97 protein-coding genes, 2 tRNA genes and 3 pseudogenes (1 of these 102 running past the window's edge) are annotated in these 115,343 nt (G+C 46.0%); 58 read left to right on the top strand and 44 right to left on the bottom strand.

The window, feature by feature from the left end; all coding sequences use genetic code 11:
• Window positions 1–154 precede the first annotated feature (154 nt).
• Window positions 155–1,666 (top strand): tetratricopeptide repeat-containing serine protease family protein, encoded by a 1,512-nt coding sequence (locus H6F74_RS22545; protein ID WP_242022312.1) that lies wholly within the window; start codon window positions 155–157, stop codon window positions 1,664–1,666.
• Window positions 1,667–1,789: 123 nt separating this feature from the next.
• Here the strand turns inward: H6F74_RS22545 and H6F74_RS22550 are convergent, their stop codons facing one another.
• Window positions 1,790–2,386 carry a COP23 domain-containing protein gene (locus H6F74_RS22550; protein ID WP_190444399.1) on the bottom strand — a complete coding sequence of 199 codons (597 nt, stop codon included), beginning with the start codon at window positions 2,384–2,386 and terminating at the stop codon, window positions 1,790–1,792.
• Window positions 2,387–2,821: 435 nt separating this feature from the next.
• On the opposite strand from H6F74_RS22550, the gene H6F74_RS22555 reads away from it, so the two are divergent.
• Both H6F74_RS22555 and H6F74_RS22560 read left to right on the top strand, forming a co-directional pair.
• Window positions 2,822–3,040, top strand: coding sequence for a hypothetical protein (locus tag H6F74_RS22555; RefSeq protein ID WP_190444400.1), 219 nt, complete (start codon window positions 2,822–2,824; stop codon window positions 3,038–3,040).
• A complete protein-coding gene (locus H6F74_RS22560) occupies window positions 3,037–3,306 on the top strand; it encodes a hypothetical protein (RefSeq protein WP_190444401.1) in 270 nt (89 codons plus the stop codon). Before H6F74_RS22555 ends, H6F74_RS22560 begins: the two co-directional genes overlap by 4 nt.
• 229 nt (window positions 3,307–3,535) lie before the next feature.
• Here the strand turns inward: H6F74_RS22560 and H6F74_RS22565 are convergent, their stop codons facing one another.
• Complete coding sequence (locus H6F74_RS22565; RefSeq protein ID WP_190444402.1) at window positions 3,536–3,748, bottom strand: helix-turn-helix transcriptional regulator; 213 nt, start codon at window positions 3,746–3,748, stop codon at window positions 3,536–3,538.
• A gap of 127 nt (window positions 3,749–3,875) precedes the next feature.
• On the opposite strand from H6F74_RS22565, the gene H6F74_RS22570 reads away from it, so the two are divergent.
• Window positions 3,876–4,085, top strand: a complete 210-nt coding sequence (locus H6F74_RS22570; RefSeq protein WP_190444403.1) for a hypothetical protein — start codon at window positions 3,876–3,878, stop codon at window positions 4,083–4,085.
• A 197-nt stretch (window positions 4,086–4,282) separates the two neighbouring features.
• Here the strand turns inward: H6F74_RS22570 and H6F74_RS22575 are convergent, their stop codons facing one another.
• The 4 genes from H6F74_RS22575 to H6F74_RS22590 all read right to left on the bottom strand — a co-directional run bounded on the left by H6F74_RS22575 (window position 4,283) and on the right by H6F74_RS22590 (window position 7,632).
• A complete protein-coding gene (locus tag H6F74_RS22575; RefSeq protein WP_190444404.1) occupies window positions 4,283–4,843 on the bottom strand; it encodes a Uma2 family endonuclease in 561 nt (186 codons plus the stop codon).
• A gap of 336 nt (window positions 4,844–5,179) precedes the next feature.
• A complete protein-coding gene (locus tag H6F74_RS22580; protein WP_190419624.1) occupies window positions 5,180–5,533 on the bottom strand; it encodes a DUF1257 domain-containing protein in 354 nt (117 codons plus the stop codon).
• Between the two features lie 144 nt (window positions 5,534–5,677).
• The gene (locus tag H6F74_RS22585) at window positions 5,678–7,189 is read right to left on the bottom strand and encodes an AAA family ATPase (RefSeq protein ID WP_190419621.1); all 1,512 of its coding nucleotides are present in this window, start codon (window positions 7,187–7,189) and stop codon (window positions 5,678–5,680) included.
• Between the two features lie 95 nt (window positions 7,190–7,284).
• Window positions 7,285–7,632 carry a hypothetical protein gene (locus tag H6F74_RS22590; RefSeq protein WP_190444405.1) on the bottom strand — a complete coding sequence of 116 codons (348 nt, stop codon included), beginning with the start codon at window positions 7,630–7,632 and terminating at the stop codon, window positions 7,285–7,287.
• A 186-nt stretch (window positions 7,633–7,818) separates the two neighbouring features.
• Here H6F74_RS22590 and H6F74_RS22595 point away from each other — a divergent pair, with 186 nt between their 5' ends.
• Both H6F74_RS22595 and H6F74_RS22600 read left to right on the top strand, forming a co-directional pair.
• Entirely contained in the window at window positions 7,819–8,367 is a 549-nt protein-coding gene (locus H6F74_RS22595) for a hypothetical protein (protein WP_190444406.1), read from the top strand.
• A gap of 243 nt (window positions 8,368–8,610) precedes the next feature.
• Complete coding sequence (locus H6F74_RS22600) at window positions 8,611–9,288, top strand: response regulator transcription factor (protein ID WP_190444407.1); 678 nt, start codon at window positions 8,611–8,613, stop codon at window positions 9,286–9,288.
• A 27-nt stretch (window positions 9,289–9,315) separates the two neighbouring features.
• Here H6F74_RS22600 and H6F74_RS22605 read toward each other — a convergent pair whose 3' ends face one another.
• Entirely contained in the window at window positions 9,316–9,519 is a 204-nt protein-coding gene (locus H6F74_RS22605; RefSeq protein WP_190444408.1) for a hypothetical protein, read from the bottom strand.
• Window positions 9,520–9,979: 460 nt separating this feature from the next.
• Between H6F74_RS22605 and H6F74_RS22610 the strand changes: the two genes are divergently transcribed.
• Window positions 9,980–10,459 (top strand): peptidoglycan-binding protein, encoded by a 480-nt coding sequence (locus tag H6F74_RS22610; RefSeq protein WP_190444409.1) that lies wholly within the window; start codon window positions 9,980–9,982, stop codon window positions 10,457–10,459.
• Window positions 10,460–10,728: 269 nt separating this feature from the next.
• On the opposite strand, the gene H6F74_RS22615 is transcribed toward H6F74_RS22610, so the two are convergent.
• A complete protein-coding gene (locus H6F74_RS22615; RefSeq protein WP_190444410.1) occupies window positions 10,729–12,894 on the bottom strand; it encodes a PAS domain-containing protein in 2,166 nt (721 codons plus the stop codon).
• Window positions 12,895–13,364: 470 nt separating this feature from the next.
• Entirely contained in the window at window positions 13,365–15,887 is a 2,523-nt protein-coding gene (locus H6F74_RS22620; protein ID WP_190444411.1) for a PAS domain S-box protein, read from the bottom strand.
• A gap of 283 nt (window positions 15,888–16,170) precedes the next feature.
• On the opposite strand from H6F74_RS22620, the gene H6F74_RS22625 reads away from it, so the two are divergent.
• Window positions 16,171–16,677 (top strand): hypothetical protein, encoded by a 507-nt coding sequence (locus H6F74_RS22625; RefSeq protein WP_190444412.1) that lies wholly within the window; start codon window positions 16,171–16,173, stop codon window positions 16,675–16,677.
• A gap of 132 nt (window positions 16,678–16,809) precedes the next feature.
• On the opposite strand, the gene H6F74_RS22630 is transcribed toward H6F74_RS22625, so the two are convergent.
• A complete protein-coding gene (locus tag H6F74_RS22630) occupies window positions 16,810–17,325 on the bottom strand; it encodes a dihydrofolate reductase family protein (protein WP_190444413.1) in 516 nt (171 codons plus the stop codon).
• A gap of 154 nt (window positions 17,326–17,479) precedes the next feature.
• The gene (cpdA, locus tag H6F74_RS22635; RefSeq protein WP_190444414.1) at window positions 17,480–18,277 is read right to left on the bottom strand and encodes a 3',5'-cyclic-AMP phosphodiesterase; all 798 of its coding nucleotides are present in this window, start codon (window positions 18,275–18,277) and stop codon (window positions 17,480–17,482) included.
• A gap of 467 nt (window positions 18,278–18,744) precedes the next feature.
• On the opposite strand from cpdA, the gene H6F74_RS22640 reads away from it, so the two are divergent.
• Window positions 18,745–19,893, top strand: a complete 1,149-nt coding sequence (locus H6F74_RS22640) for a tyrosine-type recombinase/integrase (protein WP_190444415.1) — start codon at window positions 18,745–18,747, stop codon at window positions 19,891–19,893.
• Window positions 19,894–19,944: 51 nt separating this feature from the next.
• On the opposite strand, the gene H6F74_RS22645 is transcribed toward H6F74_RS22640, so the two are convergent.
• The 5 genes from H6F74_RS22645 to H6F74_RS22665 all read right to left on the bottom strand — a co-directional run bounded on the left by H6F74_RS22645 (window position 19,945) and on the right by H6F74_RS22665 (window position 23,484).
• The gene (locus tag H6F74_RS22645; protein ID WP_190444416.1) at window positions 19,945–20,370 is read right to left on the bottom strand and encodes a hypothetical protein; all 426 of its coding nucleotides are present in this window, start codon (window positions 20,368–20,370) and stop codon (window positions 19,945–19,947) included.
• A gap of 20 nt (window positions 20,371–20,390) precedes the next feature.
• On the bottom strand, window positions 20,391–20,846 hold the full coding sequence (locus H6F74_RS22650) for a hypothetical protein (RefSeq protein ID WP_190444417.1): 456 nt from the start codon (window positions 20,844–20,846) through the stop codon (window positions 20,391–20,393).
• A 280-nt stretch (window positions 20,847–21,126) separates the two neighbouring features.
• Window positions 21,127–22,122 (bottom strand): hypothetical protein, encoded by a 996-nt coding sequence (locus H6F74_RS22655; RefSeq protein ID WP_190444418.1) that lies wholly within the window; start codon window positions 22,120–22,122, stop codon window positions 21,127–21,129.
• 299 nt (window positions 22,123–22,421) lie between these two features.
• Window positions 22,422–23,036 (bottom strand): hypothetical protein, encoded by a 615-nt coding sequence (locus H6F74_RS22660; protein WP_190444419.1) that lies wholly within the window; start codon window positions 23,034–23,036, stop codon window positions 22,422–22,424.
• Window positions 23,037–23,157: 121 nt separating this feature from the next.
• A complete protein-coding gene (locus H6F74_RS22665) occupies window positions 23,158–23,484 on the bottom strand; it encodes a hypothetical protein (protein ID WP_190444420.1) in 327 nt (108 codons plus the stop codon).
• Window positions 23,485–23,785: 301 nt separating this feature from the next.
• Between H6F74_RS22665 and H6F74_RS22670 the strand changes: the two genes are divergently transcribed.
• Complete coding sequence (locus H6F74_RS22670; RefSeq protein WP_190444421.1) at window positions 23,786–23,983, top strand: hypothetical protein; 198 nt, start codon at window positions 23,786–23,788, stop codon at window positions 23,981–23,983.
• A gap of 525 nt (window positions 23,984–24,508) precedes the next feature.
• Window positions 24,509–24,579 (top strand) — tRNA-Cys (locus H6F74_RS22675).
• Window positions 24,580–24,676: 97 nt separating this feature from the next.
• Here H6F74_RS22675 and purM read toward each other — a convergent pair.
• Window positions 24,677–25,702: a phosphoribosylformylglycinamidine cyclo-ligase gene (gene purM, locus H6F74_RS22680; RefSeq protein WP_190444422.1), complete on the bottom strand. Its 1,026-nt coding sequence runs from the start codon at window positions 25,700–25,702 to the stop codon at window positions 24,677–24,679.
• 500 nt (window positions 25,703–26,202) lie between these two features.
• On the opposite strand from purM, the gene H6F74_RS22685 reads away from it, so the two are divergent.
• From H6F74_RS22685 to H6F74_RS22695, 3 genes are all read left to right on the top strand, one after another.
• A complete protein-coding gene (locus H6F74_RS22685) occupies window positions 26,203–27,360 on the top strand; it encodes a septal ring lytic transglycosylase RlpA family protein (RefSeq protein ID WP_190444423.1) in 1,158 nt (385 codons plus the stop codon).
• A gap of 118 nt (window positions 27,361–27,478) precedes the next feature.
• Entirely contained in the window at window positions 27,479–29,074 is a 1,596-nt protein-coding gene (locus H6F74_RS22690; protein ID WP_190444424.1) for a bifunctional pantoate--beta-alanine ligase/(d)CMP kinase, read from the top strand.
• Window positions 29,075–29,505: 431 nt separating this feature from the next.
• Window positions 29,506–30,447, top strand: coding sequence for a polysaccharide deacetylase family protein (locus H6F74_RS22695; RefSeq protein WP_199301535.1), 942 nt, complete (start codon window positions 29,506–29,508; stop codon window positions 30,445–30,447).
• A gap of 49 nt (window positions 30,448–30,496) precedes the next feature.
• Here the strand turns inward: H6F74_RS22695 and H6F74_RS22700 are convergent, their stop codons facing one another.
• Complete coding sequence (locus H6F74_RS22700) at window positions 30,497–35,140, bottom strand: glutamate synthase-related protein (RefSeq protein ID WP_190444557.1); 4,644 nt, start codon at window positions 35,138–35,140, stop codon at window positions 30,497–30,499.
• A 228-nt stretch (window positions 35,141–35,368) separates the two neighbouring features.
• Between H6F74_RS22700 and H6F74_RS29705 the strand changes: the two genes are divergently transcribed.
• The 5 genes from H6F74_RS29705 to H6F74_RS22720 all read left to right on the top strand — a co-directional run bounded on the left by H6F74_RS29705 (window position 35,369) and on the right by H6F74_RS22720 (window position 43,069).
• Window positions 35,369–35,512 (top strand): hypothetical protein, encoded by a 144-nt coding sequence (locus H6F74_RS29705; protein WP_206756344.1) that lies wholly within the window; start codon window positions 35,369–35,371, stop codon window positions 35,510–35,512.
• Window positions 35,513–35,973: 461 nt separating this feature from the next.
• Window positions 35,974–38,052, top strand: coding sequence for a phosphodiester glycosidase family protein (locus H6F74_RS30670; protein ID WP_190444425.1), 2,079 nt, complete (start codon window positions 35,974–35,976; stop codon window positions 38,050–38,052).
• 221 nt (window positions 38,053–38,273) lie between these two features.
• Window positions 38,274–38,702, top strand: coding sequence for a phosphomannose isomerase type II C-terminal cupin domain (locus H6F74_RS22710; protein WP_190444426.1), 429 nt, complete (start codon window positions 38,274–38,276; stop codon window positions 38,700–38,702).
• 373 nt (window positions 38,703–39,075) lie between these two features.
• Window positions 39,076–41,127: a serine/threonine-protein kinase gene (locus H6F74_RS22715; protein WP_190444427.1), complete on the top strand. Its 2,052-nt coding sequence runs from the start codon at window positions 39,076–39,078 to the stop codon at window positions 41,125–41,127.
• Window positions 41,128–41,272: 145 nt separating this feature from the next.
• Window positions 41,273–43,069 carry a serine/threonine-protein kinase gene (locus tag H6F74_RS22720; protein ID WP_190444428.1) on the top strand — a complete coding sequence of 599 codons (1,797 nt, stop codon included), beginning with the start codon at window positions 41,273–41,275 and terminating at the stop codon, window positions 43,067–43,069.
• Between the two features lie 98 nt (window positions 43,070–43,167).
• Here H6F74_RS22720 and H6F74_RS29495 read toward each other — a convergent pair.
• A pseudogene (locus H6F74_RS29495) lies at window positions 43,168–43,512 on the bottom strand (Uma2 family endonuclease); the annotation flags it as partial.
• A gap of 305 nt (window positions 43,513–43,817) precedes the next feature.
• Between H6F74_RS29495 and H6F74_RS22730 the strand changes: the two are divergent.
• The 4 genes from H6F74_RS22730 to H6F74_RS22745 all read left to right on the top strand — a co-directional run bounded on the left by H6F74_RS22730 (window position 43,818) and on the right by H6F74_RS22745 (window position 48,604).
• A complete protein-coding gene (locus H6F74_RS22730; protein WP_190444558.1) occupies window positions 43,818–44,978 on the top strand; it encodes an IscS subfamily cysteine desulfurase in 1,161 nt (386 codons plus the stop codon).
• 196 nt (window positions 44,979–45,174) lie between these two features.
• Window positions 45,175–45,576 (top strand): hypothetical protein, encoded by a 402-nt coding sequence (locus H6F74_RS22735; protein WP_190444429.1) that lies wholly within the window; start codon window positions 45,175–45,177, stop codon window positions 45,574–45,576.
• 9 nt (window positions 45,577–45,585) lie between these two features.
• The gene (locus tag H6F74_RS22740) at window positions 45,586–47,763 is read left to right on the top strand and encodes an Rne/Rng family ribonuclease (protein WP_190444430.1); all 2,178 of its coding nucleotides are present in this window, start codon (window positions 45,586–45,588) and stop codon (window positions 47,761–47,763) included.
• 238 nt (window positions 47,764–48,001) lie between these two features.
• Window positions 48,002–48,604: a ribonuclease HII gene (locus H6F74_RS22745; protein WP_199301555.1), complete on the top strand. Its 603-nt coding sequence runs from the start codon at window positions 48,002–48,004 to the stop codon at window positions 48,602–48,604.
• Window positions 48,605–48,700: 96 nt separating this feature from the next.
• Here H6F74_RS22745 and H6F74_RS22750 read toward each other — a convergent pair whose 3' ends face one another.
• Window positions 48,701–49,288, bottom strand: a complete 588-nt coding sequence (locus H6F74_RS22750) for a DUF1997 domain-containing protein (RefSeq protein WP_190444431.1) — start codon at window positions 49,286–49,288, stop codon at window positions 48,701–48,703.
• A gap of 334 nt (window positions 49,289–49,622) precedes the next feature.
• On the opposite strand from H6F74_RS22750, the gene pheA reads away from it, so the two are divergent.
• Together pheA and H6F74_RS22760 are read left to right on the top strand one after the other, a co-directional pair.
• Entirely contained in the window at window positions 49,623–50,468 is an 846-nt protein-coding gene (gene pheA / locus H6F74_RS22755) for a prephenate dehydratase (RefSeq protein ID WP_190444432.1), read from the top strand.
• Between the two features lie 68 nt (window positions 50,469–50,536).
• Complete coding sequence (locus H6F74_RS22760) at window positions 50,537–51,940, top strand: hypothetical protein (protein ID WP_190444433.1); 1,404 nt, start codon at window positions 50,537–50,539, stop codon at window positions 51,938–51,940.
• Between the two features lie 58 nt (window positions 51,941–51,998).
• Here H6F74_RS22760 and H6F74_RS22765 read toward each other — a convergent pair whose 3' ends face one another.
• The 7 genes from H6F74_RS22765 to H6F74_RS22795 all read right to left on the bottom strand — a co-directional run bounded on the left by H6F74_RS22765 (window position 51,999) and on the right by H6F74_RS22795 (window position 58,726).
• On the bottom strand, window positions 51,999–52,640 hold the full coding sequence (locus tag H6F74_RS22765) for an LON peptidase substrate-binding domain-containing protein (RefSeq protein ID WP_190419780.1): 642 nt from the start codon (window positions 52,638–52,640) through the stop codon (window positions 51,999–52,001).
• A gap of 268 nt (window positions 52,641–52,908) precedes the next feature.
• Window positions 52,909–53,226, bottom strand: a complete 318-nt coding sequence (gene rpsJ / locus H6F74_RS22770) for a 30S ribosomal protein S10 (RefSeq protein ID WP_190415403.1) — start codon at window positions 53,224–53,226, stop codon at window positions 52,909–52,911.
• A 170-nt stretch (window positions 53,227–53,396) separates the two neighbouring features.
• On the bottom strand, window positions 53,397–54,626 hold the full coding sequence (tuf, locus tag H6F74_RS22775) for an elongation factor Tu (RefSeq protein WP_190444434.1): 1,230 nt from the start codon (window positions 54,624–54,626) through the stop codon (window positions 53,397–53,399).
• Window positions 54,627–54,741: 115 nt separating this feature from the next.
• Complete coding sequence (gene fusA / locus H6F74_RS22780; RefSeq protein ID WP_190444435.1) at window positions 54,742–56,817, bottom strand: elongation factor G; 2,076 nt, start codon at window positions 56,815–56,817, stop codon at window positions 54,742–54,744.
• Window positions 56,818–56,922: 105 nt separating this feature from the next.
• Window positions 56,923–57,393, bottom strand: coding sequence for a 30S ribosomal protein S7 (gene rpsG / locus H6F74_RS22785; protein WP_190419786.1), 471 nt, complete (start codon window positions 57,391–57,393; stop codon window positions 56,923–56,925).
• A 492-nt stretch (window positions 57,394–57,885) separates the two neighbouring features.
• The gene (gene rpsL / locus H6F74_RS22790; RefSeq protein ID WP_190444436.1) at window positions 57,886–58,275 is read right to left on the bottom strand and encodes a 30S ribosomal protein S12; all 390 of its coding nucleotides are present in this window, start codon (window positions 58,273–58,275) and stop codon (window positions 57,886–57,888) included.
• A gap of 100 nt (window positions 58,276–58,375) precedes the next feature.
• On the bottom strand, window positions 58,376–58,726 hold the full coding sequence (locus tag H6F74_RS22795) for an iron-sulfur cluster assembly accessory protein (protein WP_190444437.1): 351 nt from the start codon (window positions 58,724–58,726) through the stop codon (window positions 58,376–58,378).
• A gap of 269 nt (window positions 58,727–58,995) precedes the next feature.
• On the opposite strand from H6F74_RS22795, the gene H6F74_RS22800 reads away from it, so the two are divergent.
• From H6F74_RS22800 to nblS, 9 genes and pseudogenes are all read left to right on the top strand, one after another.
• A complete protein-coding gene (locus H6F74_RS22800; RefSeq protein WP_190444438.1) occupies window positions 58,996–59,442 on the top strand; it encodes a CAAD domain-containing protein in 447 nt (148 codons plus the stop codon).
• A 97-nt stretch (window positions 59,443–59,539) separates the two neighbouring features.
• On the top strand, window positions 59,540–60,031 hold the full coding sequence (gene folK / locus H6F74_RS22805) for a 2-amino-4-hydroxy-6-hydroxymethyldihydropteridine diphosphokinase (protein WP_190444439.1): 492 nt from the start codon (window positions 59,540–59,542) through the stop codon (window positions 60,029–60,031).
• A 6-nt stretch (window positions 60,032–60,037) separates the two neighbouring features.
• Window positions 60,038–60,586, top strand: a complete 549-nt coding sequence (locus tag H6F74_RS22810) for an NUDIX hydrolase (RefSeq protein WP_190444440.1) — start codon at window positions 60,038–60,040, stop codon at window positions 60,584–60,586.
• An 89-nt stretch (window positions 60,587–60,675) separates the two neighbouring features.
• Window positions 60,676–61,293, top strand: a pseudogene (locus tag H6F74_RS22815) (hypothetical protein).
• 240 nt (window positions 61,294–61,533) lie between these two features.
• Window positions 61,534–62,985 carry a deoxyribodipyrimidine photo-lyase gene (locus H6F74_RS22820; protein WP_190444441.1) on the top strand — a complete coding sequence of 484 codons (1,452 nt, stop codon included), beginning with the start codon at window positions 61,534–61,536 and terminating at the stop codon, window positions 62,983–62,985.
• 324 nt (window positions 62,986–63,309) lie between these two features.
• Complete coding sequence (locus H6F74_RS22825) at window positions 63,310–63,714, top strand: hypothetical protein (RefSeq protein WP_199301537.1); 405 nt, start codon at window positions 63,310–63,312, stop codon at window positions 63,712–63,714.
• A 274-nt stretch (window positions 63,715–63,988) separates the two neighbouring features.
• On the top strand, window positions 63,989–67,951 hold the full coding sequence (locus H6F74_RS22830; protein ID WP_190444442.1) for a DUF2157 domain-containing protein: 3,963 nt from the start codon (window positions 63,989–63,991) through the stop codon (window positions 67,949–67,951).
• A gap of 407 nt (window positions 67,952–68,358) precedes the next feature.
• A complete protein-coding gene (purD, locus tag H6F74_RS22835; RefSeq protein ID WP_190444443.1) occupies window positions 68,359–69,639 on the top strand; it encodes a phosphoribosylamine--glycine ligase in 1,281 nt (426 codons plus the stop codon).
• Between the two features lie 199 nt (window positions 69,640–69,838).
• The gene (nblS, locus tag H6F74_RS22840; RefSeq protein ID WP_190444444.1) at window positions 69,839–71,830 is read left to right on the top strand and encodes a two-component system sensor histidine kinase NblS; all 1,992 of its coding nucleotides are present in this window, start codon (window positions 69,839–69,841) and stop codon (window positions 71,828–71,830) included.
• Here the strand turns inward: nblS and H6F74_RS22845 are convergent.
• Both H6F74_RS22845 and H6F74_RS22850 read right to left on the bottom strand, forming a co-directional pair.
• Window positions 71,827–72,201, bottom strand: a complete 375-nt coding sequence (locus H6F74_RS22845; protein WP_190444445.1) for a zinc ribbon domain-containing protein — start codon at window positions 72,199–72,201, stop codon at window positions 71,827–71,829. The two genes, nblS and H6F74_RS22845, sit on opposite strands and share 4 nt — an antisense overlap.
• Before the next feature lie 150 nt (window positions 72,202–72,351).
• Window positions 72,352–72,660 carry a TIGR03792 family protein gene (locus H6F74_RS22850; protein WP_190444446.1) on the bottom strand — a complete coding sequence of 103 codons (309 nt, stop codon included), beginning with the start codon at window positions 72,658–72,660 and terminating at the stop codon, window positions 72,352–72,354.
• Window positions 72,661–72,864: 204 nt separating this feature from the next.
• Here H6F74_RS22850 and H6F74_RS22855 point away from each other — a divergent pair, with 204 nt between their 5' ends.
• Both H6F74_RS22855 and H6F74_RS22860 read left to right on the top strand, forming a co-directional pair.
• Window positions 72,865–73,188 carry a phasin family protein gene (locus H6F74_RS22855; RefSeq protein WP_190419814.1) on the top strand — a complete coding sequence of 108 codons (324 nt, stop codon included), beginning with the start codon at window positions 72,865–72,867 and terminating at the stop codon, window positions 73,186–73,188.
• Window positions 73,189–73,362: 174 nt separating this feature from the next.
• Window positions 73,363–73,908 carry an FKBP-type peptidyl-prolyl cis-trans isomerase gene (locus H6F74_RS22860; RefSeq protein ID WP_190444447.1) on the top strand — a complete coding sequence of 182 codons (546 nt, stop codon included), beginning with the start codon at window positions 73,363–73,365 and terminating at the stop codon, window positions 73,906–73,908.
• A gap of 67 nt (window positions 73,909–73,975) precedes the next feature.
• On the opposite strand, the gene H6F74_RS22865 is transcribed toward H6F74_RS22860, so the two are convergent.
• The 3 genes from H6F74_RS22865 to gloB form a co-directional block, all read right to left on the bottom strand.
• Entirely contained in the window at window positions 73,976–76,615 is a 2,640-nt protein-coding gene (locus H6F74_RS22865) for a replicative DNA helicase (RefSeq protein ID WP_190444448.1), read from the bottom strand.
• A 168-nt stretch (window positions 76,616–76,783) separates the two neighbouring features.
• Complete coding sequence (gene rplI / locus H6F74_RS22870) at window positions 76,784–77,242, bottom strand: 50S ribosomal protein L9 (RefSeq protein WP_190444449.1); 459 nt, start codon at window positions 77,240–77,242, stop codon at window positions 76,784–76,786.
• Window positions 77,243–77,335: 93 nt separating this feature from the next.
• Window positions 77,336–78,109 carry a hydroxyacylglutathione hydrolase gene (gene gloB, locus H6F74_RS22875; RefSeq protein ID WP_190444450.1) on the bottom strand — a complete coding sequence of 258 codons (774 nt, stop codon included), beginning with the start codon at window positions 78,107–78,109 and terminating at the stop codon, window positions 77,336–77,338.
• 168 nt (window positions 78,110–78,277) lie between these two features.
• Between gloB and H6F74_RS22880 the strand changes: the two genes are divergently transcribed.
• From H6F74_RS22880 to H6F74_RS22920, 9 genes and pseudogenes are all read left to right on the top strand, one after another.
• Complete coding sequence (locus H6F74_RS22880) at window positions 78,278–78,484, top strand: hypothetical protein (protein WP_190444451.1); 207 nt, start codon at window positions 78,278–78,280, stop codon at window positions 78,482–78,484.
• Between the two features lie 242 nt (window positions 78,485–78,726).
• On the top strand, window positions 78,727–79,938 hold the full coding sequence (locus H6F74_RS31160; protein ID WP_190444452.1) for a glycosyltransferase: 1,212 nt from the start codon (window positions 78,727–78,729) through the stop codon (window positions 79,936–79,938).
• A gap of 115 nt (window positions 79,939–80,053) precedes the next feature.
• Window positions 80,054–80,390 (top strand): annotated as a pseudogene (locus H6F74_RS22890) (glycosyltransferase); the annotation flags it as partial.
• Between the two features lie 140 nt (window positions 80,391–80,530).
• Window positions 80,531–82,543, top strand: a complete 2,013-nt coding sequence (locus H6F74_RS22895) for an ABC transporter ATP-binding protein (protein WP_190444453.1) — start codon at window positions 80,531–80,533, stop codon at window positions 82,541–82,543.
• 44 nt (window positions 82,544–82,587) lie between these two features.
• Complete coding sequence (locus tag H6F74_RS22900) at window positions 82,588–83,787, top strand: glycosyltransferase (RefSeq protein ID WP_190444454.1); 1,200 nt, start codon at window positions 82,588–82,590, stop codon at window positions 83,785–83,787.
• 16 nt (window positions 83,788–83,803) lie between these two features.
• Window positions 83,804–84,772: a glycosyltransferase family 10 gene (locus tag H6F74_RS22905; RefSeq protein ID WP_190444455.1), complete on the top strand. Its 969-nt coding sequence runs from the start codon at window positions 83,804–83,806 to the stop codon at window positions 84,770–84,772.
• Between the two features lie 16 nt (window positions 84,773–84,788).
• Window positions 84,789–85,760, top strand: a complete 972-nt coding sequence (locus H6F74_RS22910; RefSeq protein ID WP_190444456.1) for an Npun_R2821/Npun_R2822 family protein — start codon at window positions 84,789–84,791, stop codon at window positions 85,758–85,760.
• A 9-nt stretch (window positions 85,761–85,769) separates the two neighbouring features.
• Window positions 85,770–86,660: an Npun_R2821/Npun_R2822 family protein gene (locus H6F74_RS22915; RefSeq protein WP_190444457.1), complete on the top strand. Its 891-nt coding sequence runs from the start codon at window positions 85,770–85,772 to the stop codon at window positions 86,658–86,660.
• Window positions 86,661–86,676: 16 nt separating this feature from the next.
• Window positions 86,677–87,684 carry an Npun_R2821/Npun_R2822 family protein gene (locus tag H6F74_RS22920; RefSeq protein WP_190444458.1) on the top strand — a complete coding sequence of 336 codons (1,008 nt, stop codon included), beginning with the start codon at window positions 86,677–86,679 and terminating at the stop codon, window positions 87,682–87,684.
• A gap of 161 nt (window positions 87,685–87,845) precedes the next feature.
• On the opposite strand, the gene H6F74_RS22925 is transcribed toward H6F74_RS22920, so the two are convergent.
• From H6F74_RS22925 to H6F74_RS22940, 4 genes are all read right to left on the bottom strand, one after another.
• Complete coding sequence (locus H6F74_RS22925; RefSeq protein WP_190444459.1) at window positions 87,846–88,472, bottom strand: TenA family protein; 627 nt, start codon at window positions 88,470–88,472, stop codon at window positions 87,846–87,848.
• A 54-nt stretch (window positions 88,473–88,526) separates the two neighbouring features.
• Window positions 88,527–89,291, bottom strand: a complete 765-nt coding sequence (locus H6F74_RS30675; protein WP_190444460.1) for a pentapeptide repeat-containing protein — start codon at window positions 89,289–89,291, stop codon at window positions 88,527–88,529.
• A gap of 63 nt (window positions 89,292–89,354) precedes the next feature.
• Window positions 89,355–89,549 (bottom strand): hypothetical protein, encoded by a 195-nt coding sequence (locus H6F74_RS22935; protein ID WP_190444461.1) that lies wholly within the window; start codon window positions 89,547–89,549, stop codon window positions 89,355–89,357.
• A gap of 246 nt (window positions 89,550–89,795) precedes the next feature.
• Complete coding sequence (locus tag H6F74_RS22940) at window positions 89,796–90,911, bottom strand: PEP-CTERM sorting domain-containing protein (protein WP_190444462.1); 1,116 nt, start codon at window positions 90,909–90,911, stop codon at window positions 89,796–89,798.
• 217 nt (window positions 90,912–91,128) lie between these two features.
• Here H6F74_RS22940 and H6F74_RS22945 point away from each other — a divergent pair, with 217 nt between their 5' ends.
• From H6F74_RS22945 to H6F74_RS22970, 6 genes are all read left to right on the top strand, one after another.
• Window positions 91,129–91,563 (top strand): lysozyme inhibitor LprI family protein, encoded by a 435-nt coding sequence (locus H6F74_RS22945; protein WP_190444463.1) that lies wholly within the window; start codon window positions 91,129–91,131, stop codon window positions 91,561–91,563.
• A gap of 276 nt (window positions 91,564–91,839) precedes the next feature.
• Window positions 91,840–95,325 (top strand): tetratricopeptide repeat protein, encoded by a 3,486-nt coding sequence (locus H6F74_RS22950; protein WP_190444464.1) that lies wholly within the window; start codon window positions 91,840–91,842, stop codon window positions 95,323–95,325.
• Window positions 95,326–95,545: 220 nt separating this feature from the next.
• A complete protein-coding gene (gene hemC, locus H6F74_RS22955) occupies window positions 95,546–96,517 on the top strand; it encodes a hydroxymethylbilane synthase (RefSeq protein WP_190444465.1) in 972 nt (323 codons plus the stop codon).
• A 91-nt stretch (window positions 96,518–96,608) separates the two neighbouring features.
• Window positions 96,609–98,030 (top strand): glycogen synthase GlgA, encoded by a 1,422-nt coding sequence (glgA, locus tag H6F74_RS22960; RefSeq protein ID WP_190444466.1) that lies wholly within the window; start codon window positions 96,609–96,611, stop codon window positions 98,028–98,030.
• Between the two features lie 562 nt (window positions 98,031–98,592).
• Window positions 98,593–99,966 (top strand): right-handed parallel beta-helix repeat-containing protein, encoded by a 1,374-nt coding sequence (locus H6F74_RS22965; RefSeq protein ID WP_190444467.1) that lies wholly within the window; start codon window positions 98,593–98,595, stop codon window positions 99,964–99,966.
• A gap of 635 nt (window positions 99,967–100,601) precedes the next feature.
• Window positions 100,602–101,396, top strand: coding sequence for a glycoside hydrolase family 16 protein (locus H6F74_RS22970; protein ID WP_190444468.1), 795 nt, complete (start codon window positions 100,602–100,604; stop codon window positions 101,394–101,396).
• A gap of 73 nt (window positions 101,397–101,469) precedes the next feature.
• Here H6F74_RS22970 and H6F74_RS22975 read toward each other — a convergent pair whose 3' ends face one another.
• Window positions 101,470–102,372, bottom strand: a complete 903-nt coding sequence (locus H6F74_RS22975; RefSeq protein ID WP_242022320.1) for a M23 family metallopeptidase — start codon at window positions 102,370–102,372, stop codon at window positions 101,470–101,472.
• Window positions 102,373–102,452: 80 nt separating this feature from the next.
• A complete protein-coding gene (locus H6F74_RS22980) occupies window positions 102,453–103,757 on the bottom strand; it encodes a homoserine dehydrogenase (protein ID WP_190444469.1) in 1,305 nt (434 codons plus the stop codon).
• Between the two features lie 243 nt (window positions 103,758–104,000).
• Here H6F74_RS22980 and H6F74_RS22985 point away from each other — a divergent pair, with 243 nt between their 5' ends.
• Complete coding sequence (locus tag H6F74_RS22985; protein WP_190444470.1) at window positions 104,001–104,150, top strand: hypothetical protein; 150 nt, start codon at window positions 104,001–104,003, stop codon at window positions 104,148–104,150.
• Here the strand turns inward: H6F74_RS22985 and H6F74_RS22990 are convergent, their stop codons facing one another.
• The 5 genes from H6F74_RS22990 to H6F74_RS23010 form a co-directional block, all read right to left on the bottom strand.
• Entirely contained in the window at window positions 104,151–104,747 is a 597-nt protein-coding gene (locus tag H6F74_RS22990; protein ID WP_242019681.1) for a hypothetical protein, read from the bottom strand. It abuts the gene before it with no gap.
• 143 nt (window positions 104,748–104,890) lie between these two features.
• Window positions 104,891–106,330: a glutamate--tRNA ligase gene (gene gltX, locus H6F74_RS22995; RefSeq protein WP_190444471.1), complete on the bottom strand. Its 1,440-nt coding sequence runs from the start codon at window positions 106,328–106,330 to the stop codon at window positions 104,891–104,893.
• An 86-nt stretch (window positions 106,331–106,416) separates the two neighbouring features.
• Window positions 106,417–106,490, bottom strand: a tRNA-Asp gene (locus H6F74_RS23000).
• Between the two features lie 177 nt (window positions 106,491–106,667).
• Window positions 106,668–107,894 carry an esterase-like activity of phytase family protein gene (locus H6F74_RS23005; protein ID WP_190444472.1) on the bottom strand — a complete coding sequence of 409 codons (1,227 nt, stop codon included), beginning with the start codon at window positions 107,892–107,894 and terminating at the stop codon, window positions 106,668–106,670.
• A gap of 153 nt (window positions 107,895–108,047) precedes the next feature.
• A complete protein-coding gene (locus H6F74_RS23010) occupies window positions 108,048–109,547 on the bottom strand; it encodes a TM0106 family RecB-like putative nuclease (protein ID WP_190444473.1) in 1,500 nt (499 codons plus the stop codon).
• A 246-nt stretch (window positions 109,548–109,793) separates the two neighbouring features.
• Here H6F74_RS23010 and H6F74_RS23015 point away from each other — a divergent pair, with 246 nt between their 5' ends.
• The 3 genes from H6F74_RS23015 (at window position 109,794) to H6F74_RS23025 (ending at window position 112,667) form a co-directional block, all read left to right on the top strand.
• On the top strand, window positions 109,794–110,984 hold the full coding sequence (locus H6F74_RS23015) for an aminotransferase class V-fold PLP-dependent enzyme (protein WP_190444474.1): 1,191 nt from the start codon (window positions 109,794–109,796) through the stop codon (window positions 110,982–110,984).
• Between the two features lie 169 nt (window positions 110,985–111,153).
• Window positions 111,154–112,236 carry a glycosyl transferase gene (locus H6F74_RS23020; protein WP_190444475.1) on the top strand — a complete coding sequence of 361 codons (1,083 nt, stop codon included), beginning with the start codon at window positions 111,154–111,156 and terminating at the stop codon, window positions 112,234–112,236.
• Between the two features lie 14 nt (window positions 112,237–112,250).
• Window positions 112,251–112,667, top strand: a complete 417-nt coding sequence (locus H6F74_RS23025; RefSeq protein ID WP_190444476.1) for a secondary thiamine-phosphate synthase enzyme YjbQ — start codon at window positions 112,251–112,253, stop codon at window positions 112,665–112,667.
• Between the two features lie 8 nt (window positions 112,668–112,675).
• Here the strand turns inward: H6F74_RS23025 and H6F74_RS23030 are convergent, their stop codons facing one another.
• Window positions 112,676–113,572: a WecB/TagA/CpsF family glycosyltransferase gene (locus tag H6F74_RS23030; RefSeq protein ID WP_242022322.1), complete on the bottom strand. Its 897-nt coding sequence runs from the start codon at window positions 113,570–113,572 to the stop codon at window positions 112,676–112,678.
• Window positions 113,573–113,916: 344 nt separating this feature from the next.
• Between H6F74_RS23030 and H6F74_RS23035 the strand changes: the two genes are divergently transcribed.
• From H6F74_RS23035 to H6F74_RS23045, 3 genes are all read left to right on the top strand, one after another.
• Complete coding sequence (locus H6F74_RS23035; RefSeq protein ID WP_190444477.1) at window positions 113,917–114,141, top strand: hypothetical protein; 225 nt, start codon at window positions 113,917–113,919, stop codon at window positions 114,139–114,141.
• Between the two features lie 247 nt (window positions 114,142–114,388).
• Entirely contained in the window at window positions 114,389–114,763 is a 375-nt protein-coding gene (locus H6F74_RS23040) for a Mo-dependent nitrogenase C-terminal domain-containing protein (protein WP_190444478.1), read from the top strand.
• Window positions 114,764–114,820: 57 nt separating this feature from the next.
• A protein-coding gene (locus H6F74_RS23045; RefSeq protein WP_190444479.1) for a hypothetical protein crosses the window boundary here: on the top strand, window positions 114,821–115,343 show its 5' portion. 248 nt of this gene lie beyond the right edge of the window; only the first 523 of its 771 coding nucleotides appear in the window; its start codon is at window positions 114,821–114,823; the stop codon falls past the right edge of the window.

Raw genomic sequence — 115,343 nt, forward strand, 5'->3', positions numbered from 1 at the left:
CCGGAGTCTAAGCCTGATGCCATGAGATAGCCCCTTCTCTCAGATTAATAGCCGTTTTCATTAGCTTAATACTTAGTACATTTCACACTCATATTTAGATGCGCTTACCCTGACATCTGGAGAGATTGCCAAACAAGCCGAAAATAGCATTGTTTTGATTACCTACGCAGACGCATCGGGAAATGGCAGCGGCTTTTTTGTGTGGGGAGAAAACAAAGTCTGCACCGTACTCACGGCGCGTCATGTGGTAGCACCCAGTAGTAAATTGAAGCTGCAAACCAACGATGGAAAATTTTGGAACTCTGCGACTATTCAAAAGTTCCCCAACCAAGATTTAGCACTCATCACCTTCAATCCAGGTAGCGAAAATTGCCCCTATAAAGCTCTTGAATTAGGCGACTCGGATACAGTGAATGTGGGAGACGGCATTTACATCACTGGTTTCCCAGGCGGTTCCTCTGTACCGCAGTTTGTACCGGGTACGATATCAGCGCTTGGCAAACTATCTGATGGCTATGGAATTTCCTACCCTGTTATAACCGCTAGGGGAATGAGTGGGGGGCCAGTGCTAAATACAGCAGGGAAGATAATTGCAGTTCATGGGCGCAGCGAGAGAGAACTTGTTAAAAAGGCAGAACTCACAGGCGGAAATCTGCCGCCAGAACAGCAGTCTGCACAAAGTATAAATTCAGATGATGGGGACGCACAGAATACTTTTAAATGGGACATTCCTAGCAATACCTATAAGGTAAATCTTTCCAAGATGCTTGCCGAAGCGGCGGCGACAACAAATGCAGAAGAGTTGTTGAATAGCGGCAATGATTTGTTAGTCTCCGAACGCTACAAAGAAGCTGTTATTGACTATGACAAAGCGATTCAAATCAAGCCTGACTTCCATGAAGCTTGGTATAACCGAGGCATTGCGCTAGGGAAGTTGAAACAGTACCAAGAGGCGATCGCATCCTATGATAAAGCCATTCAATTCAAGCCTGACCTCTATCAAGCTTGGAATAACCGAGCCCTTGCGCTATCGGATTTGCAACAGTACGAAAAGGCGATCGCCTCCTATGATAAAGCCATTCAATTCAAGCCTGACATCTATCAAGCTTGGAATAACCGAGCCGTTGCGCTATCGGATTTGCAACAGTACCAAGAGGCGATCGCCTCCTTTGATAAAGCCATTCAATTCAAGCCTGACTTCCATGACAGTTGGCATAACCGAGGCGTGGCGCTAGCGAGGTTGAAACAGTACCAAGAGGCGATCGCATCCTATGACAAAGCCATTCAATTCAAGCCTGACTTCCATGAAGCTTGGAATAACCGAGGCGTGGCGCTAGCGAGGTTGAAACAGTACCAAGAGGCGATCGCATCCTATGACAAAGCCATTCAATTCAAGCCTGACAAGTATGGAGCTTGGAATAACCGAGGCCTTGCGCTAATGAACTTGAAACAGTACCAAGAGGCGATCGCATCCTATGACAAAGCAATTCAAATCAAGCCTGACGTTCATCAAGCTTGGAATGGTCGAGGCGAGGCGCTATGGAACTTGAAACAGTACGAAAAGGCAATCGAATCCTATGACAAAGCAATTCAAATCAAGCCTGACTACCAAACAGCAATAGATAATCGCAAGAATTTACTAACTCAGTTGGGACGCTCAAAATAGCGGAGATTTATTAGGACAACATCGCCAAACTTATAACTTGTCATAGACAGGAGCTTCGGATTTTCTCAATTAGCACCTATGCACAATAGTTATAGGTGTCTATGTTATCCCAGTCACAGCAGATTATTTTTTAGCAGTTTCTCTAGCTTTCAGATCCTCATCTGCCAAAAAGTTTCCCAAATGAACAGATGGCGAAGCTGGAGACAAAAGAGGAGCAGATGACTCACCGTTACTGTTTTGATCCACAGTATTCTTATTCTCTAGAGCCTCAATCATCTTGCTGAGAGACAGGTAGGGATCAACACCGACATCCAGCGTCACCAATAGGGGACAATTGTCGCCACTCAGTTTAGTTTTGGCACAGATAACAGATTGGCTGGGAGTTGTGGGATCAGCGCGATAATCAAATGCAATCAGACCATCTTTGCGATAATTTTCCAAACGGTTTTCAATCTCGCCACAACGTTTTAGAGTATTCCAGTCATCACCAAAAGTGTTTACCATTCTTAGCCAAGGTTGCGCCTCTTTGTCGTTATGATAAACCACCGTCCAAATCTCACCTTCGTTGGGGTAGTGTTGCTGTTCGCAAGTAAAGCGGTCATTTTTTCCGCTGAATAGTAACGGCGGCTTCTTGCCATTAATAAAATCGTTTGCCAAGGCAGCAGCACTAATCATAACCCCGATAATGGCTACCACGAAACCTGCTTTTACTAAAGACATATAACTTGCCCCAAAACCCCGTAGAGATGTTGATGTTTCTAAGATAACTTATCTACACAGCTATCTAAAGGAGGGTTTATGAAGAGATTGCAAAACTTGGCGGTTATAAACCACGTTTATACAGACAAAACCCACTAGCGCGGGTTCATTCGTCAAGCGATCAACTTTTCGAGAATGCGCTCAAATTCCATATTTGTAGGGGCTTTTGCATTCGGGTGAATAAATCAGGCAAGTAACAAACAATTGATCTACCCGAAAGCTTCGCCCTGCCTCACAGATAACCTATATGTACAATCAAATGCGATCGCGCTTTTTTTCTAAACTTCTGCTACCAGTGCGATCGCCTCTTACTTACTCTACTAACTGAGAGGCGATCGCACTCTTTGTGTGGATGTGATAATTAAATAATATTTTGTAAATTAGATAGCCAGATATATGACTGAGTTGCTCGAACAAGCAATTGCCCGCTTGAAAACTCTACCTGCTAGCGAACAGGATGCGATCGCGGCGATGATTCTAGAAGAACTTGAAGACGAAATCCGTTGGGATGAAGCATTTAAGCGTTCTAAAGATGTCCTGGCTTTTCTTGCAGGCGAGGCGATGGCTGAATATCGTGCGGGTAAAACTCAAGAATTAGACCCAGAAACAATGTGAAATCGCGTACAACTAACCAATTTCGTAGAGCCTTTGCCGATTTACCAAAGCAAGTTCAACAACAGACACGCGAGGCATATTGCCAATTTAAACAAGATCCCAGTCATCCCAGTCTTCGCTTCAAAAAAATCCATCCAGAATTCCCAATCTATTCTGCTCGAATCAGCAAGAGTTATCGAGCCGTTGGACAGTTAGACGAAGATACCGTTATTTGGTTTTGGGTCGGCTCGCACGCAGAGTATGATAAGTTACTCTCTCAGTTGTAGCCTTAGTAAGCTAACACTGCGTTGGAGCGGACGGGACAGAAGTTGTCTAACGAGTAATGCTCACCTGATTTATGGATTGATCGCACTTTGTCACCTATTAATCTCCTCACCAGATAACAGGTGATGAGGGTGGTAGATGCGATCGCTCTTTACTTTTTTATAGATAGGCGATCGCGTTTTTGACGAATTTTTATAGAATGCGATCGCGCATCCTCAAGCAAGCAATCTCTTACTCTTCCAAAACTTCCACCAAGTCTTCTATCATCACGTCAAATACACGGGCTAATTTTAGTAAAGCCGTATAGTCTACAGTTGCCAGCTTCGGAGAATGGGCATAGCTTCTGACTGTACCGTAAGGAATTCCCGTTCTATCGGAGACTTCTTTTAGTGTCCAACCCTTCTCTGTAGCTAGTTCCCGTACTCGTAACCTAATTAACCCCATTCTACACTTGACAACTGCTGCGTTCGCAGCGTTTAATAATATTATCCAAATAAGCGATCGCCCTCCGACCTGAGAAATCAAGGGCGATCGCTCCTAACACAACCCACATTGTGGGAAGGATAGCTCTATGATACCAACATCGCCGACCTACCGAGACAGACTTCATCCTTGGTGCGTGATTCGTCATCTGCCAAACTTACAGTCATCGATTGTAGCTCGATTTCGTTGTCGCAATGATGCGATCGCGCATCTTCAGTTACTCCAGCAATTGATACCCGCCGCTAGCCTTGCAGTTATTTTTGAGACAAATGTAAACGATCGAGACGAAGAAAGTTGACAATACAGGAACTATAGTGATCCTATTTGATTCGTGAACGCCAAGAAACCGGGTTTCTTAGATAGCATCTTTACAACTCAAATAGTATTGGTATATAAGAACCGATATGCTAAGAGCATTCGCAACACTGACGTGTTTGAAAACAGAATGCGATCGCTATGGTTTCAATATTTCGTTTTCCTGTGGTTGTGGGTTCATTAACCCAGTACCTCATCTAGGGTAATTTCAACATCAGGAAACGCTTGGATAGATACAGTTTGTCCCCGATAAAACTTCTGCATTTCCTTGTATCCATCAGCACAAGGTTGTCGGTAAACTTCCAAACATTGCTGATTAATATCTATCAGCCAAACTTCAGTAATACCATCTCTAGCGTAAAGAGGAATTTTCACATTTCGGTCACTTTCAACTGTCGTATCAGCAACTTCAACTAACAAGAAAATATCCTCTGGCTTAGGATGTCCCGACTCATAAAAATCTGGACGGGGTTGCAGCAACACCACATCAGGTTGAGGTTGGGAGCTATCATCCAATTCCACTGGATTTTGAGTATCGACTAGGGCGCGTCTGCCTAATTTTTCAGATAATAAAGTATTTAAGCGCCTGACATGAGCCGCGTGTCTTCTGCCAATTGGGGACATTTGAATAATTTCTCCGCGAATCAATTCCACCCTGTCATCTTCTGTGAGAATACCCGCCTCAACCATACGATTGTATTCTTTTACAGTAAATAATCTTTTGAGTAGTCCAGTTGCCATAATCCACTCTTATTATTATCAAATGAGGTTCTATTTTAGTTTAGTTGCAGATAAATTTGAGAGTGATCGCTATTTATGAAAAGCGCCTTATATCCCCTACCTAAAAGCAAGAGGTTTTACAGCGTTGATAATATGCACCAGCTTGTCCATAATCATATCCCTTGAGGCAAATGGGCTGACGATGGTGTTTGTCTGGGTTATAGGTTATTTTGCTGCCTCAACGCGATCGCGCCATTCCAAAATAAAAATTAACCCAGCTCTCAAAGAGCTGGGTTATAGGAAAAACGGGCTAATCTATAGTTGATTAACCCGATATCTTGGGAACGCGCACAATAATTACTTTTGCACAACCAACTTGACGTTGGCGTTGGCAAGACCGCGTTGCTTGACTTCTGCCAAGGTCTTGTTAACGGCATACTTCTGATTAATCGAGTTAATCAGTTCGGTTTGGTTGTGCTTCTTGGCAACGCCCCACAGGTCAGCGATCAGGTCGAAAGAACCATCGCTATTGCGAGACCAGCCCAGGTCATATTCGCCTTCCAAAACTGCAACGATGTCGGAACGAACGCGCTGACCGTTGTAACCACGAACATCAGCTTCGGACTTAACGCTGATACCCAGGTCACGGAGAGAAGCCTTCAGGATTTCGGCATCGGTGATTTTGGTACGCAGGGTGCTAAAGTGAGACATTGGGATTTCCTCCAGTAGAGAGTTAAGAGAAACGACAACTTTTTTGTTTCGAGACTACCGCCTTGGGAAATTACTTGGCGGCTTTTTTATCAAACTACTAGCAATTTGCTAGTCTTTCCTCCTGTTGGGAGCAGGAGAAAGCTTTTAGAACTCCATTCGCTGATACTCAGCGACGGAGGATGCAGCAGGTCGCGCTCGCTGTCTTGCCCAGTCCCTCAGGGCCGTAACCTGCTCGTTCATTGTCCGGGAAAGCGGCAGTGTGGCTTTAATTGCCGCAATAATATCAAGCTGGGTAAATTCGCGCTCTTGGGCAAATGCTTCGTACATTGCCGCAATCAATCCCTGCTCGATTTCTGCCCCGGAAAATCCATCAGAAACCTTAGCCAGCTGGTCTAGGTCAAAGCGAGAAAGGTCGCGCTTCCGCTTGGCAAGGTGAATCTGGAAAATGTCCTTACGTTCTTCCGCGTTAGGAAGATCGACGAAGAAAAGCTCGTCAAAACGTCCTTTGCGGAGAAATTCACCTGGTAAACGTTCAACCCGGTTGGCAGTTGCCATCACGAACACCGGAGAAGTCTTTTCTTGCATCCAGGTGAGGAAGGAACCAAAAATTCGGCTGGATGTACCGCCATCTGAGTCAGCGGATCCCGAAGTACCAGCAAAGGCTTTGTCTAGTTCGTCGATGAAGAGAATCGTCGGAGAAATTGACTCTGCTGTTTTCAGGGCGTTCCGCAAGTTAGCTTCTGACCGACCTACCATTGAGCCGTCATACACTCGGCCCATATCCAGGCGCAGAAGTGGCAAACTCCAGAGGCGGGAAGTTGTTTTGGCAATTAAGGATTTACCGCAGCCAGGAACGCCTAGAATTAACATTCCCTTCGGTTGAGGCAAGCCGTACTCTCTCGCCTTTTCTGTGAAAGCGTTAGATCGCTGTCTCAGCCAGCGCTTCAACTCTTCTAAACCGCCAACTGCATCAATAGTTTCGTCTTCTTCAATGAATTCTAATATGCCGTTGCGACGGATTAATTGCTTTTTTTCAGAAAGAATAATATCTACTTCTGATTCAGTTAGGCGACCTGTTTTAACGTATGCCTTACGATAAACTTTTTCAGCTTCGTCCCGGGTCAAACCCAAGGCGGCTTTTAACATTTTTTCCCGCGCTTCTGTCGTTGTACGACGGTTGCGAGTTTGCTCTAGCTGACTGGTCAATACTTGGTTGAGTTCTGCCAGGTCTGGCAGGGGGTAATCTAAAACTACTACTTCTTTTTCCAGCTCGATTGGGATCTGTTGGAAGGGTGACATGAGGATAATGGTTTTTTGCGTGCCTTTGAAGCTGGCGATCGCATCCCTCAGCCACCGAGTTGTTGCTGGTGATTCAATAAACGGGTGTAAATCTTTGAATATAAAGATACCTGGTTCTCTTTGGCGTACTACCCATTCAATCGCTGCCTCTGGAGAAACAGTATTATGTTGGGTAATATTGCGAGGTTGGCCGTACTCGACTATGCCGTGGGTGACTGTCCATATGAACACACGCCGCTGCTGGGATCTTGTTTGAGCAATTGTTGCAATTGTTCGCTCAGCCCTTTCTTCCTCGGATGTCACCAGGTAGATTAGGGGATATTGAGCTTGAACCAGAATATCTAGCTCTTCTTTCATAATCTATCGACCCATTAGAGACGGCACAACCATTAGCCAACATTCGCACTGCTTGCCTTGATTCGAGCAAGGCACCCGCTCATAGAGGAGGAACCTTAGCAGGGAACCAACTCCTGTTCTCCTTGGGAATCAGTACCAACTTCACTTCTGGTACCTTCAAGGGTGGTTAGCTCCTCAGCCATTACACCAGGCTGATCACCAAGGGCAACCATTTCTCCATCTCGCACTACCACGGAACTAGAACACTCCGGACAAGAATATACCCGATGCGTCCCCCCGTGATTTGCCTCTACCTCATCCACCACTTCCGGGTTTGTCAGGTAGAAAACAATCGCTCTTTCGACCATTGATGACATCGGTTCCGAGTCAACAGCAGATCGAATTTTGAGCTGACGATGAAGACCTGGAGGAAGATATAACGTAACCTTTTGCTTATCTTGCATATAACTTTATCGGTCGTCCTACCCGGGTATATTTCACAGGTTATCGGTCTTATTCCGGGCTGTCAAGACGTTAAGCCAGCATGACGGCAATATTGTTACATTGCTTAATATTTCTCCCGATTGTCCGGCAGAGGATGGGGGACTGGCGAATGAATAAAAGCAGCCAGAACGGAGATATTGGCGTAGGTGTACAAATATTCCAGCCGAGTCGGGAGTCAGAGTTGGCAAGCCAATTGTGGCAACACGAGAGCGATCGCAATATATGCGATCGCCCTCATGATGATGCTGTGGGGTTGTCGGGCCACCGATAACCAGTCAGCAACCTGGAAAATATATAACAACCCGCGCTATGACTTCGAGTTTCCTTATCCCAGTAACTGGATTGCCGCCCCGATGCCAGACAATAGAGATGGGCGGGCGTTTAGAGATCCGCAGAACTTAGAGGTAGAAATACTGGGAGTAGCGGGTGCTAGTTTGCCAGAAATTGAACTGATACCATCGGGACAAAAGCACCCTCATACATCCATGCAGCAGAACTTTACCACCCAACAGGGGATAACCGGGAAGCTGCAAGTGGAACTGCGTTCTGATATCAGTTTGATGAGACTGACCTTAATTCAGGGAAGGATACGTTACTACTGGCAAGGGCGATCGCCCTCCGGACAATTTGACGATTATTATCGCTTCTTCTATTACGTTGCTGGTCAATACCGCATTCCTGAAATAAAAAATTAAAAATGGGAATTATGCAAGTTTTAACAGAGGCTGAGCCTCCTAACCTTCGTTCCCAGCATCTGACTGGGCATGAGAAGTTAAAAACTTAAAATCGGAATTCGGCAATTTTTAATTTTTAATTTTGCTTTTTTAATTCCCCTAGCGCTTAAAATCAGTCTCAGGGATGAGGCTTTATTTCATTAAACTGCCCAAACCGTGTATTTTTGTCGTAGATAAAACCAATAAAACAACTTCATTAATTCCATGCCTCCGGAAACAGAATCACCATTGAATACACCCACTGAATCTCACCCATTGCGGGTTTTGATTGTGGAAGACGACCCGATGATGCAGCTGGGTTTGGAGCAGTCATTAGCCGCTCACCCCCAGTTCACCATCGTTGGACAAGCTGAAGATGGATATCTAGGCGTAGAAGCTGCTCTGAGACTGAAACCGGATCTGGTTGTGATGGATATTGGTCTGCCGCGACTCGATGGAATTGCTGCCACCCAGCAAATTAAGGCAGCACTTCCTAATGTCCGGGTGGTTGTCCTAACATCCCACACCACAGAAACAGAAATCATTGCTGCCCTCTCTAGCGGTGCCGATGCCTACTGCATCAAGGGTGCTAGTGTAGAGCGATTGTTAGCAGCAATCACTGCTGCCCAAGAAGGTGCCACCTACCTCGATCCGCAAATTGCGCGTCGAGTAATTGACCATCTTAAACCGCCTTCGACGAGCAGCGCTGTCTCAAATTTATCCCAACGGGAATTAGAAGTATTGAAACTGATGGTAGAGGGCAAAAGTAATCCGGAGATTGCTGCTGCCCTCTACCTAAGTCCAAATACTGTGAAAACTCACGTCCGAGGGATTATGAATAAATTGTCTGTCGATGACCGGGTGCAAGCAGCTGTTGTTGCCCTTCGTTCGGGGCTGGTGTAGCCTAAAGACACTTTTAGGAAACCTTTTCTACAAAAAAGTCCGGCGATCCAAGTGATAGATTTGGGTGATTCGCTCAATATCCTGTGTCAATTTTGCCCGGTGTCGGTGATTAGAAACTTCCGCTTCTGGTCGGTTGGAAAATTTTCTGCTGGTGAGAGGATGATTTGTAATCGCCTTTGGCTGAATTAAAACAATACCAAGGCGTTGTGCGTAAAAGTAGAATAACCCCATGACTAGGCACCATTCAATTCAGCGTCTGATTTAAAGTACGACGGGTAAGAGCGATCGCACTTCATGCCGTTGTCTCACCTGGTTGGGTGAAAACAAACTATTTCTTCGTCTTCGCTTTAGTCCGCCAGAGACTTAAGTCTCTGGCTTATAGCTAACGTGGATTAAAAAAACTGAACTTTGTTATTGTTAGTCGGTTAAAACCGACTTTAGTTATACGCCTGGGGTTTAAACTTCAGGCGAAATTAATTCATACTATTGATTCACCTGATTGGATGAGGTGGGAAAAATGGGGGAAATATAGGGATGAATTGAAATAGTTTTTAAGAATATAAAGTTAATGGATATCATCCTTTTGTATGAGATGGTTGGGTGAAGTCGGAGCTGGGAAATAACAAGTACCTTAGAAAGTGTAAGGAACACAACACAAATTCAAAAAACACAAATTAAAGGAACCAAAACCATGACAGCTCCAACTAATACTTTCAACGCTCAAGCTAATGCCCAAATCAACAAACCTGTACTCAAGCGCGGTTCCACAGGAGCAGGGGTTCAGGAACTGCAAAGACTGTTAAATCGCTGGGAAACTTACTTTGGCGATATTGACGGTATCTTCGATATAGTGGTAGAAAATGGCGTAAGAGCCTACCAGCATCGGGTCTTTTTGAAAGAGGATGGCGTTGTGGGAAACGTGACATGGCAAGCTCTTTATTCTGGTGCGCCAGTCAATATGCCTGTACTCAAAAAAGGTAGCCAAGGTGAAATAGTGGTAATGCTTCAGCGTCTTTTACAGACAACGGGCGATTTTAATACTGAGACTAGCCCGAATTTCGGCCCGCGCACAGATGCAGCGGTGAGATCCTTCCAAAAGCGGTTTAATTTGGTTGTGGATGGCATTGTGGGCGATCGCACTTGGCACGCTCTGAGCAAAGTTCCTCACTAGAAACAGTTAAGAGTGTTGAATTAATAACTTATAATTCAACACTCTTAACTCAAAAAAATGATGATTTATGAGTCAATTCCAGCCTTGCAAACTCTCTTGTGTTAGGGTTAGCGTCAATTCGCTGTTGGTGCGTGAGAATACCCAGTTGGAAACTTGAAATTGTAAATATTTTTATTTGTCATTATTGTGATCTCACTTTAAATAATTAAAAATATTAGTTTATTTTTAATTATAGTTAGAAAATTTATTGAGTTTTTAATTTTGCTTTTCTAGTTTTTAACTGGTAATGTGAACCAAAAAGTTGAGCCGTGATTGAGGTTACTAATCGCGCCAATTTCGCCGCCGTGGGCTGCGATCGCTTGCCGACAGAGATACAATTTTAGCCCAATACCTGTCGTGCAGCTGTCTCTAGCATCGCGGACGTGGAGATCGAATAAGCGATCGCATTCTGATTGGCTCATCCCTGCACCGTTATCCTGAATCGTACAGCGCAGCATCCCTGCCTCAATTGTGGCGCTCAAAGTTAAACTAATTCCAGGGGGATTATGTTTCAAAATATGAGTAAATAAATCTTGCAACGCTCGCTGCAACTTAGCCGCATCAACCATTACCAATGGTAAATTTTCTGAAATCAGATTCGTTACATTCGCTTGATTTCCCTTGAGTATTGGCTGCAAATCTTTGAGCATTGGTGTTAAAAGTGTATTTAGTTGCAGCGGCTCAGGATGCAAAACGATTCCTTGCTCTTGGGAAATTTCTAGTAATAAATTAATCATACCGAGTTGGCGATCGCTACCCTGAATCATCCGCTCTAAAATATGGCGAGAGATCGGTATCGTATCTTGTGGGCTTTTAAGAAAATTATTTAGCAACAATAAATTACCCAAAACGGGGGTGCGTAGTTCGTGGTAAACAGTATTTAAAACTACGTCTTTAAGGCGGTTCAACTCTTGGGATTTTGTAATAGCCTGTTGTAATTCGGCTGTGCGTTCCAAGACTTGAGTTTCCAAACTGTCATTAAGCTCTGATAATTGCTCATAAAGTTGTGCTTGCTGGATAGCGATCGCTACCTGCGTCGCCAGTGAAGAAAGCAAGTCAATTTCAAATTGCTGCCAGTGACGCGGTGCGCTACATTGATTGGCGATTAGCATCCCAAAAAACTGGTCGCCAACCATAATAGGGACACACAAACTGGCTCTGATTTGATATTTTGTATAGTATGCAGCATGAAATCGAGATTTTGCTACCGCTTGTGTATCATCAATTGCTCTAACCTGACCTTGTTTAAAAAGTGATTTTATTTCTTTTAAGTGGCGGTCATTCGTGACCCATCCACGGATTGAGCGCCAATTTGGGGCAACAGATTCTGCTAAAACTTTTCCTTGACAATTGTCATTAAGATGTCCGATAAAAACCCGATCTGTTTGCAGAAATTGCCGGACTTCCTCAACTGTAGTGTTAAGAATTTGATCGAGATCGAGCGATCGCCTAATTCTCAGGGCAATTTCTCCCAGTAAGCGATCGCGTTCAGCAGCAACTCCTAGTTGCGCTTCCGCAGCTTTGCGTTCAGTGACATCTAAAACATATCCGTCATAGTGTATAATTTCCCCAGTTTCATTGCGGACGATAGTGGTAAAGTCATAGACCCAACGCACAGAGCCATCTGAACGCATCAGGCGATAATCTTGTTCGTAAGAACTAACACTTTTCTCGGCGCTATAAGCTTGGATCTCAGCATCAACTCTAGCCAAGTCATCGGGATGAACAATGCTGGCATAAGGCACTCTACCAGTTAAAAAATCTTCTGGTTGATAGCCGAACTGAGCCACATTAGGCGAGACGTATTCTACAGGCCAATTTTCTTGTGCAAGCCAACGGAAAACTGTCACTGGCCCACCGATGAAAAGTCGCCGTTCTCTCTCCAGCGCTTCTTGGGCAGCTTTGCTTTGCGTGACTTCCATCATTAAGCCATCCCAGAGAATATCGCCATTACGCTGCTTTTCTGGACGAGAAGCGCATTGTATCCACTTTATTTTTCCAGTAGGCGTAATAATGCGACCTTCCCAAGCCCAAGGTTGCAAAGTGGCGGCAGAAATATCTCCAGATTCTTCATAAGTTTTTAAATCATCGGGATGAATTAACTCTTTGAGCAGTTGAAAATTAGCCTCCATGTTTTCTGGTTCTAACTCGAACAATTCTCGATAGCCAGAAGTAGCACATACCAGCGACTCGCGACCATCGTGAGTCCGCAGGTATTGGTAAATCATACCTGGTAAGTTGTCAGCCATTGTTGGGAATTTAAACTCGCTATGTTGTAGCTTGTCTTGAGTTTCCTCAACGTTTGGAATGCCAGTGCCAGCCAAGATTTGTTGGAGCCTTTCAAAAGCTGCTTCATCCCGACAACATTCTCTTATCGCTTGTAGATATTCAGGCATTAGAAATCACATCTCTTTGTTTTAACTCAATAAATTTTCAATAGTTGCACCAGGTTGGCACGTTAAAAAGTATGAATTATTAAGGATAAAATTTTGGCTTTTGGCGGGAATAAAAAGAGCAATTTAAGCCTTTTTTTCCAGGCTGGGCATGGGAATGCGATTCTTGAGGATCTACCTCTTTCGGAAGACATAAATTACAAAGGTAGTGTAAGGCTCTGCCTCACAAATATACATTCCCAAGCTCAGCTTGGGAACTAGAAATTTATTCGTGAGGTCTTAAGAGTCCCCAGCCAAGAGTCCCCAATCCCCAGTCCCTCCTTCACACTTCATCCTTCTTTTAGTGTTCCCTAAAACCGTAGAGAAATGCAGTCGGGATTCTTAAATCTCATCTTTTTAATTTACAGTAGGCGATCGCTTGTTCACATCCTTCCGGCGATTCACCCGATTGGGTGATTGTGGAAAAAGCTCATTTAATATCCACAATCAAAAGACTCATCCAAAGGTAAAGTAAACCAGAAAGTTGCACCGTCTCCAGGTGAACTAATAACACCAATTTCGCCGCCGTGAGCAATGATGATTTGCTGACAAAGATATAATCCTAAACCGATGCCAGTTGAGCGTCTAGCTTGGGAACCACGGGCATAAAGTTCAAAGGCGCGATCGCAAGTTTCTTGATTCATCCCCACGCCGTCATCTTCAATAGTGCAGCGCATCATCTGATTCTTAACTGTCGCCTTGATGGTCATTTTCAGTCCGGGTGGATTGTGGTTCAAGGCGTTGGTGAGCAGATTTTCAAACACGCGCCGCAGCTGAAGCGGATCTGCATTGACGCTAGGCAATTCGCCCTCGACTTGATTTGTCAAGAAAGCATGGTTTTTAGCGCATAGCGGCTCAAAGTCTTCGACAATGGCTTGTACTAGAGAGCCAATTTGGGTTGGTTCGCGGTGGAGGACAACGCCTCGCACGTCGCTAGTATGAACTTCTAGCAGGGAATTTATCAGACGGAGTTGGCGATCGCTACTTTGAATCATTCGCTCTAAAATTGAGCGAGGAACGGGAATTGTGTTTTGTTGATGGCTAATGGCTAATTGTTCATTGCGATTAGCCATCAACAAATTCTGCAACACGAGTAACCCGCCGACGATTGGCGTTCGCAGATCGTGGGAAACTGCGTGTAGGAAAATATCTTTAAGCTGATAGAGTTCTTGAACTTCCTCTATTTTTTGCTCTAATTGGGCGGTGCGTTCTTGGACTTGGCATTCCAAGTTGGCATTGAGTGCTTGTACCTGGTTGAATAGAGAGGCTTGTTGGATTGCGATCGCTACTTGGGTTCCCAACTGTTCGAGTAAGTCGATTTCCATTGGTTCCCAGCGTCTCGAACCGCTGCATTGATTGACAATCAACGCCCCTAACAGACCTTGACCGTGTACGCTAATTGGTACAGCCAAGACTGATTTAACTTGATAATCGTTGTGGTAAGATGCGATCGCTTCTGGTACTTGTACCTTACTTGTGTCCTCAACCATTCGGACGCAATTTTCCTCAAACATCGTTCTCAAGTCGGCGAGAGAACTTTCATCATCAAGTACCCAACCCAAAATTGACGGATAATTTGAGTTTACCGATTCTACAATCACCTTTCCTTTACCGTTACCATCTGTATGACCGATGAAAACGCGGTCAGCTTGTAGAAACGAACGAACTTCCTCAACTGTGGTGTTGAGAATTTGCTCCAGGTTCAGGGATGAACGGATACGCCCTAGAGTTTCTGCTAATAAGCGATCGCGTTTTTGCGTCATGCGTTGCTGGATTTCCGCCTGCTTGCGTTCAGTAATGTCGTTCCCCACAGTCAGCAAACATTCTTCGCCGCCCAAGTTAATAATTTCCGCAGAAAAAAGTCCTATTACCACTTCGCCGGACTGCTTGCGAAACTCGTATTCCTGGTTACGAACCGCCCCATCTTCCTGCAATAACTTGATAACTTGCAGGCGTTCTTCTGGATTAACCCAAATTTGCAATTCAGTTAAATTATGACCAATCACCTGCTCACGTGTGTAGCCGGAAATATTTAAGAAAGTTTCGTTAACGTCAATGTATCGCCCATCTTTAACTGTAGAAATCGTAATCGACTCAGGGCTAGAACTAAAAGCTTTCTTAAATTTCTCTTCTGAAACTCGCAACGCTTCTTCTACCTGCTTGCGCTGGGTGATTTCGCGGACAATTGCCACAACTTCCTCTTCCCCAAGAGACACCAGCCGTGCTTCCCAGTCGCGCTTGATTCCATTCAGATACAGATGGTACTCTAGGTTTTGGGTTTCTCGTGTCGAGATTGCTTGCTCAATGTGGTGCATGAACAATTGAGCTACGTCTGTTGGCATTAACTCGCACAAAAATTTTCCAACGATTTCATCAGGCGGAACTATCAAATCGCTGGCTTTTTCTGCTTTAAAATCCAGATATTTTCCGTCTTTGCTGAAGATGAACATCAAATCCGGAATCGCATTTAAAAGGGCGCGATTTTTCTCTTCACTTTTTTTAACCCTTTCTTCCGCTTGCTTGCGTTCTGTAATATCCCTAACACTAGCCACCCTAACCAATCTACCTTGATACACAATACTTTTAGCAGAAACCTCTGCGATAAAAGTTGTTTTATCTTTCCTCAATGCGATCGCTTCAAAAGGTTGATCTGAAGGTGAGCGCAATCTTTGTCTAATCGTTTCGTAGGAAGGAACGGCTGCAACATCCAAAAGCGACTTACCAATCAATTCGTCTGTTGAATAGCCAAATAATGTTTCTGCGGCAGGATTAACATCTAAAATTTTCCCTTGTTCATGAATCAAAACTGCTTCAAATGTTGCGTTATTAAAAACTTCTAGTCTGGTTTGAGTATTAGGCAATCTTTCCACCTTAACTAGCTTAGTTGAAGTGTTTACTGAACCCCCAGCCTGCAAATTAAAGCAGTGTTTTTGGATCTTAGCGATAGTTTCTTTCATACTTAAAGCCTCTTTCTATATTGCTGGTAATCCGGTATAATTGATGCCAACAATAGTTTATTGCCGCCAGACTCAGTAGGAGTCGGGAAAGCAAAAGTTAAAATTGATGAACCTGGAAACAAATTCCTCTTCAATGCTTCATCATTGAAACTTCATATTTCCGAAAAAATTTGAAGTTTCACCCGATTGGATGAGCCATTTGTGTGAGTGCCATCGCGCCAGAATCAAGTCATTCTATATAAAGACTATTCACTAAGTCTTGGTACGCTTCCCTAGGTCTAAGATGAAACTTCTAACTTTGACCAAAAGTAAATTTTCTCACCCGGTGAAATTCGCCAGCACTTTAGGACTGTTATCGGCGCTAGTGTTTAGTACATCTACTTCGACTCTAGCCCAGCCCGCTAGTTCGCCAGCGCGAAGCAGCACCAACTTGACTGTAAAACGCAAATATGGAACCTGTCCTCAAAAAGTTGGGTTGACGACATTATTAGTTCCATTTGAAGGCGGCGCGGAGCATACGGTTGTAGCAAACACTCGCGCGATCGCAGGATCTGCCAGAGTTTCGAGTTCGGGTAAGAAGTTCGTAGAATACGAAGCCCCATTACAAAAAGCCTACGCCTCCTGCGTCGGTCAAGCAACTTCCCCAGAACTGCGGGCGTACCGCTTCCGCTTAGGCAATGGCAAAGTTTATTTCCGCGTAGATGTTGGTTGGGTTGATGGCACTACTCAAATCACATCTAGAAGTTTGTCAGCAGGGCTTCCCTACGTGCGTTGGATAGCCACCGAATAACTGCGGGGTGAATAGCTGGGAAAGTGAAGCTACTCATCTGATTCTCCAGCCTCCTTTTTAAGGGGGCTGAGAAAAGCGATTAGTGTAGCGGGAAAAAAATGAATTTGTATAACACCTCAGTAGCGATCGCGTTCAACCCATAAAATTGTAAGATAGCTGAACCAATCCCGAACTGTATGTCTGACATCCAGTCAGCTTCAAAAATGTAGTGGTTAATTGATTAGAAAATAGTGGAATTCCTTCGCTTAAGACGATTGGGTGTATCGAAAGAATCAGCTCATCCACAAGATTTTTGCTGATGAAATCGTGAATTAATAGAGAGCCTCCCACTAACCAGATATTCTTTCCATCAACCTGACGTAAATCATCTACAAAGTTCTTCACATCTGTTGCGATAAATTCAGCGTTGTTGTCCGATTGGCAGGAAGGATGCTTTGTGAAAACATAACTCTTTTTCCCTTTGTAAGGATATTCTCCAAAAGTAAGAACTTGTTCATAGGTTTTTCTGCCCATAACAACGGTGTCAACGCCAGCGTCGAACTCCGAGTAACCGTAATCTTGGTCTGTAAACAGCCAGTCAACATTACCAGAAGGGCGTGCAATATAGCTGTCTAAACTAGATGCAATAAATAATATGACTTTACGCATAATACCACCTAAACAAATGCACTACAGATAGTTTACGTTTAGAGCAATCGCTGTGCAAGACTGTTCGGTTAAAGCTTATTTGGGGGAATTGAAGTTTCATTTCGCATTCCCCGGACTTGATACCATGAAAGCCTTTAATTATTCCCCAGCTTTTCTAATAACCAGTTGCTGCCAAATCCAGTTCATGCACGTAAGTAACCCGCTGCACTCTAGTTTCAAAAGAGCCATCAGGATATAAGTTTAATAAACGAAATCCTGGCTCTACTTCATCCAAGGAAAAATTGTGGCTGTGAGGCTCAAATTGAATCGAAGTAGAAGGACTACCCAGGTAGTGAACACCACCACGCCGCTGATAAAATTCTTGGTGAATGTGACCAAAAATCACCAACTTTACTTGAGGATGGCGATCTATAACAGCAAAAAGTTCCTCTGGATTCTGTAGTGTGCTGCCATCTAGCCAATCTGAATCCACGAGAAAAGGTGGATGGTGAAAACCGATCAGGGTAGGTCTGTCGCTTGCTAGCTTTAGTTGCGTGTCCAGCCAAACTAGGCTTTCTGATGATAGTTTGCCATGCACGCAACCAGAAACATGAGAATCAAGTAGCAAAAACTGCCAGCCTCCGGCTGCAAAAGACTTTTCTGGAGAAATGGGAGCCTCTTTTAACACCTGCTGCATCACCAAAGGCTGATCGTGGTTCCCTGGTGCCCAGTAGGTTGGGATGGATAAGGGACTCAGCAATTCTGCCAACCGTTGATATGATTCCGCCTTGCCATCTTGGGACAAATCCCCAGTCAGCAGTAGCATATCTAGCTGAGGCAATAGTTTTTGCAATTGCTCTAGAACTGCATGAAATGACTTTTCCGTAGGAAGACCTAATAATTCTTTTTTGGTGTCGGCAAACAGGTGAATATCTGTGATTTGAGCGATCGCAAGCGGCTTGGCTGGAATCATAAAGTTTTGTAATGGATGGTAGCTGCTCAAAGAAAAATAGTTAGGACACTAAACCCCAATGGCTCTGCTGTATTAGGTAAACATTGATGTACAGCTTTCCTACGGAACAAGTTAATCAAATAAGTCTAAAGATAGATGAATATTAAAAAATACGTGTAAACACTTACGTCTTTAGATGGGTAACACATTACCGTTAGAGATCGTCAAATACCTGCGATCTAGGAATCCCCCATATGTGATCGTCATCACATATAGCGCCGGAAATGGACATCTGCCTGTAAATACAGCGATAATCTACTAAGAATTTTTCCGTAGGTAAGCAATCGTCAAAATTTGGTATAGTAGTAATCTGAATTTATGGCGGCATAGCCAAGTGGTAAGGCAGAGGTCTGCAAAACCAAGGAAAGAGGCTAGGTTCCTGTAGAATAACCTCTCTTAGTCTGGTTTAGTCCTATCTTGGCTACCAGATGGCTACCAAGACCGCGATCGGGATAGAGGAAAAGAACGGACGGCTAAGGTTAAGACTGCCTAGGGCAATAGCAGAAGGTAGCGCTAGGTATATCAGCACTGGTCTAACCCCTGAAGACTTTAGGAAAGCACAAGCGGTAGCTTGGCAGATAGAAGAAGACATCAAGACTGGACAGCTAGACACTAGCCTAGAGCGTTACAAGTCAGCTTTCCAGCAGAAACAAAAAGTAGTCAAGCGATCGCCAGAAGACCTAGCTAGTCTCTGGTATAAATACTCAGACTATATGAGACCTCAGATAGCTGAGACCACATATCAGAAAGACTACGTTAGAAAATATAAGAACCATATAGACCAGCTACCGACCAGAGACATTAGTCAGGTCTCAGTCATCCGAGACTGGTTATTATCCCAGCATTCTGCTGATACGACTAAGAGAGTCCTAACTTACCTTAGCGCCTGCTGTAACTGGGCAGTAGCTTCCGGTCTGATAGAGACTAACCCGTTCTTAGGGGTAGCTGGCAGCATCAAGAGACCAAAGGCAACTAGCCAGATAGACCCGTTTAGCATCTCAGAAAGACAGGCTATCCTAGAAGCTTTCCTAGAGAATAAGAACTATTATCACAGTTTTGTTAGTTTCCTATTTGCTACCGGGTGCCGGACTGGTGAGGCGATCGCGCTGACCTGGGGTAACATTAGCCCTAGTCTAGACTGGGTTATATTTTCAGAGTCTTATGATAGTCAGCTAGACATCCGGAAGACTACCAAGACCGGGAAGACTAGACGGTTTCCGGTTAATAGGTCTCTCAGGGTACTGTTAGAGGCTATCCGACCGGACAGTCCTAAGACAGACCTTTTAGTATTTCCTAGCCCTACTGGGTTATATATCCATAACGGTAAGTTTACTAACCAAGTCTGGCGAGGTTGTAGGGTAGGTAGTAAGACCTACCGGGGTATAGTGACCGAGCTGGTCAGACAAGGTTTAGTAGAACGCTACAGACCACCCTATAACACCCGGCATACCTTCATCACTCTGGCACTAGAGAACGGGCTAACTGTTTCACAGGTCGCTGCTTTAGTTGGCAACAGTCCAGAGGTAGTTCTAAAACACTATGCAGGTGCTACCGTCTCAGAGGTACCTGAGTTTTAGCTAGGGTAGGTAATACCAGATATTTACTTAGCCATCTAGACACCCTGTTAGTTATTTATCTATCCATAACCCCAGCTCATCCCAGAGAGCAGCAGCACCAGCATAGCGTTCTGACCGCATACACCAGACTTTCTGGACTACATCAGTCTTAGACTTGACTTCTTTAGCGTCTATTAGTAGCTGGGTCAGTCTCTTGATAGTCTGCTTGTCCGGTTCTGGTGCCTCCAGCATCTTAGAAAGCACCTCTGTTAACCCTTGTCGAAATATCGAAACTGTCGAAACTGAAGTCGCTACAGCACCATTTTGAGAGGTTTCTGACTGACCATTTCGACCATTTCGACTGGCTGAAACGCTTACAGGCTCTAGGTTTTCGACTATTTCGACTTCAGTTTCGACTGGTGCTGTCGAAATGGTTTTAGGCTCTGTCGAAATAGTCGAAACTTTCGGTTTAACACCGGCGTTGATAACCTTCTTCATCTCAGCCCACGACGGACGGGTTATTCATCTGCCGTAGTCCGGATAATGTCCTTGTGGTTTAGCTCTTTCAGTGCTTCTTCCAGTAGCCATATCTGAGACGGATGGAAGCCATAAGCTTTATTGCGAAAATGCCCGTCGTTATTCTTACGTGCTACTTGCTTGGGTTTTTTACCGTACTTCGCTAGGTACTTGTCAGCTACCAGGTTAGCTAGTCTCTGCTTATCCCCTAGGGTTATTTCTATTTGCTTTTCTTCTAACCATTCCCCTAGAGTCGTATAGTCCTTAGCCTGTAGCTCATCATCCTCAAACGGCAAAGACAACTCACAGGCAAGAGCGATCGCTACGTTATGGTTGCCGTTTGCTTGGTCTTTCAGGTATTCCTCTACACGTTTAAGGATCTGGGTCTTCTTAAGGTTGTTTAGGGTCTCAACTTTGTTCTCACCTTTGGCGATGATATTAGCTATCAGTAGCATCACGGGTTCACTCTAATGTGCTGCTCACAAGAGTGGACTATGCTGACTAGGTATGTCAACCCGACACATTTAGAAGCCAGTGGCGTATCTGCGATCGCCTAATAAAGTTAAAGCCTGGTACTGCAACTAAGTTGCTAGAGTACCAGGCTCTTTTAGCTATAAGAAATATCGATATAAGTAGTTACCGCCTATCAGCTTTGTTGCACTTGCGACTACACGACACCATTAGTCGGTTGTGGCTGGAACCCTGAGACCCCTATTAGTTCTGACGTAGAGATCATCATTAGGTGTCATCAGATGTCACAGTGTCGTCAGCGGAACCGTCAGGGGTCACTTGTGTCCAGAGCGTGTTCCTTTTTCTGCCAGATGCCTTCCAATGAAGACCGTCAGAGGTAGCGTAGGGCTTTTTCTTAGCTGAGGAAGCTACCGTACCGTATACTCCTGTGTCGAGATCATAGTGGTTCCTGAACTGCTCTCCAGACATCTGACTAGGTACTTTATTGGTCTCATCCCGTTGTTTTGATGATACCTCTCTAGCGTCATCCACTGGTAGCCAAACTAGCTGGTCTGGAGATACGTCGGTCTGCTCTGGTGTCCTGATGTCTTCACTAAGGACTGGCGACATTTCTGACCTAGCACTATGTACCTCAGCGATCGCTGGTGTAGCCTCTAACTGGGCTAAGTATTCCTCTGCCTCTGCCAGCAACTCTTCTAGAGTTAGACGCTGTGCATAATATTTGTTTAGGTTTACCTGCCAACCCTTCTGCTTGGCTTCGATAACGATGGGGTGGCTCTCTCTGGCTATCCTACCCTGATATCTCTTTAGGCACTCTTCTAGCTTAGTTACTGGGTTAGAGACGCGATACCCTTCGGTGTCGAAAGCTACTTTATCCCAAACCTCATCTGGGTAAACCTTAACTACTTCCAGCCATTGCTTATTACCATTAGCAGACTTTTTCTTGACAGCTACAACCCGGTCTTCAGGAAAGACGTACCAGAGTTTACCCAGTATCTTCTCATGCAACCCTTTTGGCTCTCCTGCATAAGCTTTAATGTCCCAAGTGCTTGGTAACTTAGTCCCTACCTCCCACACACACACACTTTTGTTAACACCCTTGTTGTACTTCGGTTTGGCTACGTTAACGCCATTCTCCCCGTTAACACCCATGATCAGGGTAGTGACCACCTCAGCCTTAGTCTGACCACTAAGCTGACATAACCTCTCTAACTCTTCTACTACATGAGGCGCTAGTCTTAGACCGATAACTTTACTGCTCATATACCGCTTGTTAACCTATAAAACTGATGTGTAGCAGGAGTGTTAACAAAGGTGTGTGTGTGTTTGCATCTTAACGGCTCTAAGCTTGCCTGTTTCATCTCGCCAGTAGATAAAAGCCCATTCGTCCTTATAACCTACTCTGGCTGCATTAGGTATAAATACTTGTTTGTTCTCCATCATGCTTTCTAGCTGTAAACCTCTAAGGCTATGTTAACACCCAGAACTACTGCTGGCTAAGGGTGTTAACAAAAGTGTGTGTGAAAAAGCTTACTGGTAGTGATCGCGTTCGATGGTGCTGGCTAGTTCTTAAAGTCGGCTAACCCTACAGGCTGAAACTCTAGGGGTCTTTCTAGCCTTCGGGCTGTCTCTTTCTCGCAATAAACCTTAAACTCTTCCTTGTTCATCTGAGCGCAAGCCGTGTTCTTAGCTGCAACCGCCATTTGGTACAGTTCCTCATTGTTGCGGTTCTCTTCAATATCAATGTTGGCTTGTACAGCTTGCACGATCAGTTTCTCTCTTAGTGCTGTAGTCTGTTCCTCATACTGTGCCTCAGTCTGATGGATACCTAATGCACCGTCTAAGCGTCTTTCTAGTACCTCTTGAGTCACAGCCCGGATCAGGGACTTGGCTTGAATATTACCTTTCTCAGCCCGGTGTGACCAGTAAGCAACCATGACCTCTAGGGGTATAGAAGCTATTTGGGTACGCTTCACAGGTATTTTGTGAAACGTCAAACCTTTATAGGGTGCTGCTTCCGGACTGTTTCCGCTCAAAAAATGTGAAACGTCCTGAGCAACTTTCCCAATAGCTTGCGCTGTACTGCTCAGACTTCCAACTCTAGAACCATCTGGTAACTGAAACAGATCCACATAAGAACCAGCGATCGCAACAGTTACGTGTTGAATATCTTTCATGCTATGTTAACCTACTTGGTTTACTCAAGTGTATTGGTGGGTAGAGCGACCGTCAAGTGATCGCTCTCTAAGTCAGAAAAAGGCACCTGGTGCCTTTATGGTTTATGCTGTCTCAGCACATTTAGGCACCGATATTTAAAAGTCTATTTAGGGCTACACGCTTCTCATCCAGTTCTAGTTCTGACTCACGTATCCAACTGGTATACTCTGCACGATCCTGACCTGTATAGGGGGGTTTACGAAACTGTTGTTCTCTAGCACATTCGTAGTCCCATTCCTCCATAGTTTCATCGTAGGTAATACCCATGACTACCCCTGATATTTCTTCATCGCCTGAGAGCCATTGAACCCTCTGCCCTATGTTGTAGCCCGGTATGCCCCACTCTTCAGGCACTGTTACAGTAAACTCAACTACCAGTTCCTTATCGCCTTCGGTATGTTCTAACATTGTTCTAGGTCTCCTAGTTTTCTGGGGTGACTGGGAAGAGAGGCGTTTAGGCATCAAACTTGGCGCTTCTCTTTCTCTTGTTTTAAAACAATATTAAAACATTGGAACCTGAGATGTCAATAGTTCTAGCCACTTGTTACAAAACAAATATATAACTAGGTTGACATAGCATGTCAGGTTTAGTACAGTAGTGGTTAGAGATAGATCGAGGTTCAGCGTACTAGAATATGTCTAGAACAATATAAGGGTAAAGCGAATGTATAGGCTAGGGTTCGGTACTAGGAACGCAAAGGACGCTGAGGTGTTTGACGACTTTAAAGCCTTGGCAAAGCAAGCCAACATGAACAACTTTGAGTTTTTAGGGTATCTGGTAAAGACCTATAAAGATAGCCTAGAGACACCGAACATTAATGGAAACCTTAGCCAACCAGAACTTACCCGTATAGCGATCGCTATGGAAGACCTAGCTAAAACCACCAAAGAGCTAATAAACAAATGAAAGATCAGAGAAAACGTGTAAGGTGCCGTGGCACACCTAAAGCAGTCTGGTTGATGCCAAGAGAAGACGGTGAGCAAGATAGGTACGAGGTCTGGTCTGGCGGGGTCATCACAGTCTGTAGGAACCCGACCGGAAACTATAGGACAATGCAATATCTGGTTAGAGATCCCCAGTAATACAAAAGACCCCTAGGAAACTAGGGATCTAAAAGTTATTAGAAAGTTTTACACAGTCTCCACTGTACAGAAAGACTATAAACTCGGTAGCCATATACCCTCTTGGGTCTTTATCTCCCAAGATGTTCCGGACTGTCCCAAAATGTCCCAAAATGTCCCAAAGAGTCCCAAGATATCCCAGAGTATCCTACTCAACTCAGACCCTAAGCAACTACTAAGCCAGCTAGATAAGATCCAGCAAAAGTCTATGGACGGCTGGGGACAACGTGGTAACATTAAAAACAGACTAAGAGGTTCTGGCTACTTTCTGGCTACTTAGTAGTCTAGAAAGACGTCCAAGGCATCTTATGGCGGCATAGCCAAGTGGTAAGGCAGAGGTCTGCAAAACCTCCACCCCCAGTTCAAATCTGGGTGCCGCCTTTGTAAATACAACTGCCTTTTTAGGCTCCTATGGGAGCTAAGGCGGGCAAAATGCCCACCCTAAAATAAATCCGGGCGCGGCATACAGGGAAGGTTCTTATTCGGGGATACCGACGAGACGACCGTCACCGGGAATTACCTTACCGATGGCATAAGCGGTAATTCCTTGGGATTCAAAGAAGTTAATGGTTTGGTCGGCGTGGTTTGGGGGTACGAGTAGCACGAAGCCAACACCCATATTGAATGTGTTAAACATATCCATCTGGCTAACTTCGCCTGTGTCAGATAGCCACTGGAAAATAGGTGGAATTAGCCAAGATTTAGGATCAATCTGGATGGATTGATTAGCAGCGAGACAGCGAGGCAGGTTTTCTGGCAAACCACCACCAGTAATGTGAGCCATGCCATGAATTTCTAATTTGGCTTTGCGTGCCGCTAGAACAGGTTTAACGTAAATTCGCGTGGGAGTTAACAAAATTTCCCCTAAGCTCTTATCCTGACCATCTAGGGGGGAATGCAAGTCAACGGCGCTTCGCTCGACAATTTTCCGCACCAAACTAAACCCGTTGCTGTGGATACCCTGACTAGCAAGCGCGATCGCTACATCTCCCACTTGCACCTGGGAACCATCCAGTATCTGGCTTTTATCCACAATTCCGACGCAAAAACCCGCCAAGTCATACTCGCCTTTCTGATAAAAACCCGGCATTTCCGCGGTTTCCCCTCCCAGTAAGGCGCATCCCGACTCGCGACACCCTTGAGCTATGCCCGCAACTACCTGAGTCAGCTGCTCTGGATTTAGTTTACCTGTCGCTAAATAATCCAAGAAAAATAGCGGTTCTGCGCCGCAGGTCAACACATCGTTGACACACATCGCCACTAAATCAATACCTACTGTGTGGTGAGTGTTGAGCTGAAAAGCTAGTTTCAGCTTCGTCCCTACCCCGTCCGTCCCGGAAACCAAAACTGGCTCCTGGTAGCCACTAGGCAGCTGAAACCAACCGCTAAAGCCACCGAATCCACCTAAAACCTCAGAACGGTGGGTGCTTTGTACGCTTTGGCGGATTTTTTCTACAAAACTCCGCCCCGCCTCAACATCTACACCTGCTTCTCGATAATCCATGAGTTCACGCCCCGCCTCGTTTAGCGATCGCAGATCGCAGACGTATTTTACTCGGCTATGGGTTCTCCTGACGAATTATAAGCTGTCCCACATTTAATTTATTGGCGAGTTAAGCCCCAAAAGTCTTACTACCAGCCTTTTTCCCAATGGGTGACTTGGGATTTTTGACTTTTGATTTGCTTATTCATAAACTGCCTAAATCTTTTATGAATTTTTGATGAAGTTATAGAAAACTGAAATTGCCCAAAACCCTGATGAAATGGAACGTATCTCCGCATAAATGCGGAGATTCAAAATTAAATTTTTGATGAATTTGTCAAAACCTAGAGGAAATCCCTGATCCCCAATCCAAAAACTTCGTGATACTCTGTTTCAGTTCCTTGCACCAGGGTGAATACAGAATGAGTACGAGTTATCGATGACCGAAGGGGAGCTGTCTGGCAATACAACTACCAACTAGCTCACACCTCGACTTCCAAGTACGTTTCACAACCGTAGGTATGAATCAAAGATTTTTTAGCGGAATATTTGCAGCCCTGTTAACGACGATTGGGATGACTACATCCAGTTATGCCCAGTCAGCTAAAAGGTTTGACCAAGTTTCCGAGTCCAATGTTCCTCAGACGCAGCAGACAAGTAAAAATGCTTCTCGGCAACCTGCAACTTCTAATCGGGTACAGCCGCCAGAAGTTATCAAGGTGGGAGAATATCAATCCCAAGTCAGAATGGCTTGCCTTGCAACACGCCCTTGCAATAATTCTGTAGGTGTGGCGACCCTGTTGGATCGAGTAGTCGTAGCTAAAATTATTCCCCATGAAGTACGAGGGTATAAAGCCGCGACGCTATACGTGCGTAGTATCCCAGTCCTGACCTTTCTGGGTTCCCGCGTGACTCCCGTACAAGACACCAAGATGGGAGAAATTTTAAGCAGTGCGGGCGGTTTTCCAAAACAGATGTCATCGGATGCCAGTAATCAAAACGATCCGGTAGCCCGTGCCACAACCGTTGCTGCTAAGCTGAATCAGTTGAGTTTAGAAAACGTAGATGCAAGTGCGATCGCTGTCAGTTGGAATGGCGACAAGGGCAGCTATGTCATTAAAGTAAACGGCGAGAAACTGGTCGAAGTTAACAGAAAAACAATATTGCCAGACACAACTCGCAACCCTGCTGTAGATGCCCTACAAGCAACCAATCGACTCCGCCGCCTGATGGGTAATGCACCGCCACTGAGGGAAATCGCCGGATTATCCAAACGGCCCCAGAGGATTGCTTACAACCCTAGAGCTAATAGAGCCGCCGCACCAACAAACAGACGGCTCACCACCAGACCAGTCATGGGCCAGAGTAGCGGTATGGCATCCTGGTATGGTTATGGATTCCACGGCTTGCGGAGCGCCAGTGGTGAAAGATTCAATCAGAATGCGATGACAGCTGCCCACCGTACCTTGCCTTTTGGGACGCAAGTGCGCGTGACCAACAGGAACAACGGGCGTTCTGTAATCGTGCGAATTAACGATCGCGGGCCTTTTATCCGAGGTCGGATAATTGATGTGTCAGCGGGTGCCGCTAAAATTTTGGGAATGACTAGCAGTGGGGTAGCACCAGTGCAGCTAGAAATTCTAGGTCGTCCGCAGACGGTAGCAGTTGACGAAAACTAAGTTTCCACCTTCAGAGTTTTGAGTTATGAGTGTTGAGTTGATATTTTTAATTCAACACTCCAGGCAGAAGGAACTGCTGCTACAACTCAAAACTCAAAATTATTGAAGGGGGGTTTTGGTGCGCCTGTTTACGACAATTGCGGGATTGCGCTGCTACTTGGGTTTGCATCGGCAGGGCAAAAACGTCGGCTTTGTGCCGACAATGGGAGCTTTGCACGCGGGGCATATTAGCTTAATCGAACGTGCGCGATCGCACAATGATATCGTCATAGTCAGCATCTTCGTCAATCCACTACAATTTGGCCCTACTGAGGATTTTCAGCAATATCCTCGTTCCTTGGAGCAGGATCGGCAATTGTGCCAACAGGCTGGGGTAGATGCGGTTTTTGCCCCTTCTGCTGAAGAATTGTATGGATTGGGGACTGAAGACTGGGGATTGGGGATTGGGGTAGCGCGCCTCCCAATTCCCGATTCCCAATCCCGAATCAGCACAACGGTCGTTCCACCAGAGAATATGACATCAGTTTTGTGCGGTCGCTTTCGTCCCGGACACTTTCAGGGAGTCGCAACTGTGGTGACAAAGTTGCTGAACTTGGTACAACCAACGAACGCTTATTTTGGGGAAAAAGATGCCCAGCAATTGGCGATTATTCGACGATTGGTGGCGGATCTAAATTGGAGCATCAAAATTGTGGGTTGTCCAATACTACGGGAAGCATCGGGATTGGCTCTCTCTTCCCGGAATCAGTATTTGACTTTAGAGCAGAAAGAGCAAGCATCGGTGTTGTATCGCTCTTTACAAAAAGCCAAGAAAGTATTTCAATCAGGCGATCGCGATCGCGCTATTCTTATTGACACAGTTCAACAGGAAATTGCTATCGTACCAGAGGTACAAATCGAGTATATTGAACTGGTTCACCCCACTACTCTCATGCGTTTGGAAAAAGTTGAAGAAGCGGGACTACTAGCGATCGCCGCCCGACTGGGATCGACCCGTTTAATTGATAATGTAGCATTACGCGATCGCCAGCCGATTGTGGCGATTGATGGCCCAGCCGGGGCAGGAAAATCTACTGTAGCCCGTCAGGTTGCCAAGTCTTTAGGATTGTTGTATTTAGATACCGGGGCGATGTATCGCGCTCTAACGTGGCTGGTTTTGGAATCGGGAATCCGGGTGGATGATGAAGCAAGCGTAGCTGAGTTAGCCAGCCGTTCTCAGATTCAGTTAAGCACGGGTGACGATCCCCAGATTCCCACTCGTGTCTGGATTAACGATCGCGATGTCACCTTTGCAATTCGCTCTTTGGAGGTGACAGCGATGGTGAGTGCGATCGCTGCCCAACCATACGTCCGTCAAGAACTGGTTAAACAACAGCAGCGCTGGGGTTTAAAGGGAGGCATTGTCGCTGAAGGTCGCGACATCGCCACCCACGTTTTCCCAGATGCCGAACTTAAAATCTTCTTAACCGCATCTGTTCACGAACGGGCGCAACGCCGTCAGCAAGACCTGAAAAATCAACAGCAGCCAAACGTAAGTTTAGTGCAGCTGGAGCAGGACATTCAAGAACGCGACATCCGCGACAGCACCCGCCTCGTGGCACCCTTGCAAAAGGCAGCAGACGCTATTTTGCTCGAAACTGACGGTCTGGGCATTGCCGAAGTCACTGCTCGAATTGTCAGTCTGTATCATCAAAAGCTGTCTGTGTCTAGATAACTGATTTTCCTCTTGTAGAGCATATTTTTCAGTAAAAGTCAACTTCCTTAGCAATTAACTTTCTTACCCGGAGCGCCCAACTGTTGGGTAGTATTTTGCAATAGGGTACAAAAAGACAAAGAAAGCTTCCTTATTTAATAGGGAAGCAATTTGTGATGCAACAAAATAGCTTTTAGCTTTTAGCGATCGCTTATACCCGTAAAAACGAACTATAGGCAGAAGATTCGCGTCACAGATCCAACGAGAGCTAAGGGAGGAGGGCAACCATAGATTACCGAGATACACGTAAGCATTGCCGAAAAAGCTAGGGCAATGCTTACACCAAGTACGCAGCTGTAAAAAAAATTGTTTGAGAAACCTGGTGTGCTGGAAGAGGCGGAGAACTTGACAAAACTCCGCCTCAATGGGTGGAGGAGTGAAGGAGAGCTGACGTGGCAAAGTATGATCGATTTTCTTTTTCTTGGCGGGAAAAAACAACATTGATTGCTGTTGTTGCTGCCGCTAGTAGTTTTTTGGCTGGTCTCATGTTGCCGATTAATCGCCATGAGAATCATCCGTCGAGTCTTTTATCTGCAACCGAAGAGTTAGGGAATCGGAATCCAGACAAAAGTGGCACTGATATAAACGCTTTGATGGCGCAGCGAAATGAGGCGTTTAACAAAGTATTCACTCAATTGCAGCAGGAAAAAAAAGACAGAAATTTGACTTTTTCAGTCCCCAAAAGCTTTCAGGGGAAAGTATTTCAAGAAGTAAAACTAAACACTAACCAGAAAGTCATTGCCCTGACTTTTGATGACGGCCCTTCGCCTCAAGGGACGTTGCAGGTATTAGAGATCCTGAAGAAAAACAACATTAAAGCAACATTCTTCATGATCGGGCGGAACGTGAAAAATTTTCCCCATCTGGCGAAAGCCGTAGTTGCTGAGGGACACGCCGTTGCTAATCATACCTGGAGCCACTCTTACCATCATTTAAGCGAAGCTGGGGCTGCCCGTGAAATTGACCGCACAGCGGCAATTATTTATGAAACCACAGGGGTGAAGACGGCTCTATTTCGTCCGCCCGGTGGCTATCTGAACAATGGCTTGGTCGCTTACGCCCGTAAAAAAAATTACGCCGTGGCGATGTGGTCATCTGACTCTATGGACTATCGCCGTCCCTCGGTGCCAGTATTCATCCAGTCCGCGCTAAAAGGAGCTACATCAGGCGGTATGGTACTAATGCACGATGGAGGCGGCAATCGGACGCATACGGTGCAAGCTTTACCGCAACTAATTACCGAATACCAAAAGCGCGGCTACAAGTTTGTGACTGTGCCAGAACTGCTGGAAATGCAAGACAAAGAAGTTAAATTGGCATCTGGTAAAAAATAAAGTAAAAGGCAAAAGAAATCTTTCTGTTTCTTTTGCCTTTTACCTTTTATTACTGCACCGAACTGAGAACCTTTTGGGTTGCTGCTTCCGGATTAGCTTCTGGAGAATCTGCTTCACTAGGAGGCACAACCTGCCAGAACTGAGGCAAGTATTCTGACCAATTGGCAAGAATATCTTTTGCCTTCTGGCTACCCGTTCTTTCAGCGTGAAGTTCAATCAGCTCTTTGAGCTGCTGTTCTCCAGCTGGCGTTTCCACCCGTTGGATTTTGACAATCTCCAGGTTAACTTTTGGTGTAAAGCTGTCATCCTGATCGAGGAAGTAAGCTAAACCGCCTGTCATCCCGGCTCCCACGTTGCGCCCTACTCTACCCAGAACGACAATTACGCCGCCTGTCATGTATTCGCAGCAGTGGTCGCCTGCGCCTTCAATCACCGCCATTCCCTTAGAATTACGGACACCAAACCGCTCCCCGGCTTGACCGTTGGCTAACATAATGCCGCCCGTGGCACCGTAGAGACAAGTGTTGCCGACAATCACGTTCTGAGCTGGATCATAGGTAGCCTCTTGAGGCGGCTTGATGACAATTTCGCCACCGTGCATTCCCTTGCCTACATAATCGTTCGCCTCGCCTTCCAGGTTGAGAGTCATGCCGGGGAGGTTAAAGGCACCGAAACTCTGACCCACACTGCCGGAGAAGTTGAGGGTAATTTGACCGCTCCAACCTGTGTTGCCATATTCAGAGGCGATCGCCCCTGCAATTCGCGCTCCAATTGTCCGGTCTGTGTTCACCACAGACACGTTTTTGGTGACGTTAGATTGGTTAGCGATCGCATCTTTAATTTCCGCATCGTTCAGCAGTTCGTCATCTAAAACTGGCCCGTTGCTGTGTACTGGTTCGTGAATCAGCCAATCGCGATTTGTGCGCGTATCTGGCAGATTGGTAAGGCAATCCAGATTCAAGCTTGTCGTCTTAGTTAATCCGGTGGGGCGCACTTTCAGCAAGTCGGCGCGACCAATTACCTCGTTTAGAGAACGATATCCCAACCGCGCCAAGAGACTCCGCACTTCTTGGGCTACAAAGTAGAAGAAGTTAACGACGTGTTCTGGCATTCCTGGGAAGCGCTTCCGCAAGTTTTCTTGCTGAGAAGCCACGCCGACGGGACAGTTATTGGTGTGGCAGATCCGCGCCATAATGCACCCTTCCGCAATCATGGCGATGGAGCCGAAACCGTACTCTTCTCCACCCATCAAAGCTGCTATGATTACGTCCCAGCCGCTCTTGAAGCCGCCGTCTACTCGGAGAATTACGCGCGATCGCAGTTCATTCTCCATCAGGACGCGATGCACTTCCGTTAATCCCAGTTCCCACGGGGAACCCGCGTGTTTAATTGAACTTAAGGGAGATGCGCCTGTACCGCCATCGTGACCGGAAATCTGGATAACATCGGCGTTTGCCTTCGCCACACCTGCGGCAATGGTGCCAATACCCACTTCTGCCACCAGCTTCACCGATACCCCTGCCTTCGGGTTAATTTGGTGCATGTCAAAAATCAACTGCGCCAAATCTTCAATCGAGTAAATATCGTGGTGCGGCGGTGGTGAAATCAGCGTCACTCCAGCCTTCGAGCGGCGCAGCATCGCGATGTAGGGGCTGACCTTTGTTCCTGGTAGCTGTCCCCCTTCCCCAGGCTTTGCACCTTGGGCGATTTTGATTTCAATTTGTTTGGCACTCATCAGGTACTCTGGTGTCACGCCAAAGCGACCGCTTGCCACCTGCTTGATGGAAGAAGAAGCTGTATCTCCATTTCGCAGCCCTTTGAGGTGTGGCAGAACTTGGGAATGACCCATTTCATCCACATCATCTAGAACTTTGTAACGAACTGGATCTTCGCCGCCTTCACCGGAGTTAGATTTGCCGCCGATCCGGTTCATCGCGATCGCCAGCGTCTCGTGTGCTTCCCGCGACAATGCTCCCAAGCTCATCCCACCTGTAGCAAATCGCTTGACAATTGACTCCACAGGCTCTACTTCTTCCAGGGGAATAGAGGCGCGATCGCTCTCCAAATCCAGCAAATCTCGCAGCGCTGTTACAGGTCGTCCTGCCAAATGCTTCTGATAAACTTCGTAGTGGTCGTATTCCGGGTTCTTCACCGCTTGATGCAGCGACTTGGCAATTTCCGGACTATTCATGTGGTACTCGCCACCTGGACGGTACTGCACAAAGCCATAGTTGTCCAGCTTCTTGCGTGGTACCTCTGGGAAAGCCGCCGAGTGGAATGACATCACTTCCTGCGCCAGTTCCTGCACGGAAAGGCCGCCTAGTCGCGATGCGGTACCTTTAAAGCCAAGAGCCAAGAGATCGCCGCCAATACCAATCGCCTCAAAAATTTGCGCTCCCCGATAGCTAGACAGCAGAGAAATCCCCATTTTCGAGAGGATTTTCAACAATCCAGCTTCTACGGCTTTGCAGTAATTTTTTTGCGCCTGCTCAAGAGTAATATTCTTGAGTTTGCCCCGCTGCATCATATTTTGCGTCTTGGTATCGCTCCACCAATGACGCACGGTTTCTAGAGCCAAATACGGACAAACCGCCGAAGCCCCGTAGCCAATGAGACAGCCAAAGTGGTGCGTACTCCAGCATTGAGCGGTATCGACAATTAAAGATGCAAAGGCTCGCAGACCTTCTTGGATCAGGTGGTGGTGTACTGCTCCCACAGCCAACAGAGGTGGAATGTAGCTGTGTTCGGCGCTCAAAGAATCCCCGGTGCGATCGCTCAAAATCAGAATTTCTTTCCCCGCACGCACCGCCGCCGCCGCTTGTTGGCACAAATTGCGAACCGCCGCCTCTAAACCTTCTGGCCCCTTTTCGATTTCAAACAGCGTCGAGAATTTCTCTGTTGCAAAAGAGGAAGCGCTGATCTGCTCTAGTGCTGCTTCATTTAGAACCGGAGACTCTAACTTCAGTAACCGCGCATACTCTGGTTCTACCTTTAACAGGTTTCCCCGCTTCCCTAACGAAACCGACAGGGACATCACCATCCCTTCTCGCAACGGGTCAATTGGCGGATTCGTCACCTGAGCGAAGCGCTGCTTGAAATAGTCGTACAGCAAGTGCGGCTTGGAGGACAGCACCGCCAAGGGAATGTCATCTCCCATACAAAAGGTAGGTTCTTTCCCAGAAGATGCCATTTCCTCAATCACCATTTCCACATCTTCTGTGGTGTAGCCAAAGGCAATTTGTTCTCTCAGCAAGCTTTGAGAGTCGAGATTCTTCTCTTCGGTAAAAGGTACGTCGGGGAGATTCTGCCGATAAGATGCCAGCCACTCACCATAAGGATGAACAGCAGCGATGCGCTCCTTAATTTCCCAGTTTTTCTGAACTTCCTGAGTTTCCAGATCTACGGCAATCATTTGCCCCGGCCCCAGTCGCCCTTTTTCCAGAATCTCGGCTTCTGGCAAATCGATCACACCAGCTTCGGAAGCTACCACAACCAATCCATCTCGCGTGGTGCAATATCGCGCTGGTCTTAATCCGTTGCGGTCGAGAGTCGCGCCTACTTTCTTGCCATCACTGAATACCAGTAGCGCTGGGCCGTCCCAAGGCTCTTGAAGTCCGCTGTAAAATTCGTAAAAGTCTACAATTTCCGGATGATTCGCCAATTCCGGCTGATTTTGGTACGCTTCTGGCACCATAATCATTAAAGCTTCCAGAGGGCTGCGACCAGTACGAACCAGCAACTCTAGCACGTTATCTAGGTTTGCCGAGTCACTATTATCTAGATCGGTTAAAGGCTTGAGTTCCTGAATGCGATCGCCCCAAATTGGATGCGTCAGATTTGCCTCTCGCGCCATTATCGAGTTTATATTCCCCAACAGCGTGTTAATTTCGCCGTTGTGTCCCAAAAGACGCATCGGCTGAGCTAGAGGCCACTTAGGCAGCGTGTTGGTGCTAAAGCGTCGGTGATAGACAGCAAAAACACTTTCATAATTGGGATTAGTTAAATCTGTATAAAAGTCTCCCAACACCGCCGACCGCACCATCCCCTTATAAATAATGGTGCGATTAGAGAACGAACAAATGTAAAACTCGTCCGACCATTTAAGGGTACTGTTAGCCTCCAGATTTTTACCTATGCGGCGACGAGCCAAAAACAGGGCGCGTTCCAACTCATCCCCAGAACCATTTTTGGAAGTACATACCAATTGCTCAATGTGGGGCTGGTTTTCTCTGGCCTGCACCCCCAGCACTTGAGGCTGCACTGGAACCTCTCGCCACCCCAGTAAAGTTAATCCTTCTTCTTCCAAGGTTTTGTTGACAATTTCCTTAGCAGTGGCTCTGGTTTCGGCATCTTTGGGTAAAAAGACCATTGCCACCCCTGTCTTTTCAGTCGGCGGCATTTCTATGCCTTGGGTAGCCAACCACTGACCCAACAGCTTCCAGGGAATAGCAGTCATCAAACCTGCTCCATCCCCAGAATCCCCGTCGGCGCTGCAACCACCCCGATGTTCTAGACAAGTCAGAGCAGATAAAGCCTTTGCTACTAATTCATGTGTCGGCGTTCCCTTTTGATTGGCAATGAAGCCGACACCGCAGGCATCCCGCTCTTCCACCAACCACCGTTGACCGGGATAGGTATCTGTCGCGTTTACTGCTGTTGTCTGTTGTTGATTGTCATTCACGCGATGCTCCATGAGATAATCCACGTTCTTTACTTACTGATACAGGTTTACTGATTGAAGGTTGTTAATCCTGTGGCACGACTGTGCTGATCGCAGAATTAAAATTTGAAAAACTTTTGCCAAGACTTCGCCAATGTATTTAAACATCCCTCAGTCTTCTTTTGCCCTTGACTATTCTTTTGCTTCCATAGCCTTATTTATCTAAACTTAGATGCCATTTGACCATGAAAGCTGTAACTGATGAAACTTTTATGTCTCGGCTTTTCTGCCCCAGACTCAGGGGTCGCAAAACTTTTTGCTCTTGCGATCGCAAAAATATCCGAGCGTCTGCACGTAAGACGCTTTGCTGACGGAGGGTTTGCCAGAAATGGCTACTGGTGCTGAAAAATGAACCTTGTTCTAACCCGATTCAGATACCAGCCTTTTACAAACTTACGGATTAAACATTCTATCATTTAAAAGCCAAGTTCAACACAAATTTCAACGCTAAGACTTCGAGCCGGGACAAACAAATTGTAGGGGCGAGATAAACGCGAAGTCTAGACTTGGCTATAGCCACCCAATTTTAGAGTCAAATATAGAGACGCGACATCTCGCGTCTGTGCTTTGGCCCTAATGGGTTGTTGAACAAAGCGTCTTGCCGACCCCTGTGGTCTTGCCTCCTATTATGCGGCTAAAAAAGCTTTCTTTGGAAGATAAAGTCATTGTTTTTTGATACTTGCGTCCACATCTGGGTTATTTTAGAAATCTTGATGTTGTAGAGGCGCGTCATCGCCCGATCCGGGTGTATGGCAATACATCCTGTACAAATTTTTGAACCATACATCAAAGAGTGACTTTGCCGGATGATCGGGAGAACGACACCAGAAACTAAAACGGTTGGTGGTTTGGGGCTATTTGCCCCCGGCCGCCTGATAGCCTTCTCGCTCCCGTCAGCGATCGCAGCATCGCTTTACGCGACAAATGTCCCCATAGGAGCAGTTGCGAATTTACCCCCATCACGCCTTGTGGTATCAGCACCAAAGGCATCTCCTCAAATAAATCGGCAGGGTAGTCAAGTTTCTATAAATGGTCGCACCTTAGCCGCAGCTTGGAGCCAGTGGCAGCGGGGGAAATCTGTACGCACGGGAATAAGCGATGCTGGAGTGGCTCAAACACTGGGAGTAGAGCTTTTAAACACCGGGGATTTAACCAAACAGCCGATACAGTGGTTTTCTGGTGCCAATCGGCTAATTTTGGCTACCTTTCCAGTAGCACCGTACCGCTATTTAGACATTACTGATTTCGCACTGAAAAACGGTTGGCAGACGCAAATAAAGGGCAACACGCTTTTAATTACCACAAAACCAGCGCGACTAGCGGACGTTCAACAAAGTCTTCAACCGTGGGGTTCGCGCCTTGTTGTCGATCTAGACCGCCCGACCCCTTGGCAAGTCACTCAACAAGGTCAGAATTTAGTTGTCACAATCAACGCAGCAGCCCCTCCCGCCCTCTTGCAGCGCTTCCCTCCCCCCCCTCCAGAACCAAAGCCAGAGACAGAGGTAGAGGGAATAAGAAATCCCCAGCCCCCAATCCCCAGCCCCCAGCCCCCAGTCCCCAATCCCCAATCCCCAATCCCCAGTCCCCAGCCCCCAATCCCCAGCCCCCAATCTCCAGCCCCCAATCCCCAGCCCCCAATCCCTGTCCTCGAAAGCACTCAGAATCAAACCACGATTCGAGTACCAATCCCAGCAGGACTGTATCCTCGCGTTTTCAGTTTGCCCTCCCCGAATCGCCTGCTGATTGATTTTCAACCAGAAGCTATGGTAGAACGAGATATTCTCTGGGCAGAAGGAATCCGTTGGAAGCAGCAGTATGTAGCCATTCCTCACCAGTCATCAGCTAAGGACTCCTCGCTTTTGGATGGAGGTAGTGTCAATCCCAAATCGATTGACCGCTTCCCAGTCGCATCGCTGACTATCAATCTTCGTCAGAGAGGACTAACCCTCAAACCAATCTGGAGTAACCCTAATAGTGTTGCAGGAATCGCTCCTCTGCTGAGGACAGCCCAGTTGTGGCAGGCTTCAGCAGCTATCAACGCCGGATTTTTTAACCGCAACAACCAGCTGCCTTTAGGGGCAATTAAACGAGATGGTCGGTGGTTATCTGGGCCGATTCTGAATCGAGGCGCGATCGCTTGGAATGATGCTGGTGAAGTTAAAATGGGTCGTCTGAGCTACCAGGGAGTCTTGGATATCGAAAATTCCTCAAGCTTGCCAGTCCTTTTCTTCAACAGTGCTTACGTCAAAGCGGGAATTGCCCTTTACTCCTCTGAATGGGGAGGAGCTTACACTCCCCTGACTGATAATGAAATCATCGTCGTTGTCCAGAATAACCAGGTTACAAATCAGTTACCTGGAGGTATTGCTGGGAAAATATCATTTCCCATTCCGCCGCAAAACGGTTACTTGCTGACGATACGAGGTAAAGAAACATCTCCAGCCGGGATCTTGAGTGTCGGAACCAGGGTGCGTATGAATGAGCTTTTTTCACAACCGGACTTTGTGCGCTACCCGCAAATTGTGGGTGCTGGGCCACTTCTGGTGCAAAATCGTCAAATTGTGCTAGATGCCAAAGCTGAGCAATTTAGCGATGCCTTTATCAAAGAAGCAGCTGTTAGAAGTGCGATCGCTACCACCGCATCTGGACAACTGATGATGGTTGCCATCCACAACCGCACAGGTGGAAAAGGCCCGACATTAGCAGAAACTGCTCAGATAATGCAACAAATGGGAGCTGTTGAGGCTCTTAATTTAGATGGTGGCAGCTCTACCAGCCTCTATCTAGGGGGACAACTTATTAATCGGCCTCCCACCACCGCCGCCCGCGTTCACAACGGTTTGGGGCTTTTCCGACCGCCGGGTTTGCGATCGCCCAGCAATTAAATTTTTAAAACTTTGCCAAATAAATTATTTAGGAGAGCTTATATAAAGAGTTGATGTAGATTCACTTAATCGGCAAAATTACTGGTGACAGGCTCTAAAGATCGTTGTTATGTTTAGCTAGGGTTGCCTAAATGTGTTAGTTCTACAATTTTTAAGAGGATTACCTCTGCATATTTATAAGATCCGTGCTAACCCTACAGCGGTTCTAAGGAGAAAAAACAATGGCTAAAGCGCAAGAAGTTTCTCAAATTACTACTTTACCTCTTCCCAGTTCCATGACCATCAATGGAGTTGCTGCAACTGAATTGCGGCCTTGGGGTTCCTTCACTATTCTGGAAGAAGGGCGGGGCTATAAAATCAAGCGAATTGAAGTCAAGCCCGGTCATCGGCTTAGCCTGCAAATGCACTACCACCGCAGCGAACACTGGATCGTCGTTTCAGGCACAGCTAAGGTTACTTGTGGCGATAACGAACTGATTCTGGGCAGTAATCAATCCACCTACGTTCCCCAATGTCACACTCATCGTCTAGAAAATCCGGGTGTGATTAACTTGGTGCTAATTGAGGTTCAGAATGGAGAATATTTGGGAGAAGATGATATTGTTCGTTTTCAAGATGACTACGCCCGCACTCAGGCGTCTACAAAGTAGGCTGGCGAATTAACTGGGCAAATAGTTGACCTGATTGCCTAGTTTGGGTGTTGTTTTAATACTGACATTGTCTTAATTCGGCAATTGACATCCTCAACGACCATAATCAAAGATTATGGTCGTTGATTGTAAGGAATCGCTTTCAAGGTTTCCTACCTCAACAGGTGCCAACTAAATTGAGTGACCTCATCCCGTTGTAGCTTAGGGAAATAGCTATCAGGCGAGAAAGGGGTGTATCGACCAGGTTATGCTATCTGGGTACAGATTTTTCTAGCAAGAGCAAAATCAGGCTTTAAAACCTTTAAGGCTGACAAGCCGATTAAGCGCCTGAAGGACTACCCTAGAAGAACTGCCAGAACACCGCATCAACTTCATGCTGGGAAAAACGCTCAGTGGTCGCTACCAAATTGTGAAACACTTGGGAGGCGGAGGGTTTGGTCAGACTTACCTTGCCGAAGATAAGCAACTACCTGGAAATCCGCTTTGTGTCGTCAAGCAACTCAAGCCTAAGGCTACCGATCCGGGAACCTTAGAGGTAGCACGACGATTATTTGATAGAGAAGCCCAAGTTCTATACAAACTGGGTAAACACGATCGGATTCCCCAACTTTTGGCTCATTTTGAGGAAGAACAAGAGTTTTATCTGGTTCAGGAATTCATCGAAGGGGATGAAGTTAAGCAAGAATTACCAATAGGTAAGCAGTTGCCTGAGACTGAGGTAGCTGCTCTTTTGCACGAAATCCTAAAAATATTAGAGTTTGTCCATCAGCAGGATGTCATCCACAGAGATATCAAGCCGTCCAATTTAATCAGGCGCAAGCACGATGGCAAGATAGTTTTGATTGACTTTGGAGCCGTCAAACAAGTTAGCACTCAGGCGCTTGCCTCTGAGGGGGAAACAACTTTAACAATTGCTATTGGTTCGCCTGGTTATATGGCGAACGAACAACTCGGCGGCAAACCGCGATTTAGTAGCGATATCTATGCAGTGGGAATGCTGGGTATCCAAGCTGTCACTGGTTTACAGCCGTCGCAACTGCCAGAAGATATCCAAACCTGTGAGATTGTATGGCGCGACAAGGCTCAAGTCAGCCAGCAGGTTGCAGACATTTTAGACACAATGGTGCGCTATGACTTTCGCCAACGCTACCAGACGGCGACAGAAGCTTTGGAGGCACTCCAACAGCTCAATGAGCTACCAACACGGCAAATCATCTCGGATGCGATCGCTACTGGGACGCTTCCAACCTCACCAACCAGACAGCAGTATACTTCCTTTGCTTCTCAGGGTACGTTGCCTGCTGAACCACCAGCGATCGCTACTGAAACCCTTCAAAGTTCCAAAGCACTAATCTCAACATATCCACGAAAGCCGAAAACTGTTTTTTCGACTTTGCGAAATAAAGCACCTCTGCTGATTAAAATTGGCGCGGGTTTTGCTACTGCTCTAGCTCTAAGTGTGGGAATTTACTTTTTTCAAAAACCCAATAGCTTAGAAGACACAGCACAAGAAGTTGCCTTAGTCAATACCCTCCCTGGTCATGCTGCTGGCATTACCTCTATCGCCCTCAGTCCGGATGGTAAGATTTTGGCAAGTGGCAGCCTTGACCAAACTATCAAAATTAGAAATCTCCGTACCAAAGAAATAATTTATACCCTGAGTGGGCATACTGGGTATGTTTATTCTGTTGCCATCAGCCCGGATGGACAAACTCTCGCTAGTGGTAGCGCCGATCAAACTATCAAAGTGTGGAACCTGAAAACGGGTAAACTACTCCGCACCTTGTCTGGACATACAGGAGATGTTTATTCAGTTGCCATCAGCCGAGATGGACAAACTCTCGTAAGTGGCAGTAAGGACAAGACTATCAAAGTGTGGAACCTGAAAACGGGTGAGTTGGTACGTACCCTAATCGGAACGCAACTAGAAGAGGGGGTTAGTGATGTCGCCATTAGCCCGGATGGTCAAATGTCCGCTAGTAACATTTATGACATAAATGTTTGGAATCTAACAACGGGTGAACTGCGCCGCACTTTTGGCGGGCATATCGAGGCAGTGAGTGCGATCGCCATCAGCCGGGATAGTAAGATTCTTGCCAGTGGCAGCCCCGATGGAACAGCAAAACTCTGGAATTTGGAAACAGGCGAATTGCTAAATACTTTCCCTCATACGTCTAGATTACCAAATGGCTCTCTATCAGGGGGAGTTTATGCTGTTGCTATCAGTCCCAATGGTCGGATTCTTGTTAGTGGCAGTGGTGGCAATGAGAATACTATTAAATTATGGAATGTGCGAACTGGGGAATTAATTCGCACACTTGAAGGCCATTCCAAGACAATTTTTGCACTTGCTATTAGTCCCGATGGGCAGACGATTTACAGTGGCAGCCTGGACGGAACAATTAAGGTTTGGCAATCGCCTTAATTTGCTCAGGATTGTGGCGGTAAAGCAAGCGATCGCGCATTTATAATTCCTACTTAGCCCCGTACTTGTTCGTGTAGCCTCAATTTAACTTTTTAGATAGTTGACAAAGGTTACACTATTAAAAACTCTGCTAGCAGTTGCCCTTATGAGCTTGTGCATCAATCCCAATTGCCTAAAACCGCGAAATCTCGATACGGAGTTGTTTTGCCAAGCCTGCGGTACTGAATTGCTGCTGGAAGGGCGCTATCGAATAGTTAAGATTTTAGGAGGTGGTGGCTTCGGTAAAACCTTTGAGGTGAGCGATCGCGGCACTTCTAAAGTCCTCAAAGTGCTAATTACAGAACATCCCAAAGCCATATCCCTATTTCAGCAAGAAGCCAAGGTATTAAGTCATCTGAATCATCCAGGGATTCCGAGAACAGATGGATACTTTACCTTCTTTCCCAAAAACAGCCAAGCATCGTTGCATTGTCTGGTAATGGAAAAAATCGAGGGGCTGGATTTGGAGGAGTATTTAAAACAGCGGGAGAATCGCCCTATCGATGAAAAGTTAGCACTCGAATGGCTAACTCAGCTTACTAAGATTCTGCACGAGGTGCATCAGCAGAACTTTTTCCATCGGGATATTAAGCCAGCCAATATTATGCTTAGGGCAGATGGGCATCTGGTATTAATTGACTTTGGCACTGCCAGAGAAGCTACAGGAACCTATATGCAAAAAGTAGCAGGGCAACAAGTGACAGGGATTGTTTCAGCAGGCTACACGCCTCTAGAGCAAGCAACTGGCAAAGCTGTGCCACAATCTGATTTTTATGCCTTGGGACGCACCTTTGTCTACTTGCTAACAGGCAAGCCGCCCGATGAATTTCCCGAAGATCCACGCTTAGGTAAATTAATCTGGCGAGAAAGTGCCTCGCAAGTTTCAAAGCAGTTAGCTGGTTTGATTGATTACCTAATGGAACCATTTCCTGGCAAACGACCTCAAAATGCTCAAATGATTTTGCAGTGTTTATTGGAGATTAACCCAATTGTAAAGTCACCGAAGCCCTATGTCTCACCGCCACCAGCAGCACCCAAAGCAGTACAAAATCCTCCCAGGAGTACCCAACTACAATCATCTGCTGCTTCTCAACACAAATCACCAAAGGCTGAAACAAAGACATTATTTACAAAAGTTGGCCAGTCAGCCCAATACACAATGTTGGCAATTCTTTCAATAGGATTACTTCGTTTAAGCGCTCCGGCAATCTACAAATATTTTAAATTTTCACTTTCACATAGTCACCCAGTGGCTACTCGTACACAAACTGAGACAGAATTATCTAGTTCAGATAAGAGTGGAAATATTCCTAAGCAACCAATTGCTGACTCGACCAATGAATCTTCTTCTATCTCATCTGAAAATAACTCGATACCAATTCCTGATGGCTGGAAAAAAATTCAGGGGGAAGGGGCAGAGTTATGGTTGCCGGGAAGTTATTTTGGCGGAGATCCTAACAAAGATTCAGAGGCAATTGCATATAACCTAAAACTTGTGGTTCCAGACTATCAACGAAGACTAGAAGTTTTTAAACAAAGTTCTTTTTCTTTGGCGGCTTTTGACTCCCAGCTTGACAGTGTAGGTTTCCTGACTAATGTTTTGGCTGTAGTTGAGCCAGTAATGCCAGGAACTACTGTTGATCAGTACATGGAGGAATTAATTAAGCAATTGCCTAGTCAGTATCAAATTCTAGAAAAGAATGTAGTATCCTTAAACTATTATCAGACTGGGCGCATTGTTACCGAATTCACAACAGGAGGGACAAGGAATAAACAAATTTTCTATACCATTCCCAATAGTAATAAATTCTGGGTGATTGTATATTCTGCAAGTGCCGATGAATTCGATCGGCAACTGCTGGTGTTTGAGGAAAGCATTCGTACTTTTGTAGCCAAACCTTAGAGGATGTCTGAGAAGTATCCGAGAGTGTCTGATCCCCCCTAGCCCCTTTTTGAGTGGGTAAGCACGTCAACAATAACTTTTAAGACATCCTGTTAGAGCGCTTCCAGAGTCAGAAATAGCTGGATTTTCTCTTGTAGTAGGTGAATACAGTCTGTTTTAGATTTTATCTCCATCACCAAATCTGGAACCAGTTCGGCAAAGTCGCGTACAGTTTGCCGGAGTCGTTGCGCTGAGACAAACACAACGTCCGGCGCAAACAAGTCTGTATTGGGCATGATGAATCCACCGATGGAATCAAACACCAGTCCAAGTCGGCGAGGCTTAACTCAGTTACCTAGAAGTCTAATTAACTCAGCGCCAATTTCGCTGGATTCGATATCTGATGGTTCCATTACAACAATATTGCCATCTTGTAGTTCTAGTTGGTAGTCGCGATCGCTCAGATGTTACTGTTCTTGTAGTTTCTCTAAATCTTGAAGTATCACAGCCATAGGAACTTCATCAAGTCTTTTGCTTATCGCTATCGTATCTTTAATTTCCCAACTTACAATTTTGCCAAAATAGAATTGTGACTCATTCGAGGCACCCATTGACACCATTTTGATTTGGTGAAGCTACACATCTTCAGGGAGCATACAAGGGGAGCGATCGAGAAGTGAATATACCTGATAGTTTGATGCAAACCAATCATCGGAGTTTCCGAAACTCCGACCGCCGCCAAATCCCAAATCCTAAATCCCAAATTGGTATGACTGTACGCCCTATTTATCTCGATTGTCACTCCACGACGCCCCTAGACGATCGCGTACTTGCCGCCATGATGCCTTACTTCACCCAGCATTTCGGCAACCCCGCCAGCGTGAGCCATTCCTACGGTTGGGAAGCTGAAGCTGCTGTCAAACAATCAAGGGAAGTTTTAGCACAAGCGATACACGCTACGCCAGAGGAAATTATTTTTACTAGCGGCGCGACGGAAGCGAACAATTTAGCTATTAAAGGTGTGGCGGAAGCTACTTTTAGCAAAGGGCGACATATTATTACGTTGGAAACCGAGCATAAGGCGGTTCTCGACCCTTGTAAATATTTGCAAACTCTTGGCTTTGAAATTACTTTTCTCCCAGTTGAAAGTGATGGATTAATTAATTTAGATCAACTGGAAAAAGCTATCCGTCCGGACACAATTTTAGTTTCCGTAATGGCAGCTAATAATGAAATTGGTGTCATACAACCTTTAGCAGAAATTGGGGCAATTTGTCACAAGCATCAGGTACTATTCCACACTGATGCTGCTCAAGCTATTGGCAAAATACCTCTAAATGTGGAGGCGATGCACATTGATTTAATGTCGATGACTGCCCACAAAGTCTATGGGCCCAAGGGTATTGGCGCTCTTTACGTCAGACGCCGCAACCCCAGAGTCCAAATTGCACCGCAGCTGCATGGAGGTGGACATGAGCGGGGAATGCGCTCTGGTACACTGTATACACCTCAGATTGTCGGATTTGCTCAAGCCGTAGAATTGGCGCAGGTAAACATGGCATCAGAGACAAAACGCCTCATCCAGTTGCGCGATCGCCTTTGGCAACAACTGAGTCAGCTGGAAAAAATTCATCTGAACGGACACCCCAAAGAGCGACTACCAGGAAACCTGAACATCAGTGTAGAAGGGGTGGATGGAGCAGCGTTGCTGCTAGGATTGCAGCCAGTGGTCGCAGTTTCTTCCGGATCGGCTTGTACCGCTGCCAATGTGTCTGCTTCCCATGTTCTGAGGGCGCTGGGACGTTCAGAACAACTGGCTTACGCCTCGGTTCGGTTTGGAATTGGACGGTTTAATACGGCATCTGAGATAGAAGCTGTAGCAAAACACGCGATCGCAACTATTTTCAGCTTGCGTAAACAAACGCAATGAAGGGAGACTATAGGACAAGAGAGAATTTTCTTTTCACCTCCTCCCTAGTCAAGAGTCCTTGGGACAACCAAAATTAAAGCGAGTGCAACTACCCATAAGTTGAGTCTGATCGGAGTGACAGCGCGATATAATACATCACAATAGAAGCAATTGCGGATCGAGGATCTATCAGGTTGCCCCTAAGAGTGAACCTGAAATGGAAGCGATCGCGCAAGATAGCTTTTCAGAGAGACTTTCTGTTCATTTTGGGCAAATTCCAGTGTTCAAGCCTTTTGAAAAGGCATGGCACTGGCAAAAAATGCAATCGGGGAAGAGTTTACAAGGGATGTCTGTCACTGTAATCAGTGATTCTGGGTTAACACACCTTTATTCTCTCTACGTAGGGGCGGGTTTAGAATCTATCCCCTGTCACATTGAATCAGAAGGTAAAACCAAATCGACCGAAAGAAAGTTTCTGGCTTACACCGTTATTTCTTTGAGCAAAAGTGAGAGGCGCTTAGAAAGGATCAACGAGGAAAGAAGAAGGAAGAAAAAGGAATTAAATCCGCCTTCTGCTTTCCGATTCTCTGTTGTGCCTAAACTTGCTACGAATTTTTGAGGAAATTGAATGCCGAAGCAAATTATTATCGCGGAGCAGCATCGGATTGCTGCCGTCTTTTGGGAAGATCAAATTCAAGAACTTGTCGTTGCTACTGGCAGCCACCAAGTCGGAGACATCTATCTGGGCATTGTTGAAAATGTCTTACCTGGGATAGATGCCGCATTCGTAAACATTGGGGATGCCGAACGCAACGGCTTTATCCATGTTACCGACTTAGGCCCGCTGCGGCTAAAACGTTCTGCTGGTGCGATTACAGAACTACTGGCACCCCAACAGAAAGTTCTGGTTCAAGTAATGAAAGAGCCGACAGGCAACAAAGGCCCCAGGCTCACAGGTAATATCAGCTTACCTGGACGCTATGTAGTATTGATGCCCTTCGGACGAGGTGTGAGTCTGTCGCGGCAAATCAAGAGCGAAAACGAGCGCAACCGCCTTAGAGCCTTAGCCGTTCTCATTAAACCTGCGGGCATGGGGCTAATCGTGCGGACAGAAGCCGAGGGACGCTCGGAAGAAGCCATCATAGAAGATTTGGAGACACTGCAAAAACAGTGGGAAGCGACTCAACAAGAGGTAAACTCTACTAGAGCGCCAGCGCTGCTAAATCGAGACGATGATTTTATTCAGCGCGTCCTGCGGGATATGTACAGTGCAGAAGTAAATCGTATTGTCGTAGATTCCCACACCGGAGTTAAGCGAGTCAAGCAATACTTAGTCAGTTGGAGCGGGGGAAAGTCCCCGGAAGGAGTATTAATTGACCATCACCGCGAGCGCCTTTCTATCTTAGAATACTTCCGCATCAATGCAGCCATTCGAGAAGCCCTCAAACCTAGAGTGGATCTACCTTCAGGAGGCTACATCATTATCCAGCTGACGGAAGCTTTAACGGTGATTGATGTCAACTCAGGTTCCTTCACCCGTTCTGCAACTGCTAGAGAAACTGTCCTGTGGACAAACAGTGAAGCAGCGACAGAAATAGCCCGTCAACTGCGGTTGCGAAATATCGCTGGTGTCATCATTGTTGACTTTATTGACATGGATGCGCGGCGAGACCAGCTGCAAGTGCTGGAACACTTCAACAAAGCACTCAAGGCAGACAAAGCTAGACCACAAATTGCTCAACTTTCCGAACTCGGCTTAGTAGAACTAACTCGCAAGCGGCAAGGGCAAAATATTTACGAGTTGTTTAGTCAGCCCTGCCCCAGTTGTGGCGGTTTGGGGCATATGGTTCGCCTACCGGGTGATGCTAACAAAAATGGAGGAGAAATTGCCGAACCTCCCTCGCCGACACCTGTTAGGGAAGCACGGACGTTACCCTACCGCAACAATGAAGTCGGAATTAGGGAAATACCTTTGCCAGCCGTTGAAAGTCGCAGCGAAGCTTTAGATTTAGGTGCTGACGATGATGACGAGTCAATGGATTTGATGAATCATCCCAGCTATCAGGAGCGGGGGGCAAATAATAATCGCCGTCGTCGCCGCCGTCGGGTGGGTGAACCTCCATTAAAGGAGGAATTAACCCCAACCCCAAAAACTCCTATTCGGATTTCGACTCCTCCGACTATAGTGAATCATTTCCGGTCAACTCCGGTGGCAGAACCGGAACCAATCCGCGAAAGCGAGACATATATGGGCGGGGGAAGTACGCCTCTACCCGTTGTGGAAGAAGTCCGTCGCTCGCCGAAACCTGAGCGTCCCAAGCCTTCCAGACAGGAAATTGAACCGCCGGAGATTGTTTCCATTGAAATGACCGCAGAGCAACAGGATGTTTATGCTTTAATGGGAATTTCTCCGTTGGTGCTGTTAGAGCGGGAAGTGAAAAATCCGAAATCGGCGATAGTGTCGATTACTTTGCCTGGAGAGTCACAGTCTACGGAAGCGATCGCTTCCTCAATCCAGGCGGCGAAAGATGAAAGGGATACACAGACTTCTGCCTTTGAGTCTGACGAAGATGATAATACCTCTTATCTACCCTCCGAATTTGAGGTAGATGAAATGGAATATCAGACAGCAGACGAACAGCAACAACAGATAGAGGAAGTGGCACCTGTCGTAGACGAAGCCCCTGAAGAGTCAGATGCGATCGCATCTGACTCTGCATCCCCCAGTGAAGAATCAGAATCAGACAGTGACGAGTCTCCAGTTCGGCGGCGGCGGCGGCGGCGGTCTTCTGCAACAGAGGCTTGAGAAAGGGTGAAGTTAGTGGTTAGCCATTAGTCGGTTGGCGGGAAGAAGGTTGGAAGGTTGGAAAGTTGTTAGAAAAAGACTTCGTTTCAACTTGACAACTTTTAAGATGGCAGCTGACTAATGGCTAAGAACCAGTGACTAATTACTAAGGAGCTTTCCTATCGTGTCGGTGCAGCAACTGGTAGACAAAGGTGCAGTCGTTAAGACTTCCCGCAAACCAAATTTTAACCTCTCGGATTTGCCAGAGTTACTCGGTGGCTGGGAACTGGTTGCTGGTGTCGATGAAGTTGGGCGCGGAGCTTTGTTTGGCCCAGTAGTGGCGGCGGCTGTAATATTACCAAAGTCTGCTTTTGCTGAACTTTCAGCCGCTGGGGTAAGAGACAGCAAGCAGTTGTCTAGTTATCGCCGTGGTAAACTGGCGGCACAAATTCAAGCGATCGCTCTAGACTGGAAAATTGGTTATGCTTCCAACAAGGAAATTGACCAAATTAATATTTTCCACGCATCCTTGTTAGCGATGAAGCGGGCTGTAATCAAGCTGAATGTCCAACCAGAGCTTTGTCTGGTTGATGGTAAGTGGCAGCTTCCAGACTTGCCAATCCCACAACAGAATCTAGTCAAGGGTGATGAAAAATCATTGGTAATTGCCGCCGCCAGCATTGTTGCTAAAGTGTGGCGCGACGACCTGATAATCCGTCTGGCGGCGAAGTACCCCGCCTACAACTTAACAGCGAACAAGGGTTACGGCACCGCTCGCCATCTACTTGCTTTACAACAACACGGCCCCTCCCGCTTCCATCGGAGGTCTTTCAGTCCTTGCCGGGTTGATATTAAATTGTAGATTTTCAGTCTATATCCTCTCTGGAGGCTGAGCCTCCCCCTCCTAGTTCTCAGTCCCAGCCTGGGAACTAAAATAACGAGGCTCAGCCTCAATTTATTAAGCCGACGGGCTGTCTGCGGGCAGTACCGGAACTTGAGGTGGGGGTGTCTGCTGATTCCAAGTGTTAGCCCAGCGGCGATAGTCTGATAGCAGCTGATACATTAATCGTTGTTTAATAGTCAACAGCACGCTCTTGAGCAAACCATTCCCGGTAGCTTCTATAAAAGCTTTAGGCGTGAACCAAAAAGCGTGCGGTAACTCGACTTTGACCTCTAAATCCGCTCTACCTTTGAGATGAGTTGTACCGTTTACTTGACACGGAGAAAGCTTACCAACCAAGTTAAGCGCAAAGCGCTGGTTGATATACTCAATGCCGCGAATCTCACAACGTGTAGACCTTAAGTGAACCGTCCCATCTGCATCTGCCCACACCTTCATATCTACAATTGGTTGAAGTGAAAGGGCCATAAAGCTCAACGGACGCATTTTCAGGCGGAAAATCTCCTCGCTGAGTTGTTCGATTCGAGTGGGGTCAACCAGAGCTTGTACTAGACGTTGGGGTTGGCGCAGATAATGCTGAATTGGAACAGGTTGTTCCGGAACAGCAATTTCAACAGATTGGGAGGCAACAAATTGAGTTTGCATGAGGGGATGGTAACAGAATGTAATTCTGTACGCAGGATAAGTTAATTTTACGTTACTGTTCTTAAAAAAGTTGCAGGGGATTTCGATTGTTCCGCTGCTACAGCTTTTGAAAGGAAACTGTGCATTAATTGAATCGCTCTGTCATGATAAAAATTTATGTAGTTGATTTCCCTCCTTCTCAGGCATCACAAGTAGACACTATTATTGGGTTTAACCTAGATCCAGCAGCCTATCCCCAGCGACGGACTGAGTAGTTGACACCTGGTAACTGATAACTGATAAAGGTTAAAACGTTGTCAGAATCACTCTCGCGGAAAACTGAGGGCTAGCTTTAATGGTCGTATCGGTTGCACATTTGGGGCCACCAGGCACTTACGCAGAAGCAGCTGCCTTGGCTTATGTAAATTGGCTCAACCAAAGGGGACAGCAAGGGCTGTTATGTCCTTGTCCCAGCATTGCTCAGACGCTGCGAGCAGCAGCACAGGGACAGGCTGATGTCGCAGTCGTGCCTGTAGAAAATTCTGTAGAGGGCAGCGTGACAACAACGCTGGATACGCTCTGGCAATTGGATAAGCTGCAAATTCAACAGGCTCATGTGTTGCCAATTTCTCATGCCCTGTTGTCACGAGCGGAAACTCTGGAGGAAATAAAGACAGTTTATTCACACCCGCAGGCTCTAGCTCAGTGTCAGGGTTGGCTGGAGCGGTTCCTGCCCTCTGTGCAGTTAGTGCCGATGAATGCGACTACGGAGGCGCTAAAGTATTTGGGCGAGGATAAAACTGCGGCAGCGATCGCATCCTCTAGAGCTGCCCAACTCTACCAGCTACCAATTCTCGTCTGTCCTATTAATGATTATCCGGATAATTATACCAGGTTCTGGGTACTGAGTTTACAACCTTCCGGCGGCGGCAGTCATACCAGTTTAGCTTTTAGCGTTCCCGCTAATGTACCGGGGGCGCTGGTTAAGCCGCTTGAAGTGTTTGCCAGTCGAGGGATTAACTTGAGCCGAATTGAATCTCGTCCAACAAAGCGAAGTCTTGGTGACTATCTTTTCTTTACTGACCTAGAAGCTGATGCCAGAGAAGCTTCTGTTCAATCTGCTTTAAAAGAATTAACAGCTTATACCGAAACGCTGAAGATTTTTGGTAGCTATTCTATTGTGTCAATAGGGAAACTCTAGTGATGAAATTGTAGTCTCTAAAACTCAAAGCAGACGCGACCTACAAGCGTCTTTACAAATCTACAACTATGTTTCCATCTGCTCAAGGCATTCCCGGATTGCCCGATTTAACGCATCCGGCTGAGCTAATGAAATTTGGGGGACAGCTGCTTGCGATGTTCCCCACATTAATATTCATTGTCGGTGGTTTGGGAATTGCGATCGCTCTGTTGAGTTTTTCCCTACGTCGAGTTCAGCCAGAACAATCTATTTTCATTGGCGAATGGGTGCTGCTATATTCCCAATTACTTAGAGGATTGCAGCATTTAGCCCTAGTCTTAGTTTTGCTGGTGGGAGGATTTTTTCTTACCTCAACTTTAGGCAATCGTTACCACAACTGGGAACAGGCAAAGGTGACTCAAGTGGCTCAAACTGTTGCTGGGGATAGGCTAGAGCAAGCAGCGCCACAAGTGCGGTACACGATCCAACAGCCGTATGCTTACGACACTCAAGTTGATGGAAAAATCGTCCGGGTAAAGGATACGCGAGAGGTTAATCGCTTCCTGACGCTGGCTGGCTCGCAAATTCAGGTAGAGCTTGACCAAAGCAAAGACGTTCAAGATCGGCGGGCGATTTACCGAGTAGACTACACGGCTGAATATAAAGTAGTCAACCAGCTCAGCGATATTGAGAATTTTTTCTTTGAAATACCGCCGCCTAACGGTTACTCGCTGCTGCAAGGCTTTAAGGTAGAGCGGGATGGCACTCGGCTTCAACACAGAAACCCTGGTGACTATGGTTTTCCTTTCAACTTGAAACCTGGACAAGAAACTACTTTCAAAGTCACCTACAAGGCTCAAGGAGGGCCGCGTTGGGTTTATAGTGCTAATGGTCAGTTGCTCTCCAACTTTCGCTTGACAGCGCTCTCTACCTTCCCTGACGCTGATTTTGCTAGTGGGATTCTCCCGACTGAAAGCAAACGCGAGGGACAAGGCACTCGTTTCACCTGGGTATTTGATGACAATGTTTCTGTACAAAATCCCTTTGGTGTCTTTACCTCGACAGGCCCAATTCGGAATACGGGAATTTTGCCACGGCTGCTGTTGTTAGCACCAGCGTTATTTCTGTGGTGGATATTATTGCTGTATTTGTCGCTACCAATGACTCTGAAAAATGTAGCGATCGCAGGCGGCGTTTTCTTTGCTTGCTTACTAACTTTGACTTATCTCAGCCGCTTAATAAGTGCGCCCCTGGCGTGGACTTTAATTTCCCTAACTTTGTTAGCTTTATCCTGGGGCTTAGGCGCAAACAACCGTCGGGCTTCCTTAGCTGCGCTCATTTGCACAATTTCCGGTGCAGTCCTGCCCGTTTTTGGTTTATTAGTGCCTTACAGCGGCCTAACCCTTAGCCTAGCAGGATTGCTTTCCGCCGTATGGCTGGCTGTTCGTCACTGGTACGGCTGGTTTAGTTGGCAAAAAGACGCTCGGATTTAGACCGAATTGCTAATTGCGATTTGGTTTATTACCATTAGCAATTAGCAATTAACTAATACTATCTCAGCGCATCTTTGAGTACAGTACGAGCCGCCAGGTGATTGCGAGTAGAGGTGAGAATTTCCGCTTCGCGTTCCAGACGTGCTGCTGTATCCTGCATTTCCAGAAGGGATTGCTGTTCAGCTGCTACATTGTAAAGATTACTGGCAACCCAAAAAGACAATTCTCTAGGGAGAGTTGGCAGGTCTTCTGGAAGTTCCATATCTTGCTCAGTCAACTTGGCTGAGAGATGCACAACATCTCTGAGCAACTGTTCAACCTCTGTAGCCAAACTTCGCAAATCTTTTTCTGGCGGATTGTCTTCAATCCATTCCACCAAACCGACTCGATAGGGCTTTTCGCGGACGTACTCCAGAACTCGAAACCGCTGCTGACCCAAGGTTAATATTTTCATACGGTCGTCTGGAAGACGCTGCAAGTGAATAATTTCAGCGCAGCATCCTACAGTTGCGGGTTTACCTTGAACTGGGTTCCACATCAAGACCCCAAAGCGGCGATCGCTATCCAGAATCGTGTTCATCATAATTCTGTAGCGAAACTCAAAAATATGTAGTGGCAGGGGTCGCCCTGGAAATAGCACCACTTCGGGCAGTGGAAAAAGGGGAAGTTCTCGAACTGCGATTGAGGAAGAGGATGCCATTGTCCCTATAGTTCACGGTAAGTGTGATTCTTTACTTACTTTAACCGATTTCTCCCCAGAATCCCAACTACGAAGCCCTTTAGAGGTTGCTCTAAAGGGCCAACAGATAGCCATTAGTCAATGGTTAGGGAATAGTTGGAACTCGTCCCTAACAACTGACAAACTGTTAAACAGGACTTACGCAGTTAATTTTAGTGAATGCCTGATTCTGTTGTAGGGGCATGGTAATCAAAAAGCCCCTACAGCGTGTTGACCTGCGTAAGCCCTATTAAAGTTTGACTTCAATATCCACGCCTGCTGGCAAATCCAGTTTCATCAAAGCGTCAATTGTCTTCGAGGTAGGCTGGTAAATGTCAATAATGCGGCGGTGGGTGCGGGTTTCAAAGTGTTCCCGCGAGTCCTTATCAACGTGAGGTGATCTCAAGAGACAGTAAATTTTCTTCCGCGTCGGTAAGGGAATAGGACCGATTGCTGTAGCTTGTGTCCGGTTTGCCGTATCGACAATCTTCTCGCAAGATGTGTCTAGCAAACGCCGATCGAAAGCCTTAAGGCGAATGCGAATTTTTTGCTGTTGGATAGTTGCCATTTTCAGTTTTCCAGGTTCAAAGTAGTTGGTAGAAGCTAGAGCCTTCGAGATTGTATCTTATGAATGAAACCTAATTTCCGAGCCAGAAAATTAGAAAGTTTGATTTAAGCGACACAGATAAGGAGCAGAAAGGCAACTGCTTTTCTGCTCCTTATTCGTTTGTCAGAATCCTACTTCAGGATTTTAGAAACGACACCTGCACCGATGGTGCGGCCACCTTCACGGATAGCGAAGCGCATTCCCTGCTCAATAGCGATCGCGTTGATTAACTCAACGGTCATTTTGATGCGGTCTCCCGGCATCACCATCTCGGCATCAGTACCATCATCTGCTGTAAAGGCTTTGATGGTTCCTGTTACGTCGGTTGTCCGCACGTAGAACTGAGGACGATAGCCTGCGAAAAACGGTGTTTTCCGACCGCCTTCTTTTTCCTGGAGGATATAGACTTCCGACTCAAATAGAGTGTGAGGAGTGATTGTACCAGGCTTAGCCAGCACCATACCCCGCTCAATGTCTTCCTTCTTCAGACCCCGAAGCAGTACGCCGACGTTATCGCCTGCCATACCTTCATCCAAGGTCTTCTGGAACATTTCTATCCCAGTCACGGTTGTGCTACGAGTGTCGCGAATTCCCACCAGGGCAACGGTTTCCCCGACTTTTACTTTACCCCGCTCAATACGACCAGTAGCAACGGTACCACGACCTGAGATCGAGAATACGTCTTCTACAGCCATCAGGAAGGGCTTGTCAATATCCCGCTCTGGTGTTGGAATGTAGGAATCTACCTCATCCATCAACTGGTAGATTTTATCTACCCACTCATTGGTACCCCGTGTGGTCTTGGGATTAGCAGTCATGGTTTCTAACGCTTGTAGCGCCGATCCTGACACGATGGGAATATTGTCACCGTCGAATTCGTAAGAACTCAGCAGATCCCGGACTTCTAGTTCCACCAATTCTAACAATTCTTCATCGTCCACCATGTCTTGCTTATTCAAGAAGACAACTAGCTGGGGAACGCCAACTTGCTTAGCGAGGAGGATGTGTTCCCGTGTCTGAGGCATGGGGCCATCTGCCGCTGACACTACCAGGATGGCACCATCCATTTGAGCTGCACCCGTGATCATGTTCTTCACATAGTCCGCGTGACCTGGGCAGTCTACGTGGGCATAGTGGCGAGATTCGGTTTCATACTCAACGTGAGCGGTGTTGATGGTAATCCCGCGAGCCTTTTCCTCCGGCGCTGCATCAATGTCGGCATAACCCTTTGCTTTCGACCGACCCATTGCTGCCAGGGTCATGGTAATAGCAGCAGTTAAGGTTGTTTTGCCGTGGTCAACGTGACCAATTGTGCCGATATTGACGTGGGGTTTAGTCCGTTCAAACTTTGCGCGTGCCATGTGTTACGTGTTCCTTTTTCCTTTTTCCTTTGTCAGTTGGTAGCCCCAGGCAAGATGCCTGACGTCAGTTGCCAGTTGGCAAGCTACCTATAACTAACAACTGACCGCAGACTAATTATGCGTTCCCTTTGCTCTTGGCGATGATGGTTTCAGCCACGTTGCGAGGAACTTCTTCGTAATGGCTAAACTCCATTGAGAAGATACCCCGACCCTGAGTCATCGACCGGATATCCGTCGCATAGCCAAACATCTCAGCGAGTGGAACTTTGGCTGTCACCTTAGTAACACCTTGTTCCGAGTTCATGCCTTCAATTTGACCGCGACGAGAGTTGAGGTTTCCCATCACGTCCCCAAGGAAGTTTTCAGGAGCTTCTACCTCAACTTTCATCATAGGCTCCAATAGCACTGGTGAAGCCTTCATCACGGCTTCTTTAATAGCCATTGAGCCAGCGATTTTGAAAGCCATTTCTGAGGAGTCTACATCGTGGTAAGACCCATCTACCATAGTTGCCCGCAGGTCAATCACGGGATATCCAGCCACAATGCCGGATTCGCAAGCTTCTTTCATCCCTTGTTCTGCTGGGCCGATGTACTCTTTAGGTACTATACCCCCAACAATTTTGGAGACAAACTCGAAACCAGTCCCAGGCTCTCCAGGCTCCACCTGAATCACTACGTGACCGTACTGACCTTTACCACCACTCTGACGGATAAATTTACCTTCAGCTTTGACGGGCTTGCGGATGGTTTCGCGGTAAGCGACTTGCGGCGCACCGACGTTGGCTTCTACCTTGAACTCTCGCAGCATTCGATCTACGAGAATTTCTAAGTGCAGTTCGCCCATCCCCGCAATTACTGTCTGGTTGGTTTCGGGGTCAATGTTGACTCGGAAAGTTGGATCTTCCTCAGACAAGGATTGCAGAGCTTTGGATAGCTTTTCCATATCCTGCTTGGTTTTGGGTTCCACTGCTACAGATATCACTGGCTCTGGGATAAACAGGGACTCCAGAATCACTGGTGAGTTTTCGTCGCAGATGGTATCGCCTGTAAAGGTGTCTTTGAGACCCAATGCAGCGCCCAAGTCTCCAGCCCGCATTTCATCTACCTCGATCCGTTCGTCAGCTTTGAGAATGATCAAGCGAGAAATGCGTTCCTTTTTCCCCTTAGTGGAGTTGAGGATGTAACTACCCTTTTTGATTACGCCGGAATATACCCGAATGAACGTCAAGCGTCCATAGGGATCTGCCATAATCTTGAAAGCCAAAGCTGCCGCTGGCTCTGCATCACTGGCGCGTCTAACGACCTCAGTGCCGTCTGGCAATAGCCCTTGAATTGGGGGAACGTCAATGGGTGCGGGTAGGTAATCTACCACTGCATCTAATAGCAACTGAACGCCCTTGTTTTTAAAGGCACTTCCGCACAAAAGCGGGACAATTGTGCCTGCAATGGTGCCTTTACGCAACGCCGTCCGAATTTCTTGTTCGGTTAGTTCTTCACCTTCGAGGTACTTCTCCGTCAGGACATCATCGGTTTCTGCTACGGATTCGATGAGCTTGGTGCGGTACTCTTCGGCTACTTCCTGAAGATCGGCGGGAATCTCAGTGTCCTCAACATCTTTTCCCTGGTCGTCTTTGTAGATGTAGGCTCGCATCCGAACCAAATCCACAATTCCTCGAAAGTCGTTTTCAGCGCCGATGGGAATTTGAATTGGGACGGCGTTTGCCCGGACGCGATCGCGTATCTGGCTATAAACTTTGTAGAAGTTCGCCCCAGTCCGATCCATCTTGTTTACAAAGGCGATCCGAGGAACTTTATATCTATCTGCCTGTCGCCATACAGTTTCAGATTGAGGCTGCACGCCGCCAACCGAGCAGAACACGGCAATCACGCCATCCAATACCCGCATGGAACGTTCTACTTCAATCGTGAAGTCTACGTGGCCTGGGGTGTCAATAATGTTGATCTGGTGATCCCGCCAACTGGTGCTGATAGCGGCAGCAGTGATGGTGATGCCCCGCTCCCGCTCCTGCTCCATCCAGTCAGTGGTAGCCGTTCCCTCGTGTACTTCACCAATTTTATGAACGATACCTGAATAGAACAGAATCCGTTCTGTTGTTGTTGTCTTGCCCGCGTCTATGTGGGCCGCAATTCCAATATTGCGTGTTCTTTCAAGCGGGACGGTACGTGCCACAGTTACCTCCTTTTATCTGTGCCGCATGGGATGCGGGCGTTACTCTCTGCTTATAATTGTATACTTTGTTAAAGGTTTTCACCTTTGATGGATGCGAGTCCGTCTTTAGTACCGATAATGTGCAAAAGCTTTATTCGCTTCTGCCATCCGGTGCGTTTCTTCGCGCTTACGAATGGCGTTCCCTGTTTCGTTAGCAGCATCCATTAACTCATTTGCCAGTTTGCCTGCCATTGTGCGGCCTGGACGAGAGCGGGAAAATTGAATCAGCCAGCGCAACGCTAAGGCTGTTCCTCGGTCAGCACGGACTTCCATCGGCACCTGGTATGTGGCACCACCCACTCGACGCGCTTTTACTTCCACCAGAGGGGTGACATTGCGAACTGCTTTTTCAAAAGTTTCCAAAGCATCGCTGCCTGTTCTTTCCTCGATGGTTTTCAGTGCGTCATAGATAATCCCTAAAGCTATGGATTTCTTGCCGCTTCTCATAATCCGCCGCACCATCATGCTGACCAGGCGGCTGTTATAAACTGGATCGGGGGGAACAGGACGCTTTTTAACTACGGTACGACGAGACATAGTAAGCCTTCAATGAATAAAATGCAGAATTTCTTAAATCCCAATGGACGCGCCTCTTGATGGGATTTTTTGTTTAACAAGCCTTTTTGTGGGTTCAGGAAAGTGTACTGCGGGAATTTCACTCGATTGTGAAATTCGCCCATACATAACAGTTACGTCCTGTCCCCAGCGCGTTAATTTCTTTTTGCCTCGTTGCCAACAACGAAGCAGTCTTTCCTGGATTTCAGATATATTTTACTGGATTCACACCCCCTAGCTTTTATTGGTATCTCTACCGCATCAGGTGTGACTCTACGCTTCTATAACATCTCTGATGCTTCTCATCGCACAGAATCCAGTTAAAACATACTTTATCCAACTCTACCATTATTGCCTGGGTTTCATCCCAGTTTTAGCACGAGAGAGGATGTTCCCGCGACTAAGGAAAGTGCGATCGCACAACTGCGAACATTTTGGCTTTCCGAACACCACAATGGCAGCTTTTGGCAAAGCTTACTTCTTCGCGCTAGCTTCTTTAGGCCGTTTAGTGCCGTACTTAGAACGACCTTGACGACGATCTTTTACTCCCGCCGTGTCTAGTGTTCCGCGAATAATGTGGTAACGAACTCCGGGCAAGTCCTTAACCCTTCCACCCCGAATCATTACCACGGAGTGTTCTTGCAAGTTGTGACCGATTCCGGGGATATACGCCGTTACTTCAAAGCCTGAAGTCAGACGAACTCTTGCTACTTTCCGGAGAGCTGAGTTAGGTTTCTTTGGTGTCGTTGTGTATACTCTGGTGCAGACACCCCGACGCTGCGGACAGCTCTTGAGAGCTGGCGACTTAGTTTTCTTGTTTGTACTTAGGCGCTCATTACGGATGAGCTGCTGGATTGTGGGCATGAGTTACGGGATTTACAGAGCCTTTAGTTGAACCGAATGCAGACAAATTCTGAGTTTAGCACCATTAATGGCTTTGTGTCAATTTGTGGAGTTTGGTGCTTTATATGTCGGTTGTGACCGGCTCATTAATTGAGAAGGAGTTACCGCAGCCACAGCTTTCTTTGGCTTTTGGGTTGTGGAAGCGAAACCCCCCACCCATAAGATCCTCTGAGTAATCCAGGGTGAGATCGTTGATGTAATTTAGGCTTTGCTCGTCCACCACCACTTGAATCCCATCGCAATCATATACGCGATCGCCTGAGGTCACAACGTCTTCAAATCCTAGAGTGTAGGACATTCCGGAACAACCACCACTTTGAACTCCCAAACGGAATTGGAGATTCTTGGAGTTGTGACGCTTAGATTGCAGACGCTTAATTTCGCTAGCTGCTGCCTTACTCAGATGAATCATAAACTAAGTTACTTTTACAGGGGCTACAACCAATGCTAGAGGCGGTTATGGCAATACTCGGCTATTTTTATGGATGAGAGTATTGAAGAGCGGCGACAGAGCAAGGTTGTTCAGTGAATTTTGCTTTAAAATGCTTGATTTTCATCATTTTAGTAGATAATGACTTCCAAGCGCAGCATTAACCTCGCTATCTTCATAAGACAAGCCAGAACTAGAACAATCGCCGCCGTAATTAACGCATCAAGTTGTTGTCATTCCCAAAAATTGATATGAATCCTGAACTTTCTCGCTCCGACGATACGGCAGAAGCTGAAAACATCAAGCTTGAGGTAGAGGTAAACTCAGAAACCTTGGGAGAAAAAAGACTATCCACAGAAAACTTTAATTCTCAATGGCAGCAGGTCGGGGAAAAAATTGCTGATTTTCTAGATAAGATGCCAAATTATATTGGCAACTTTTTCAAGTCATACAGCCGACCGCTAATTACAGTTGGTCTAATTTTTGCATCTTTGATTACCTTAAAGCTGACGCTGGCTTTGCTGGATGCAATTGATGACTTGCCTTTGCTAGATTCGACTTTGAATCTGATTGGTCTAGGATACACAGTTTGGTTCATTAACCGCTATTTACTCCGGGCTTCCAGCCGCCAAGAACTATCTGAGGAAATTAACACCTTTAAAGATCAATATTTAGGCGGAGGAAATTTAGACAGCTAACAGCCTCTTTGCCACGGATTCGCGTTTTTGATGCAACATTTGAGATCCCCAAACCCCCCGATAAATTGGGGGGATTTGCGTGTAGCATATTAGGAAAATGGGATTAGAAAAGTGTACCAAAAGCGCGATCGCTCTTGGTAGCAATCTCGGTGACAGCCGCGCTATCCTCACAGCAGCTTTGGAAATTCTGGATGCAACTCCCGGAATAACCGTAATAGCACGGTCTAGTTGGTATCAAACTGCACCTATCGGGCCACCGCAACCAGATTACTTGAATGGTTGTGCATTGTTGGATGTCAAGCTGACACCCCAGGAATTGTTAGAGAAACTGCTGAGAATTGAAGCGCAATTTGGTCGCATCCGAAAAAAACGCTGGGGGGCAAGAACCCTTGACTTAGATATACTGCTATTTGATGATGTAATTTTGGATACGCCGACACTTGAGATACCTCACCCTCGAATGGGGGAAAGGGCTTTTGTGCTTGTTCCTTTGGCGGAAATTGCGCCAGATTGGATAGAGCCAGTTTCGGGGAAAGCGATCGCGCAACTGGTTCAGGCTGTAGACTGTTCAGGAGTCCGCCGATTGTAATTTACTATGTCGCTGGGTCAAGAACCGCCAACAGTTTTACAACAACGCCTATTCTATAAAGGGCGTAAATTTAACTATGAAGTTATCCGTCTGCGCCTCCCCAATGGTGCTGAAGGTGAGTGGGAATGCGTTCGTCATCCGGGCGGGGCGCTTGCCGTGCCAGTCACGCCAGAAGGTAAACTGATACTATTGCGGCAATATCGCTTTGCAGTTCAGGGGCGGCTTTTGGAGTTTCCGGCGGGAACAATAGAGCCGAATGAAGATCCGGCGGAGACGATTAAGCGGGAGATAGAAGAAGAAACCGGGTATCGCGCTCACAAATGGCAAAACTTGGGTAAGTTTTCCTTAGCGCCTGGTTATTCTGATGAGTTTATTTATGCTTTTTTAGCTCAAGATTTAGAACGTTTAGAAAAGCCTCCCCAGCAAGATGTCGATGAAGATATTGAAACAGTTTTGATGACTCCTGAAGAGTTAGAAAAAGTGATTTTGGCAGGCGAACCTGTAGATGCCAAATCGATTTCTAGTTTCTTTTTAGCTCGTCCGTTTTTGAAGTAAATAAACCGGGGTGAGCATCTTGCTTGCCCCAGAAAATATAATAAAATAGTTATCAAAAGTAGCAGATTATAGAACCAAAAACTAATAGGATGGCATACAGTCAATTCAGCATAGAAGGTATTAAAAATATTTTTGGGATTACCATCAGCGAAAAGTTTGGAATTTATAACAATATTCCAGATGTAAATTACAGTACATTGCTGGCAGAAACTCTACAATATAATATTCCATTAGCCTTAGCAATTACTTCAGAAAAAGCTCGTTCTGAAATGATTGTTACTCCAATCTTGATTGAACTTAGAAAACAGTTATCAGAGCAGATAAGTTTATTTTCGGGGAAAAAGTTTAATGTTGATTTAGAAAAGGGACTGATTGGTTTTTGCGACTTTCTGATTAGCAAATCGCCGGAACAGCTATTGATAGAAGCTCCAGTAATTACTCTGGTAGAAGCTAAAAACGATAATATTGAATCTGGTTTGGGACAATGTATGGCTGAAATGGTAGCTGCTCAGTTGTTTAATCAGCGGAAAGGAAATTAAGTAAAGGCAATTTATGGGGTTGTTACTACTGGCAGTAATTGGAAATTTATGAAGCTGGTTGACAAAACAATTGAATTTGACTTAAATGAATATTTCTTGAATAATGTAGGCAAGATATTAGGAATTTTAAAAAGTGGGATTGAGTCTAATAATAAGCAAAATTTATAATAAATAGTTAGCAGGGTATATTGCTGGAATTAGCAATCGGGAATGCTGACAATGTGGGGGTTGAATATTTAAAGCAGCATAGGCTTGGTGAATTGTTTTTAAGGCTTTAGATAGCAACAGTACCCAGAGGAGAAAATTGATTCTGTGGGTTGCCTAAGGAATAATTCGCAAGAGTGATAACACGCACGTTGCCAGCTTTTAAGCTGAAAGAATAAGCCTCTGGAATAAAAGATTTAATAAATGTCTGACCTGATTTTGTTTTGGCATCGTCGCGATTTACGCATTTCGGATAATATTGGACTGGCTGCGGCACGTCAGCGGAGTCAGAAGGTTGTAGGTGTATTTTGCCTAGATCCGAATATTTTGGAAAGGGATGATGTGGCACCTGCAAGAATGGTGTACATGATTGGCAGTTTGCAGTCACTTAAAGAGCGTTATCAGCAGGCTGGTAGCCAATTGTTGATTCTGCACGATAATCCGACTCAAGCGATACCTGCTTTGGCTGCGGCTTTGAATGCTAAGGCGGTATTCTGGAATTGGGATGTGGAACCGTACTCGAAAGAACGCGATCGCATTGTCACTGAAACTCTCAAAGCAAAGGGTATCGAAGTACAGAATAATTGGGATCAGTTATTACACTCACCAGAAGATATTTTCACAGGTTCAAATAAACCCTACACAGTTTACACTCCTTTCTGGAGAAACTGGAGCAGTAAACCCAAAACCGAACCAGTAGAAGAACTCAAAGATGCTCAAAAATTAACCCCAGCCGAACAAGAAGCGGCGCATCAAGCTGGGGTGGTGGAATTGCCTACAGCGAAGGATTTGGGATTTGTCTGGGATAATGAATTGGTGACACAACCAGGGGAAGCTGCGGCCCAAGAAAAGCTGGAAGAATTTTGTGACTCTCACCTGGACGAATACAAAGAACAGCGCAATTTTCCCGCAGTACATGGAACATCTCAACTCAGTGCAGCCTTAAAATTTGGCGTTATTGGTATTCGCACAGTTTGGAAAACTACCGAAACTGCCTTAGAGAACAGCCGCAGCGATGAAGAACAATCTAGCATCCGGGGATGGCAACAGGAACTGGCGTGGCGGGAATTTTATCAACACGCGATGTATTGGTTCCCAGAATTAGCAGAAGGTGCTTTCCGCGAACTTTTACAAAATTTCCCTTATGAAAACAACGAGGAAGATTTCCAAGCGTGGTGTGAGGGGAGAACTGGCTACCCAATTGTAGATGCAGCGATGCGGCAAATGAATGAAATTGGCTGGATGCACAACCGTTGTCGGATGATTGTCGCCAATTTTCTCACCAAAGACTTGCTCATCGATCCGCGTAAAGGTGAAAAATACTTTATGCAGAAGCTTTATGATTGGGATCTTTCGGCCAATAATGGTGGTTGGCAGTGGAGTGCTTCGAGTGGCATGGACCCGAAGCCAGTAAGGATTTTTAACCCAGCTACTCAAGCTCAGAAATTCGATCCAGACGGTGATTATATCCGGGAATGGGTGCCTGAATTGCGCTCTGTAGATACAGAATATCTGGTTACTGGAAAGATCCCAGCTTTGGAGAGTGAAGCTGTTGGTTATCCTGCGCCAATTGTGGATCACAACAAGCGCCAACGCCAGTACAAGGAACGCTATCAACAGCAGAAAGAGCAGTTTGACAAGACATTAACTACGTAATACTGGCGTTGCATTCATACAGTAGGTTAGGTTAAACAACGAAGCAAAAATACCAGGAGAAAAGGAAATCGCGGCTACACAAACCAAGTCCGCCTGCGCGGACTCAATACAAACCAAGTCCGCCTGCGCGGACTGAATTAGGGCTGGGTCGGTAGGGTTTGTTTGTGTAGCCATAGACTGGAAGCCTGTGGGCGATTTGCAAATACGGGATGCTCCCGGTTCCAAAATTCCAACCTACTAAGTCTGAAAAACTTGCGGCTTTGTGATTTTGTCGGCTTTAATTGGACAGAAACAAGCAATGAGTTTTGTCTGGAGAAAGCTAACGTGTCCAAATTGTGCCGCGATCAAGCCAGAGAAGAATTAATCTTGATTATGGGTGCAGGTGCAGCAGCAGGTGTAATAGATATACCCTTTCTGTTCACCGCTGGTATGACTTTTGCCGAGATAGCTGTTGTAAATCGAATTGCCAGAATTTATGACGTTGATGTTGTCGCCGCAGGCGGAGCATCTGCCTTAGCTGGTGCAGTTATGGTGGGAGGAGGGGCTGATGCGCTGTATAAAATAGCAATCGAAGTGTCTTCTAATATACCCTTCATTTCCAAACTAATAAAGCCTGCACTCGGAGCCGGAGCAATTTGGGGTTTTGGGGAAGCAGCGATCGCATATTTTGAAAACCAGTATCCCAGTAAACTGTACAACTCCAACACCAACGAAGTTGAACTGAATTAGCGCTAAAGCTTGAGCAAAATTCTTCTTCTTATCTTTCCTTCCTTGTTCTTTGCGTCTTTGGGGTTCATTCTTCTTCTCATCTAACCTACATATCTAATCCCCCCAACCCCAAGGATAAATTGGGGGGCTAAACATATATTTAGTAAACATTTAGTGACATGGGATGGAACTACCCTAGGTTATCAGATTATAAAGTGGCACATCAGCACTAGGCAAACCATCTCAATCAAAAGCAGGATTGAGAAAACATAAACGTATTCTATGGGGTCTACTGATGCCTTCTCCACTTGACCGCCCCATTACCATTGAATTAACGGTCAAAACTTCCCAGCCCGAATTATTAGAAGGGCTGGATGTATGGTTGCGTTTAGGCTTGATTTCTCAGGTTCAAGTCAAGCGCTTGTCTACAAAATATCTTTCCTGTCCCTTACCAGAACTGGAAACAACCGCAGCCACACCTGAAGAAACAGTATTCTCTAACCCTCGATTTCCCCAAGAATCGTCGGATTTAGTTCTACAAACAACTCAGAACAAACCCCCCAACTTTTTAGAGGGAATGTTTCAGTCGCTAGTGGCAGAATTAAGCGTCCGCTGGCTGCTGTTTTTAGGTGTGTTTATGGTGGTAGTATCCTCCGGGGTACTAGCGGCCAGTCAATGGCAGAGATTTCCCGCTGCGGGACAGTATGCGGTTTTATTGGGTTATACCTCAATTTTCTGGGGAGTTAGTTTTTGGGCGCGTAAGCAGCCTAATTTGCAATTAACAGCGCAGACGTTGCAAATTGTCACGTTGTTGCTGGTTCCTGTCAACTTTTGGGCGATGGATAGCTTCGGGTTGTGGCGAAATCCCGTGGATTGGATTGTGGTAGCGATCGCAACCATTATCCTCACATCTATCACCTTCCGGCTATTAAAAAATATCCCCCCAACTTCTGGTTTAGGACGATTACAAAATTTACCCTTTTTAAATATTCTGGGACTGAGTTACCTGCACTGGGGTTGGAAATTATCAGAATTTCCCCTAATTGCCGTTTATGCAGGAATGGTGTTAACAACCATCGCTACCGTTTATCAAATTCGTTACCGAAAATTCCCGCAACCTGGAAGCCTAGGTCTAGACGAACAAAGCCCATCTGCGCGGGCTATAGAAGAAAATAATAAAGCCGGATTCGGTATCAATTTACCAGCAGGATTAGTAATTTATGCCTTATTGGTGCTGCTGTTTCGGGCAATTTTCGTTGTCAATCTCCCAATTACACAATTAGGTTTAGCCCTTGGAATTTGTGGTTGGTTGGTAGCATGGTTATCGCAACAAATGCCGCAGCCAGCAATAGAAAACAGGAAACAACAAAATACCCAATTACCAATTACAGATTACCAATTTCCCTTAGAAAATATCGGCGGATTTTTAATATTGCTAGGCTGGTTAGTTTCGGTAAGACCTGAGTTTCCTTGGCAAGCTACTGCTGTTAGCGGCTTAGGTTTATGGTTCTTTATCAGCCGTTTGCAACGTTTTGAAAAGCGTCAGGATTTGGCAGCAATTTTTGCAATTGGGTTACAGACAATTTGCTTGCTTTGGCTATTAATACCCACTTCGGTACAAGCGTGGGCGATCGCAACTGCTACTCAACTCACTGGTTCTCAAGACTCTCCGTCAGCGTTGCTGAGTCTGGCTTGGTTTCCCTACTTGATTTTGATGGTAGCAGTGAGCGATCGCTTATATCGAATTAACAAACCTGATTTAGCCCTTTTTGGGGAACAGTTAGCACTCAGTTTTGGGGCTTTACTGACTCTGCTGAGTTTGGCAAATCCAACATTGCGATCGCTAAATCTACTTTTATCCACCCTAACTCTCTTAGCTGTAACCCAACGCCGTCCGATCAAAGTTAGTTTAGTTTATCTAACACATATTATCGGCTTGCTGACATTTTGCTCTTTCATTGACCGATTTTTTCCCTCTTTAAGTCAAGAAATATGGGCAAGCATTTTGTTAGCTGTGATGGTAGCAGAATGGACGTTTAGCATTTTAGCTTCACACTCAACATTGTGGCAGCGCAGCGCATGGCACCTTGGGTTAGGACTTGCGGCAATAAGTTATCAATTACTGTTGCCAATTACTTCTTTATCTTGGGATAGCGACATCATTAGCCGCCAGCAATGGAACCTTATCTGGTTAGTTACACCCTTAGCCTTAACTGGAGTTGCCAAACAGACTACTCAACTACAACGACAATTAGCTAGTTGGCTGAGTGTGACAGCTTTGGGAATGGCACAAGTCCTAACCTTCACTTTACCAGGAGCCAGATTAATCAGCTTAGGCGTGGCAACTGGCTTGATGTTAGTAAATACGCGCTATTTGCGGCACCAAGCAGCAGCAATAATTACAATCGGATTTGGCTTAAGTTTCGCCACAATGCTGCTGTGGGAAGGCGTACCAGGAGTAGCGCGACTCTCAGCACCCGGTTGGCTAATTGTAGGAGCGATCGCATCCGTTAGTTTATGGCTCTCTAGCAGCTGGTTGAAGCGCCGTCACGGGACTTTAGCCGCCCTTTACGCAAAATCTGCGGATAGTTGGGCGATCGCGCTGTGTAGCCTAGAAATGGTTTCGCTGACAGTTCACTCACTGTATGTTTACTGGGCGCTGGTTTCCCCATCTGTGAGTGTTCTAGTTGCCGTTATTTTGACAATGGGCGCGATCGCTTATCGCAGTTACTTACAACCCAACAACTGGGCATTTTACGGACTGGGGTGGTGTCTGGAATTGTTAACTGCCGAGGCGTTGGGCTTTGTCGGGCGTTCGGTGATTAATTTAGCGATCGCCAACGTTGCTTTAGGTTTAATGACGCAGCTTTTAGGAGAAATTTGGCGACGGCGATCGCGACTGGAAATCCCCAGTAGCTGGCACATTTTGCCGCTATTGTACGGCGTACTGGGTGCCGTGTTACGCTGGGATACCTTTACCAGTTGGACAGGGTTATCTACACTAGCGATCGCCTTAATTGTCATTGGCGTAGGGCGACGGAAGCAAGAATTGAAACCCCTAGTCTACTTAGGATTACTTGGAGTATCAATTTCTGCCTACGAACTCCTCTTCTACCAACTCCTACAAGCATCGGGAGGAGGCTTAGGTGATGGCTTGATTGCCCTGTCAGCCCTCGGCACCAGCATCATGTATGCTTATCGCGTCCTCTCCCCGTGGCTGATAAATTACTTACGCCTTACCGCCCAAGAACTGAAAGTTGTATCACATCTGCACTGGGCTTGGAGTAGTGCCTTATTATTATCAGCCATTGCTACTCCTATTGAAATTAACCGCCTTCTAGGATTGGGCATTGGCTTATTTTTGATCAGGTATGCCATTTATCAGGGTAAGCGATCGCCCCTAGATCCCCCCTTACCAACCGTTGCTGGGCGGATTACCACAGCAGAAACCTGGGTTTATTTGGGTTTATTACAAATCGCTGGCATCCGAATTTTTTGGATGTATACAGCCATCGGACAGCTATGGGCAGGGCCATTAGTTCCCTGGAAAGCCCCAATTTCCTGCATTTGGGCTTATTTTCTCTACGCTTTACCTTGGGAAAGGTGGGGATGGCCCAAACGACCCTGGCAGCAAGCTGCATACATCCTACCGCTAATTATGCTCTGGGAAAGCAGATTAGAGATTCCCCCAATTGGCTTACTAATCGTAGCCGCGTTTTATGTCTTACTCGCAAAGCTAACAAAGCAAATCCGGTTTACTTATCTGACTGCGGCATTAGTTGATTGGGCTATTTTCCGGTGGTTTTTCGACTTACGACTCACCGATGCCCTCTGGTACATCACACCAATCGGATTATCCCTGCTTTATATTGCCCAAATCGATCCCAACCTGAAGTTGCCAACTCAAAGCCAAACTCGCCACAACCTCCGCTTACTCGGTACTGGCGTAATTTGTGTAGCGGCATTTTTGCTGCATCAAAAAACAGGGATACAGCCAGGAATTTTGAGTATAATCGCCATCTTTGCGGGATTAGCTTTGAGAGTGCGGGCTTTTCTTTACGTTGGTACAGCAACTTTTTTACTGACCGTTTTTTACCAGTTGGTAATTTTTATCTTCGACTATCCTTTTTTCAAATGGGTTATAGGCTTGCTAGTTGGCATCGCTTTTATCTCAATTGCTGCTAACTTTGAAACTCGTCGCGTTCAGCTGAGTTCTCTGCTGCGAAACTGGCTGGCAGAACTAGAACAATGGCAATAGTTGCAACTCATTGCTGATAGTTGATGGTTCCAATACGGTTCGCTTAACGTTGCGTCCAACACAAACGATCCTCCTAAGCCTCAATACGTTTCACTCAAAGCTAAACATCCCAAACTTACTTAGTTAGCCAATAAGCTTTAGCTTACTTTAGCTTCTCGGTGTGAAATTAATTTCCTCTTATCCGTGAGTCAGTGGTATTGAATCCAGTTTTTCGATAATTGCATGGCATAATGGAGTGCATTTGCTTGACTTATACGATTTCAACTTTAGATTTATCCGTTTCAGGAGTTAAATCGTCACTGAGAACAAGCGGCTGGATTGAGGCGCTGCCCCTTGAAGGGCGAGCGTAAAGCCTGCAATACCAGCAATGGTGAAAAAAGTTCAATCTTCAGGAGCGAGAGGCTATAGTGAAGGTTTTGGTGGTGGGCAATGGGGCTAGAGAACACGCCCTCGCATGGAAACTGCTGCAATCCCAAAGTATTCGGCAGGTGGTGTGTATTCCCGGTAACGGAGCTACAGCGGCTCTGGAGCGTTGCCAGAATCTCGCCTTGAGTGTTGATGATTTTGAGGGAATAGGACGATTTGCCCAGGTTCACAACATCTCTCTGGTGGTTGTGGGGCCAGAAGTGCCGCTGGCTTTAGGAATTACAAATTACCTCCAAAGCCAACACGTCAAGGTGTTTGGCCCTACCAAAGAGGGAGCGCAAATTGAAGCGAGTAAGTCTTGGGCAAAGGCTTTGATGGAGGAAGCTGGTATCCCGACGGCGAGATCGGCTGTTTTTACTGAGTTAGAGGCGGCAAAAGCTTATGTGACACAACAGGGTGCGCCGATTGTCGTTAAGGCAGATGGGTTAGCTGCTGGCAAGGGTGTTACAGTTGCGGCAACCGTTGAGGAGGCAGTGGCGGCAATTCAGGATTTATTCCAGAGTAAGGTGAAGACCGTTGTGATTGAAGAGTGTTTGACGGGGCAGGAAGTCTCCGTTTTAGCTCTCACGGATGGCTTGACGATTCGTCCCCTGCTCCCAGCGCAGGATCATAAACGGATTGGGGAGGGCGATACAGGGGCAAATACAGGCGGTATGGGAGCTTATTGTCCAGCTCCGATTATGACACCAGAGCTATCCAAACGAGTGCAGCAGGAAATTCTGGAGCCAACGATCGCAGCGTTGAAAAAAAGGGGCATTGATTACCGGGGCGTTCTCTATGCTGGGTTGATGATTACCCCGGAAGGCGATCCGAAAGTTCTGGAATTCAACTGTCGCTTTGGCGATCCCGAAACTCAGGCGATCCTGCCTTTGTTAGAAACACCCTTGGAAGACTTGCTGCTTGCCTGTAGCCAACGGAAATTGGCTCAGCAGCCGCCCATTGCCTGGAAATCGGGAGTCGCCGCCTGCGTCGTGGTGGCGGCGGGTGGTTATCCCGAAACCTATAAAAAAGGTCAGGAAATTACTGGCATTGAGCAAGCTGAGGCAATGGGAGCTACTGTATTTCATGCTGGTACAAGTAGGCGACAGCAACAGGTGGTGACAGATGGCGGTAGGGTATTGGGCGTGACGGCAGTTGGGGAGAATTTTGATAATGCGATCGCTTTAGCCTACGCCGCTATCAATTGCATTCAGTTTGAGGGGATGTACTATCGCCGGGATATAGGCTATCGCGTCACTACAGCCAGCTCGACCAGGGAATAAAACCTAGAAGCTAGGGGAAGCGTGTAGAATTGTTTGTAACTACCACACAGACGGGAAATTCCGCCTCTGTTTCTCCTTGTCTCAAGTCAATAAGGCTCGGATAGGTAGAGTAAAACGAAAAAAATAAAAAGGCAAAATTAAAAATTTTTCTAGAATTTTTAATTTTCGATTTTAAATTCATCTAGCCCCTAGCCCTACCTTGCTGGCTCTACTGAAAACCATTCGAGAAATCCTAGCTCATTGGTGGTCGGAGTTTACCCTCCAGACCCGTCTGATGGCGGCTGCTACCTTAGTGGTCTCCTTGGTGATGAGTGGTCTGACCTTTTGGGCAGTGAATACGATTCAGCAGGATGCCCGACTGAATGACACTCGCTTCGGGCGCGATTTGGGTCTGTTGCTGGCGGCTAATGTCACGCCTCAGATTGCGGAAAACAATCTGACTGAGGTGGCTCGCTTTTCCCACCGCTTCTATAGCAGCACCTCCAGCGTCCGTTATATGATCTACGCTGACGCAGATGGCAAAATCTACTTCGGCATTCCTTTCTCTGAATCTGAGGTACAAAATTCCCTCACCATTCAGCGGCGGATTCAACTCCCAGAGGATTACGCCGATAATTCCGAGTTGCCAATGGTGCGGCAGCACATAACTCCTGATGGGGAAGTGACAGATGTTTTCGTTCCCCTGATGCACGACGGCAAACACTTGGGCGTTTTGGCAATTGGCATTAACGCCAATCCTACAGTAGTTGCCTCTTCCCATCTGACCAGGGATGTGACGATTGCGGTTTTCATTTCCATCTGGGTGATGGTGATTTTAGGCGCTGTTATTAACGCTCTGACAATTACTCAGCCAATTAGAGAACTTCTTGTCGGGGTAAAAAATATTGCCGCCGGTAACTTCAAGCAGCGAATCGACTTGCCGCAGGGAGGCGAACTCAAAGAACTGATTTACAGTTTCAACGAGATGGCAGAGCGGCTAGAGCGTTATGAAGAGCAAAATATTGAGGAGCTAACGGCTGAAAAAGCCAAGTTAGAGACGCTGGTTTCTACTATCGCCGATGGAGCGGTGCTGCTAGACACCAATTTTCACGCGATATTAGTCAACTCGACAGCGCGACGCATTTTTGGTTGGGATGGCGTTAATGTAGTGGGAAGTAACGTTCTGCATTATCTCCCAGCACCCGTACAAGTGGAGCTGACGCGACCACTGTATCAAATCGCGGCTGGCGAATGCGATAGCGCCGAGTTCCGAGTGACGCTGTGCCAACCCGCAGACCGCACGGTTCGGATTCTCCTGACAACGGTTCTCGACCAGTATCGGGAGAGCATCAAGGGAATTGCGATGACGGTGCAAGATATTACTCGCGAGGTAGAACTGAACGAGGCAAAAAGCCAGTTTATTAGTAATGTCTCTCACGAATTGAGAACGCCTCTTTTCAACATCAAATCTTTTATTGAAACCCTCCACGAATACGGTGAAGATTTAAGTCACGAGGAGCGGCGGGAGTTCTTGGATACTGCCAATCGGGAAACAGACCGCTTGACTCGTCTGGTAAATGATGTGCTGGATTTATCGCGGCTGGAATCCCACAGGCGCTATCACTTTGATGCGGTAGACATTGCCCAAGCTGTGGAGCAAACGCTGCGTACTTACCAGTTGAATGCGCGCGATAAAGAAATTGAACTGCTGCAAGAGATTCAAAAAGATTTGCCGGCTGTGTTGGGCAATTACGATTTGTTGCTGCAAATATTTGCCAATTTGGTCGGCAATGGGCTGAAGTTTACTCAGCCAGGGGGACGGGTGGCAATTCGCGCTTACCTGCTGGAGCCAAGAGTCACGAAAAGCGCGATCGCTTCCTCACATTCTCAAAATCGCCCCCAATTAGTACGAATTGAAGTCTCTGATACGGGAATTGGTATCGATCAAGAAGACCAACAGGCAATCTTCGATCGGTTTTTCCGGGTGGAAAATCGGGTTCATACCCTCGAAGGCACTGGTCTGGGACTTTCTATTGTCAGAAATATCATTGAAAAACATCACACCACTGTACACTTGGTGAGTGAAGTTGGCGTAGGTACAACTTTTTGGTTTGATTTAGCTGTTTTTAAAGAAGCGACAACAGTTGAGGGCTTGCAACTAATGGAAGGAACACAGGAGATAGAAACCACCGTGACTGCTGAAGTTGTCTAGCGTCCCCTGGTGGCATAGAAGGCTACCAATAAACTCACGACGATCAGACCTGAGAACATAAGCAAACCCTGGTTGCGTTGGCACCAAAGCTGAAGCGAGTGCCGCCAGCCGAGTCCATAGCGCTTCGTGGTCGTTTTGTCAAGTTGTTGAGAGCGATCGCTATAAAGCGTACACTCTTTTGCATAAGGGCGCTTGGCAAAGGTACAAGTATCGTCTTCGTGGTAAGTGCAGGTGTCGCACAGATACTCTTCCCCAGTCGCTCGGTGTAAGGGTATGCCAGGATGACCGTAGGCTTTCAGCTCACAGCGACAATAGGGACAGGTAGTTGCTTCGGCTTTAATTAGTTGATGGCACTTGGGACAAGTCGGCATTTATCGCAACAAAGTTATTTTTAATCTAGAAAAAGACCAAATACTTCTGGGCTAGGGCTAGATACCCCTAGGCTCCCTTGAAAAGAGCCATTGGGGTGATCTCCAAAGGCTGGACACCATCAACCGAAAAGTATTGCCCTAAATCCCAGTTTAAACTTGGGGAAACTTTCGGACTTGATACTCCGCTGAATCAATAATTGGATAGTTATCTCCCATCGCTTGATCAAACTGCTCCTCAACCTGTTGCAAGCGTTCTGAGCTAATGGATTTCCAATTTTCGCGTGTCTCCCAGCGAATCACCAGAGTAAGCCCTGTTGGATCGTTAGGATTGAGCCAAACTTCTTTACCGAGAAACCCCGGACAGGTGGCGAGAAACGCCGTCCAGATTTCGGCATCCTTCTGAATGAATTTTTCCCGGATTTCGGGGGGGACTTCTATCTTCAGCCACTCGATAACCATTTGGGTCTTGCGATCGCTTCTTGGCGAGTATAAATAGCTTTGAATCTGCCTTATGTAATTTTGCCATCATCAAAGCGCGTCAGGTAGGCAGCAGTTGTCGAGAGAATGTCACAGAATAGAACTGTAGGCGGAAAGACGAAACAACATTGCTTTATCGTCTAGGTTCAGCCACTTTTTGAGAGCGACAGGTGACAAGAAGGCACTATGGATAATAACAACTGGCTTAAGCAGCTACTGATGCTCGGTGTGGGTACGACATCTATGGCAGCAGAGAAAATTCGGGAAGTTAGCGATGAATGGGTTAAGGAAGGCAAGATCAACCCTGAACAAGCCAAAGGGCTTGTGGATGATTTGATGCAGCAAATCAAGTCAGATCAGGGTAACTTGGAAGTACAGATGCAACGGCAGATGCGTAATATGTTGCAGGATCTGGGAGTTCCCCGCCAGTCGGAAATGGATGAATTGCGGGGACGCATCGACAGGTTGGAACGTCAGGTGCGTGACATGGAAAATAAGCTGTGGCGGTGATAAAAGCTGATAGGATTTGAGAATCCAACGGGACAATCGATTTTGGATTTTGGATTTTGGATTGAATCTAAAATCCATAGTGCTTCGTGCCTATACAATGGCATCGGCGGCAAAGGAAGTTCGACCTTTGCAAAATCTAAAATTTTGAAGTCTTAAAGGTATGGAGGAAAAATTTTGAGAGAGATTTTAATCAGCGTCGGGGTCATGTTTGCCTGCGTGTTGGTGATAATATTGGCTCAAGTTAGCAACTCTCCACAAGAGGCGATCGCTTCGGAGCTAAATTACTCCTCACCTACAGTTACACAAACCCCAAGCAATAACCCAGATGTTGACAGTACAAGGTTTATTACGATGAATACCAACCCAGAAAGTGACGAGAAGGTTACGACAACGCCCTCTGGTCTCAAGTATATTGAGTTAAAAGAAGGCGACGGTGCGACTCCAAAAACTGGTCAGACAGTTGTAGTGCATTATACTGGCACTTTAGAGGATGGTACGAAGTTTGATAGTTCGCGCGATCGCAATCAACCCTTCTCGTTCAAACTCGGCGTCGGACAGGTAATCAAAGGCTGGGATGAAGGACTCAGTACCATGAAAGTCGGTAGTCGTCGCCAGTTAATTATTCCCCCAGAATTGGGTTATGGATCTCGCGGTGCAGGTGGCGTGATTCCTCCCAATGCTACGCTGATTTTCGATGTAGAACTGCTGAAAATTAGCTAAATAAATCTGACGAAACCCGGTTTACTTTGAAACCGGGTTTTTGCTTTGTATATACCAATTTATTGAATCATCCCCGATTAGAAGAGGCAAGATTTCGGAAGCGGGTAAATTGCGGATCAAATAATAACTTTATGGTTCCCGTCGGGCCATTTCGATGTTTAGAAATAATTACCTCAGCAATACCTCGATCTGGTGTATCGGGTTGGTAATACTCTTCGCGATATAACATCATAATTAAATCCGCGTCCTGTTCGATCGAGTTGTGGACGATTATATTGTTAGCTACAAAATTGTGCAAACCTGGGACTGTTAAATCGTAAACTTCAGCTTCACCATCAGCTTCTATTGAGACAATTTCATCCCAATAAACATCACTGGTTGATAAGAGGGCAAGTGCATCAGATTTGACAACAGTAGCTAACCTTGCTGCTCGTTCACGGCTTAAATTCTGTTTGTAAAGGCTTGTACCACAATATAGATTGCTAAGCTGCTCCTGCATCTGACGTGTAGTTAAACCATACTGCTGCATGGATGGAACAGCATACAGTCTCCAGATATCGCGAGGTATTACATCTCTATTAGTGTTAGCAGGACGTACTTCAATGTATTCTGCAATCTCAGCCAGAGCTTGCTTTTTATAATTTCCTACTGCACCAAGCAGTGTAATAAACTTTTCTATATCTGGTTTGCCTGTAACCGTGACGTGATGTTGATCTCTACCTTTGCCGGGTTGCGGAATAACAGACAGTCGGGCATTAATACCAAGTCTCAGTAAGAGTGACTGAACATCGCGCGAAAGCCTTTCACTGCTGCTGGCGTAGTAGGCAATGGGACGTGCGCGTTTCCCTTTCACTAATTTAATAGAACCATCTGTACTCCAAAGATGTCGTAGAAAAAGGGCTATAGCTTCTTGTGGCTGTTCAAAAACTTGGCTAGGGACAAATTTTTCATACGATCTCAAGCCAAAAATACCCATAGAGTCTAGCCATTTAGCTACAGGATTCCTGACGTTATGAGTTAGCCGATAGCTGGCAGAAAGATAGACTTGATACCAATTACGCTCTTTGGAAATTTGGGGATTAATCTTACCTCCAAAAACCTCAACTGCAAGAGACGCAACAGTATGGGCTAAATCCTCCTCTCTCGTTGTGTACTGTATGACGTGTCGGGGTAAAGTACATCCGTCTCCTATCAAGTGACCGAGCAATGCCAACTCAGCATCGCTCATCGATTGAACAGAGGAATTAGGTAAGGATCGAGGCAGAGCAAGGCGCGAACCTGGCTCTAACTCATCCAGACGCTTCCAGCCGTTAATAGTGAGAAACTTGTGATTGCCTGTGGCTCTAATTGTACGTCCTAGACGAGTTGTTAGCCGCAAGACAGGCTTGAAACCTGTGGAAAAGGCATTACTGACAATTGCCCGCTCTAGCTTCATCGTAGATTCGTTGAGCGCCCAAACTGCAAAACCGGAATTGCCAACAAGTTCGCGAATTGGCACTTGTACACCGCTATCTGCTAACGACACCAAGCTATCGCCCGTTAAGCAGCCTGATTCGCGTAAATCAGACATCATTGGGCGTTTATTATTACGAGCTTCCACACCTCGACTCAGCTGGGATAAAGCGATAATTGGGACGCTGAGTTCGCGAGCTAAACCTTTGAGACTTCGGGTAATTTTTGACAGCTCTTGCACCCGATTGTCGCCGCCGCCTTCCATCAATTGCAAGTAATCCAGCAGAATTAAGCCCAACTCGCCACGCTGTTCGGCTTGAAGACGACGAGCTTGCGATCGCATCTGCATCACAGTCATATTCGGCGTATCATCAATAAAAATTGGCATCTCCGAAAGAGTGCCAAGGGCGCGACTCAAACGTTCCCACTGATTTTGTGCAACTCGCCCAGCCCGCAAATGGTTACTTTCAATCTCAGCTTCACTAGCAAGCATCCGCTGCACCAGCTGTTCTTTTGACATTTCCAGGCTAAAAACAGCTACTGGCAACTTATGAAACTCAGCGATATTGCGAGCAATATTTAAGCAGATAGCTGTTTTTCCCATTGACGGTCTACCCGCCACGATAATCAGGTCGGAACGCTGAAAGCCGCCAGTCATCGCGTCGAGGTCATAATAGCCACAGGTAAGACCAGGTAGCGCTAGATCCTGATGGCGAGTTTCAATATCCTGAAATGTATTTATCAGCGTGTCGGAAATAGGAACCAGACCCTGCTGAGGACGATCTTGGGTGAGGCTGAAAACTTTCTGTTCCGCCTGGTCGAGGATAATTTCCAACTCCGTAGCCGTCTCGTAACCCAACTGAGCAATCTCGCCCCCTGCTTGGATTAACTTACGGCGCAGGTACTTATCTATCACCAGCGCCGCGTACTGGTCGATGTTGACGGCTGAAACCGTGCGATCCACCAGTTGGGCTAACTTTGTTTGTCCGCCAACCTTCTCCAGCAAGCCTCTGTCATACAGCCAACTGGTAACGCTCATTAAGTCGGTGGGTTTACCTTGGCTGTGGAGGGTAAGGGCGGATCGGTAAATCTCTTTGTGAGCAATGAGAGAAAACGCCTCTGGCACAAGCAAGTCAGTTACTCGACCGATGGCTTCTGGGTCTAGCAAAATGCCTCCCAAGATGCTTTCTTCAGCGTCGAGGTTTTGGGGTGGAAGGCGATCGCTTGAAGAATGAAAATTCAGTTCGTGAGCCATAACAGAGGTCGTTTTAACAAGGAGCCGCCACGACTATGATAATGGGGGTTGAGTAGTCGCTGCGATCCGACACCCAACCCCCTTTTTTTTGCCTGAAAAAACTGCTTCTACCCACGCGGAAACTGTAGAGACATTGTATGCAACGTCTTCAACGCCTCTGCACTACGCTTAGCTAGGCACAACCTGAATTTGTACAACCGCTGTGATTTCCGGGTGTAACCTTATTTCTGCCTTGTAGGTGCCAGTCTCTCCGATATCAGGGAGGCTGATATTCCGCCGATCGACTTCCTTACCAGTGGCTTGTTGGATGGCTGTTGCCACTTCTGGAGCGGTGACAGTACCAAAGATGGCATTTTCTTCACCTACCTGCTTAGCAATGGTGAAGCTGCCCACAGCCTCTATAGCAGTCCTCAGCTCTGTAGCTACCTGCTTCTCTTCCAAAAGGCGCTGCCGCTCTTTTTCTCTACGCCGTTCGACTTGCTTGAGCAAGCCGGGAGTGGCAGGAACTCCCATTTTTTGGGGAATTAGGTAATTGCGAGCATAACCGGGAGCGACTTCTACTAAATCGCCAGATTTTCCCAGTTTGCTGACATCTTGATTCAAAACTAATTGCACACGTTTCGCCATAGTCTTTTTTCTGCTACAGACAACAGAAGGAGTAATGATAAGCTAGAACACTCCATCTTACAAAAAGATAGTGAGCGATCGCAATCTTTTAATCTAAAACCGATCCTTCATCCCCCGCAGCCTGGCAAAAGTCTGCACAGGGTCTAGACTTTTCACTGCTGATTGCAGCACAGGAGCGTCCCAGCGCAAAAATGGATTAGTGCGCTTTTCTATGCCAAGTTGGGATGGCACTGTCGCCTCAGAACGGCTACGGGCAGCTTTTACTTGAGTCCACCGGGCTTGTAACTCTGGGTTATCGCCATCTACAGTTAAGGCAAATTCAAGATTTTTCAGGGTGTATTCATGGGCGCACCAAACTCGCGTGTTATCAGGTAAAGCCCGCAATTTGCCCAAGCTAGACACCATCTGCGTTGGCGTGCCTTCAAACAGTCTGCCGCAGCCTCCAGCAAAAAGAGTGTCGCCACAGAATAATTCTCCCGGCTCTTCGGTTGTTGCTGGGGGAAAGTAGTAGGCGATGTGGGCGCGGGTATGGCCCGGAACAAAGAAAACTTCGCCGACTCTACCAGCAAATTCTACCCGCGAGCCTTCCTGTAAAAACACCTGTTGCCCCGGAATTCTACCTTTGTCCTCAGCACCTCCATACACGCAGACACCAGAAAAATGCTGCAAAAGCTGCTGGTTTCCGCCCACATGATCGCTATGATGGTGAGTATTAAAAATCGCTACCAACTCAGTGTCAATTTCTTCGAGGTGCCGCAGCACAGGCTGCGCTTGGGCTGGGTCTACCACCGCTGCTATTTTCTGAATCGGATCGTGCAGCAAAAAAATGTAGTTGTCCGAAAGTGCCGGAATTCGTTGAACCTGCATTCAACACTCCCTCTTTATGAGCAATTATCCCATCCTGGCATAAAATTTATTATTTCTTTACATTATTCTTGCAGTAACTTTAGCTAAATGCCAACCAATATGAGGCAGATAGTCTTAAATAGACAATAAAGCGCTAAATTGCCTTAAACCAGGAGTGACCACCCACCTATGGCATGGACACGAGATCGTCAGCCAAAAGAGCAAATTCAGCACATGGTAGATCGCATCCTTTCATCTGGTCAACTCAGCCTCAACGAGCATCTTCAGCTGACAACTGCTATCCTCTCTGATTACAATGTTACCGACGGAGAACGTCGCCAAATTAATCGTATATTTGACGAAATTCAGACAGGTCATCTAAAGTTTGTGGGCTAGACCTTCTTCAATCCCTTTCTTAGCAGCAGGGGATGAGGAAAAGACAACTAACCCCTGCTGGCTTGATTTCTTTACGCTTGGCTCTTTCTGCCGTACACCCAATCCTACTTTTATGTTGATGTTCTAAATTCACTGATTATACTAATAAAGAATGAAGTCGGTCTCTAGAAAGCATTAACTTAGTTAGTTTTAACTAAACTGTACTATTACTATGTTCAACTATCTAAAATAACTTAAAATTTGTGGATTTACAGCAAGACAAAAAATTAAAGATTTCATTAGTTGTTAGCGACCTATCCGCTAGTGGGGCAGGAAGGTGGGGGGGGGCAGTCCGCACATTTTTGCTGTATGAAGCCTTAAAGAAACTGAACCATGAAGTGAAAATTTTTGGCTTTGTTTTCGGTGATGAATCACCAGAAGTTTCTCAATCAAAGATTCCAATTGTTGCCATTCCATGCGCCTATCACTCAGGCTTTATAAAAGCTGCTCAAAAACTTATCAAACAAATTGATGGAGATATTATATACGCCGTAAAGCTGAAACCTACAAGCTTTGGATTATCTATCATCAAAAAGCTAACAGCTCGTCGTCCTGTTATTTTAGATATAGATGACTGGGAACTCAGTTGGCATGGCGGCGAACAATGGAAATATCGTCCCGGTTTAAAGCAATTTTATAGAGATACTTTGAAGCGTGATGGGGCATTAAGATATCCCGATCACCCTCTTTATTTAAAGTGGTTAGAAAGCTTGGTATTTTATGCAGATACCATTACATTACACACTCAATTCTTGAAAGAACGCTTTGGAGGTGTGTATTTACCGAATGGTAAAGATACTACTCTTTTCGATCCCAGCCAATTCGATTCCGAGGCAAGTAGAATCCGTTATGGCCTCGCAGGCTACCGTATTTTAATGTTTCCTGGAGCGCCACGACCGTACAAAGGTCTTGAAGATGTCTTAGCGGCACTAGATGTGTTGAATCAGCCAGACCTTAGACTTGTAATTGTTGGGGGAAGTCCATACGATGCCTACGATAATCAATTGATGCAACAGTGGGGGCGTTGGATTATCAAACTACCAAAATACCCAGTTTTAGAAATGCCTGCTGTGGTAGCCGCCGCCCATATTGTGGTTGTTCCCCAACGAGATACCCCTGCCGCGCAGGCTCAGTTCCCGCTCAAACTAACAGATGGGATGGCAATGGCAAAGCCAATTCTGTCTACTTACGTTGGCGATATTCCAGAGATTTTAGGCGGCACAGGTTATCTAGTTACTCCAGAATCTCCGGAAGAAATTGCTGAAAAAATCCAATGGATATTCGAGCATTTAGATGAAGCAAATCAGCAGGGCATGAAAGCGAGGGAAAGATGTATAAATTACTATAGCACTGATACAATGGCAGCTATACTATCTGATGTGATTAAAAACTTGCAACTAGCTGGAAAAGTTTAAATTATTAATCAAGTGAGGCTCACTTCGTAGCAGAAAAGCAAGTATGTTTTCAAATTCTAATAATTTACTTCTAAAATTTGCGCTACAGTATCCTGTTTTAGTCATAGCGACGGTCATTCCTGAGATAGTAACCGCAGCTCACATCGTAGTTGTTCCACAACGAGACACTCCTGCAACTCGCACCCAGTTTCCCCTGAAATTGACAGATGGTATGGTAATGGCTAAACCTGTTTTAGCTACACGAGTTGGAGATATTCCAGAAATTTTAGGTGGAACTGGTTATCTTGTCGAGCCGAGTTGCCCGAACCAAATCGTCGAAAAGATCCAATGGATGTTCCACTATTTAGAAGAAGCTCAGGAGCAAGGAAAACGGGCAAGAGTAAAGATGTGTAGAATCTTACAGTATTGGTGCAATGGCAAGTATACTCTCACAGGTAATTGCCAATTTATAGTCACTAAAGCTTGTTGAGTGTAAAAAGAACATCTGAATATACTTAACAATAATTTACAAACTTGGGTTTTGGTCAGACGGTTAGAGAATAAATCAAGTGTCTCTTTTGATTACCAGTAACTTTGTAGCAGGAAGGGCTGTATGTCTTCAAGTAAGCTACTCTTAAAATTTGCTCGCCGATATCCTGCTTGGATTGTCCTAACAATTATTTTGGGCTTTTCTGGGGGATTATTTAACGGGGTGAGTACAGCCCTAATTGCACCTATAATTTTGAATTTTTTAGGTGAACAAATAGATTTAAAGAGTGGCCCGCCGATTCTTAAGTTTATTATGTCGCCCTTTGATGGAGTTCCTAGCGACTATCGGCTGATAGTAATGGCAGGGGCTATTGTGCTAATCATTGTTTTGAAGAACCTTGCGACCTATGCTAGTTCGTTAGTATCGAGTTCTCTGTCGCGGGCCCTCACCTCCGATCTCCGGGAAGCAGGAGTGCAGATGTTGCTAGAGGTGGACTTAGATTTTTACTCCCAGGCAAAAGTCGGCGATCTGATTAATCGTTTGGGTGGAGAAGTCAGTCGGGCTGCTGGGGCAATTAGCACCGCGCTCAAATTGGTGATAACCGTAATTACGGTGTTGGTGTTTGTGGCTTTGCTGCTAGCTATCTCCTGGCAACTGACGTTGGCTTCAACAGTTTTGCTGGCTGTAGTTGCGGTAGTCAATCAATACTCGATTTCCCGTGCTAAGTATTTTGGCAAGCAGCTCTCAGAGATGTCTAAAAGTTATTCTATCTCTTTACTAGAAGCACTTAGTGGGATTCGACTGGTTAAGGCAACAGGGAACGAACCCAGAGAGTATCAAAGAATTCATGACTTAATTCGTGCTCGCGAAAAAGCTGATTTCCAATCTCAGGCAAACTCGGCGGCTATTGGCCCAGTTAGCGAGGTTACTGGTATTGTTGGTTTGATTGCGATCGTCTTTCTTGGGCGGACTTTCTTTGCTAATGAGATTGAATCCCTTTCGGCAGTGCTACTGACTTACTTATTGTTGCTTTTCCGGTTACTGCCCTTTATTACACAGTTAAATAGCGCACGGGGAGCTTTAGCCAATAGCGCTGCTAGTGTAGAGATAGCTAATGACTTCTTGCGCCGAGATAATAAGCCGTTCATGGGCAACGGTTCTGTAACTTACAAACCTTTGCAAGAAGGGATTCATTTCAATCAGATATCTTTTGGCTACCCTAGTCAGGCGGATATGGTATTAAAGGATGTTGATTTGTACCAGCCAAAGGGAACAACTTTGGCTTTGGTAGGGTCATCGGGTGCTGGGAAGTCAACTTTGGCTGACCTTTTACCGCGATTTTATGACCCGACGATAGGGAGCATAACTATAGACGGAACTGACTTGCGTGAGTTCGACGTCAAGACTCTCCGAAGGGAAATGGGGATTGTTAGCCAGGATACGTTTCTGTTCAATACCACGGTTCGCAATAATATTGCTTATGCCCGACCAGATGCCACGGACGAAGAAGTTACCGCCGCAGCGAAACGAGCAAATGCTTATGAATTTATTATGGGATTGCCAAAAGGATTTGATACTCTCATAGGCGATCGCGGTGTTCTGCTCTCTGGAGGTCAACGCCAACGCCTTGCGATCGCTCGCGCTCTAGTGCAAGACCCAGATATCTTAATTCTTGATGAAGCAACAAGTGCGTTAGATACTGTTTCTGAACGCCTTGTACAAGCAGCAATCGAGGAGTTGAGCCGTTCGCGGACTACGCTCGTGATTGCTCACCGCCTATCGACTGTGCAAAAAGCCAATCAAATTGCTGTGCTAGATAAAGGACGAGTCGTGGAAGTGGGGACGCATGGAGAGCTTTTAAGTAAAGGCGGCTTCTATGCGCGTCTCTACGAAATGCAATTCGCTCAACAGCCTCAAGGTATATCCACCTACCATGAAGAAATCCGTAATCGTCTTTCTTACGAAGCTCGTACCCGCCTTAACTCTATAATTGGTTCCCTGCGCTTACTGGCTGACGAATTAGTAGATACTCCCGAAGAGCAGAATGAATTACTTGAAGAATCTTATAGCTCAGCCATCAGCATTCTCAATACCATCGAGTTTTTTGAAAATAGCGCTAATCTGCCGCTTAAATAACAATGGCTTCCCTTTAATTTGAAGGAATAGTTTTTAAAGCGCCCATGACCAAACACTATATATTTTTTACTAGAAATGTATTACCTCAACCTAATGCAGCTCACCTAGTTCAAGTTGCCCATTCTGCTAATGCAGCCGCCAACTTAGGTTACTCAACAGTTTTAGTTTATCTTCGTAATAGAGAAGACTCTTCCAATCCATTCGAGTTATTTTATCCTTTTCGGCCACAAACACCAACGTCAGAATTGGCAAGATTTTATAATCTTCAAGACAAGTTAAAAGTCGCACCTCTGCCTATGCCGTGGCCCCTTTCTGCAAGAGGTGGAAAGTGGAATAACTTCAGCACAGCAGTGTCGAAGTATTATTTTCCTTTTCATATCCAGCCGTCTACTAAGCTCGTACACACGCGAGATTGGAACTTTGTGAAGGCGGCTATAAAACAGGGTGTTCCAGCAATTTACGAACATCACCATCACAACTCCAAGCAATTTGAGCCAGAAATTGTTCGTCATCCCCTATTTCAAATTGCAGTGACAGTGGTGGATACAGTCCGCGAAAGTATGATCCAAAATGGAATGCCACCAGAAAAAGTAGTTAAACTTCATAACGGATTTAATCAATTATTTCTCCTCAGACAGCCAGAAGCGGCTCAGGAATGGCGACAGAAACTGCTAGTGAATGGATGCCAGCATTTAGTTGTCTATTCAGGCGCGGTGAACAAATTTAAGGGCGTTGATCTGCTGATTGATGTTGCCAAGCAATTACCAGAGATTCAGTTTGCGATCGCTGGTGGTAATGAGTCACAAGTACAAGCTTATCAGCAGCTAACCCAGGAAAAGGAAACAAAAAACGTCACTTTTTTAGGCTACTTACCGCAAAATGAGTTAGCTACTTTACTTCAAGCTGCTGATATCTTGGCGCACCCTCACTGTTCCGGTGAAGCGGCAACTTTCACGTCTCCACTCAAACTTTTTGATTACATGGCATCTGGTACTCCCACCGTAGCCACAGAAATTCCATCGTTGATAGAATTTAAATCTACCAATGCGATCGCACTTTGGTGCGAACCAGATCGTCCCACTCAATTTGCCCAATGCCTTAAACAAGTTTTGGAAACCCATCCCAGAAAAACCGAGGGGTATTCAAACAGTATGGATTTTGTGCGGCAGTTCTCGTGGGAAAATAGAATTGCCAAAATTCTAAACTACGTTGAATATTCTATGCGTCCATCCCCAGTTAATTAGCTAATAAGGTAATTTTATGAGTAGAAAAATTGTGGGGATGCTTAGCAGCTACCCAGGTCTTAACCAAAGAGATTGGTTGTGGCAACAAACTCCACGTTCTTTAGGAGCTTGGGGTAGCATTCAAATGCTGGCATCAGCAACAGAGCCAGACTTTTTACTGCTGTACAATTTTAATGATTTCCCTAATTTATCCCAAACAAAGCCGGGGTGGGGAATCTTTAGTCGCTCTAAAAAGCAGCAGGGAAACAACGAACAAGATATGCTCAAATTGCTGCGGGGAGTTCCCAAAGAACGCATAGTTTCTCTTGTACGGGAGCCGCCCTTTCCAGAAAAAGAACAGAGAAGAATTGCTGAATACCAAAATGCTCAGCTATACTGTGGCTATGTCTCAGGGCCGGATGACTTTGCGCCAAATCCTGAGTATATGCCTGCCATTTGGTATCATGCAAATTCCTTCCGAGATTTGAATGAGATGGGTGCGCCAGAAAAAGAGCGCCCTTGCTGCTGGATAACTTCTGGTATCGACCGAACTGGGAATCATCGCAAGCGTTTGGCTTTTTTGAAGCTATTACGAGAAAATGCTTTAGACTTTGACTTGTATGGGCGCAATTTACCTGATTGGGCGGGTGGATACGGACAAGTTAACAATAAATGGAACGTTATCGCACCCTACTACTACAATCTGGCTGTAGAAAACTATGCTGATAATAATTGGTATGTGAGCGAAAAGCTATGGGATGCTATTTTGGCGTGGTGTTTACCCATCTACTATGGTGGCCCTGCTGCTGATAAATTATTGCCACCGGGAAGCTTCCTGAGACTGCCCAGTTTAGATGAAAAAGGAATAGGCTATATTAAGGAAGTGATAGCGACACCTGATGCTTGGTATGAGGCTAAGGAAGCGATCGCCGAAGCACGACAAATTATCTTGCATGAATTAAATCTGCTAAACTGGCTGTCCAAATTTGTAGACAAATCTCTATAGATTTGCAAATGTTAATATGAATGGTATTTGCACGCTAGGTAATGACAGGGTTTACGACCAAATAGTTGCTTTGCTCAATAGCATTGAGGTCGTACTAGGCTCCGAAACTCCTGTCTGTATTTATCCGTTTGATGAGCATACACAGATGATTGGCGCTGAAATTTCCAAGCGACCAAACGTTTTTCTTTACGATGATACAGAATCAATTCAGCGCTGGGATGAATTCATGCAAGCAGTTCGTCCTGATAAAATGGATCGGAGCAAAAGGCTTTATGGCGCTCATCGACGATTTTGTGCATTCGATGGGCCTTTTGACAAATTTATCTATATGGATGCGGATACGCTAGTGATGAAATCGCTAGATTTTGTTTTTGATAAATTAGATAAATATAATTGTGTAGTATATGATTTTCAGTATGTGCAACCAGAATATGTTTATAATATTAAATCTACAAAGTTATTAGAAGTTTTTAATAAAGAAACAATCAATAAGGAAATATTTTGTTCTGGATTTTATGGTTCAAAGCGGGGAGTATTTAGCCAAGAGCAAAGAGATTGGTTAATTTACCAACTTCAAGCAGGTGAATCAGAAATTTTTAAACCTGGCGGTCATGATCAACCAGTTATTAATTATATGTTTATGAGGTCTGGCATCCCTATTTATAACTTTGCCCATCATTTACCAGAGACTGAAATAACTGGATGTACAGTCACGTCTAAACAATTTGAAGAGAAAGATAATATTCTCTATGATAAGGGCAAAAGACTGACCTACATTCACTACATTGGAATTTCACCCCAGGTCCCAGCAGCAGTGTGTGCAGGAGAAAATATAGACTTTCCCTATCGAGATGTTTTCCTGCACTATCGTTATCTTCATGAACCGGAGAAACGTCCAGTTTTTACAGGTGTTCCAGTACCTTACAATTACAAGCCACACCCTAGTTTGATCAAAAGAGTGCTAAATAGATTAAAATTAACTCGTTGAGGAACAGGTATGAGTCGGGGAATTTATATAGTTGCTAATGACCGCGTGTACGATAATGCGATCGCGCTCCTTAATAGTATTCGTTTTTACGATCCCGAAGTACCCGTTTTTCTCATTCCGTTTAATGAAGAATATCAGAAAGTCGCTGATACTCTCAATAAATTACACAATGTTCAGCTTTTTCCTAACTTAGAGTTTATAGATCAGTTTACCAAAAAAATTGGAGAGATATTTGATCGGGATTTTTTAGCCCTACCGAATAAAATGCGTAAATTAGCGGTATGGTTCGGCCCGTTAGATGAGTTTCTTTATATTGATACTGATATTATCGTATTCAATAAGATTTCAGATGTCTTAAATAAGCTATCTGAAGTAGGTTTTATCTGTTGCGATTATCATCATGCTAACGAAGGCTTGCGGAATATCTTTTCTCCCTATGTGAAAGAACACAACATCTTCACTGAAGCGGAACTTCAAGACGTTTTTAATAGTGGTCTTTGGGCTTCTAAAAAGGGAGCAATTACAGAACAGCAGATGGATGAAATACTACGCGAGTGTGCAACCCACCGCGAGTATTTCGATTTTACTCAAGGAGTAACAGACCAGCCAATTCTCAACTACATGGTGCTTAAGCTTATTCCCAAACGTTACAATCTTGTTAAAACTCCAGAAGGAGAACCTGGTAGTTGGGCTGGTTCTAAACACTTTCAGGAGAAAGACCACGTCCTTTACGATCAGGGTAAACGTCTAATATACCTCCATTGGGCAGGTACACCGCTTAAACCGGGTGGTGCATACTGGGACTTATGGGAACATTATCGCTACCTTAAAGAAGATAAGCCTTCATGGCTGCAAAAATTGGTGAGTCGCCTATTTTCTGCTACTACTGCCCGTACTTAGGGCTAGGAGAATTTTTATGGTTAATGGCATTTATACACTAGCTAATGATGTGGTCTACGACCAGTTAGTAGCACTGCTGAACAGTATTGAAGCCAATGTTAGTCCAGACATCCCAGTTTGTATTATTCCCTACGATTCTAAATTAGATAAAATTCGTGCCGAGGTAGCAACGAGAGATAACGTTACCTTGTTTGAGGATGCTGACGCGATCGCTTACTGGGAAAACTTTGCCGATCAAGCTTGGAATGCCCATCAAAACGCTCAAAAAGTTTGGCAGGAAAGAGGCTTGGCAGTAAATTATCGTTTAGCAAGACACCGGAGACTTTGCTGCTTTGATGGGCCCTTTGATAAATTTATCTATTTTGATGCAGACACCCTAGCAATGAAATCTCTTGATGAGGTTTATCAAAAGCTAGATGAGTACGATTGGGTGACAAATGATTTTCAATATAAGTCGAATCTGCATTATGTTTTTGAGTCGCCAGAAGAAACACTAATAAAAATTTTTAATCCTGAAAAATTGAAATCTCACATTTTCTGTTCTGGTTGGTTTGCTTCTAAAAGAAATGTTTTTAATCGGGAAAGAATCGAAGATTTGTTGGGCAAACTCAAGGCGGGGGAAGCTGATGTAATGTCCTTGCGCTGTATTGACCAACCACTACTAAACTACATGGTTTTACGCAGTGACATTCCTTACTATAATTTCGCCTATCATAATCCAGAGGAGACAACTGGTAGTCATTGGTCGTCGAAGTTTGAAGTAGTAAATCAAGTATTCTACGACAAGGGGCAACCGCTTACTTATCTGCACTATATGAGTATATCGTCGTCGAAATTTGCTCGGCTTTGTGCAGGTGAAGATGTCGATATTCCCTATCAAGATGTGTTTCTGCATTACCGATTTTTAAAATCTCCTGAGCAACATCCTCAGCGACTTGTTCGCCCAAATTGGATAGTTCGCGCTCAAAGAGCTACCAATAGGTTTATTAATAAAAAAATTCGCAACGTTAAACACAAGTTTTGAAAACCTAATCCAATTTAGGCAAAATATATGGCGATTAAAAATCGCGGCTACATCAATAAAGTTGTAGCCCTAAACTTGTAGTCTGAGGGCAATGTCCTGCTCCCATTTTGGATACTGAAAATCTTATTGATAGCAACTCAAGCTGTCAAAAACATGAGGTTTTAGTCTTCACTCTCCCATGCCGCTTGAAAAAAGTCTCGTTCGCACAACATAGCATAGCGATAAGTTGATGTTACAGATGCGGTGGCGCTGGCGTAGCGGTCAACTAGCTTTTCCAGCTTTTCAGCCAGATGGTCAAATTCTTGGCTGCTGTAGGTGCGAATCCAATCAGAGTATCGATGGTCTGGAATCCCCTTTTGAGCGAGTTGCTGACCTAAGAAAAGATAAAGACGCATACAGGGTGCCATTGCCACAGCGATCGCGCCAATCTCAGAACCCCAAGCTGTAGCCAGCAGAAAATCAGTATAACGGCGCGTCGCGGCTCCCGGTTCTACCGCCGCTAAGTTTACTCCCCACTCTCGCGCATATCCTTGATGCAGGCGAAGCTCATCCAAAACACCACCTGCGAGGGTGTGGAAGATGTTAAATGCCTCAGAGTCGGGAGCCTTAGCTGCGGCGATGCTATAGGCACGGGCAAAAGCTTCTAAGAAAAAAGCATCTTGCCCCACGTAGTAGGCAAATCGCTCTTGAGGCAGCGTACCGTCAGCAATGCCCTGAACAAAGGAATGCTTAAGGCAGGCTTGCGCTAAATCTTGATTAGTCTGCCACAAGTCGCTGGATAAGGTCATAAACTGCTTTGAGAATATTGGGCGGGCGATGCCCCCTAGCCTACCCCACAAGACTTACAAAAGCATTTGCAGTAGTAGCGAACCAATCCCTCCCAGGAAGTTCATCAGATTTCCACCGCCGCTACCTGGTTGTTTCGGAGGTGTAGTAATCTCTTTAATGAAAAGTTGGGCGGTTTGGTAGCCTTGCATATTCCCCTGGACTGTAAAAATTTCTGCGGCTCTTTGGGAATCCAGAACCGCCCCTTGGCGATCGCCTGCTTGGTAACGAGCTACTCCACGAGCAAAATAGGCGGCAGCAAACTGAGGTTTAAGAGCTAGAGCCTGATTGAAATGAGCGATCGCTCCTCCTTGATCCCCTTTCTGACCTTCTACCACGCCCCAAGTATAGAACTCCTCAGCCGTGGCTGCGTAGTTGGGGATACCTACAGCAGCCTGAAAGTTAGCACCGTTGACATTGGCACTAACCATACTTGCATTAACTAAATAACTTTCTCTCAGGTCAGCACCAGTCAGGTTAGCACCAGTTAAGTTAGCACCAGCCAAGTTGACACCAAACAATGAAGCACCGCTGAGGTTAGCACCAGCCAGGTTTGCACCACTCAAATTAGCACGACTTAGGTTGGCACGGCTCAAGTCAGCGCCGCTCAGATTTGCTCCCGACAGGTCAGCTAAAGCAAAACCTGCTCCACTCAAATTGCACTGGGGACATTGTTTTGTTGCCAACAGCTGCCTGAGATGTTGCACATCTTCAGCTATTGCGGGAACTGCTAGGGAAATTGTTGCCAGTAATGCTGCTGTTGCGGCGATTTGGGGTTTCATATCGAGTCGTACAGCCGTAACGCTCTATTTTCCCCAGCATAAACCATTAAGGAATTCTCTGCTTTATCGTGCAGAATTATATCGATCGGCACTTTCCGGAGCCTGATGATTAGCCAGAGGCAAAAGACTGACAATTTGATCTGCGGTTTCTTGCAAGTTGATTTTTGAATAGGTCAGGGGAGTATTTGACCAGCTGTGTCCTAAAAACAGGTTGAGCGAAAATGTCAGCGTGGCGGCTACCATAAATTTTTCTAACATTTCAATCTCCCCTTCCCCTTACCAGATGATTTACAGTATGTAAATCTGTATTACTAATATGGTTAATTTATTTTTAAGCTAGGGTGATCGAAACATACAAAAAAACGTGACAGTCTTCTTCCTTAGGAGTGATTTTGGTCACTGACACCAGAAATAGTATTTACAGAGGCGATCGCTACTAGCAAAATGAACCGGGAAAAGAATGCGATTGCGCTCAAAAACTATTTTTGGTTAATTCTTCCCTACTTACTTAACAACTTGACGTTGGCGTTGTCGCCGCCAAGCAGGGAATAAAGCGCCCAACGTCAATAAACCAGCCGTCGTAGCAGGTTCTGGGACTGAAATATTAAGCGGTTGCGAAGTGTAAGCTATACCGATAGGACGTAATAACTTATTACTGGTGGGTACAAAAATAGAGCCATTATTACCCGGTAAGGGTAAGGGTTCTCCTGTAACTCCGTCATAACGAAGGATTGCGCCAAAGTTAGTATTTATGTCAAAGCCTACAGTGTAGAGAATATCATCAACGCCAAAGGTCAAGTTACCGATGAAATTGCTACTCGGAACTGTCCCCGTGTAATTGGTTGATAAAACATCAATCTCCGTCCCTGTGTTCAAGTCGTAACGTCTGATGTCGTTAGCGAAATCACTGACAAAGAGATCGCTATTAGAACCAAAAGCTAATCCCAGCAAACTAACAAAGCCAAAACTGTCTGGTGATGGTGTTGGCTGTTCGATAAATACCGTAGAAGTTTTTGTTTTCAGATCAAACCGCAGCACTTGGCTAGGGAGTCCCGGAAAAGTGGGATTGCCGTTAACAGCAATACTACCCTGAGTAGTGACAAATAGGCTGCCATCAGAACCGAAAAGTAAGCCGTTCGGCCCGTTTAATCCGCCTGCCTGACCATTTCCAGAGGCGAAAACATCAATAAAATCTCCCGTTTTTCCGTCATAACGCAGAATTTGGTCACTGAGGAAACTACTGACGTAGAGATAACCATCGGGGCCAAACGCATTACCATAAGGACGAAATAAGCCGCCGCCAGAGGCGAAAACATCAATAAATTTCCCCGTTCTTCCGTTGTAGCGGAGGATGGCAGAAGTTTCAGGGGTGTTTCCACTAGAGACGTAAAAGTTGCCGTCAGGGCCGAAGTTCAAGTCATCTGGTGCAATTAATCCACCCTTACCAGGAGTGATGAAATCTCCAAGATATGCTCCACTCTGTTCGTCAAAGAGCAGTACGTTGTTACCTGTGGTACTGCCGACTAATATAGCTGCATTGGCAGAAGATGGACCCAGAGAAAAGGTAGTGAAAGCACTGAGAACCAGTGAAGCTTTAAGGACAGCAAGCTTTTCGTGCATGGATGGTACACCTTTTTATGATTTATTACAAATAATTTCTACAATATCGGGAAATTACCAGTGTAAAAAGTTTTTTCTATACAAATGATTTTTAAGTACAAACCGAACCAAATTCAGAGGAAGCATAAAGACGTAAGCGTATCGCGACCATCCATAAGAGAGCGATCGCATTTGGGTTATGTTATGACTACACTTACACTGAGTTAAAAATTTTCCTATGCGTCAATTATTACCCGTATTACCCGCGCTCGTAGGTGTAGCAACTCTGATCAGTTTAGCCACAACCGCCCCAGCAATGGCAGATGCAACAACTGATTTAACAGGCGTACACGTAGCTCAACGCCCTAACTGTAACAATCCTCAAACTCAAGCAGAAATGAACGCTTGTGCTGGGTTGTCTTATCAAGCGGCTGACCGAAGGCTCAACCAGGTTTACCAGCGACTTCTACCAAAGTTGACAAGCTCCCGCCGCCAGAAACTGATTACTGCACAACAGACATGGATCAAGTTTCGAGATAGCAGTTGTGCTTTTGAGAGAAGTGAAGTTGAGGGGGGAACGATGGAACCGATGATTTACAACGGTTGTCTTGCAGAGACGACAAGACAGCGTACAGCACAATTAGAAAGTTATCTTGTTGATACAAATAAGTAAATTGAGAGTGCGATCGCACTACTGAAATTAAATAAGGAAGGAATGCGATCGCGGCATTGTAACTCTATTCTGCAACACCCCTAGCGACCAATCATATTTTTGCATAACTCTGGTTCAGATAAAGATATAGGGTAGTGGTAAACAGGTAGTGATATTCAATACTCAAAGCCTTGTACGGTAAGGGGTGAAAGTGGATTTATCACTACTTCTATACCACTACCAGATATAGATGATGGAGCGACCAAATCTACCAACTAGCTGCTAGAGGACTTGCCAATGCACTACCGTCTCAAATCTCTCAGCCTTGCCACTGCTACTCTACTGCTGTCGCTGACATCTCCCCTTTTACCGCTTACCTTGAAGTTTGAGCCTTTGGTAGCACAGGCTCAAACGACCCAATACAGAAAAGCTGAGGCGCAGCGACTGTACGAAGAGGGACGCCAGGAATTAAATAGGGGCCAATTTCAAGAAGCCTTGCAAACATTCCAGCAGGTCTCGGTCATTTTTAGGGAAATTGGCGATCGCCAAGGAGAAGCCTACTCTCTGGGAAGTTTAGGTAGTGCTTATGGTGCTTTAGGGCAATATCAGCAGGCGCTTGAGTTTTATCAACAGGCACTAGCAATTCAACGGGAGATTGGCGATCGTCGTGGAGAAGCCTATTCTCTGGGAGGTTTAGGTACTACCTACCAGGTCTTGGGGCAATCCCAGCAGGCAATTGAGTCTTTGCAACAGGCGTTAGCAATTCAACGGGAGATTGGCGATCGCCAAGGAGAAGCCTATTCTCTGGGAGGTTTAGGTACTAGTTACCAATTATTGGGGCAATATCAGCAGGCAATTGAGTCTTATCAACAGGCGCTAGCAATTCAACGAGAAATTGGCGAGCGCCAAGGGGAAGCTTACTTGCTACGGAGTTTGGGTAGCATTTACCATATTCTAGGGCAATACAAAGAAGCGATTGCGGTTTATCAGCAGTGGTTGACCATTGCGAGGGAAATCAGCGATCGTCAAGGAGAAATCTACTCTCTGGGAGGTTTAGGTACTAATTACCAATTATTAGGGCAATATCAGCAGGCAATTGAGTCTTATCAACAGGTGCTAGCAATTCAACGGAAAATTGGCGAGCGCCAAGGGGAAGCTTACTTGCTACGGAGTTTGGGTGAGGCTTACGTTCCTTTAGGGCAATACAAAGAAGCGATTGAGGTCTATCAGCAGTCCTTAGCTATTACACGGGAACTCGGTGATCGCCAGGGAGAAATCTACTCTCTGTGGGGTGTGGGTAAAGCTTATGATGCCTCGGGACAATACAAAGAAGCAATTGAGGTCTATCAGCAGTCATTGGCTATTGCCCAGGAACTCGGCGATTTTCCAGGGAAAATGGGTATTCAATGGTATTTAGATAATGCTTACGTTGCCTTGGGGCAATACAAGCCCTCTCATCTGTACAGAAATCAGATTGAGCAGAGTCAGCAGATGTTGGCTAATGCCCGGAAACTCGGCGATCGCCGACAGGAAGGCACTGCTCTGGAGCAGTTGGGTAGGATTTACGCTCAGTTAAAGCAACACAAAGAAGCGATTGAGTTCTATCAGCAGGCATTGACTAATGCCCGGAAACTCGGCGAACGCCATTGGGAGTCCGACTCTCTGCATAGTCTGGGTTTTGCTTACTATTCTCTGGGGCAATACAGAGAGGCGATTGAGTTCTATCGGCAGTCGTTGGCTATTAAACGGGAAATGGAAGATCGCGTTCACTCGAGCGATCGCCTCGGTGATCCCATCATTCTGAGTAATCAGCGCCGTGGTATTCGTACTAGGAAAGCCTACACTCTGAGTAATCTGGGGAATGCTTATTATTCCCTGAGGCAATACAGAGAGGCGATTGAGTTCTATCAGCAGGCGTTGGCTACTGCCCGGGAAATCGAAGATCGCTCTCTGTATTGCTACTCTCTGAGTAATCTGGGTTTTGCTTACTATTCTCTAGGGCAGTACAGAGAGGCGATTGAGTTCTATCAGCAGGCGTTGGCTATTGCCCGGGAAATCGAAAATCGCGGAGCAGAAGGTAGAGTTCTTAGCGATATCGGTAAGCTGCTAGCCGAACAAGATCAGCCAGAACTAGCGATTGTTTTCTACAAGCAATCCGTCAATATTGCAGAAGCCACTCGGCGCAACATTCGGGGATGGTCACAAAAGCATCAGCAGACTTTTACGGAAACCGTGGCAGGCAGCTACCGCGCTCTAGCTGACCTTCTCTTCAAACAAGACCGAGTCCTTGAAGCGCAACAAGTCCTCGATCTCCTCAAAGTCCAAGAACTCGACGATTATCTGGACGACGTGCGCGGCAATAATAATACCGCTCAAGGCTTGCCCAATCTCCCACCCGAACAACAGACGTGGACGAGCTATCAGGCAATTCTCAATAAAGCCGTTGAAATTGGCAAAGAACTCACCCAACTGCGACAGCTTAAACAACAAAACAACACATTTACCCCTACTCAAGAACAGCGTATCGCCCAACTGGTGAACGCCCAAGAAACGATTAGGGAGGAGTTTAACAACTTCACTAGGAGTCCAGAAGTGCTAGCACTGGTGACACAGCGAAGTCCCGAAACCCTATCTCAGGATTTGCTGCTGCGGATGGGAGACTTCAACGCCTTACAAGATAACCTCAAGAATCTGCAACAAAACGCCGTCCTCCTCTACCCTTTAATTCTGGACGATCGCATCGAACTCATCCTCACCACGCCTGACTCTCCCCCGATTCGCCGCACCGTCCAAGTTACTAAGCAACAACTCAACGAGACAATTGCAGCCTTCCGTAGCGCTTTACAAGACCCCGCAGCCGACGCCAAAACTCCCGCACAACAACTCTACAACTGGCTGATTAAACCCCTAGAAGCCGACCTCAAAGCCGCAGATGCCCAAACGATTATCTACGCACCCGACGCTCAACTGCGTTACATTCCCCTAGCCGCTTTGTACGACGGTCAACAATGGTTAGTGCAACGCTACCGCATCAATAATATTACTGCCGCATCCCTCACCGACCTCAACACCAAACCGCAACGCCAAATGCAAGTCTTAGCCGGTGCCTTTGCAACGGGACGCTACAGCTTCACCGTTGGCGGACAATCCTTTGACTTTGCCGGGTTGCCCTTTGCTGGAACCGAGGTGGAGAATTTAGCCAAAACTATTCCCGCTACAACCCAACTCATCGATAAAGCTTTCACTCCCCAAGTCACTGTTCCTAAAATGGATGACTACACCGTCGTGCATCTCGCCACTCATGCCGCGTTTGTCGTAGGGACACCGGACGATTCCTTTATTCTCTTTGGAAATGGCGATCGCATCACCCTCCGAGATATCCAAAATTGGAGCCTCAAGAACGTCGATTTGGTAGTTCTTTCTGCCTGTGAAACCGGATTGGGCGGAAAACTGGGGAACGGCGAAGAGATTCTCGGCTTAGGCTACCAGATGCAGAGGGCAGGGGCAAGGGCTGTGATCGCTTCCCTGTGGACGGTTGACGATGGCGGGACTCAAACCTTGATGAATACCTTCTATGCAAATCTAAAAAAGAGCAACACCACAAAAGCCGAAGCTCTTCGCCAAACCCAAATCGCCCTGATTACTGGCGATTCTACAGCTTTGGGTCAAGCGCAGGGCATTTTTGCCGTCGAACATGTTCGCAATAGTTCACCTAATGTAAGCGCTCACCTTAGCCACCCCTATTATTGGGCACCGTTTATCCTGATTGGCAATGGCTTGTAGTCAGTAGTTTTATTTGCGGCAAGAATGCGATCGCTCTATCAATTATGCTGTCACTGCTAGACGTAAATCAGCGATGACTGCCTCGCTTCCAGCATCAGGGAGAATTCATATTACTTAACTTAGATTGAGAGCGTTGACATCAAACTCCAGGCTTATTACAGTCACGCCTGCGGTAGTCTAGATAAAGTGACTTTATTTGCTGTGTTCAGGTGATCGCTATATGTCCCCTACAGTTTCCAGTCCTACCCGTACCATCCGCATCGGTTCTCGTAAAAGCCAACTCGCACTCGTCCAGACTTATTGGGTGCAAGCACAACTCCAGAAACACTTTCCAGATTGCACCTTTGAAATCCACACGATGGCGACTCAAGGTGACAAAATTCTAGATGTTGCCTTAGCCAAGATTGGTGATAAGGGACTATTTACCAAAGAACTCGAAGTGGGAATGCTCAACCACGAGACAGACTTCGCGGTGCATTCCCTGAAAGATTTGCCTACCAACTTGCCAGAAGGGTTGGTTTTAGGATGCGTCAGCGAACGGGAAAATCCGGCTGATGCCTTGGTGGTGCATGAAAAGCACAAAGACAAGCAACTCGACACCCTGCCTGAAGGTGCTGTAGTGGGAACGTCTTCCTTGCGGCGGCTGGCACAGCTGCGCCACCACTATCCTCACCTATCGTTTAAAGATATTCGGGGCAACTTGAATACTAGGTTGGCAAAACTAGATACAGGTGAATACGACGCAATTATTTTAGCTGTGGCTGGGTTGCAACGGCTGGATATGAGCGATCGCATCCATCAAGTCATACCTGCTGAAATTTCTCTTCACGCCGTTGGACAAGGCGCTTTAGGCATTGAATGCCGCGAGGGTGACACCGAAATTCTGGATTTACTCAAAGCACTAGAGCATAAACCCACTGCTCAACGCTGCTACGCTGAAAGAGCCTTTCTTCGGACACTAGAGGGCGGTTGTCAAGTACCAATCGGGGTTAATACTCAGATTGACGGCGATACCCTCACCTTAACGGGGATGGTTGCCAGTTTGGACGGCAAGCGGCTGATTAAAGATACCGTTAGCGGTGCTGCCAGCGATGCGGAACAAATAGGAATTCAACTTGCCCATCGGTTACGGGAACAGGGAGCTTCTGCAATTTTAGAAGAGATTTTTACTGAAGTCGGGCGCGGTCATTAATCCAAAATCCCAAATCAAAAACCCAAAATCAGGTAGCCGATCCCCAGACTCGGTATGATGTAACAAAATATTTCAGGAAACGCGAGCAATCATGCGAATTCTGTTTGTTGCAGCTGAAGCAGCCCCCGTCGCCAAAGTTGGTGGGATGGGCGATGTAGTTGGTGCCTTACCAAAAATTCTGCGAAAAATGGGGCATGATGTGCGAATATTCATGCCCTACTACGGTATGTTGCCCGACAAAATGGAGATCCCCAAAGATCCTATCTGGTCGGGTTGTGCCATGTTCCAGTCTTTCGACGTTTACGAAAGCGTTCTGCCTGGAACCGATGTGCCGCTTTATCTATTTGGTCATCCTGCCTTCCTGCCCCGCCGCATTTATTCTGGGGAAGATGAAGACTGGCGGTTCACCCTGTTTGCCAACGGTGCAGCAGAGTTTTGCTGGAACTATTGGAAACCGCAAATTGTCCATTGCCACGACTGGCACACTGGCATGATTCCAGTGTGGATGCACCAAGATCCCGATATCACCAGCGTCTTCACGATTCACAACTTGGCTTATCAAGGGCCGTGGCGCTGGTATTTAGAAAAAATTACCTGGTGTCCCTGGTATATGCAGGGTCACAACACGATGGCAGCAGCGGTGCAGTTTGCTAACAAGGTGAACACCGTTTCTCCCACCTACGCCCAGCAGATCCAAACTGCGGCGTATGGCGAAACTTTGGAAGGCTTGCTGTCTTTCATCAGTGGCAAGTTATCCGGCATTGTCAACGGCATCGACACCGAGGTTTATGACCCCGCCACTGATAAATACATCGCACAGACTTTCACCATCGATACCCTTGACAAACGCCAAGCTAACAAGATTGCACTGCAAGAAGAAGTCGGCTTAGAAGTTAACAAAAATGCCTTTTTAATTGGCATGGTAACGCGATTGGTGGAGCAGAAGGGCATCGATCTGGTGATTCAGATGCTCGATCGGTTCATGTCGTATACTGACGCTCAGTTTGTGCTGCTGGGTACGGGAGATCGCTACTATGAAACCCAAATGTGGCAGATGGCATCTCGTTTCCCAGGTCGCATGGCAAACTACTTACTCTATAACGATGCCCTCGCCCGACGCATCTATGCTGGCTCAGATGCCTTCCTGATGCCCAGCCGCTTCGAGCCTTGCGGCATTAGCCAAATGTTATCCATGCGTTACGGTTGCGTACCGATTGTGCGGCGCACTGGTGGCTTAGTCGATACGGTTTCATTCCACGACCCGATGCAACACGCTGGGACTGGTTACTGCTTCGATCGCTATGAACCCCTAGACCTCTATACCTGCATGGTACGAGCTTGGGAAGGCTTCCGCTTCAAACCTCAGTGGCAGGAGTTGCAGAAGCGGGGAATGCAGATGGACTTCAGTTGGGATACGTCCGCTAAGGAGTATGTCAAACTTTACAGCTCCATGTACGGCATCACCGAGGAGCCATCGGGCCCGGAGAAACAGCCTGAGTTAGTAAACACGTAGTCCCAAAAAGCACCCAACAAAAAACCCCCTACAGTAGGGGGTTTTTTGTTGGGAATGTAGCGATCGCGATCCCCAACCCTGTCAAAGTGGGTGACAAAGCCTTCTAAACCTTGAGATCGCATAGGATGCACTCTTTGTCAGAGTAACGCACCAGTCCTAAAATCCAGTCATAAGTTAAGGTTATCCCTAATAATCCTTGATTTAGGGGCAATAAAAAGCTCTACAAGCGCCATACTTATTTGGGTTACACCTGGTTGGAGCTGGGTAGCGATCGCATATATATATTGTTTATATGAAGTACAGTTTACGCACTCTTGCTTAGATTCTATGTAACATTTTTTCAAACGCAAGTGGTGACTACAGAAACAGCCTAAAAATAAAGCCAGTTTTATTGAAATTCATCGTTTATTCCGAAAGTATGACAGTAGAATTGCGGATCTCAATAGGTATTAACTACAGCTAGGATTTAGCAGACCGATTTTATGAAGTTCTTATGAAGCTTCATAAAATCGCCCAGCAGAGTCATGTCTAGCTTTCTTGTTCTTTTCCGAAGAGGAAAAAAATGTCTAAAATACAGTCTTCTGGATCGCGACTGCTGTTGATTCTTGCCGCCCCCGTTATTAGCCTCGGACTTGCAAAACCAGGACTAGCTATAACCACCTACTACGTTGCAACCAATGGTAGTGATAGCAATTCTGGGAGCCAAAACAGTCCATTTGCCACCATCACCCACGCAGCTACCAAGGCAGACCCAGGCGATACGGTATATGTCCGGGGAGGCACCTACAGGTTTTCACAAGAACAATACATCGGCAGCGTCGGCACCTCTAGCAATCCGATTAGCTACCAATCCTATCCAGGGGAGAAAGTAATCCTAGATGGCTCTCGAACGCCAAGCAACACCAACATAGTGAACGTAGCTGGCAGCCATAACATCTTCAAGGGCTTTGAACTAGACAACGCTAAATTTGTCGGAATTGTCTCCTGGGGTGGCAACAATATCCAAATCCTCAACAACGTCATTGAGGACTCTTACCGGAACGCTATCTTTGTCGGTTACGACAAAAATATGACCACCGCCTCAAACATTCAGATCAAAAACAACACCGTTTACTCAAATTGCCTGGTTAATAAGAGCCGTAACACAGGTGGTGGATGGCCGCAAGCTATCGGCAGCAGTATGGCAACTAACATAACCATCAGCAATAACCATGTGTATGAGAACTATGGTGAGGGAATCGGCATTGTTCTCACCGACGGCGGTGTTGCCTCTGGTAATAAGGTGCATGACAACTACAGCGTGAATCTGTACCTGGATAACGCCACTGACATCACAGTAGAGAGAAACCTCATTTACACCACCAACAATACGGAATTTTACCGTTACGGTAAACCAGCTAGCGGGATTCAGGCAGCTAATGAACCCTATGGATCTTCCAATCCAGTCAAGGACATCACAATCCGCAACAATATTGTCATCGGGGGCATTACAGGCTTCGCCTACTATTCAAGCTATGGCAACGGCGGGGGCATGAAAAACTTTGTTATTGCCAACAACACGTTTTACAAAGCGGGGCGAGCCATGCTTCTCATCGAAGATGATAAAGGGCATAAGAGTAATCTGATTGCCAACAACATTTTTTACCAAGCTGGCGACGGAGAGATGACGGAAATGTCAGACAAAACTAAATCGACATTTCAGAATAACGCTTGGTTCGGTGGCAGTGCGGGTGTTGCTGCGGGTAGCGGCGACGTGAACGCAAACCCGATGTTACTAAATCTGGGATCTACGGTGGCAAGTGACTACCAGTTAAAAGTCGGTTCGCCATTAATTGAGGCTGGTACTAGACTTAGTGAAGTTCCTAATGATTATGCGGGATCGAGCCGACCGCTAGGGCAAAAGTATGACATTGGGGCTTACGAATTTTTTCAGTAGACAAGAATAATTTTTTAATGCAAATGATGCAGAAGTAATCGCTCTCAATATGCAAAAAGATTTCTTTGCATAAGGAGAACGTTTACAAAAGCGCTCTTTGCATTAAAAAATCCTACTGGGGAGTGGACTCAGCTAGCTTTTTATCTACTCCTAAAAACTTGTGCTGTTGGAAGCGATCGCTACTACAAAAGCTGGAATAAGTCCGCCAAGGAGTGCATCGAACTATACAACTCCTATTAGGCATCAGCGAGGAGCAACAGAAGGTTTTAAAACCTTGCGATCGCTGAGAATCCTCTGTTTGTGAGTGTTATGCACCAGGAAATAAATTCGATCATGATTTGAACCAATTGTCAATAGCTGGCAATTTAGTAAACATAACGAGCGCTAAAACGCTTTAACGCAGAGGATGCAGAAGTAATTGCAAAGGACAAAAGAGTAACTATAACTCTTTGCATACCTTTGCACTGCCTACGCGGATCTTTGCATTAAAACAATTCTCTGCATTGGGATTCTGCGAAATAGAAATTTATTTCTTATGGCAGATTTATTGGGCAATTTCCGGTAAATATTAACCAAGTTAGAAAGGTTAATTAGACCGTTGTTTGCCGTCGAGAAACCGTTAACTATTTCTAGGCATGAAAAAACAAAGAGTTTTCCTTGTTCTGCTTTTTTCTCTGTTTTTAGCCGTTTCCATATTTAGTGGAACAGTTTCGGCAAAAGGTTCAAAAACCAGAAGCGATCGCAAGATTCCCGGCTGGACTATGACCTTTAGCGATGAGTTCAAATCCGGTACCCTCGATAAATCAAAATACGTCCGATACTGGGGTAAACCAAGTACAGGAGGGGCGGTTTCGTGGTGGAATGGAGACTCAGCACTCATCGTACAAGACGGATATTTGCGCCTCAAAATTGCCAAAGAAAACGTAACTCGCAATGGAATTCTGTATCCTTACACTGCTGGGGGTTTTACCCAACTAACAGCACAAACCTACGGGCGTTGGGTAGTTCGGGCGCGTATGCCTCAAGGTGCAGGCACTCAAGGCTACATTTCACTGTGGCGACAGGACTTTAAATGGCCCCCGGAAATCGACTTTGCTGAAGTCAGAGGAAGCCTGCCGAATGAAAATATATTTACACAGCACTATTCAGCAGCAGGTAAACACGAGACTGAAGTTTCTAAGCTGTACGAATCAGACTACACCAACAAGTTTCACGAGTACACGGTGATTTGGGAACCCGGAAAATTGACATGGCTTGTCGATGGTGTGCAAAAGTTTACTACCACGCAAAAGTTTCCGGCTTCTCCAATGGTGCTGTCAGTGGGGGATCTTGTCGGTGACTGCGGCAGCTTTTCAGGATGTCCTCAAACAACGAATGTGTTCCCGACTTACTTGGATATTGACTATATCCGCATCTATAAAAAGGCGTGAGATGCTTCTTAAGCGTGCGGGGTTTGGTAATTGGTAATGGGTAATAGGTAAAGTAGCTCTCAATACCCATTACCTAGTATCTATTAACAGCTACTGGCTGAAGGTAAGGTTGTGGATCTTGTGCCACCCAGCCTAAATTAGAGTTGTAGCGCAACTCAAAATGCAGATGGGGTTTGTCTAAATCAGGGAGTCCTGTGGAACCAACTGTTCCCAGGACATCTCCCTGGTTAACTTTTTCGCCAAGACTTACATCAATTGTGGCAAGGTGGGCATAACGGGTTTGACGACCTCCCGAATGATTAATGACTACTAAATTGCCGTAATTTCCGCGATCGCCAGCAAAGGCTACAGTCCCCGGATCTACTGCCAGTACAGGTGTCCCAGTTTCGGCTAACAAATCTATACCGCTGTGGAAAGCAACTTCATTCCTAATAGGATTTATCTGCCAGCCATAACCAAGCGCGATCGCTGCCGTTGCGGGTAAGGGATACTGGGCTAGTTTCCGGTTATTACGTCCAGCGAGACTTGCAGGCGACCAATTTACCCCAGGTACGAATACAACTCTAGGATTTTTCTGGCAACCGTTCACCTCATATAGTACATCCGCCCGGATTCGGTAGGTTTTGGCTACATCTTCCCAAGTTTTCCCGGTAGGAACTTGGACGCGAATGCCATTGTAGGGAGGAATCAAAATTTCTGCCCCTACTGGTGCTTTGCCTTGTCGTAAAGACGGGTTCATGCCCATGAGGGTAGCAGAGATGAGATTGTATTTACTGGCAATGCTTTGCAGAGTTTCACCAGCGACAACTGTATGACGAGTCACGCGATCTAGGGCTGGCTTTGGGCAAAGTGATTCAGTTACCCCAGGTGTTCCCTGGATTGACGGGGGGGGTGCAGGGAAAATCTCATTAGCTACAGCTGATTTTTCCGACGCTGCTAGAACAAGGCAAAAAGCCATTCCTACGAAGGTAGGCATCTTGCCCATCCTACAATTTTGAAGGGAAACAGGAAAAAAAAGCCGGAATTTTTGCCTGTCACTTGTTGCCTGTTGCCTATTCATAAAACTCGTAAAATGCTGGGAATACTGTCTATGGTATCCAGGGTGCGAATTTCATCTAGGGCTTGTCTAAAATTTCCTTCTCGGACATCGTGAGTAACGACGACAATTTCGGCAAGTTCGTTGTGAATGCCAGTCTGGACGACGGATTCGAGGCTAACATTGTGGTTGCCGAAACTTGTTCCCAATTTGCCAATTACGCCTGGACGATCCAAGGTGAGAAAGCGGGCGTAAAACCGCGTTACTAGCTCGTCTATGGGCGCGATCGCGCAATAATCTTGATGGGAACAACTTAATAGTGGATGAAGCATCTGCGCGTTGGGAGTGCTTTTCAAAACGGCGGCAATATTTAAAATATCCGACACAACGGCGCTGGCAGTGGGGCCAGAACCCGCACCCCTTCCGTAAAACATTACTTGCCCAATCGGTTCGCCTTCTACGAGGATAGCGTTGTAGACACCACTGATACTGGCGAGGGGATGCGTCTTAGGGACAAGGGTGGGATGAACTCTCACTGACAGAGGAGATTGCTTTGATTCTTCCCCCAGTCCCCGTTTTGCGATCGCTAGTAATTTAATCACAAACCCCAATTTTTCTGCGTAAGCAATATCTGCTGCACTTACCTTAGAAATACCCTCACAGTAAACGTCTGGCAGTTTAATCCGTCCCCCAAACGCCAAGGAAGCCAGAATCGCTATCTTATCGGCGGCATCTAAACCATCTACATCAGCAGTTGGATCGGCTTCGGCGTAACCGAGTTGCTGGGCATCTGCCAAAATATGGCCAAATTCTCCCCCCTCAGTTTGCATCCGGCTGAGAATGTAGTTAGTCGTGCCGTTAACAATGCCTGTGACCGAGTGAATTCGGTTGACACCTAGCGCTTGCTTCAGGGGTTGAATCACCGGGATGCCGCCGCCTACAGCTGCCTCTAGCATCACATAAACACCCGCCTGATTAGCAGCGGTATAAATTTCATCTCCGTATCGGGAAATTACTGCTTTATTAGCCGTGACTACGTGCTTACCACTGGCGATCGCTTTTAAAATTAGCGATCGCGCTGGTTCCAATCCCCCAATTACCTCCACCACAATATCAATATTTGGATCGCTGACTATACTCTCTAAATCCGTTGTCAGGAGGGCTTCTGGCAGTTGTACAGGTCGGGGTTTGTCAAGCGATCGCACTCCCACTCGATAAATCTCTATTTCAGAAAGCAGCGGATGACGCGATCGCGGATCTAGCAAAATCTCCGCCGTACCCATGCCGACTGTCCCCAGCCCTAATAAACCAATTTTGAACGTCACAGCTCTTTAAACTCAAATTTATCTCATATATAGCCTACAAGCGTTCATCAACATTCTGGAATATTGCTCACGAAAAATGTGGTTAATATCGCCTAGGTGCCTTCTTGCCAAGCCAGCAAAAATATGCTTAAACAGATGGGTTGGGCTAGTTTACTGATTTTGACCGTTGCTAGTGTGCCAGCACGTCCACTGCTTGCACATCAAGTACCGAAAGCTACAACGGCTGGAGTTTAGGCACCAACAGTGACACTACCAGCAGTATTAGTTCCGACACCAGCAGCAGTAGCTGGAGTTCAGATGTCACTAGTTACAGCAGTGACTGTAGCAGCAGCGATTTTGGCGGCGGCAGTAGTGGCGGAGGCGGTAGCGGTGGCGACTGGTAGCCGCAAGTAATTAACGCCGGAAGGGGCCTGGATTGAGCAAGTTTACTTCACTAATTTTGATGATGTAGGGGTGAAACTTACTTTTGTCGTAGGAACCCACCCAAATTCCATAAGTACCAGGTTGCCATTGTCCAGCAAGCCCAGGATTTTTCCCTTGATACTCATCGTTGCACCAACTGCCACCAGGGCCTTTGATGACTATAGTTGTGTCTTCGGGGCTTTGGACTTCGATTGCTAGATAGTTAAAAAACGAAGTCAAAACCACTGTATGGTCAGGCTTTTCGTCTGTAAAACCAACACAAGGCCCGGTGGCGGTTTCTTGGCGACCAGCGATTTTTGCTGCTGACACTTCACCGCCGCTGATGCCGCGAATGGTCAGGGGGTCGGGAGAAAACCTGGGGCCAAGGGTCACATTCTCGAAGATTGGCGGAGATTGTACTGACTGGGCTTGCACTTTGGAAAGGCTAATTAGCCCAAGTGTTATCAGGGCTAAGCTGGTAATGGTTGCCCTGACAGGCTTCCGTAGTAATCTTTCCCTTAGATTGGGTACGGATTTGTACATCCTCACTACTCTACCAAAGGCACCTTGGTTATTAGACTTATTCATAAATTGGTGTAGTATTTTAGCGGGACGCGGGTTTCAATACCTATTAAGGATTGAAATTAGCAGTGACGCGCCTCTCCCATACTGAGTTCCGCAGAAAAAGGCAAAAAACAATTTCTTTCTGTTGCCTTTTGCCTTTTTACTTTTTACTTTTCCAGCGCTTGGTTTAAGCGCAACTTATCCAGTCCCCGTTGATTCAATATCGCCCAAGATTCCATCAGGTCGGGGCCGTGCAGTTCTCCGGTAAGGGCGGCTCTGAGACTTCGCATCACTAACCCTTTCTTCAGGTTTTTCTCTTTTGTCACCTGTTTGATGATGTCTTGAGCTACCTCTACGCTTAGAGATTGATGATTTTCTAAGGCATTCAGAATCCCAGAAAAAGCGGTATCGCTGCCTTCTTGCTGTAATTGAGTTAGTGCTTCTTCGCTGTAAGCTACGGTTTGGCTAAAGAAAATTCGACTCATCTCGACTGCATCTTGCAACCGAACCAAACTTGCTCCCAACAGGGAAGTCAGCTTTTCTAGCCAAGGGCGATCGCTTACCGGATCGAATTCATACCCTGCTTCTTGCCAATAGGGAATCAACTGCTCTAACAGCTCATCCACTGGCATTTTGTGCAGATACTGACTGTTGAGCCAATTCAGCTTATCCCAGTCAAACTTCGCCCCAGCCTTGTTGACTCGCTCAAAGCTAAACTCTTTAGCCGCTTCTTCCAAGGTAAAGATTTCCTTAGTCGAGTCTGGCGCTGTCCACCCCAGCAACGTCATGTAATTGACTAAAGCGGGAGCGGTGTAGCCCATCTTTTTGAAGTCGAAAATGGAAGTCACTCCATCTCGTTTAGACAATTTTTGTCCGGTTTGATTCAAAATCAAAGGCGTGTGGGCAAATTCCGGTACAGTCGTTCCCAGCGCTTCATATAGCAAAATCTGTTTGGCTGTATTGGCGATATGATCTTCGCCTCGGATGACATGGCTGATTTGCATATCAATGTCATCCACCACTACTGCCAAGTTGTAAAGCGGCTGACCAATAGGATTATCTGACGCACGCGCAATCACCATGTCGCCGCCAAGATCGCTGGCTTTCCAGCTCACTCTTCCCCGCACCAGGTCATTCCAGGCAATTTCCCTGTCATCATCTATTTTGAAGCGAATCACCGGGCGGCGACCTTCTGCTTCATAGGCAGTTTGCTGCTCTGGTGTCAGGTTGCGGTGGCGGTTGTCGTAGCGGGGAGCTTCTTTTCTTGCTTTCTGAGCTTCCCGCATTTCCTCCAGTTCGCCTTCGCTGGTGTAACAGCGATAAGCAAAGCCTTTATCTAGCAAGGTTTGAATGGCTTGCCGATAGAGGTCGAGGCGCTTTGATTGAAATAGTGGCCCTTCATCCCAATTCAGCCCCAGCCAGCTCAAACCATCAAGGATGTTCTGAGTATATTCGGGGCGCGATCGCATTTCATCTGTGTCTTCGATTCGCAGGATGAATTTGCCGCCATGATGTCGGGCAAACAGCCAGTTAAATACAGCCGTTCTCGCCGTACCAATGTGTAAATTTCCAGTAGGACTTGGTGCAATCCGAACTCTAACGGTCACAGCTTACTTCTCTTGTTATCTTTCTATATCTGTTCTACCTGATAATAGGCATAGGGGTGGGTTTATTTGCCCACCCCTACTTTTTACGGGACTGACGGGGCTCGAACCCGCAACTTCCGCCGTGACAGGGCGGTGCTCTAACCAATTGAACTACAGTCCCTTATTTGGCTTCGTTTTTCAAGCCAGAATCTATTATTGCAACTCTAAACAAGTTTGTCAATAGGTTTAAAAAAGAATTTTTAGCAGCAGTTTGGAACCCTTCCCAAACCCCGTCCCCGCCTGCGGGGAGGAGGCTTTAAGAAGGAATAAAGGCTCTCTTTTCGCCAGCAGGGAGGGTTCAGGAGCTGTGGACGCGGCGCTTGAGTTGGAGTCCGACAAGTGCGAGAAAAGCCAAAGATGCGATCGCACTCGGTTCCGGAACTGCACGAGGTGATCTGGTCTTGACACCAAAAGCTAGGATCTGAGTGAACTGAGTATCGCTAAAGTTGTTGTCGCTGACAACAATCAACGACTTTCGCCCATCTGCCAAATCTGGGCCAAAGGTCAGACCTTCAATATTATCTAAAGTCAATTTTAATTCCGAGAAATCAAGCAACAGCTCTTTCTTTGCGGTTTTGATGGACTTAATGTCAATCTGGCTGAGGCTGTTAATATTGCTGATGTCAGTAGCTTTTTCTAAAGATACCTCAAACAGCTTAATAGTATTTCCCACTCCCACCGAGAAAGACCGTTCTAAACTGAGGAATGTATTATCATCAACAGCTAGTAAATCAACTAATCCATTAGTTTTAAATTCTGTAGCCGGAATCGGTGCTGCTGCCACTGGCTCGGTCACATATAAAAATTCTGCTACTGGCTTTCCGGCGCTCACATCGTACTTTAAAATCCGGGAAGGGCTGCTAATATTAATGTCAGCGGCGGCACCATCCTGAAACAGAGCATTCTCTGTAGCTGTAAACAAGTATTTTTGGTTTGGTGTCAGCGTCAGGCTTTCAAAAGCTAAATTGTTGCGAATACCACTACTTTTATCGGCAGTGGGAAAGAACTTTTCAGGAACAGGTAAAGCTTTTAATTGCTGTCCAGATAAGGAAAACTCGTTAACGAAGGGATTGATTAATTGATTGGCATCTCCTTCAGAAGAAATAAACACAGTTCCATTGCTAGTAAGGGCTATACCTTCTGGATCGAGACTTAAAGCGGGAAAAGGCTGATTATTTTGATTTAACAGGGTTGTCACTTCTAAAGGAGTTACTTCCCCCTGTTCCAACCCATCACTGATATCGATCTGGAGCGTGTAGAACCTAGCCCGATTAAACTGACTGCGGTCATCGGAAATACTGTAATAAACATTTTTAGCTGGGTCATAAGTAATTCCCGATAACCCTCCCAATTGTGTTTCCTGAAAAAAGGTTTGAGTGGGAAAGGTCGATTGTCCTAAAAAATCTACTCCTGTAATCGTAACTGCCCCAGAGGGATGCGCTGTGATTATGGCAGTGGTGAATCCACCGACTAAACCTAGAGAAATTTTTCTTAATGGCTTCAAAAATCTGGTAATTTTCTGCATGACAGTATGGTGAAAATGTGTTAAGCAAATCACACAGTACCTTATCAACATAAAGATAAGATTCTCTTAAGAAGAGGTTATTGAAGAGACAGCTACACCAAATCTTTAAATTTATGAGGATTTTGTAAAGGAGTAGGGTGGGCAATGCCTACTCTACAAATCCTGCAAAAAGTTTACTAGCCAATCTTTAAGGTGATGGGTGGCGCGGCAATCATCTTCGTTGTAGCGAATAATGGTATCAAGGAAAGTGCGATCGCCTGTTTTTAACCATTGGTCATACCAATATATGGACAACTGTCCATTAGCTCCAGGATCGCGCCACTCAAAGCCTATCCAATGGGCAATTGGTTTGAGGGCGTAACTTTCCACAGGCATTGTCACCGTAGTTGTTACCCACAGATGGATGTCAACAAAGCGGGACAAGATAGTTTCTCTCACCTCTCGCGGCGTGTTGTAGCACTTAGCCAGCCGCTTCACGGTCAGGACTTCGTAATCGCAGAAATGGAAAATGGGGGCTTGAGGATAAGCTGTCACCAAATCTAAAAATTGTTGCCAGATTAAGCCTTCCGAAGCTGGTTGTTCTGCTACAAAGGGATGAAACGTTTCAGTTTTGGCTTGGCGATCAACAACCAAAACTCCTAGCAGATAGTCAAGATCCAGCCCTGGCTCTGCCTCAATATCAAAATACAATTCTATGGGGGAAGCGAGTAAATCTTTGGGGATAGTAAACTGTTGGGCGGAACTTGTCAAAGGCATTGCTTGATTTGCGATCGCGCATTGCGCTTGGCAAATCAACAATTGTGCCGCCTCCTCCCCCAAAACAGGCTCTAACTCCGTAAAATCAGCATCAGCCAGCAACTCTACACTCGTTAGTCCAAGCGATCGCAAATACTGGTAGCGGCTAGGCGTAACACCCGCAAGTAAAGAGATGTGCTGTTGAGATTTTGCCACGCCATAGCACTCGTTCAACCAAGGACAAAGATTGCACCGATGACGAGAAATAAACACCTCTGGCTCTTGCTCTTGAAGCAGCATTTCTATACATTCAAGGCAAACCGACTGCATCTGAGGCAGGCATTTACTCAAACTTACCGTATAGTGAGGGTTTGGGCGACGCAACATTAACCAAGCTTGACTCGGTAAAACTCCCTGCATAGTTGCCAGTAGCAAAGCGTGATAAGCAGCGACAACTTGATATTCTTGCTTAGGACGCTTACCTAGATGAATGTCAACGGGGACGTAAATCCAATCTCCAAAGTTAGAGTGTCCTGGTTGTTTAACCAACAAATCGGGACGACTTATTAGAGAAATTCCCGGTGGTAATTGGTAATTGGTTTCCGCCGTTGTCTCGACAAAATACTCTTGTGCTTCCCCAAAATCTGCCAGCAGCACTCCTCGGTAAATTAGTTCAACGCCTCGTTGCATCAATACCTTAGTGGCATTTGCACCTGCGTCCCAATCTCCGTAAGGAAAATTTGGTTTATCATAAGTTCGCCCTGCCAGAATAGTTTGCTGTAGAGCATACCGATCCTGTTGCAGTTTGGCGCGAAAATCATTCTGAAAATCCTGTCGAGTAGGATCTCCGTATACATCTAAAAAAGCTCGGCGACTACAGCGTTGGTAGTGCCGCAGCATCTCAACAGTTAGCAGCATAACTTCAAGCTAACAGAGATTGAGCTGGCTGCGTTTCCTGACACAACTTTTTTATCCCAAAAATAGTAGATTGATGACAACCCAATACTTTGCCGTCCTTACTACTGGTCTTTTCTCCCTTGTCCTTAGCGTCTTTGCGGTTCTTTTTTTTATAATCTGAGCTTATCTAGCCAGAAAAGTACAGAATGAAACAACCCTACCTTAAAAGGTGGATAACTCTATAAAGTTATATAGTGACGCAAACTCATGTCCAATTTACAGAAAACCAAGGACTCGCTGGATCATCGCCAGCAATTTCCAGCCTTGGCGAATAAAGCCTATTTCAATTATGGCGGTCAAGGCCCGATGCCCCAAGCGGCTTTGGATGCGATTTACCAGTCGTATGAATACGTGCAGCGTTCGGGGCCATTTTCGGCAGAGGTCAACGCTTGGGTTATCAAGGAGGCGAATGAAACTAGAAGCGCGATCGCCAAATCCCTCAACGTTCCGCCAGAGACTATTACTCTAACTGAAGATGTCACCGTAGGCTGCAATATCGCCTTGTGGGGTATCGACTGGCAAACAGGCGATCGCTTACTGATTTCTGACTGCGAACACCCAGGTATTATTGCAACTGTACAGGAACTTCAGCGGCGTTTTGGCATCGAAGTTGACTGCTGTCCCCTAATGGCGACATTGAACGAAGGCAATCCAGTAGCAGCGATTACCGATCATCTGCACCCGAAAACCAAAATGGTAGTCCTGAGTCATCTTCTCTGGAACACCGGACAAGTCCTACCCCTGGGTGAAATTGCTGAGGCAGTACGCCAGCATTCCCATAATCATCAGCCTGTAAGAATTTTGGTAGATGCGGCTCAATCTGTGGGTTCTTTGCCACTAAATTTAACAGAATTAGCTGTTGACTTTTATGCCTTTACTGGCCACAAATGGTTGTGTGGGCCAGAAGGTGTGGGCGGTCTTTACGTGCGACCGGAAGCCTTAGAAAGCTTAAATCCCACCTTTATTGGTTGGCGCAGTATTGTACCCAGTAAATCTTTACCCTACAGTTGGCAACCGGACGGGCGAAGATATGAAGTAGCAACATCCGCCTATCCACTTTACGCAGGCTTAAGGGCAGCGATCGCGCTACATCAGCAATGGGGAACCCCAGAGGAATGTTATCAACAAATCCGAAATTTGAGTAAATATCTCTGGCAACGTTTAGCTGAAATTCCCAGCATCCAATGTCTGCGAAATGCACCACCAGAATCAGGTCTTGTCTCCTTCAAACTTAAAGACAAACCAAACCATCAAAAGTTAGTAGAATTTTTGGAAACACAAGGCATACTTGTGAGGACAATCAACAATCCAGACTGCGTTCGCGCCTGCGTTCACTATTTCACCATCCCTGGAGAAATTGATCGCTTAATTGAAACAATTCAAGAATTTGATGGCTAATAGCTAATTATCAATTTCCAGTCTGGACTTAATCAATAGCAACCCTAAACCGTTTATGAAATCTTCCCTTTTTCTTCTTTCTCTTTCTAAGTCTCAAAGCACAGGCTCCGCCAACGTGGTTCATTAATTTTTACAATTCCTGCATGAATTGCCATATTAGCCATTTCCAATGACCCATCCAATTTTATACATAGCAATCACGAATCACGGCTTCGGTCATGCAGTCCGGGCGGCATCCGTCGCAGCAGAAGTACAAAAACTGTATCCCGAAATTCTGCTAATTCTAGTAACAACAGCGCCACGCTGGTTGCTGGAATCTTACATTACAGGAGATTTCATCCATCGCCCCCGCGCTTTTGATATTGGCGTTGTGCAAGCTGATAGTTTTGCGATGGACAAAGCCACAACTTTGGAAAAATTGCGGGAGATTCGCGCCCAACAAAAATCTATAATTGCTGGAGAAGTAAGTTTTATTCGCCAAAATCGAGTAGGTTTAATTTTGGCAGATATTCCCCCTCTAGCAGCATCAATTGGGAAAGCTGCGGGAATTCCTTGTTGGATGCTGAGTAATTTTGGCTGGGATTTTATTTATCGGGCGTGGGGAGGCGAATTTCTGGAAATTGCCGATTGGATTAGCGAATGTTATCGAGGATGCGATCGCTTATTTCGCTTACCCTTCCACGAACCCATGAGCGCTTTTGGCAATATTACAGATGTTGGCTTAACCGGAGGTAATCCCCGTCACAATCCCGACGAACTGCGATCTAAATTTGGAATTACAGCACCAAAAGAGCAAACCATTTTACTCACTTTCGGCGGCTTAGGTTTGCAAGAAATTCCCTATGAAAACTTGCAGCAGTTTCCCGATTGGCAATTCATCACCTTTGACCGAAATTCGCCCGATTTCCCTAATTTACTCAAAATTACAGACCAGTCTTACCGCCCAGTAGATTTTATGCCCCTGTGTGGGCGAGTGGTTTCCAAACCAGGATATAGCACCTTTGCCGAAGCTTTGCGGCTGGGAGTACCCCTGGTGACGTTAACACGAGAGGGCTTTGCAGAAGCGCCGTTGTTACTTGAAGGCATTCAAAATCATGGGTATCATCAAATTCTGAAACCTGCTGAGTTTTTCCAGAGTAACTGGGAGTTTCTGCGTCAACCTTTGCTTACACCTCGCCAGTCTCAGATGGTAGCAACGGATGGAACGGAAGCGATCGCTCGTACTATCGTCAGCTATTTTCAAAATCGTTAATACTTTTTACCGCTATGAAGCAATACCAACAGCTGCTTAAATTTCAAACCCCCGGCAAATCTTTGCACAAAATAACGCCCAAAATTCAAGCTATTGTCGCCGATTCGGGCGTACAAACTGGACTTTGCACCCTGTTTTTACTTCACACCTCAGCCAGTCTACTCATTCAAGAAAATGCCGATCCAGATGTTCTCAAAGATTTAGAAAACTTCCTCTCCAAACTCGTCCCGGAAAACAGCCACTACTTCCACAGCACTGAAGGGCCAGACGATATGCCAGCTCATATCCGCACGGCGCTGACTCATACTTCTGAAAACATACCCATTGCCAGAGGAAAATTACTACTAGGAACGTGGCAGGGAATTTATATTTGGGAACATCGACAGTGCAGCCAATATAGAGAGGTGGTTGTTCATATAAACGGTGACTAATAACTTATTTAAAGTCGGCGATTTATCGCTTGCTCTGGGCGTTCAATAGTTCCACTTTCTACAGTTAATTTCTCGTCAATAGGTAGTAATTTTACAAGCTGTAAAACCAGGAGAATCAGATAGAGAGGATTGAGCAATAAATAGCGTTTCCAGAGGCGTTTTGGTTCTTTACAAAGGCGGAACAGCCATTCTAAACCAGCCCATTGCATCCAAGCTGGAGCTTCTGGAATGTTGCCTGAATGAAAATCAAAAGCAGCACCCACAGCAATTATGGGACACTTTAGCTGATAGCGATGCTCAAAAGTCCATGCTTCCTGGCGAGGGCAACCCAAGGAAACAAAAACAATTCCTGCCCCAGATTTGCGGATTTCTTCGGTGTATGCGGCATCTTCTTCTGGTGTCAAAGGGCGGAAAGGAGGGGAAATAACACCAGCAATTATTAATTCAGGAAATTTTTGTTTAAGCTTAATTTGCAGACTCTCCAAAACTGTTTCTTTGGAGCCATATAGAAAAATACTGATTCCTTTAATAGCAGCTTGTTCGCAAATTTGCAACATCAGCTCTGGCCCTCGAACTCGGTCTGTGAGTACCTCTTCCTCACTGTTACGGAGGAGATTTAGCGCCCAGCGCACAGGTTGACCATCAGGAGTAACAAGGGTAAAACGCTTCAGCTGTTCCCCATAACCATCGGGATCTAGATAAGCGGAGGTAATGCTATGGACATTAGTGGCTGCTACTGTACAAGATTGATTTAATTGGGCGCTTTGAATAATAAAATCTGTGCTTTCTTTATAGTTAGTCCGGCTAACGCCAATTCCCAAGACATTTGTCTTGTTTGGAGGTGAAATAAAAGTGCGAATGTTCATCTTCGTCTTGAAATTATAGATATTTTTCATGGCAATCATAATTCACCTCTGGTATTTAATGTTTTGCTTACTGCAACGTGAGTTAAATCTAATATTTTTGAATTTTGATAGGTTTATTATCATCGATATAAATGGGTAAGTAAGCCAATCGGTTTTGCTATGGCTGGAAGTAATTTCCCGTGTTTATTAATTCATCGTTAGTATATATAAATTATTAGCTATACCTTTCTTATTTACATCGGCAAAATTGCTGAAATTAACACTGTTAAACGAATTGCCGATATAAAATTCTACCTTTAAAAAAAAGCCAGATAACATTACCTGAATTTTGTATTGTTTTGGTAAAAAAACTTTACTTCTAGTGCGCTACGCGCTGCGTGTAGATGAGCGAACAACCTAGCTTAGGACGGTATATCCGCCAAGCAACAGCGATCGCCTACGCAGAGGCTTCTAGCCAAGTAGAAAAATTAAAAATTAGATTACACCCTCTTCGCAGACAAGTTTACGCGAGATGGCAGAGGCAAGATATGCGTAGAATCACTGAATCTGTCCAGAAGCGATCGCAAAGATTCAGTGATGCTCCCCACGCAATCGAGGATGGATTTTAGGCAGGATGATAGCAGGCAGTTTAAGAAAAGCTTTTTTAGTCCGGATCGGCATTTTGGCTTAGCGATCGCGGCCCCTGAGAACAAAAAACTCCAATCGCCAGTCTTTATCGAGTGAACCTAGACATCAAAATTTCTCAAGCTATCCACAACTCTTATCCGGTAACAGCAGATTGACAGTTGTAGATACAGGACAGACAGTGAGCTTCACGTTTTTGGAAAAAAGGATTCATAACACAGGAGCAGTATCATGAATGTATCTGAGTATACAGTAAGAAATATTAGTCTGGCAAGCTGGGTTTCGATTCCGCAACAAGAAGTTACCGTCAACGCAGCCCCCAAAGCGAAAGCAACTGCCAAGAAGCCGTTTGAACCCCTCAAACCATTACGCCAGTGGATGGATAACTTACAAGTGCGCGACGCAAAGCTTGCTCACCGCCTCTGCAAAATGATTCCCTCCCAGTGTCCGTTTGAGCGTGATGTCAAATTATTCAGTAAAGTTCTGTTTCACATTCCGCCCATGTGTAAGCTAAACCCGCTTTATGATGAAGTAGTGGGTCTGCGTTTCCGGGCGCTGTGCTATCTGGCAGATGAGTGTGGAGAAGATATCGCCGCATACTGCTAAGATTCCAAACGGCGACTGGAAAAAGGCACCATTGGATGTGCATAGTGACTGAATATCATGGCTATCATTGCCCTGAGAGGCTGGTATCTCCAAGAGTATGAGCCGATCAAAGAATTAGAGAAACGTCCCCACGATCTGCGGCTGAGCAAAAATAGCTTGCTGAAGTCGGGATTAAGAGCAGATTTTTTAGAAGACAGCCAGGATGTAAAAGGCTCAGAGTGGTTTAAGCGCTACCTAGAAGGAGAAACGGTCGAGTTTTATATCGAAGGTAGCGGTGGCTATACAATCTCTAACATTGACCTAACAAGCCACGAGATTTATTTCACCAAGCAAGCGGTGATGGCGAATTTGGAACCAACGATCTTCCTGTGCCATCAAACCGAATATACGGCATCTAGCGTTGCCCTGCGCGAGGGACTCGTTGATGCCCTGGAGACATTAAACACGCGATCGCGTCTACCTTTGACACTGGAAGAATCTGGTCGTCCCACGGGTGTCCCACATCGACTCAGCAACACCCAGATGCGAAAAATCCGCAAATGTCTGCTATTTGTTGCCGATGGGACACCAGTGACTGGCA

Source organism: Trichocoleus sp. FACHB-90 (assembly GCF_014695505.1).
Lineage (GTDB): Bacteria > Cyanobacteriota > Cyanobacteriia > Cyanobacteriales > FACHB-T130 > Funiculus > Funiculus sociatus.

What these genes read in the sequence shown, in the direction of transcription:
- purM (WP_190444422.1), bottom strand. Translation starts at nt 25,702, where the DNA reads ATGGATTATCGAGAAGCAGGTGTAGATGTTGAGGCGGGGCGGAGTTTT.
- H6F74_RS30670 (WP_190444425.1), top strand. Translation starts at nt 35,974, where the DNA reads ATGATCGGGAGAACGACACCAGAAACTAAAACGGTTGGTGGTTTGGGG.
- H6F74_RS23010 (WP_190444473.1), bottom strand. Translation starts at nt 109,547, where the DNA reads ATGCTGCTAACTGTTGAGATGCTGCGGCACTACCAACGCTGTAGTCGC.
- H6F74_RS22800 (WP_190444438.1), top strand. Translation starts at nt 58,996, where the DNA reads ATGAATCCTGAACTTTCTCGCTCCGACGATACGGCAGAAGCTGAAAAC.
- H6F74_RS30675 (WP_190444460.1), bottom strand. Translation starts at nt 89,291, where the DNA reads ATGAAACCCCAAATCGCCGCAACAGCAGCATTACTGGCAACAATTTCC.
- H6F74_RS22730 (WP_190444558.1), top strand. Translation starts at nt 43,818, where the DNA reads ATGACTGTACGCCCTATTTATCTCGATTGTCACTCCACGACGCCCCTA.
- cpdA (WP_190444414.1), bottom strand. Translation starts at nt 18,277, where the DNA reads ATGATTCCAGCCAAGCCGCTTGCGATCGCTCAAATCACAGATATTCAC.
- H6F74_RS22715 (WP_190444427.1), top strand. Translation starts at nt 39,076, where the DNA reads ATGCTGGGAAAAACGCTCAGTGGTCGCTACCAAATTGTGAAACACTTG.
- H6F74_RS22590 (WP_190444405.1), bottom strand. Translation starts at nt 7,632, where the DNA reads ATGCAAGATAAGCAAAAGGTTACGTTATATCTTCCTCCAGGTCTTCAT.
- H6F74_RS22605 (WP_190444408.1), bottom strand. Translation starts at nt 9,519, where the DNA reads ATGGGGTTATTCTACTTTTACGCACAACGCCTTGGTATTGTTTTAATT.
- H6F74_RS22920 (WP_190444458.1), top strand. Translation starts at nt 86,677, where the DNA reads ATGGTTAATGGCATTTATACACTAGCTAATGATGTGGTCTACGACCAG.
- H6F74_RS22615 (WP_190444410.1), bottom strand. Translation starts at nt 12,894, where the DNA reads ATGCCTGAATATCTACAAGCGATAAGAGAATGTTGTCGGGATGAAGCA.
- H6F74_RS23025 (WP_190444476.1), top strand. Translation starts at nt 112,251, where the DNA reads ATGAAGCAATACCAACAGCTGCTTAAATTTCAAACCCCCGGCAAATCT.
- H6F74_RS22585 (WP_190419621.1), bottom strand. Translation starts at nt 7,189, where the DNA reads ATGAAAGAAGAGCTAGATATTCTGGTTCAAGCTCAATATCCCCTAATC.
- H6F74_RS22850 (WP_190444446.1), bottom strand. Translation starts at nt 72,660, where the DNA reads ATGGTTATCGAGTGGCTGAAGATAGAAGTCCCCCCCGAAATCCGGGAA.
- H6F74_RS22750 (WP_190444431.1), bottom strand. Translation starts at nt 49,288, where the DNA reads ATGCAAACTCAATTTGTTGCCTCCCAATCTGTTGAAATTGCTGTTCCG.
- H6F74_RS22700 (WP_190444557.1), bottom strand. Translation starts at nt 35,140, where the DNA reads ATGGAGCATCGCGTGAATGACAATCAACAACAGACAACAGCAGTAAAC.
- H6F74_RS22720 (WP_190444428.1), top strand. Translation starts at nt 41,273, where the DNA reads ATGAGCTTGTGCATCAATCCCAATTGCCTAAAACCGCGAAATCTCGAT.
- H6F74_RS23020 (WP_190444475.1), top strand. Translation starts at nt 111,154, where the DNA reads ATGACCCATCCAATTTTATACATAGCAATCACGAATCACGGCTTCGGT.
- H6F74_RS22570 (WP_190444403.1), top strand. Translation starts at nt 3,876, where the DNA reads ATGATACCAACATCGCCGACCTACCGAGACAGACTTCATCCTTGGTGC.
- H6F74_RS22880 (WP_190444451.1), top strand. Translation starts at nt 78,278, where the DNA reads ATGGCATGGACACGAGATCGTCAGCCAAAAGAGCAAATTCAGCACATG.
- H6F74_RS22865 (WP_190444448.1), bottom strand. Translation starts at nt 76,615, where the DNA reads ATGGCTCACGAACTGAATTTTCATTCTTCAAGCGATCGCCTTCCACCC.
- H6F74_RS22760 (WP_190444433.1), top strand. Translation starts at nt 50,537, where the DNA reads ATGTTTCCATCTGCTCAAGGCATTCCCGGATTGCCCGATTTAACGCAT.
- H6F74_RS22915 (WP_190444457.1), top strand. Translation starts at nt 85,770, where the DNA reads ATGAGTCGGGGAATTTATATAGTTGCTAATGACCGCGTGTACGATAAT.
- rpsL (WP_190444436.1), bottom strand. Translation starts at nt 58,275, where the DNA reads ATGCCCACAATCCAGCAGCTCATCCGTAATGAGCGCCTAAGTACAAAC.
- H6F74_RS22640 (WP_190444415.1), top strand. Translation starts at nt 18,745, where the DNA reads ATGGCTACCAAGACCGCGATCGGGATAGAGGAAAAGAACGGACGGCTA.
- H6F74_RS22910 (WP_190444456.1), top strand. Translation starts at nt 84,789, where the DNA reads ATGAATGGTATTTGCACGCTAGGTAATGACAGGGTTTACGACCAAATA.
- H6F74_RS22550 (WP_190444399.1), bottom strand. Translation starts at nt 2,386, where the DNA reads ATGTCTTTAGTAAAAGCAGGTTTCGTGGTAGCCATTATCGGGGTTATG.
- H6F74_RS22945 (WP_190444463.1), top strand. Translation starts at nt 91,129, where the DNA reads ATGCGTCAATTATTACCCGTATTACCCGCGCTCGTAGGTGTAGCAACT.
- H6F74_RS22575 (WP_190444404.1), bottom strand. Translation starts at nt 4,843, where the DNA reads ATGGCAACTGGACTACTCAAAAGATTATTTACTGTAAAAGAATACAAT.
- rpsG (WP_190419786.1), bottom strand. Translation starts at nt 57,393, where the DNA reads ATGTCTCGTCGTACCGTAGTTAAAAAGCGTCCTGTTCCCCCCGATCCA.
- H6F74_RS22905 (WP_190444455.1), top strand. Translation starts at nt 83,804, where the DNA reads ATGAGTAGAAAAATTGTGGGGATGCTTAGCAGCTACCCAGGTCTTAAC.
- rpsJ (WP_190415403.1), bottom strand. Translation starts at nt 53,226, where the DNA reads ATGGCAACTATCCAACAGCAAAAAATTCGCATTCGCCTTAAGGCTTTC.
- H6F74_RS22565 (WP_190444402.1), bottom strand. Translation starts at nt 3,748, where the DNA reads ATGGGGTTAATTAGGTTACGAGTACGGGAACTAGCTACAGAGAAGGGT.
- H6F74_RS23015 (WP_190444474.1), top strand. Translation starts at nt 109,794, where the DNA reads ATGTCCAATTTACAGAAAACCAAGGACTCGCTGGATCATCGCCAGCAA.
- H6F74_RS22740 (WP_190444430.1), top strand. Translation starts at nt 45,586, where the DNA reads ATGCCGAAGCAAATTATTATCGCGGAGCAGCATCGGATTGCTGCCGTC.
- H6F74_RS22600 (WP_190444407.1), top strand. Translation starts at nt 8,611, where the DNA reads ATGCCTCCGGAAACAGAATCACCATTGAATACACCCACTGAATCTCAC.
- H6F74_RS22710 (WP_190444426.1), top strand. Translation starts at nt 38,274, where the DNA reads ATGGCTAAAGCGCAAGAAGTTTCTCAAATTACTACTTTACCTCTTCCC.
- H6F74_RS22845 (WP_190444445.1), bottom strand. Translation starts at nt 72,201, where the DNA reads ATGCCGACTTGTCCCAAGTGCCATCAACTAATTAAAGCCGAAGCAACT.
- H6F74_RS23040 (WP_190444478.1), top strand. Translation starts at nt 114,389, where the DNA reads ATGAATGTATCTGAGTATACAGTAAGAAATATTAGTCTGGCAAGCTGG.
- tuf (WP_190444434.1), bottom strand. Translation starts at nt 54,626, where the DNA reads ATGGCACGCGCAAAGTTTGAACGGACTAAACCCCACGTCAATATCGGC.
- H6F74_RS22900 (WP_190444454.1), top strand. Translation starts at nt 82,588, where the DNA reads ATGACCAAACACTATATATTTTTTACTAGAAATGTATTACCTCAACCT.
- H6F74_RS22620 (WP_190444411.1), bottom strand. Translation starts at nt 15,887, where the DNA reads ATGAAAGAAACTATCGCTAAGATCCAAAAACACTGCTTTAATTTGCAG.
- H6F74_RS22940 (WP_190444462.1), bottom strand. Translation starts at nt 90,911, where the DNA reads ATGCACGAAAAGCTTGCTGTCCTTAAAGCTTCACTGGTTCTCAGTGCT.
- H6F74_RS22625 (WP_190444412.1), top strand. Translation starts at nt 16,171, where the DNA reads ATGAAACTTCTAACTTTGACCAAAAGTAAATTTTCTCACCCGGTGAAA.
- H6F74_RS23035 (WP_190444477.1), top strand. Translation starts at nt 113,917, where the DNA reads ATGAGCGAACAACCTAGCTTAGGACGGTATATCCGCCAAGCAACAGCG.
- H6F74_RS22820 (WP_190444441.1), top strand. Translation starts at nt 61,534, where the DNA reads ATGTCTGACCTGATTTTGTTTTGGCATCGTCGCGATTTACGCATTTCG.
- H6F74_RS22965 (WP_190444467.1), top strand. Translation starts at nt 98,593, where the DNA reads ATGTCTAAAATACAGTCTTCTGGATCGCGACTGCTGTTGATTCTTGCC.
- gloB (WP_190444450.1), bottom strand. Translation starts at nt 78,109, where the DNA reads ATGCAGGTTCAACGAATTCCGGCACTTTCGGACAACTACATTTTTTTG.
- H6F74_RS22610 (WP_190444409.1), top strand. Translation starts at nt 9,980, where the DNA reads ATGACAGCTCCAACTAATACTTTCAACGCTCAAGCTAATGCCCAAATC.
- H6F74_RS22735 (WP_190444429.1), top strand. Translation starts at nt 45,175, where the DNA reads ATGGAAGCGATCGCGCAAGATAGCTTTTCAGAGAGACTTTCTGTTCAT.
- pheA (WP_190444432.1), top strand. Translation starts at nt 49,623, where the DNA reads ATGGTCGTATCGGTTGCACATTTGGGGCCACCAGGCACTTACGCAGAA.
- H6F74_RS22795 (WP_190444437.1), bottom strand. Translation starts at nt 58,726, where the DNA reads ATGATTCATCTGAGTAAGGCAGCAGCTAGCGAAATTAAGCGTCTGCAA.
- H6F74_RS22580 (WP_190419624.1), bottom strand. Translation starts at nt 5,533, where the DNA reads ATGTCTCACTTTAGCACCCTGCGTACCAAAATCACCGATGCCGAAATC.
- H6F74_RS22950 (WP_190444464.1), top strand. Translation starts at nt 91,840, where the DNA reads ATGCACTACCGTCTCAAATCTCTCAGCCTTGCCACTGCTACTCTACTG.
- H6F74_RS22630 (WP_190444413.1), bottom strand. Translation starts at nt 17,325, where the DNA reads ATGCGTAAAGTCATATTATTTATTGCATCTAGTTTAGACAGCTATATT.
- H6F74_RS22925 (WP_190444459.1), bottom strand. Translation starts at nt 88,472, where the DNA reads ATGACCTTATCCAGCGACTTGTGGCAGACTAATCAAGATTTAGCGCAA.
- H6F74_RS29705 (WP_206756344.1), top strand. Translation starts at nt 35,369, where the DNA reads ATGAAACTTTTATGTCTCGGCTTTTCTGCCCCAGACTCAGGGGTCGCA.
- H6F74_RS22665 (WP_190444420.1), bottom strand. Translation starts at nt 23,484, where the DNA reads ATGTTAGAACATACCGAAGGCGATAAGGAACTGGTAGTTGAGTTTACT.
- H6F74_RS22555 (WP_190444400.1), top strand. Translation starts at nt 2,822, where the DNA reads ATGACTGAGTTGCTCGAACAAGCAATTGCCCGCTTGAAAACTCTACCT.
- H6F74_RS22935 (WP_190444461.1), bottom strand. Translation starts at nt 89,549, where the DNA reads ATGTTAGAAAAATTTATGGTAGCCGCCACGCTGACATTTTCGCTCAAC.
- H6F74_RS22855 (WP_190419814.1), top strand. Translation starts at nt 72,865, where the DNA reads ATGGATAATAACAACTGGCTTAAGCAGCTACTGATGCTCGGTGTGGGT.
- H6F74_RS22895 (WP_190444453.1), top strand. Translation starts at nt 80,531, where the DNA reads ATGTCTTCAAGTAAGCTACTCTTAAAATTTGCTCGCCGATATCCTGCT.
- H6F74_RS22810 (WP_190444440.1), top strand. Translation starts at nt 60,038, where the DNA reads ATGTCGCTGGGTCAAGAACCGCCAACAGTTTTACAACAACGCCTATTC.
- H6F74_RS22655 (WP_190444418.1), bottom strand. Translation starts at nt 22,122, where the DNA reads ATGAGCAGTAAAGTTATCGGTCTAAGACTAGCGCCTCATGTAGTAGAA.
- H6F74_RS22970 (WP_190444468.1), top strand. Translation starts at nt 100,602, where the DNA reads ATGAAAAAACAAAGAGTTTTCCTTGTTCTGCTTTTTTCTCTGTTTTTA.
- hemC (WP_190444465.1), top strand. Translation starts at nt 95,546, where the DNA reads ATGTCCCCTACAGTTTCCAGTCCTACCCGTACCATCCGCATCGGTTCT.
- H6F74_RS22660 (WP_190444419.1), bottom strand. Translation starts at nt 23,036, where the DNA reads ATGAAAGATATTCAACACGTAACTGTTGCGATCGCTGGTTCTTATGTG.
- H6F74_RS22830 (WP_190444442.1), top strand. Translation starts at nt 63,989, where the DNA reads ATGCCTTCTCCACTTGACCGCCCCATTACCATTGAATTAACGGTCAAA.
- folK (WP_190444439.1), top strand. Translation starts at nt 59,540, where the DNA reads ATGGGATTAGAAAAGTGTACCAAAAGCGCGATCGCTCTTGGTAGCAAT.
- H6F74_RS23030 (WP_242022322.1), bottom strand. Translation starts at nt 113,572, where the DNA reads ATGATTGCCATGAAAAATATCTATAATTTCAAGACGAAGATGAACATT.
- H6F74_RS22765 (WP_190419780.1), bottom strand. Translation starts at nt 52,640, where the DNA reads ATGGCATCCTCTTCCTCAATCGCAGTTCGAGAACTTCCCCTTTTTCCA.
- H6F74_RS22685 (WP_190444423.1), top strand. Translation starts at nt 26,203, where the DNA reads ATGAATCAAAGATTTTTTAGCGGAATATTTGCAGCCCTGTTAACGACG.
- H6F74_RS22645 (WP_190444416.1), bottom strand. Translation starts at nt 20,370, where the DNA reads ATGAAGAAGGTTATCAACGCCGGTGTTAAACCGAAAGTTTCGACTATT.
- glgA (WP_190444466.1), top strand. Translation starts at nt 96,609, where the DNA reads ATGCGAATTCTGTTTGTTGCAGCTGAAGCAGCCCCCGTCGCCAAAGTT.
- H6F74_RS23005 (WP_190444472.1), bottom strand. Translation starts at nt 107,894, where the DNA reads ATGCAGAAAATTACCAGATTTTTGAAGCCATTAAGAAAAATTTCTCTA.
- rplI (WP_190444449.1), bottom strand. Translation starts at nt 77,242, where the DNA reads ATGGCGAAACGTGTGCAATTAGTTTTGAATCAAGATGTCAGCAAACTG.
- H6F74_RS22990 (WP_242019681.1), bottom strand. Translation starts at nt 104,747, where the DNA reads ATGAATAAGTCTAATAACCAAGGTGCCTTTGGTAGAGTAGTGAGGATG.
- H6F74_RS22975 (WP_242022320.1), bottom strand. Translation starts at nt 102,372, where the DNA reads ATGCCTACCTTCGTAGGAATGGCTTTTTGCCTTGTTCTAGCAGCGTCG.